General features: G+C 66.6%; 92 protein-coding genes, 1 tRNA gene, 3 pseudogenes and 2 CRISPR repeat arrays (2 of these 98 only partly in view). Of the genes and pseudogenes, 45 read left to right on the plus strand and 51 right to left on the minus strand.

Annotated features, from left to right (window positions below):
- From C2865_RS13920 to cas2e, 9 genes are all read left to right on the plus strand, one after another.
- A protein-coding gene (locus C2865_RS13920) for a hypothetical protein (protein ID WP_157963702.1) crosses the window boundary here: on the plus strand, positions 1-13 show its 3' end. The gene continues 875 nt to the left of window position 1, outside the view; the window shows 13 of its 888 coding nt (coding positions 876-888); its start codon lies off the left edge, out of view; the stop codon is at positions 11-13.
- A 109-nt stretch (positions 14-122) separates the two neighbouring features.
- Positions 123-1,492: direct repeats of the CRISPR family, unit length 28 nt; unit sequence GGAGCATCCCCGCGTGTGCGGGGCCGAC.
- A gap of 144 nt (positions 1,493-1,636) precedes the next feature.
- Positions 1,637-4,459: a CRISPR-associated helicase/endonuclease Cas3 gene (locus C2865_RS13925; RefSeq protein WP_106398888.1), complete on the plus strand. Its 2,823-nt coding sequence runs from the start codon at positions 1,637-1,639 to the stop codon at positions 4,457-4,459.
- Between the two features lie 523 nt (positions 4,460-4,982).
- On the plus strand, positions 4,983-6,593 hold the full coding sequence (gene casA / locus C2865_RS13930) for a type I-E CRISPR-associated protein Cse1/CasA (protein ID WP_106398889.1): 1,611 nt from the start codon (positions 4,983-4,985) through the stop codon (positions 6,591-6,593).
- Positions 6,594-6,632: 39 nt separating this feature from the next.
- Positions 6,633-7,223, plus strand: coding sequence for a type I-E CRISPR-associated protein Cse2/CasB (casB, locus tag C2865_RS13935; RefSeq protein WP_106398890.1), 591 nt, complete (start codon positions 6,633-6,635; stop codon positions 7,221-7,223).
- A gap of 29 nt (positions 7,224-7,252) precedes the next feature.
- On the plus strand, positions 7,253-8,386 hold the full coding sequence (cas7e, locus tag C2865_RS13940) for a type I-E CRISPR-associated protein Cas7/Cse4/CasC (protein WP_106398891.1): 1,134 nt from the start codon (positions 7,253-7,255) through the stop codon (positions 8,384-8,386).
- Positions 8,386-9,183: a type I-E CRISPR-associated protein Cas5/CasD gene (gene cas5e, locus C2865_RS13945; RefSeq protein WP_106399348.1), complete on the plus strand. Its 798-nt coding sequence runs from the start codon at positions 8,386-8,388 to the stop codon at positions 9,181-9,183. The genes cas7e and cas5e overlap by 1 nt, the downstream gene beginning before the upstream one ends.
- 3 nt (positions 9,184-9,186) lie before the next feature.
- Positions 9,187-9,939 carry a type I-E CRISPR-associated protein Cas6/Cse3/CasE gene (gene cas6e / locus C2865_RS13950; protein ID WP_106398892.1) on the plus strand — a complete coding sequence of 251 codons (753 nt, stop codon included), beginning with the start codon at positions 9,187-9,189 and terminating at the stop codon, positions 9,937-9,939.
- A gap of 1 nt (position 9,940) precedes the next feature.
- Positions 9,941-10,960 (plus strand): type I-E CRISPR-associated endonuclease Cas1e, encoded by a 1,020-nt coding sequence (cas1e, locus tag C2865_RS13955; protein WP_106398893.1) that lies wholly within the window; start codon positions 9,941-9,943, stop codon positions 10,958-10,960.
- Entirely contained in the window at positions 10,957-11,253 is a 297-nt protein-coding gene (gene cas2e / locus C2865_RS13960; RefSeq protein ID WP_106398894.1) for a type I-E CRISPR-associated endoribonuclease Cas2e, read from the plus strand. The genes cas1e and cas2e overlap by 4 nt, the downstream gene beginning before the upstream one ends.
- 83 nt (positions 11,254-11,336) lie before the next feature.
- A CRISPR array of direct repeats spans positions 11,337-12,340; the repeat unit is 28 nt; unit sequence GTCGGCCCCGCACGCGCGGGGATGCTCC.
- Between the two features lie 234 nt (positions 12,341-12,574).
- Here the strand turns inward: cas2e and C2865_RS41735 are convergent.
- From C2865_RS41735 to C2865_RS13975, 3 genes are read right to left on the minus strand one after another with little or no spacing between them, the layout of a single operon-like run.
- The gene (locus tag C2865_RS41735) at positions 12,575-12,895 is read right to left on the minus strand and encodes a helix-turn-helix domain-containing protein (RefSeq protein ID WP_332873367.1); all 321 of its coding nucleotides are present in this window, start codon (positions 12,893-12,895) and stop codon (positions 12,575-12,577) included.
- Positions 12,832-13,785, minus strand: coding sequence for a C40 family peptidase (locus C2865_RS13970; protein ID WP_106398895.1), 954 nt, complete (start codon positions 13,783-13,785; stop codon positions 12,832-12,834). The genes C2865_RS41735 and C2865_RS13970 overlap by 64 nt, the downstream gene beginning before the upstream one ends.
- Before the next feature lie 18 nt (positions 13,786-13,803).
- Entirely contained in the window at positions 13,804-14,250 is a 447-nt protein-coding gene (locus C2865_RS13975) for a helix-turn-helix domain-containing protein (protein ID WP_106398896.1), read from the minus strand.
- 146 nt (positions 14,251-14,396) lie between these two features.
- On the opposite strand from C2865_RS13975, the gene C2865_RS13980 reads away from it, so the two are divergent.
- The 6 genes from C2865_RS13980 to C2865_RS14005 are packed head-to-tail and all read left to right on the plus strand — an operon-like array spanning position 14,397 to position 20,189.
- Complete coding sequence (locus tag C2865_RS13980; protein WP_157963703.1) at positions 14,397-14,894, plus strand: hypothetical protein; 498 nt, start codon at positions 14,397-14,399, stop codon at positions 14,892-14,894.
- Positions 14,891-15,235 carry a hypothetical protein gene (locus tag C2865_RS13985; protein WP_198653317.1) on the plus strand — a complete coding sequence of 115 codons (345 nt, stop codon included), beginning with the start codon at positions 14,891-14,893 and terminating at the stop codon, positions 15,233-15,235. The genes C2865_RS13980 and C2865_RS13985 overlap by 4 nt, the downstream gene beginning before the upstream one ends.
- Positions 15,236-15,249: 14 nt before the next feature.
- Positions 15,250-15,885 (plus strand): DUF8175 domain-containg protein, encoded by a 636-nt coding sequence (locus tag C2865_RS13990; protein ID WP_106398898.1) that lies wholly within the window; start codon positions 15,250-15,252, stop codon positions 15,883-15,885.
- The gene (locus C2865_RS13995) at positions 15,882-17,270 is read left to right on the plus strand and encodes a TrbL/VirB6 family protein (protein ID WP_106398899.1); all 1,389 of its coding nucleotides are present in this window, start codon (positions 15,882-15,884) and stop codon (positions 17,268-17,270) included. The genes C2865_RS13990 and C2865_RS13995 overlap by 4 nt, the downstream gene beginning before the upstream one ends.
- Positions 17,263-18,729, plus strand: a complete 1,467-nt coding sequence (locus C2865_RS14000; RefSeq protein ID WP_106398900.1) for an SCO6880 family protein — start codon at positions 17,263-17,265, stop codon at positions 18,727-18,729. The genes C2865_RS13995 and C2865_RS14000 overlap by 8 nt, the downstream gene beginning before the upstream one ends.
- Positions 18,648-20,189 (plus strand): hypothetical protein, encoded by a 1,542-nt coding sequence (locus C2865_RS14005; protein ID WP_232835591.1) that lies wholly within the window; start codon positions 18,648-18,650, stop codon positions 20,187-20,189. The genes C2865_RS14000 and C2865_RS14005 overlap by 82 nt, the downstream gene beginning before the upstream one ends.
- A gap of 41 nt (positions 20,190-20,230) precedes the next feature.
- Here the strand turns inward: C2865_RS14005 and C2865_RS14010 are convergent, their stop codons facing one another.
- Positions 20,231-20,893 (minus strand): DUF6000 family protein, encoded by a 663-nt coding sequence (locus C2865_RS14010; protein ID WP_106398901.1) that lies wholly within the window; start codon positions 20,891-20,893, stop codon positions 20,231-20,233.
- Between the two features lie 86 nt (positions 20,894-20,979).
- On the opposite strand from C2865_RS14010, the gene C2865_RS14015 reads away from it, so the two are divergent.
- From C2865_RS14015 to C2865_RS14040, 7 genes and pseudogenes are all read left to right on the plus strand, one after another.
- A complete protein-coding gene (locus C2865_RS14015; RefSeq protein WP_198653318.1) occupies positions 20,980-22,746 on the plus strand; it encodes a type IV secretory system conjugative DNA transfer family protein in 1,767 nt (588 codons plus the stop codon).
- A gap of 69 nt (positions 22,747-22,815) precedes the next feature.
- Entirely contained in the window at positions 22,816-23,355 is a 540-nt protein-coding gene (locus tag C2865_RS14020) for a DUF4913 domain-containing protein (RefSeq protein ID WP_106398903.1), read from the plus strand.
- Between the two features lie 23 nt (positions 23,356-23,378).
- A complete protein-coding gene (locus C2865_RS39380; protein ID WP_157963704.1) occupies positions 23,379-23,933 on the plus strand; it encodes a hypothetical protein in 555 nt (184 codons plus the stop codon).
- A gap of 123 nt (positions 23,934-24,056) precedes the next feature.
- Complete coding sequence (locus tag C2865_RS41405) at positions 24,057-24,458, plus strand: hypothetical protein (protein ID WP_106398904.1); 402 nt, start codon at positions 24,057-24,059, stop codon at positions 24,456-24,458.
- A 4-nt stretch (positions 24,459-24,462) separates the two neighbouring features.
- On the plus strand, positions 24,463-25,200 hold the full coding sequence (locus tag C2865_RS14030; protein WP_106398905.1) for a hypothetical protein: 738 nt from the start codon (positions 24,463-24,465) through the stop codon (positions 25,198-25,200).
- Complete coding sequence (locus C2865_RS14035; RefSeq protein ID WP_106398906.1) at positions 25,197-25,601, plus strand: hypothetical protein; 405 nt, start codon at positions 25,197-25,199, stop codon at positions 25,599-25,601. The genes C2865_RS14030 and C2865_RS14035 overlap by 4 nt, the downstream gene beginning before the upstream one ends.
- A gap of 110 nt (positions 25,602-25,711) precedes the next feature.
- Positions 25,712-26,667 (plus strand): annotated as a pseudogene (locus tag C2865_RS14040) (IS5 family transposase).
- A gap of 59 nt (positions 26,668-26,726) precedes the next feature.
- Here C2865_RS14040 and C2865_RS14045 read toward each other — a convergent pair.
- Positions 26,727-27,317, minus strand: coding sequence for a hypothetical protein (locus C2865_RS14045; protein WP_106398907.1), 591 nt, complete (start codon positions 27,315-27,317; stop codon positions 26,727-26,729).
- Between the two features lie 835 nt (positions 27,318-28,152).
- Complete coding sequence (locus C2865_RS14050) at positions 28,153-29,745, minus strand: ISL3 family transposase (protein ID WP_232835592.1); 1,593 nt, start codon at positions 29,743-29,745, stop codon at positions 28,153-28,155.
- A gap of 136 nt (positions 29,746-29,881) precedes the next feature.
- On the opposite strand from C2865_RS14050, the gene C2865_RS14055 reads away from it, so the two are divergent.
- Both C2865_RS14055 and C2865_RS14060 read left to right on the plus strand, forming a co-directional pair.
- On the plus strand, positions 29,882-30,169 hold the full coding sequence (locus C2865_RS14055) for a hypothetical protein (protein ID WP_198653319.1): 288 nt from the start codon (positions 29,882-29,884) through the stop codon (positions 30,167-30,169).
- 127 nt (positions 30,170-30,296) lie between these two features.
- Positions 30,297-30,575, plus strand: coding sequence for a hypothetical protein (locus tag C2865_RS14060; protein WP_198653320.1), 279 nt, complete (start codon positions 30,297-30,299; stop codon positions 30,573-30,575).
- 328 nt (positions 30,576-30,903) lie between these two features.
- Here C2865_RS14060 and C2865_RS14065 read toward each other — a convergent pair whose 3' ends face one another.
- Positions 30,904-34,110 (minus strand): hypothetical protein, encoded by a 3,207-nt coding sequence (locus tag C2865_RS14065; RefSeq protein ID WP_157963705.1) that lies wholly within the window; start codon positions 34,108-34,110, stop codon positions 30,904-30,906.
- A 417-nt stretch (positions 34,111-34,527) separates the two neighbouring features.
- Between C2865_RS14065 and C2865_RS39385 the strand changes: the two genes are divergently transcribed.
- The 3 genes from C2865_RS39385 (at position 34,528) to C2865_RS14075 (ending at position 38,163) form a co-directional block, all read left to right on the plus strand.
- The gene (locus C2865_RS39385) at positions 34,528-34,710 is read left to right on the plus strand and encodes a hypothetical protein (RefSeq protein ID WP_157963706.1); all 183 of its coding nucleotides are present in this window, start codon (positions 34,528-34,530) and stop codon (positions 34,708-34,710) included.
- Between the two features lie 700 nt (positions 34,711-35,410).
- Positions 35,411-36,718 (plus strand): DUF4365 domain-containing protein, encoded by a 1,308-nt coding sequence (locus C2865_RS14070; RefSeq protein ID WP_106398909.1) that lies wholly within the window; start codon positions 35,411-35,413, stop codon positions 36,716-36,718.
- 11 nt (positions 36,719-36,729) lie between these two features.
- Positions 36,730-38,163, plus strand: a complete 1,434-nt coding sequence (locus C2865_RS14075) for an argonaute/piwi family protein (RefSeq protein ID WP_157963707.1) — start codon at positions 36,730-36,732, stop codon at positions 38,161-38,163.
- A gap of 74 nt (positions 38,164-38,237) precedes the next feature.
- Here the strand turns inward: C2865_RS14075 and C2865_RS39390 are convergent, their stop codons facing one another.
- The 5 genes from C2865_RS39390 to C2865_RS14095 form a co-directional block, all read right to left on the minus strand.
- Positions 38,238-38,405 carry a hypothetical protein gene (locus C2865_RS39390; RefSeq protein ID WP_157963708.1) on the minus strand — a complete coding sequence of 56 codons (168 nt, stop codon included), beginning with the start codon at positions 38,403-38,405 and terminating at the stop codon, positions 38,238-38,240.
- A gap of 304 nt (positions 38,406-38,709) precedes the next feature.
- Positions 38,710-41,997: a Tc toxin subunit A-related protein gene (locus C2865_RS14080; protein WP_106399353.1), complete on the minus strand. Its 3,288-nt coding sequence runs from the start codon at positions 41,995-41,997 to the stop codon at positions 38,710-38,712.
- A gap of 10 nt (positions 41,998-42,007) precedes the next feature.
- Positions 42,008-48,532 (minus strand): neuraminidase-like domain-containing protein, encoded by a 6,525-nt coding sequence (locus C2865_RS14085; RefSeq protein WP_110554876.1) that lies wholly within the window; start codon positions 48,530-48,532, stop codon positions 42,008-42,010.
- A 2,065-nt stretch (positions 48,533-50,597) separates the two neighbouring features.
- On the minus strand, positions 50,598-50,942 hold the full coding sequence (locus C2865_RS14090) for a hypothetical protein (protein WP_106398912.1): 345 nt from the start codon (positions 50,940-50,942) through the stop codon (positions 50,598-50,600).
- A gap of 8 nt (positions 50,943-50,950) precedes the next feature.
- Positions 50,951-58,930 carry a SpvB/TcaC N-terminal domain-containing protein gene (locus C2865_RS14095; protein ID WP_106398913.1) on the minus strand — a complete coding sequence of 2,660 codons (7,980 nt, stop codon included), beginning with the start codon at positions 58,928-58,930 and terminating at the stop codon, positions 50,951-50,953.
- A 553-nt stretch (positions 58,931-59,483) separates the two neighbouring features.
- Here C2865_RS14095 and C2865_RS14100 point away from each other — a divergent pair.
- Together C2865_RS14100 and C2865_RS14105 are read left to right on the plus strand one after the other, a co-directional pair.
- Complete coding sequence (locus C2865_RS14100) at positions 59,484-60,476, plus strand: IS30 family transposase (protein ID WP_198653321.1); 993 nt, start codon at positions 59,484-59,486, stop codon at positions 60,474-60,476.
- A 490-nt stretch (positions 60,477-60,966) separates the two neighbouring features.
- Positions 60,967-61,236 carry a hypothetical protein gene (locus C2865_RS14105; protein ID WP_106398915.1) on the plus strand — a complete coding sequence of 90 codons (270 nt, stop codon included), beginning with the start codon at positions 60,967-60,969 and terminating at the stop codon, positions 61,234-61,236.
- A 37-nt stretch (positions 61,237-61,273) separates the two neighbouring features.
- On the opposite strand, the gene C2865_RS14110 is transcribed toward C2865_RS14105, so the two are convergent.
- The 9 genes from C2865_RS14110 to C2865_RS14150 all read right to left on the minus strand — a co-directional run bounded on the left by C2865_RS14110 (position 61,274) and on the right by C2865_RS14150 (position 71,278).
- Positions 61,274-62,521: a hypothetical protein gene (locus tag C2865_RS14110; protein WP_106398916.1), complete on the minus strand. Its 1,248-nt coding sequence runs from the start codon at positions 62,519-62,521 to the stop codon at positions 61,274-61,276.
- 156 nt (positions 62,522-62,677) lie between these two features.
- A complete protein-coding gene (locus tag C2865_RS14115) occupies positions 62,678-63,799 on the minus strand; it encodes a hypothetical protein (RefSeq protein WP_106398917.1) in 1,122 nt (373 codons plus the stop codon).
- A 13-nt stretch (positions 63,800-63,812) separates the two neighbouring features.
- Entirely contained in the window at positions 63,813-64,766 is a 954-nt protein-coding gene (locus tag C2865_RS14120) for a thiopeptide-type bacteriocin biosynthesis protein (protein ID WP_106398918.1), read from the minus strand.
- Positions 64,748-65,884, minus strand: a complete 1,137-nt coding sequence (locus C2865_RS14125; protein WP_106398919.1) for a lanthionine synthetase C family protein — start codon at positions 65,882-65,884, stop codon at positions 64,748-64,750. Before C2865_RS14125 ends, C2865_RS14120 begins: the two co-directional genes overlap by 19 nt.
- Positions 65,881-68,895, minus strand: a complete 3,015-nt coding sequence (locus C2865_RS14130) for a lantibiotic dehydratase (protein ID WP_232835593.1) — start codon at positions 68,893-68,895, stop codon at positions 65,881-65,883. Before C2865_RS14130 ends, C2865_RS14125 begins: the two co-directional genes overlap by 4 nt.
- A 135-nt stretch (positions 68,896-69,030) precedes the next feature.
- Complete coding sequence (locus C2865_RS14135) at positions 69,031-69,207, minus strand: FxLD family lanthipeptide (RefSeq protein ID WP_106398921.1); 177 nt, start codon at positions 69,205-69,207, stop codon at positions 69,031-69,033.
- A gap of 46 nt (positions 69,208-69,253) precedes the next feature.
- Positions 69,254-70,537 carry a methyltransferase, FxLD system gene (gene fxlM, locus C2865_RS14140; protein WP_232835594.1) on the minus strand — a complete coding sequence of 428 codons (1,284 nt, stop codon included), beginning with the start codon at positions 70,535-70,537 and terminating at the stop codon, positions 69,254-69,256.
- A 19-nt stretch (positions 70,538-70,556) separates the two neighbouring features.
- Positions 70,557-70,943 carry a roadblock/LC7 domain-containing protein gene (locus C2865_RS14145; RefSeq protein ID WP_106398923.1) on the minus strand — a complete coding sequence of 129 codons (387 nt, stop codon included), beginning with the start codon at positions 70,941-70,943 and terminating at the stop codon, positions 70,557-70,559.
- Between the two features lie 65 nt (positions 70,944-71,008).
- Positions 71,009-71,278 carry a hypothetical protein gene (locus tag C2865_RS14150; RefSeq protein ID WP_106398924.1) on the minus strand — a complete coding sequence of 90 codons (270 nt, stop codon included), beginning with the start codon at positions 71,276-71,278 and terminating at the stop codon, positions 71,009-71,011.
- Positions 71,279-71,697: 419 nt separating this feature from the next.
- On the opposite strand from C2865_RS14150, the gene C2865_RS14155 reads away from it, so the two are divergent.
- Both C2865_RS14155 and C2865_RS14160 read left to right on the plus strand, forming a co-directional pair.
- A complete protein-coding gene (locus tag C2865_RS14155) occupies positions 71,698-72,936 on the plus strand; it encodes a helix-turn-helix domain-containing protein (protein WP_157963709.1) in 1,239 nt (412 codons plus the stop codon).
- A 7-nt stretch (positions 72,937-72,943) separates the two neighbouring features.
- Positions 72,944-73,657 carry a creatininase family protein gene (locus C2865_RS14160; protein ID WP_106398926.1) on the plus strand — a complete coding sequence of 238 codons (714 nt, stop codon included), beginning with the start codon at positions 72,944-72,946 and terminating at the stop codon, positions 73,655-73,657.
- A gap of 6 nt (positions 73,658-73,663) precedes the next feature.
- Here C2865_RS14160 and C2865_RS14165 read toward each other — a convergent pair whose 3' ends face one another.
- Complete coding sequence (locus C2865_RS14165) at positions 73,664-74,455, minus strand: GntR family transcriptional regulator (RefSeq protein ID WP_106398927.1); 792 nt, start codon at positions 74,453-74,455, stop codon at positions 73,664-73,666.
- Between the two features lie 256 nt (positions 74,456-74,711).
- Here C2865_RS14165 and C2865_RS14170 point away from each other — a divergent pair, with 256 nt between their 5' ends.
- Positions 74,712-75,203: an ATP-binding protein gene (locus C2865_RS14170; RefSeq protein WP_106398928.1), complete on the plus strand. Its 492-nt coding sequence runs from the start codon at positions 74,712-74,714 to the stop codon at positions 75,201-75,203.
- Entirely contained in the window at positions 75,200-75,838 is a 639-nt protein-coding gene (locus C2865_RS14175) for a hypothetical protein (RefSeq protein WP_106398929.1), read from the plus strand. Before C2865_RS14170 ends, C2865_RS14175 begins: the two co-directional genes overlap by 4 nt.
- Before the next feature lie 92 nt (positions 75,839-75,930).
- On the opposite strand, the gene C2865_RS14180 is transcribed toward C2865_RS14175, so the two are convergent.
- Positions 75,931-76,539, minus strand: coding sequence for a GDSL-type esterase/lipase family protein (locus tag C2865_RS14180; protein ID WP_106398930.1), 609 nt, complete (start codon positions 76,537-76,539; stop codon positions 75,931-75,933).
- A gap of 80 nt (positions 76,540-76,619) precedes the next feature.
- Here C2865_RS14180 and C2865_RS14185 point away from each other — a divergent pair.
- Positions 76,620-77,421 (plus strand): IS5 family transposase gene (locus tag C2865_RS14185; protein WP_232835639.1). Its coding sequence is split into 2 segments (ribosomal slippage): positions 76,620-76,951 and positions 76,950-77,421, totalling 804 coding nucleotides; the frame shifts between segments, so codons are not numbered across the junction.
- 43 nt (positions 77,422-77,464) lie between these two features.
- On the opposite strand, the gene C2865_RS14190 is transcribed toward C2865_RS14185, so the two are convergent.
- The 6 genes from C2865_RS14190 to C2865_RS14215 all read right to left on the minus strand — a co-directional run bounded on the left by C2865_RS14190 (position 77,465) and on the right by C2865_RS14215 (position 87,304).
- A complete protein-coding gene (locus C2865_RS14190) occupies positions 77,465-78,718 on the minus strand; it encodes a tryptophan dimethylallyltransferase family protein (RefSeq protein ID WP_106398932.1) in 1,254 nt (417 codons plus the stop codon).
- Between the two features lie 62 nt (positions 78,719-78,780).
- Positions 78,781-79,758 (minus strand): prenyltransferase/squalene oxidase repeat-containing protein, encoded by a 978-nt coding sequence (locus C2865_RS14195; RefSeq protein ID WP_106398933.1) that lies wholly within the window; start codon positions 79,756-79,758, stop codon positions 78,781-78,783.
- 12 nt (positions 79,759-79,770) lie between these two features.
- The gene (locus C2865_RS14200) at positions 79,771-81,351 is read right to left on the minus strand and encodes an MBL fold metallo-hydrolase (RefSeq protein WP_106398934.1); all 1,581 of its coding nucleotides are present in this window, start codon (positions 81,349-81,351) and stop codon (positions 79,771-79,773) included.
- Entirely contained in the window at positions 81,348-83,441 is a 2,094-nt protein-coding gene (locus tag C2865_RS14205) for a B12-binding domain-containing radical SAM protein (protein ID WP_106398935.1), read from the minus strand. Before C2865_RS14205 ends, C2865_RS14200 begins: the two co-directional genes overlap by 4 nt.
- Positions 83,323-86,088: a lantibiotic dehydratase gene (locus C2865_RS14210; RefSeq protein ID WP_157963710.1), complete on the minus strand. Its 2,766-nt coding sequence runs from the start codon at positions 86,086-86,088 to the stop codon at positions 83,323-83,325. Before C2865_RS14210 ends, C2865_RS14205 begins: the two co-directional genes overlap by 119 nt.
- A 13-nt stretch (positions 86,089-86,101) precedes the next feature.
- Complete coding sequence (locus C2865_RS14215) at positions 86,102-87,304, minus strand: thiopeptide-type bacteriocin biosynthesis protein (RefSeq protein WP_106398937.1); 1,203 nt, start codon at positions 87,302-87,304, stop codon at positions 86,102-86,104.
- A gap of 1,297 nt (positions 87,305-88,601) precedes the next feature.
- Here C2865_RS14215 and C2865_RS14225 point away from each other — a divergent pair.
- Positions 88,602-89,385: pseudogene (locus C2865_RS14225) on the plus strand (transposase family protein).
- On the opposite strand, the gene C2865_RS14230 reads toward C2865_RS14225, so the two are convergent.
- The 7 genes and pseudogenes from C2865_RS14230 to C2865_RS14255 form a co-directional block, all read right to left on the minus strand.
- A complete protein-coding gene (locus tag C2865_RS14230; protein WP_157963711.1) occupies positions 89,330-89,833 on the minus strand; it encodes an SMI1/KNR4 family protein in 504 nt (167 codons plus the stop codon). The pseudogene C2865_RS14225 and the gene C2865_RS14230 sit on opposite strands and share 56 nt — an antisense overlap.
- 480 nt (positions 89,834-90,313) lie before the next feature.
- Entirely contained in the window at positions 90,314-90,904 is a 591-nt protein-coding gene (locus tag C2865_RS14235; RefSeq protein ID WP_232835595.1) for an IS630 family transposase, read from the minus strand.
- A pseudogene (locus tag C2865_RS14240) lies at positions 90,865-91,305 on the minus strand (helix-turn-helix domain-containing protein); the annotation flags it as partial. The pseudogene C2865_RS14240 and the gene C2865_RS14235, both read right to left, overlap by 40 nt.
- 12 nt (positions 91,306-91,317) lie before the next feature.
- Positions 91,318-91,446, minus strand: a complete 129-nt coding sequence (locus tag C2865_RS41410) for a hypothetical protein (RefSeq protein WP_269802716.1) — start codon at positions 91,444-91,446, stop codon at positions 91,318-91,320.
- Between the two features lie 207 nt (positions 91,447-91,653).
- A complete protein-coding gene (locus C2865_RS14245; RefSeq protein ID WP_106398940.1) occupies positions 91,654-91,962 on the minus strand; it encodes a hypothetical protein in 309 nt (102 codons plus the stop codon).
- Positions 91,963-91,974: 12 nt separating this feature from the next.
- On the minus strand, positions 91,975-92,610 hold the full coding sequence (locus tag C2865_RS14250; RefSeq protein WP_106398941.1) for a hypothetical protein: 636 nt from the start codon (positions 92,608-92,610) through the stop codon (positions 91,975-91,977).
- On the minus strand, positions 92,607-93,737 hold the full coding sequence (locus tag C2865_RS14255) for a toprim domain-containing protein (RefSeq protein ID WP_157963712.1): 1,131 nt from the start codon (positions 93,735-93,737) through the stop codon (positions 92,607-92,609). The genes C2865_RS14250 and C2865_RS14255 overlap by 4 nt, the downstream gene beginning before the upstream one ends.
- A 30-nt stretch (positions 93,738-93,767) precedes the next feature.
- On the opposite strand from C2865_RS14255, the gene C2865_RS14260 reads away from it, so the two are divergent.
- Positions 93,768-94,571 carry a hypothetical protein gene (locus tag C2865_RS14260; protein WP_157963713.1) on the plus strand — a complete coding sequence of 268 codons (804 nt, stop codon included), beginning with the start codon at positions 93,768-93,770 and terminating at the stop codon, positions 94,569-94,571.
- Here the strand turns inward: C2865_RS14260 and C2865_RS14265 are convergent.
- The gene (locus C2865_RS14265) at positions 94,496-95,326 is read right to left on the minus strand and encodes a DUF2637 domain-containing protein (RefSeq protein WP_106398944.1); all 831 of its coding nucleotides are present in this window, start codon (positions 95,324-95,326) and stop codon (positions 94,496-94,498) included. The genes C2865_RS14260 and C2865_RS14265 overlap by 76 nt on opposite strands.
- On the minus strand, positions 95,323-95,604 hold the full coding sequence (locus C2865_RS14270) for a hypothetical protein (RefSeq protein WP_106398945.1): 282 nt from the start codon (positions 95,602-95,604) through the stop codon (positions 95,323-95,325). The genes C2865_RS14265 and C2865_RS14270 overlap by 4 nt, the downstream gene beginning before the upstream one ends.
- 144 nt (positions 95,605-95,748) lie before the next feature.
- Between C2865_RS14270 and C2865_RS14275 the strand changes: the two genes are divergently transcribed.
- The gene (locus C2865_RS14275; RefSeq protein WP_157963714.1) at positions 95,749-96,186 is read left to right on the plus strand and encodes an XRE family transcriptional regulator; all 438 of its coding nucleotides are present in this window, start codon (positions 95,749-95,751) and stop codon (positions 96,184-96,186) included.
- Here C2865_RS14275 and C2865_RS14280 read toward each other — a convergent pair.
- The 5 genes from C2865_RS14280 to C2865_RS14300 all read right to left on the minus strand — a co-directional run bounded on the left by C2865_RS14280 (position 96,143) and on the right by C2865_RS14300 (position 100,895).
- Positions 96,143-97,885 (minus strand): relaxase/mobilization nuclease domain-containing protein, encoded by a 1,743-nt coding sequence (locus C2865_RS14280; protein WP_106398947.1) that lies wholly within the window; start codon positions 97,883-97,885, stop codon positions 96,143-96,145. The two genes, C2865_RS14275 and C2865_RS14280, sit on opposite strands and share 44 nt — an antisense overlap.
- A complete protein-coding gene (locus tag C2865_RS14285) occupies positions 97,870-98,211 on the minus strand; it encodes a hypothetical protein (protein WP_157963715.1) in 342 nt (113 codons plus the stop codon). Before C2865_RS14285 ends, C2865_RS14280 begins: the two co-directional genes overlap by 16 nt.
- 187 nt (positions 98,212-98,398) lie before the next feature.
- Complete coding sequence (locus C2865_RS14290; protein ID WP_106398949.1) at positions 98,399-99,868, minus strand: hypothetical protein; 1,470 nt, start codon at positions 99,866-99,868, stop codon at positions 98,399-98,401.
- Positions 99,869-100,216, minus strand: a complete 348-nt coding sequence (locus C2865_RS14295) for a hypothetical protein (protein ID WP_157963716.1) — start codon at positions 100,214-100,216, stop codon at positions 99,869-99,871.
- Between the two features lie 4 nt (positions 100,217-100,220).
- Complete coding sequence (locus C2865_RS14300; protein WP_157963717.1) at positions 100,221-100,895, minus strand: hypothetical protein; 675 nt, start codon at positions 100,893-100,895, stop codon at positions 100,221-100,223.
- 163 nt (positions 100,896-101,058) lie between these two features.
- Here C2865_RS14300 and C2865_RS14305 point away from each other — a divergent pair, with 163 nt between their 5' ends.
- Both C2865_RS14305 and C2865_RS14310 read left to right on the plus strand, forming a co-directional pair.
- Positions 101,059-101,505, plus strand: a complete 447-nt coding sequence (locus tag C2865_RS14305; protein WP_106398952.1) for a transcriptional regulator — start codon at positions 101,059-101,061, stop codon at positions 101,503-101,505.
- Positions 101,506-101,581: 76 nt separating this feature from the next.
- Entirely contained in the window at positions 101,582-102,118 is a 537-nt protein-coding gene (locus C2865_RS14310; RefSeq protein WP_198653322.1) for a 2'-5' RNA ligase family protein, read from the plus strand.
- Positions 102,119-102,204: 86 nt separating this feature from the next.
- Here the strand turns inward: C2865_RS14310 and C2865_RS14315 are convergent, their stop codons facing one another.
- Together C2865_RS14315 and C2865_RS14320 are read right to left on the minus strand one after the other, a co-directional pair.
- On the minus strand, positions 102,205-103,407 hold the full coding sequence (locus C2865_RS14315; RefSeq protein WP_106398954.1) for an MAB_1171c family putative transporter: 1,203 nt from the start codon (positions 103,405-103,407) through the stop codon (positions 102,205-102,207).
- A gap of 8 nt (positions 103,408-103,415) precedes the next feature.
- Positions 103,416-103,895, minus strand: a complete 480-nt coding sequence (locus tag C2865_RS14320; RefSeq protein WP_157963718.1) for a hypothetical protein — start codon at positions 103,893-103,895, stop codon at positions 103,416-103,418.
- Between the two features lie 1,185 nt (positions 103,896-105,080).
- Between C2865_RS14320 and C2865_RS14325 the strand changes: the two genes are divergently transcribed.
- On the plus strand, positions 105,081-105,545 hold the full coding sequence (locus tag C2865_RS14325) for a hypothetical protein (protein WP_106398956.1): 465 nt from the start codon (positions 105,081-105,083) through the stop codon (positions 105,543-105,545).
- A gap of 927 nt (positions 105,546-106,472) precedes the next feature.
- On the opposite strand, the gene C2865_RS14330 is transcribed toward C2865_RS14325, so the two are convergent.
- A tRNA-Pro gene (locus C2865_RS14330) sits at positions 106,473-106,546 on the minus strand.
- A gap of 96 nt (positions 106,547-106,642) precedes the next feature.
- Positions 106,643-107,587: a Ppx/GppA family phosphatase gene (locus C2865_RS14335; protein WP_106398957.1), complete on the minus strand. Its 945-nt coding sequence runs from the start codon at positions 107,585-107,587 to the stop codon at positions 106,643-106,645.
- Between the two features lie 101 nt (positions 107,588-107,688).
- Between C2865_RS14335 and C2865_RS14340 the strand changes: the two genes are divergently transcribed.
- Positions 107,689-109,119 (plus strand): alpha,alpha-trehalose-phosphate synthase (UDP-forming), encoded by a 1,431-nt coding sequence (locus C2865_RS14340; protein ID WP_106398958.1) that lies wholly within the window; start codon positions 107,689-107,691, stop codon positions 109,117-109,119.
- Here C2865_RS14340 and C2865_RS14345 read toward each other — a convergent pair.
- Genes C2865_RS14345 through C2865_RS40700 form a run of 4 tightly spaced genes read right to left on the minus strand, consistent with a single transcriptional unit; the run spans position 109,116 to position 111,765 of the window.
- A complete protein-coding gene (locus C2865_RS14345) occupies positions 109,116-109,748 on the minus strand; it encodes a GOLPH3/VPS74 family protein (RefSeq protein WP_106398959.1) in 633 nt (210 codons plus the stop codon). The genes C2865_RS14340 and C2865_RS14345 overlap by 4 nt on opposite strands.
- The gene (locus C2865_RS14350) at positions 109,745-110,002 is read right to left on the minus strand and encodes a type II toxin-antitoxin system antitoxin (RefSeq protein ID WP_106398960.1); all 258 of its coding nucleotides are present in this window, start codon (positions 110,000-110,002) and stop codon (positions 109,745-109,747) included. Before C2865_RS14350 ends, C2865_RS14345 begins: the two co-directional genes overlap by 4 nt.
- 8 nt (positions 110,003-110,010) lie before the next feature.
- Positions 110,011-110,934 carry an SPFH domain-containing protein gene (locus C2865_RS14355; protein ID WP_198653323.1) on the minus strand — a complete coding sequence of 308 codons (924 nt, stop codon included), beginning with the start codon at positions 110,932-110,934 and terminating at the stop codon, positions 110,011-110,013.
- A 57-nt stretch (positions 110,935-110,991) separates the two neighbouring features.
- Positions 110,992-111,765 (minus strand): NUDIX domain-containing protein, encoded by a 774-nt coding sequence (locus tag C2865_RS40700; protein WP_232835597.1) that lies wholly within the window; start codon positions 111,763-111,765, stop codon positions 110,992-110,994.
- A gap of 100 nt (positions 111,766-111,865) precedes the next feature.
- Between C2865_RS40700 and C2865_RS14365 the strand changes: the two genes are divergently transcribed.
- The 4 genes from C2865_RS14365 to C2865_RS14380 form a co-directional block, all read left to right on the plus strand.
- Entirely contained in the window at positions 111,866-113,128 is a 1,263-nt protein-coding gene (locus C2865_RS14365) for a beta-ketoacyl-[acyl-carrier-protein] synthase family protein (RefSeq protein WP_106398962.1), read from the plus strand.
- A 96-nt stretch (positions 113,129-113,224) separates the two neighbouring features.
- Positions 113,225-113,908, plus strand: a complete 684-nt coding sequence (locus tag C2865_RS14370; protein ID WP_106398963.1) for a YceI family protein — start codon at positions 113,225-113,227, stop codon at positions 113,906-113,908.
- 130 nt (positions 113,909-114,038) lie between these two features.
- Positions 114,039-114,803 carry an ABC transporter permease gene (locus C2865_RS14375; protein WP_232835598.1) on the plus strand — a complete coding sequence of 255 codons (765 nt, stop codon included), beginning with the start codon at positions 114,039-114,041 and terminating at the stop codon, positions 114,801-114,803.
- Positions 114,804-114,835: 32 nt separating this feature from the next.
- On the plus strand, positions 114,836-115,343 hold the beginning of the coding sequence (locus tag C2865_RS14380; protein WP_106399356.1) for a taurine ABC transporter substrate-binding protein. It continues 527 nt past the right edge of the window; 508 of the gene's 1,035 nt are visible here — the first part of the coding sequence; the start codon lies at positions 114,836-114,838; the stop codon falls past the right edge of the window.

The raw sequence follows: 115,343 nt of genomic DNA on the forward strand, positions 1-115,343 counted from the left end.
ACCGCAGCGCTGATAGCACCACCCTGTTAGGAACATACCGATCAGGATCTCGATCCGGAAACTCCCGTCCCCGGCCCGGCACCCCTCCCTTACCTTCCTTTCCCGGGGCTCGTAGGGAGACGGGAGCATCCCCGCATGTGCGGGGCCGACGCCAAAGCGGTGAGGCGGTACGGCCAGTACGGCGGAGCATCCCCGCGTGCGCGGGGCCGACTCGTGACCTCTCGGGATCGGGCCGTCGTAGCGCGGAGCATCCCCGCATGTGCGGGGCCGACTTCGTGACGTGCGTGTCGAACTGAACCTGGTAGGGAGCATCCCCGCGTGTGCGGGGCCGACGCCGCCGGGGAGGTATCCGCCATCTCACCGCCCGGAGCATCCCCGCGTGTGCGGGGCCGACATCGGGGACGCGCTGAGGAACGCCGCGATGCGGGGAGCATCCCCGCGTGCGCGGGGCCGACGCCACGGACGAGCAGCTCGCCAAGGTGGGTGAGGGAGCATCCCCGCGTGTGCGGGGCCGACCCGTCCAGCGCGAAGCCCACGTAGTCCGTGCCGGGAGCATCCCCGCGTGTGCGGGGCCGACGTTGGTTCGGATGCTGGTCGGGATGACGTCAGCGGAGCATCCCCGCGTGTGCGGGGCCGACTCCGCACCCCATGGCCAAGTTCACCCTCGACTCGGAGCATCCCCGCGTGTGCGGGGCCGACTGCATGATCAGCGGCCAGGAGATGTGCATCTGGGGAGCATCCCCGCGTGTGCGGGGCCGACGATCCCAGCAGCTACCGCGTGACGATCGACATAGGAGCATCCCCGCGTGTGCGGGGCCGACGTGCGCGGTGTCTACGAGCTGTCGGGTGAGCTGGGAGCATCCCCGCGTGTGCGGGGCCGACACTGTTGGATCGTCAACCGGTGGTTGGCGCCCGGGAGCATCCCCGCGTGTGCGGGGCCGACCCCCGGGTCTTGCAGGTGGGGCAGGGGGTCTCGGGAGCATCCCCGCGTGTGCGGGGCCGACACAGTTGGCGTCTCTGGAGATCATCACCAGGGCGGAGCATCCCCGCGTGTGCGGGGCCGACCTGCTCGAGCCGCTCGAGCCGTCCGGACAGGTCGGAGCATCCCCGCGTGTGCGGGGCCGACGTCTCCTTGACATACGTACGGGTCATCCGTACAGGAGCATCCCCGCGTGTGCGGGGCCGACGGGTTGATCTCCGTCAGCAGGGACTTGCTGTCCGGAGCATCCCCGCGTGTGCGGGGCCGACGTCTCCTTGACATACGTACGGGTCACCCGTACAGGAGCATCCCCGCGTGTGCGGGGCCGACATGCTCCAGGACCGTCAGCGCCTCCTGGGACAGGGAGCATCCCCGCGTGTGCGGGGCCGACATCAGCGCGTCGACCTCCACCGGCGGGCGCGGCGGAGCATCCCCGCGTGTGCGGGGCCGACCACAGCGGCAGCTCCAGGACATGGCGGAAGAAGGGAGCATCCCCGCGTGTGCGGGGCCGACACTTGCTGACCTGGAGGTTCGCAGGCGGGGAGAGCGATTTTTATTCAGGTGGATTCGGTTGAGGCGCGTTAGGCGAACAGACGAAAGGTCGGCAAGCTCATTTTGTCACCGGCTGAGGCTAGCTTGGCGGCGGAGAGGGGTCGAATGAGCGCGGGTCAGGCTTGGGCGCGATGGGATGCAGATGTCCTGCGAAGATTGGGGGTCTTGTGGGGGAAGTCCGCGGAGAAGGGCGGCGGACGGACGAACCTCCTACTGGCGCATCTTCTGGATACCGCCGCGGTCGCTGAGCTGATATGGGATCGCTATCTGGCCGAGTCCACCAAGGGGATGTTGGACGAGATCGCTGGGGAAACGGGACGGGGGCGCCGGTTCTTCGCGTGGTTGTGCGGGATCCATGACTGTGGGAAGGCTACGCCGGCGTTCCAGCGGATCGACGAGGAAAACGGTGAGCGGGTACGGAGCAGCGGGCTTACCTGGGTCGGAGCTCAGACCCACCGATGGCGACACGATCGAGCCGGTGGACGGTTGATCCAGGATGTCCTGAGGGAGGCCGGATGGACTGCAGAACAGGCTTCATGGATCTGGCCTCTGGTAGCCGGACATCACGGCCGGGTTCCGTCAGCCGGGGAATGCAAAGAGCCCCCGAAAGCCCGGGGACATCTCTACGGCAAGGGCCCTGCCTGGCGGGAAGTTCAGAAGGCTGTCGTCGAATCGTTCACGTTGCAGCTCGGTTACGAGAGCCTGATCGAAGCGCAGCCGGCCAAAAGACCCAACCGGGCCGTGCAATTGCAGCTCAGCGGGCTCATCATCATGGCCGACTGGATCGCGAGCGACGAACGACACTTCTCGGGAATCGACGATCTTGCCGCTGTATCCCTACAGGCGTCTCATGATCGTGCCGCACGTGCGTGGAGCGAGCTCGGTCTGCGCGGCGGTTGGGGCAGGCTCGAAATACCCGGGCCCGAAGCGTTCCAGGATCGGTTCGGTCATGCTCCACGCGCGTCTCAGATCATGGTGATGGAGGCCGCCCGCCGGATGGAGAGACCTGGCCTCCTCATCGTCGAGGCTCCCATGGGAGAGGGGAAGACGAAGAGCGCCTTGGCCGCCGCCGAGATCCTCGCGGCCAAGTTCGGAGCAGACGGCATCTTCATCGGGATGCCGACGCAGGCGACAAGTGATCCCATCTTCTCCCAGGTCCGCGCATGGGCTGCGGAAGTCCTCCCCGGTCTGGAGAGCCAAGTGGCCCTATTGCACGGGAAGCGCCGCTTCAACAAGGAGTGGCGTGCGCTCCTCGAAGCGGCGGGCGAGACGCCGGATGATCTCTACGGGGCCATTGAGGAGGACGCCCTCTACGGTTTTTCGCCGGATGCGGATTGTTGCGATCAGGAACGCCATGCTCCGGCCGAGTGGTTCCTCGGCCACAAGCGCGGTTTGCTGACGCCGCTCGTCGTCGGAACCGTCGATCAGCTCCTGATCGCTGCAACGAGAACGAAGCACGTCATGCTGCGGATGGCGGGGCTCGTCGGCAAGGTGGTGGTCCTGGACGAGGTTCACGCTGCCGACGTTTATATGTCGGAGTTCCTGAAGGAAGGCCTGCGTTGGTTGGGCCAGGCCGGTGTCCCCGTCGTCATGCTCTCGGCGACTCTTCCTCCAGGACAGAAGAAGGAACTGACGGATTCTTATCTGGCGGGTGCCATGTCTCGCGAGGAACCACCGGAGTTCGATCTCCCGGATCCCGTCGGCTACCCGAGCGTGACGGCGGCCTACGTCGACGATGCACCGCGGGTCTTCGTCGAGCACTGTTCATCATGGAGAGCTGATCTGACAGTCCGCCTCGAGGCGCTCGACGAGCATGAGGGAGCCGGCCGAGATCCGCATTCGGCTGTCGCGGAGCTGCTCGCCGACAGACTCCGAGGCGGAGGTTGCGCCCTCGTCATCCGCAATACCGTCGACCGCGCGCAGGACACCTACCAGGCACTGCTGTCCCATTTTGGCCCTGACGAGGTGGCCCTCCTACACGGACGTCTCCATGCCGCCGACCGTGCGGATCGCACTGAGGAAGCGCTCGAGCGGCTAGGTCCCTCGTCCCACCCAAGACCCCGACGCATCCTCGTCGCGACGCAGCTCGCGGAGCAATCGTTCGATGTCGACGCCGATTTCCTCGTCACTGATCTCGCCCCGATCGACCTCCTTCTGCAGCGCATCGGCCGACTCCACCGGCATAACGGTGTTCCACGCCCCAGCCTCGTTCGGGATCCGTGCGTTGTCGTCACCGGTTTCAGCGAGCGCCTGGATGGAGCGCCCTGGATCCTCCCGGCCAGCAGAGCCATCTACGGCGCCTATCCGCTCCTCCGGACAGCCGCTCTGGTCTTGGAGGCCACTGCCCGCCCATGGCAGGCCCCCGGGCAGGTCCCTGCGCTCGTCGCTGCCGTATACGAAGACCATCGCGTCGTCCCCGAGTCCTGGACGACCGCCGAAGTCGATGCGCGCAGCAAATGGGATGAGGATAGGCGGAAGCGCACCGTGAACGCCCAGCAGTACGTTCTGACCGGCATCGGCGGCCATGAGAAGAAGACCCTCGACTCCCTTCACTACGGCGGTTCTTCCGGAAGCGAGGAGGTCACCAAGGCGATGGTCCGCGACGGAGAGCCCAGTCTCGAGGTCATTCTTCTTCGTAAGGACGAATCGGGCTACCACACCATGAACGGACGGTTCTTGAGCCAGGACGGAGGAGTCCGCACCGACCGGCTCGACGATGTCCTGGCCGGGACTGTCCGTCTTCCCGCCGGGTTCACTCCCACCGCCGAGAAAGAGCTCAAACCCTTGCCCGTCTGGCGGGACGACCCTTGGCTCCGTCAGTCCCGCGCCCTATGCCTCGACGCACGGGGGCGCACCGTCTTGGACGGCATCCCCATCCGCTATGACCCTGCCCTTGGTCTCGTCATCAACCGCGATAGCACCCGGTGACGCGGGCACTCACGAGGCCGACCCGGCTCACTGCTTCTCGGAACGTCCACCCAGCACGCCTACGAGCCGTCTCGCGATCGTCCATGCGACGAGAGCAAACGCGAGACGCGCATCCTGAGACTTCTCCTCAGGCACCAACCCCGACAGAGATCACTGGACAACGGCCCAGTCATGAGCATGGCTGCTGGGGGTCTCCTGTTGAACCTACAAACCTCGAACTGGAGTGCGTTGATCCTACTTACAAGCAAATATCCTGAATCTTGAGTCTTCAAGTGGCTCTTGTGGGATGATTCCTCTGTGTACAGCTGGAATCCCTCCCTGGACTTCATGCGCGTGAGACATCCCGCCTGGCCACAGAGAGCCCTTTCTTCGTCCAATCCGGTACAGAGGAGGATCACTCCTTGAACCCTGGGGCAGACGACGTCGTCCCGGGCCGGCATACGAGCTCTTGCGGAACGCCAGTGACTTCGCCGTACTCAGCGTCTCCGTCCCTTCCGACACACGGCCAATATCGAAGGCGCGTATGGAACCGTTCGACCTGACACAGGATCCCTGGCTGCAACTTCGCAGCATGCAAGGTGGCCAAATCATCTCCGTGGGCATCGCCGACGCACTGACCAACGCCGACTCGTTCGGAGAATTGGTCGTTGACCTGCCCACACAGACGCCTGCGTTGTTGCGGCAAGTGCTGTTGCCGGTGGTCGCGGATGCGTTGGGACTACCGAAAGACGAGGAGGAATGGGCTCAGCGGTTCACGGCCGGAGCCTTCCTGCCGGAGGAACAGGGCAAGCTCCGCTCGTACCTGGCCGATAACGCAGATCGGATGTCCCTGTTCGGAGACAAGCCGTTCGCTCAGGTCGGCGGGCTGGAGGCGCTGAGCGGGGAGACCAAGGGGTCCGGCTTGATCGTCGCGACCGAAGCGACGGGAAACAACGTGCCGTTGTTCTCGGCGCGCACCGAAGCCGCTCCCCCGGCTCTCACATCGGCCGAGGCCGCCCGCTGGCTGCTGCACGCGCACTGCTGGGACACGGCCGCCATCAAGACCGGTGCGAAGGACGACCCCAAGGCCAAGGCCGGCAAGACGACGGGCAATCCAACGGGGCCGCTGGGACAGCTCGGCGTCCTCGTCCCGATCGGAAAGACCTTCTACGAGACACTCATACTGAATCTGCCGATCTGGCACCCATCGAAGACCGGGATCCCCCAGTGGCGTAAGCCCGAAGCGCGACCGGAGTGGGATCCCTCGTACACGCCCACAACGCTGCTCGAATTGTGGACGCTCCAATCGCGACGCATTCGGCTGATCCCGGAGGAGACTCCTGAAGGAGTCCGCGTGAGTAGGGTGATCGTGGCTGCGGGCGACCGGCTGCATACCCTCCCTGAGTGGGAGCCCCATACCGCCTGGAAATCCGACAAACCTGCGAACAAGAGCAAGCCCGCCGACCGCAAACCACGACGCCACGTTCCCGGGAAGGCAATCTGGCGCGGGCTGGACGCCCTCCTTGCGATCGAGCAGGCGAACGTCGAGGGCGGCTCCGTCGAGACGAGTCTTCTCCTCAGACAGGCGGCGGACATGCGCGGCCACGCCATCCCGGATGACTACCCGCTTCGGGTCGAGGCGTTCGGCCTGGTCTACGGCAACCAGTCGGCCGTCGTGGAGCATCTCTACCACGACCTCGTCACCCTGCCGATGGCCACACAGGCTGAAGACCAAGACCTGTACGGCGCAATGATCGAAATGTCCGAGCAAGCCGAGCAGTTGGCTCGAGCGGTCAACCATCTCTCGGCGGACCTGCGCCGCGCCAGCGGGCTGGAGCCCATCCCGTGGGACAAGGGCCAGCGTCCCGGTGAGCAGGTCCTCCATCGGCTCGACCCTGCGATGCGCCGGGTGTTGAGCCACCTTCCCGGTCTCGACGACGAACGCATCGAAGACGTTCTCCTCGCTTGGGAAAAGAACGCCCGCCGTGTCACCGACGAGGTCGCCGCAATGGTGTTCGCCTCGGTTCCGGAATCCGTCTTCGGTCCGCGCGGCGCCGAAGGCGATGACGTGCGGGAGCGCGGTCTGGGGCAGGCCACCTCTCATTTCCGAGGACGCGTCAACCGCATCCTTCAACGTTCCCTCGGCGGCGCTTGAGCCCTGAGGAACGCGACATCACCCTCCCGGAGAACCTGGATGAGCGATAAGACCGAGCGTTACTGGCATCGGGTGAAAACTGATGGATCATGGCGCATCAACCCCGTCACCGGAGAATCCTTCGGTCCCCCACCGGGCGAGGATCTCGCCGCCATGCGAGCTGGCCTCGGCCGTCGATACGGTGAAGTCGTGGCGTTGTGGCCGCATTACCGGTCGGAAGTGAACGACGAGTTGGCCAAACGAGGCGAGGCTTCCGTCGAACAGCACGCCGAGCACGCCGTCCTCACCCTTTACGGGCTGCACCAGCAGTCCAAGGACAGGTCGATGCACAAGCCCGGAGCCCGTCTCGGCAAGGCACTGCGGGTGCTGCGCCACAGCGAGAACTTCACCCCGGAAGCCGTGGACCGGCGTGTCAACGCAGCAGCCACCACAACCTCTCCCGATGCGCTCCTCATCCGTCTTCGAGGCCTGATCGACCTTCTCCGGACGATCGATCAGCCGCTCGATTACGACGCCCTTCTGTGGCTCGTCCGGGACTGGTACCGGGAGGACACCCGCCGCCGCGCCCGTATTCAGTGGGCGAGCGATTACCAGAGCCCGGCCAAACCTTCTTTCGACGAGAACTCCTGAACTCTCAGCCCACCGCACCGGAGACAACGATGCTCAAGCGTCAGTACGTCGACTTCCACATCATCCAGACGGTTCCCCCCGCGAATCTCAACCGGGATGACCAGGGCAACCCGAAGGAGGCCAAGTTCGGTGGGGTCCGCCGCTCGCGGGTCTCCTCGCAAGCGTGGAAGCGCGCGACCCGTATCTTCTTCGACGGAAAGCTCCCCGAGGCCGACCAGACGACTCGCACTAAGCGGCTCACCGGGCAGCTCGCCGAGCGGCTGAAGGATCGCACCAGCATCGAGTCCGAGCAGGCCAACCGTATCGCCGCCGCGTTGCTGGAGCCTCTCGGTATCAAACCCTCCAAGAAAAAGGCTGACGAGACCTCCTATCTCCTCTTCTTCGGGTACCGGCAGCTCGACGGGATCGTCGACCTCGTCGCCGACCAGGCCAAGGAACTCGCCCAGCTCGACGACGCCGCGCTCAAAGAGGCGGTGAAGGGCGTCGACGTTTCCGAGCAGCTCAAAACCGGCCACACCATCGGAGTCGCGCTGTTCGGCCGCATGGTCGCCGACATCCCGTCGTTGAACGTGGACGCAGCCACGCAGGTCGCGCACGCCCTGTCCACGCACCCTGTGGAGCTCGAAGCCGACTACTACACCGCGGTCGACGACGAGAACGAGGTGGACGAGACGGGCGCCGGGATGATCGGCAGCATCGGTTTCAACTCCGCCACTCTCTACCGGCACGCCACCGTCGGCGTTCACCAGCTCGTCGAGAACCTCGGCAACGTCGACGAGGCGATCAAGGCCGTCGGTCTCTTCGCCGAGGCTTTCGCCCTTTCCATGCCGACCGGACACATCAACTCGTTCGCGCACCGGACCCGTCCCAGCCTCGTGGCCGTCGTTCTCCGTGACGACCAGCCGGTGAACCTGGTCTCCGCCTTCGAGACCCCGGTGGCGAACGGGAGGGAGGACAAGGGCTTCGCCCAGGTCTCCGCGCAGCGGCTGGCCGCCGAGTTCGCCCGCTCTTGCAAGCAGTGGGGCGACGAACCCGCCTATGCCGGGGCCTCTCACGCCTTCGACGATGAGTCCCTGACCGCTGCGTTCGGGGAGAATCTCGCCTTCAGCACCTTGCTGTCCCAGCTCGATGACGCCTTGGCTGCTTCGTGGAAGGCTCAGTGATGCCGTCTCAGGACGAACGGGTCCTTCTCCTCCGGCTCGCCGGACCCCTCCAGTCCTGGGGAGAGAGAACTCCGTTCAACCGACGAGAGACCCGGGCGGAACCGACGAAGTCCGGCGTGGTCGGTCTTCTCGCCGCCGCGGCGGGCAAGCGACGTGAGGACCCGCTCGGCGACCTGCTCGGCCTCCGCATGGGCGTCCGCGTCGACCAGGAGGGCACCCTGCTGCGGGATTATCACACTGTCAGCGACTACCGGGATCGGCCGCTCCTTCGCGTCGGGGTATCGGCCAAGGGCACCCAGCTCCCGACGTCGCCCGCCAAGCGCACTCACATCACATACCGGTTCTACCTTCAGGACGCTGTGTTCGTCGCAGCCATCGCTGGTCCCGAAGAAATCCTGTCCTCGCTGGCGCACGCCGTCACCCATCCGGCGTTCCCCTTGGCCCTCGGTCGGCGTTCCTGCACGCCGACGCAGCCGGTCCTGCTGGGTATGCGGACGGGTTCCCTCATCGAGGCCCTCACCGAAGAGCCGTGGCACGCGGGCGGAGCCGCGCGCCGGGCCTTCGCGCGCGAGCGTGGAAGGCTCGCCCGCATCGACCGTCCGGTGACGGTCGAGGACCCGGCGGGTGATGATGTCGTGAACGACGAACCGGTGTCCTTCGACCCCCTGGATCGGCGTTACACCACTCGACGGGTCCGGCACACCTACGTGTCCATCCCGACCAACTACCGTGACCCGATCACACGGAACGACGACGATCAGGGGGGCCACGATCCGTTCGCCCTCCTCGGCTGGTGAACCATGACTTATCTCTCTCGCATCCGTATCAACCCTCTGCGTTCCGAGAGCCGGAGCATGCTGGCCAATCCGCGGATCATGCACGCGCAGGTCGCCGCTTGCATCCCCGGAGCCCCGGACACCGAGCGGGTCCTCTGGCGGCTCGACGCCGACAACGCCCACCGTCCGATGCTCTTCGTGCTCACGAGGTCGCGTCCGGACTGGTCGCATCTGATCGAGGCGGCCGGCTGGCCGTACGCCGACGGGGAGCACGCGACCGTTCGCGAGTACGCTCCTCTTCTCAAAAGGCTCGCCGTGGGCAAGGAGTTCGCCTTCCGGCTGACCGCGAGCCCCGTCCAGAACGCCAAACGGCCGGAGAAAGCGACCAAGGCCCAGAACGAGAAGATCACCGACGGAAGGCACCGGGGCTTTCGCATCGGGCACCGCACCGCATCAGCCCAGCTCGGCTGGCTGATCAGCCGAACTGCGCGCCTCGGTTTCGAGATCCCGTCCGCGCGAACCGACCCCGCAATTGCCGATATCACTGACGACGCAGCCGTCCCCGCGCTGGATGTCCGGCTCATCGCCAGGCAGCGCCGATCCTTCCCGAAGAGCAGTCAGCGCCACCACGTCGTCATCCATACGGCCAGCTTCGAAGGACGGCTGCGCGTCACCGATCCCGTCCTACTCGAACGGGCTCTCCTGGAGGGCATCGGCCCTTCGAAGGCCTACGGTTGCGGGCTTCTCACCCTCGCTCCTCTCCCAGGCGGTCACTGACTTGGCCGATATCTGGTGGAAGGCCCACCCACACGATCTACACCGCGTGTCAGACCGTGTCTCGAGCGTCTACGTGGAACGCAGCCACATCGACAGGGACGAGAACGCCGTCGTCGTCATCAACAAACGGGAGACGGTCCGCGTACCCGCGGCAATGGTCGCGGTCATGCTCATCGGACCCGGTACCCGGATCACACACGGCGCCATCCGTCTACTCGCCGACTCCGGCACCGCCGTGTGCTGGGTCGGCGAGCAAGGCGTCCGCATGTACGCGGCAGGTCTGGGCCCTGCCCGGGGTGCGGGCCTCCTACACCGGCAGGCCTGGCTGGTCACCCGCCCGAAGGAACGGCTGGCCGTGGCCCGTGCGATGTACGGCATGCGGTTTCCCGGCGAGGACGTCTCCTCAGCCACGATGCAACAACTCCGCGGGCGGGAGGGCGCCCGTATCCGCAAGCTCTACAAAGCGCACTCCGAACGGACATCGGTCCCTTGGAGTCGCAGGGAGTACAAGGCAGGCGATGCCTTCGCCACCGGGGACGACCTCAACCGCCTCCTGTCGGCGGCGAACGCCGCTCTATACGGGATCTGTCATGCGGTCATCGTCGGCATCGGCGCCAGCCCTGGCCTCGGGTTCGTCCACACAGGCTCGGCCATCTCGTTCGTCCTGGACATCGCGGACCTCTACAAAGCCGAGTACACCATTCCACTCGCCTTCGACCTCGTGGCCCAAGGCCTCACCGAAGAACGTGACGCCCGCATCGGCCTGCGCGACCGCATAGCCCAGACCCGCCTCCTTGACCGCATCGTCTCTGACATCAAGACCCTCCTCACCGCTGAAGGGGCCGAACCACCAGAAGAAGACACCAACGAACTATGGGACGAACGCGTCGGCTCCGTCTCCGGCGGCGTCAACTGGGCCAGTGAATCGGACCTGGCCATCAACCTCGGCGCGAACCTCATTCAGCCCACCATGGGAGACGACCACATGGCGATCATCGGCCCCGAGTTCGACGCCCCATGACCGTCATCGTCCTCATCGCCGCCCCCGAAGGCCTCCGCGGCCACCTCACCCGCTGGATGATCGAAGTCAACGCCGGCGTGTTCGTCGGCAACCCCAGCCACCGCATCCGCGACCGCCTCTGGAACCTCCTCGCCACCCGCATCGGCGACGGCCAAGCCATCCTCGTCGAACCCTCCACCAACGAACAAGGCTGGTCCGTCCGCACCGCCGGCAAAGACCGCTGGCACCCCACCGACTTCGACGGCCTCATCCTCTCCGCCCGCCGCCGTGCCGCCTCCCGTCCCGCCCTCTGATGCAGGCCACCTCTTCCCAGTCCAAAGAATTCCTACTGAACAAAAACCAGCCGTATCGCTGAAGAAAACCCAGGTCAGCAAGTGTCGGCCCCGCACGCGCGGGGATGCTCCGGTGACCGCCTATCTGCACGGCCACCTCTACAGGTCGGCCCCGCACGCGCGGGGATGCTCCTGAGGGCCTCATGGCCGTAGAGAGTGAGCGGCCGTCGGCCCCGCACGCGCGGGGATGCTCCGTCTGACGCACCCTATCCGCCTAACATGCCCTTGTCGGCCCCGCACGCGCGGGGATGCTCCTCGTCGGCCCGTGCGTCACCCCGGCCGTGACCAGTCGGCCCCGCACGCGCGGGGATGCTCCACCGGACATGCGGGTGGCCCACCTGCAGCGCACGTCGGCCCCGCACGCGCGGGGATGCTCCTGCTCGGTGCTGGTCACGGACTTCGCCTCGCACGTCGGCCCCGCACGCGCGGGGATGCTCCTTCCACGGTCATGGCGGCCAGCGTGGCACGCGGGTCGGCCCCGCACGCGCGGGGATGCTCCCTACTGCGACTGGTTCGCCGGACCCGGCCGCACGTCGGCCCCGCACGCGCGGAGATGCTCCCCGGCAGGTGGCCGACTCCGAGCGCGCTCTGGCGTCGGCCCCGCACGCGCGGGAATGCTCCGGTCACGCAGGACGCGCTCGACTTCGCGGCGTTGTCGGCCCCGCACGCGCGGGGATGCTCCGTCGAACGCCCCGTACTCGAGGCCGAAGGCGCGGTCGGCCCCGCACGCGCGGGGATGCTCCTCCCACTTCCATCGCTCGCTGCAGGTCGGCGATGTCGGCCCTGCACGCGCGGGGATGCTCCGGCCGCACCCCTGATCAGCGTCTTCGGCCGCGAGTCGGCCCCGCACGCGCGGGGATGCTCCGGACGGCGTCACGATGTGGACGGTGCCGCTGATGTCGGCCCCGCACGCGCGGGGATGCTCCGAACCGGGTCGCGTCCGCGCAGCTCGGTGTCCAGTCGGCCCCGCACGCGCGGGAATGCTCCCTCTTCACCGGGTGCCCTCCCGCCGGACCTCTCGTCGGCCCCGCACGCGCGGGGATGCTCCGCTCGCTGGGACAACAAGGTTGGCCAGGTCGGGTCAGCCCTGCACATGTATGCGAGGAAAGGTTCCTGCTGAGAACGCCCGCTCGCCAGTAGGTTGAAGAGTCAGTCCTTTACCGCTGAGATGGTCCCTCTCCGACAGAACACTTCACTATGGGTATGGTTTGTTTTCCGCGTACACAAGGAGCTCCTCTGCCTATTGATCTAGACAGATCCGACGGTGAGCGTTTCTGGTTTGCTACGTACTCTTGGATGCGGTCTCAACTTCTAGAAGACGAAGGAGACTCTGGGTGGAGACTCGGTAGGAGTAGCCAATTTTCAGAACTCGGCATGGGAATTTTCCTTCCTTGGCCAGTTGATAGGCCTTGGTTCGGGAGAGGCCGAGGATTTTGGCGGCTGTGGGGATGTCGAGCGTGGGTGGTAGGTTTCCGAGATTGTTGATGCTGTACCTGGGCAGGATCGAGCCTCCGGGTCGTCGTGTGGCGAGCGTCAGGACTACTTGTGTACGGGGCGGGTGGCACCGGCGTATTCGCGTTCTCGGTAAGGAACGTCGGCGAATTTGGCGATCCGGACGACGTCTCCGGTGTGGGGTGCGTGGACCATGCGGCCTTTGCCGATGTTGATGCCGACGTGGTGGATGGTGCGCGGGTTGGCGGGGTTGGTGGCGAAGAAGACGAGGTCGCCGGGCTGGAGTTTGTCGCGTGGGATGTGGGGTCCGTCGTTGTACTGGTCGGCGGCTACGCGGTGGAGGTTGATGCCGGCTTTGGACCAGGCGTGTTGGGCGAGGCCGGAGCAGTCGAAGCCTTTGATGTCGGCGCCGTGTTGGATGCCGTAGGTGGGCCCCGAGGGACCGCCGCCTCCCCAGGAGTAGGGGGTGCCGAGCCAGCGCAGAGCGGCTTTGACGACTTTGGCGCCGTCGCCGGTGGCGGGTGGGGCAGCGTAGTCCTTGGCCCGGTCGAGGACTTTACGGACGTACCAGTCGGCGTGGTTGTAGTGCCATAGCGCTTGTTCGAGGTGTTTGCCGCCTTTAACAGCCCCGTTGGCTGCGAGGTAGTTGGCCGCGCCGGGGATGGCGTCGGCGGGGTCGCAGCGGTCGGTGCGGCCGTCGCGGTTGCCGTCGATGCCGTAGACGGACCAGGTGATGGCCAGGAACTGCATGGGGCCGGCGGCTCCGGCCGCGTTCGGGATGCAGTGGGGTGGGTTGCGGCCGTGGTCGGTTTCGATGTCGCCGATGGCGGCCAGGACGTTCCAGGTCAGGCCGGGTGGGCGGGCTGCCTCTTGGTAGAGGCGCAGGTAGGCCGGTGGGATGTCGTTGATGGCCTCGTCTGTGGGCTCGGCGGCATCGAGGCTGTTGGAGCCGTCGGCTTGGCTGTGGGCGGTGAGCAGGACGACGGTCAGGACGGGCAGGGCGAGGAGGGCGGCGCCGGCGCCGAGGGCGGGTTTCAGCATGGGCGCCGCCCGGCGGGGTTAGTCGTTGAGGGCGTTGGTGTCGCGGGCTCGGCGCTGGGCGCGCAAGCCTGCGCCTTGGGGCTGGTCAGTGGTGTCCTCCAGGGTGATGGGGTGCCAGAGGCGTTCTTTGACGGCCTCCCAGGAGAAGCGGAAGTCGCGGCCGGACTTCAGGGCTGGGAGTTGGTCGTGGTGGGCCATGCGGCGGATGGTCTGGGTTGACAGGCGCAGCCGGTCGGCCAGCTCCGCGGTGGACAGGACCTGGTCGTTGTCGGTCTCGGGGGCTGCGGCGTGTCCGGGGTTGCGCAGGTGGGCTTTGACGGCCGGCCACAGGAAGCGGTAGTCCCGCCCCGACTTCAGACCGGGCAACTGCGCGGCATTGGCCATGCGACGGACGGTCTGGGGTGACAGGCCGATCCGGTCGGCCAGCTCCGCGGTGGTCAGGACGAGGTCGTCTCCTGTGGTCATGGGTCTGCCTTTCTGTGTTCGCGCTCAAGCGCTCAGTGGTCTCACTGTGTTGTTCGTGTTCGTGTCGCGCTACTTGCGCTCTGTGAGTATGACACGTACTGTCATCGCCACACCACACAGCGACACGAATTTTCGGAGGTTCATGAGTGGGTCGACACAAGCGACACCGATACGACTTCTGGCCACCCGGCGGCCCGGAGGTCGTGGTCGTCGGCGCGCACGGAGGTGCAGGCTGCACCACGATCGCCGCGCTCCTCAAGCCGTCCTGGGACCTGGGTTCACTCGCACACCGCTACCAACCGAGCACCCCGCCGGTGCTCACCAAGGGCCGGCCGCTGGTGCTGGTCTGCCGCAACACGGTGTCGGCCACCCGCGCCGCCACCACGGCCGTCACCGTCCTGCACGGCTATGAGGAACGCGTCGCGTGCCTGGCCGTCGTCAGTGACGGCGCCGCAGAACCCAAGGACGCCTCCGCGCGGTTCCTGCTGCTCGAAGCCCGGGTGGGAGGCATCGTGCGGTTCCCCTACCTGCGGGAGCTGCGGCTGCTGGACGACCCGGGCAACGTCACGCTCAACGGACGCGCCCAGCGGGCGCTGACGGAGATCCGGCACCTGACCTACCTGGCCCAGGGCGGTGGCCGATGACAATGCTGCGCCTGTCCGTCCACATCCATGAGGCCGCATACCGGCTGCTGGCCGCCCCCGGCGACCCCGAACCCACCGAGAGCCCCGTCAAAGTCCCCGACCCCGCGCCGTCCGCACCACCGGGCCTGGACGATCAGGTCTCCACGCTCATCGCGTGGGGCAAGTGGGGCGTCCTGGTCTGCGGCGTCGCAGGGCTGCTGATCTGCGGCGGGCAGATGGCCATCGGCCGCAAGAACCGCTCTTCCTTCGCCGCCGACGGCGCCACCGGCATCCCGTGGGTCCTGGGCGGCCTGTCCCTGGCGGCCACCGCCGCCTCCATCGTCGACGTCTTCTTCAAGTGAAAGCAGGTCCACCCATGAACACCACCCGCAAGTTCGCCGTCCCGGCCGTCCTCGTCGCCGCGCTGTTCGGCACGGTGCTGTGGCTCGTTTTGGGAAAGAACGACCCGCCCGACGCCTTCGACCACGGTCCCGTCAACCAGACCGGCTGGGAGTGGAGCGACTACCGCTCCGCCGTCCTCCCCCACTCCGAAGCCGACGGCCCGTACGAGACCGACGAGGGACTGGCCCACGGGTTCTCCCACTCCAGAGCCGGCGCCCTCCTGGCGGCCACGCACATCTCGGCCCGAATCCGCCCCCAGGTCGGCCCCTCCATCTACGAACCCACGATCACCGACCAGACCACCGGCCCCGGCCGCGACACCCTGCTGGGTGCGGTCCGAGACCAATACGGACAGACAGGGGAAGAACCCCTCGACCGCAGCGCCTCGCTTGTCGGTTACCGCTTCCTCGTCTCCAGCCCGCAGCAGGCGACCCTCGAGCTGCTGATCTCCCCTGAGGGAGAGACGACACGTTACTCCGCAAAGCTGGATCTCCAGTGGGACGGCTCGGACTGGAAGCTCGTCGTCCCCGACGGCGGCGGCTGGCTGCCCCAACTACCCGACGCCCTCACCCAGGAGGACTTCGAGCTGTTCACTGGAGGGAGCGCGTGAGGGCGCCCACCGAACCGGAGTGCAGCATCTTCAACTTCCCCTGCATCGGGCCCGAACCCAGCCCAGAGCTGGAAGAAGCCCAGAAACAGGTCCGGGACTTCCTCATCCCCGACAGCGTCCAGAACTTCGGGACCAACACCATGGACGCCGTCGGACGGGCCTTCCAAGAATCCGTCGGCTGGTTCTTCAAGGAGACCTCCTCCTGGTGGGTCCAGATCGACTCCCCCGACCTAGAGCGGGAACAAGCCGTCGGCCATCTGCAGAACCTGTTCCAGCCGGTGCAGCTCACCGTCGCCGTCCTGGCGATGCTCCTGGCCGCGGGCAAGATGGCCCTCACCCGCAAAGCCGACCCGCTGATCGGGGTCGGCTCCGGACTGGCCCTGGTCGCGACTGTGGCCGCGATCGGGGTGACGCTGCCGAACCTGCTGCTCCGATGGGTGGATGAATGGACCGAATGGGTCCTCAACACCTCGACCGGGGATGCGTTCGCCGAACGGATGACCCAGATCGTGACGGCCAGCGAAGCCGTGCCCGGCGTGCTGGCCTTCGTCCTCGGGCTCGTCGCATTGATCATCGGCGGTATCCAGGCGATCCTGCTGCTGTTCCGCCAGTCCTCGCTCATCATCCTCGCCGGGGTACTGCCCCTGGCCGCGGCCGGCACGCTCGCCCCGGCCACACGGGACTGGCTGAAGAAGGTCACCGGCTGGATGCTCTCCATGATCTTCTACCCGGCCGCCGCCGCAGCCGTCTACGCCGCAGCGTTCACCCTGATCGGCACGAGCACAAGCCTGCAGACGACTCTCATGGGGCTGGCCATGCTCGTCCTGGCCCTCGTCGCCTTCCCCGTCCTGCTGAAGTTCTTCACCTGGACGACAGGAGCAGATTCAAGCGGCAGCGGAGGCGGCGGCCTGCTCGGAGCAGTCATCGGCGGCGCGACGGCAATCGGGGCCGCGCGCGGCTTCGGTCCGGTCGGAGCAGCTGCGGGCGCGGCAGCCTCCGGCGTGGCGAGAGCCGCTGAGCATGCGGGACACCTCGACCAGCAGCTGGGCTCCGCCCAACCGCAGGGCTCAGGCTCGCCACCGAGTGCCGACCAACCGGGCCGACAGCAACTAACCGCTGCTGAAGGCAACTTGGACACAGGACAGCAAGGAGGAAGTACTCCTCCCGGCAGTGGAAACCAGAACACCGAGCAACGACCGGGCAACGCGCAGCTAGGAGCCAACACAGGCCAACCGCCAGCGGCTCCACCGGCACCGAGCGGCAGCGGACCCACCGGCTCCGGGCAGCGGCCCACCAACGATCGTTTCCCGTCAGCCGCTCCCATCACCTGGCGAAGGCAGGCCGAAGACAACGGTCCATCGGGAGCGGGAGGCAACCGTGTCTGACTCAATACGCACCTACGGCGGCTGGCGCCGCAGGCGAGGACTCGGTCTGGCGGGGATGGACACCACCACGACATTCCTCGCCCTCGGAGCGGCGCTGGTCTTCCTCATCGCCGCCTCCCTCAAGCCCACTGTCCTGCTCTACCTCTCACTCCCTGTCGTGTTGATCGGCCTGTTGTGCTTCATCCACGTCGGCGGACAACCGGTTGCGACCTTCCTGCTGGCCCGGATCCGTTGGTGGTGGAGCAGCGTTCGCGGCTACACCCGCTACCGGGCCGGCATCGTCGTTGACCATCCCCGTGCCTTCCAGCTCCCCGGTGTCCTCGCACCGCTCACGCTGTTGTCCGCAGAAGACGGGTACGGCAGCAGGTACGGCGTCATCTGGGATCGGCGAACCGGATTCCTGACCGCCACCTTGAACGTCACTCCGGCTTCGCCCTGGCTCGCCGACCGTGACGAGGCCGACGCCTGGGTCGCTTCCTGGGGCGGCTGGCTGGCCTCACTCGGACACATGCCCGCCGTACGCTGGGTGACGGTCACCGTCGAGACCGCGCCTTCGCCAGGTGCGACGCTTTCCGACGTCGTCACCTCATCCATCAAGCCGAACGCGCCACGGGCAGCCCAGGAGATCCTGGGTCAGCTGGTGGCTTCTGCTCCGGCGGCCTCAGCCGAGGTCGACACCCGCGTCTCGGTCACCTTCGACCCGAAGCGCACCCAAGCCAAGGACCTGACCCAGGCGGTCGCCGAACTCGGCCGGATCCTCGACTCTCTCGCGGGACGGCTCGGCGGCTGCGGCGTCTCCGTGGCCGGACGGATGAACGCCGCCCAGCTCGCAGGCACGATCCGCACCGCCTTCGACCCACATTCGCGCGCCGAAGTCACCCGCCTGCTGAGCCGCCCCGATTCCTCAGAGCTCCTCGGCTGGGCGGACTCAGGTCCCGTTCACGCCGTCGAGCACCCGAACAAGTACGAGCACGACGGCGGCACGAGCGTCACCTGGGCCTGGCAGGAGCCGCCTCGCCAGAACGTCCACTCCGATATCCTCACCCGCCTCGTCGCACCCGGCCCCTACCCCAAACGCATCACCCTGCAATACCGCGCCTTGGACTCGGCGACAGCTAGCCGTACCCTGCAGAACGAGGTCAACGCCGCCGCCTTCCGCGCCCAGGTCAAGCAGCGGACCGGCCGGGACGAAACCGCCCACGACGCCTGGGATGCAGCCCGCGCCCGCCAAGCCGCGGCCGAAGAAGCCGCCGGAGCCGGCCTGTGCCTGGTCTCCCTGTATGCGACGGTCACCGTCACCGATCCCGAACAGCTCTCCCATGCCGTCGCCGACGTGGAATCGGCCAGCGACTCCAGCAAGACCCGGCTTCGCATCCTGTGGGGCAGCCAAGCCGCAGGCTTCGCCACCACCCTGCCCTGCGGCATCTGCCCGACCGACCTGACCCGGAGGTCCATCTGAACATCGAGCAACTGGCCGCCTCCGACCCGCTGGCTCCCGCTTGGGGCTGGCCACACCGCTTCGGCGGACGAGCGGCCAACGTCACCGCAGCACCGGAATACCAGGCGACCACGACCCAGCTCTGCGGGCTCTTCCCCTTCGTCGCCGGATCCGGAAGCCCCACCGTCGGCACCCCGGTCGGACGCCACCTCCTGCACGGGGAAGTCGTCTGCCTCGACCCGCTGGCCTGGTGCCGCGCCGGACTGATCACCAACCCCGGCATGTTCGTTCTCGGACAGCCCGGCACCGGCAAGTCCACCCTCATCAAACGCCTCGTCACCGGAGCCGTCGCCACCGGAACCATCCCGATCATCCTCGGTGACACCAAGCCCGACTACACCGACCTCGTCCAGCACCTCGGCGGCCAGGTCATCCAGATCGGGCGGGGCCTCGACCGCGTCAACCCACTCGACTCCGGACCGCTCGGCTCCGCCCTGCGCAAGCTGAACGGGACGAAAGCCGAAGCGTTGCGAGCCGAAGTCCGCGGACGTCGACTGTCGTTGCTGCTCGCGCTCTGCACCCTGGTGCGGGAGGACCGCATCACCAACGCCGAGGAGGTCGTCCTCGGCCGAGTGATCGACCTACTCGACGAACGGCTCCAAGAAGAGCCGACCGTTCCAGACGTGCTGTCCGCGCTCGAAGAAGGCTCCACCGAACTCTGGTCGGCGGCCCGGGCCCGCAACGAGCAGGCCTACCGGCGCGAAGTGCGGGATCTGGTGTTCGCTCTCGACCTGCTCTGCAACGGCTCACTCGCAGGCGTCTTCGACGGGCCCACGACCACACCGCTGGATCTCGACGCCCCTGCCATCAGCGTCGACATCTCCCGCATCGGAGCAGCCGGAGACAAACTGCTCACCGCGGCAATGCTCTGCACCTGGAGCTACGCCTACGGCACCATCGACGCCGCCGAAGCCCTAGGCGGACAGCGCCGCTCCTACTTCGGCGTCATGGATGAACTGTGGCGGGCCCTACGCGGGGCGCCTGGCCTCGTCGAACACGCCGATGCGCTGACCCGGCTCAGCAGGGCCAAAGGCATGGCCAGCATCATGATCACCCACTCGCTTGCAGACCTGGACGCGCTGCCCACCGAAGAAGACCGAGCCAAAGCCCGCGGCTTCGTCGACCGAAGCGCGATCACCGTGCTGGCCGGGCTGCCGCCTCGGGAGCTCACCCGGGTCCACGAGATCACGCCGTTGACGGAGCCGGAGCAACAGCTCGTCACGTCCTGGTCCGCGCCGGAGACCTGGCAACCGGGGGCCAGGCATCCCGGCCGCGGCCGCTACCTGATCAAAACTGGGGAGCGGCTCGGGCTGCCCGTCCAGCTCACTCTCGTAGGGGCGGAGCACTGGCTATACGACACTGACCAACGGATCCGGCCAGACTCCGGTCGGCAGAGGCAAGACTTCAGGAGCGCCCGGTGAGTCAGGGTTTCCGATCCGAAGTTCTCACCGTTCATCCGGTCTCAAGCGTTACCGTCGGCTATCTTGCCGGCGGTCTCGCAGAAGTCGGCGATCATTTCGTGGTAGACGGCGGGCTCTGTGTCCGAGTACGCCGAGGACTGCCACAACCCGGTCTCGACGAAACGCTCGGCGTAGTGCGTGCCCAGCCGTTCATCGAGGTGCAAGAGCGCCCCCATAGCCGAGCCCTGGTCGTAGTAGCAGTCCGTCCTGGGGAGATAGCGGTCCAGGTAAGCGGCGAGGATCTCGGCGTCTTCGGATTGGCCGAAGCGCGCGAGTGCAAAGCAGTAGCCCTTACCTGCGTACGGGCCTGCGCTCTCCAGGAGAAGCTCGCCAAGGATCTCGCGGTAGTGCCGACGGCGGTCGATGCCGATCAGCCATGCGGCGGTGAGGCGAGGGCGCCATCCGCAGGAGAGCAGCCGATCGAGGTCCTCATCGCTGATCTCTCGAGCATCACGGACGAGAGCGGCCTTGAAGCGGCTCTCGCCTTCCGGAAGGCCGCCGAGGAGCTTGAGGTATCGGGGCTTGCGCCGCTTCCAGACGACGTAACGCTGGATGGCTTTGGCGTTTTCAGACATGAGGTCTGGAACAGGGTCGGCAGGAGTACCGAAGACATGCCGTCGCAGGGCCTTGCCGATGTCGGAACCGTGGTCCGGGCTCGTGCTCACGCCGGAATCATCCCGTTGTTCCGAGGAATCGCGCGAACCAGATTTACAGCCTCAACCGGCCAAGCGATCCTGCAGGGGGCCACCAGTTGACTCGTTCGCTCGGCCCCAAGCCGTCGTTCTGGCACACCGGAGCGACAGGCGGCTGGACGGTGCTCTTCGCCTGCTGGGCGCCGATCGGCCTGCTGTGGCTGCTGTGGTCGGGGGCCAAGGTGGCCTCTCTTTATCGAGGTGACGTCGCGAACTTCGGCGCGGAGTTCATCGTCGCCCTGCTCCACCAGGACTACGCGCAAGCTTGGCCCGGAACACCCACTGCCCTGGTCGTCCTCGTCTGGCTGGTGATGTTCGGAGCCCTCAGCGGCCTCACCTGGTGGGGCTGGACGTTCGCGGCCTCCCGGTGGTCGGCTCCGGACGATCCCGTCGCCGCCCTCGCTCGTGATCCGGGAGTGGAGAACTTGACGGTGTCCGCGACGACGACTCGGGCCGTTCAGCTACGCCGATCCTTGCCGGGGGACAAGCGGCTGGAGCCCGGTGAGGTGGGTCTTCTCCTCGGTGAGCTGATGCTGCCTCGCGGCAAGGGCCCCGTCCTGTTCTCCTCCTGGGAGGACACGATCACCGCGTTCATGGCTCCTCGTTCGGGCAAAACGACGGCGCTGGCCATTCCCTACGTCCTGTCGGCGCCCGGCCCGGTCGTCGTGACCAGCAACAAGGCCGACCTGTGGGCGGCGACGGCCGCGCTCCGTAAGAAGGTGTGGCTGTTCGATCCGCAGCACATCACCTACCAGCGGCAGGGATTCTGGTGGAATCCGCTCGACGGTCTCGACACCGTCGAGGACGCACATCGGCTTGCCGGGCACTTCGTGCTCACCGTCGACGACCCGCAGAAGAAGGACCTGTGGGGGCCGGCCGCCCAGGACCTGCTGTCGGCGCTCTTCCTCGCCGCAGCGGGCTCGGGCGGGAACCTTCGCCAGGTGGCCCGCTGGTTGGACGAGCCCGGTGTCCCTACGCCGATCGAGCTGTTGTCCGCGAGCGGTTTCGAGCTGATGGCCTCTTCTCTGCAGGGAACGCAGCACGGCGCGGTGGAGACCCGGGACGGCATCTACCAGACCGCCCGAACGGCGGCGAAGTGCCTTCGCGACGAGGAGATCATCACGTGGGTCACGCCCCAACCAGGTCTTCCGTCCTTCAACCCATCCGACTTCACCGACGAGACGACCCTTTACCTGCTGTCGAAATCCCGCTCCGCAGCTTCTCCCCTGATCGCTGCGCTCACCGACGCCACGATGCGGGCTGCTGAACGCCGCGCGGAGCGCTCCGGCGGACGACTCGACCCGCCGCTCGTCGTCGTCCTGGACGAAGCCGCGAACATCTGCCGCATCGCCGACCTGCCCGAGCTCTACTCCCACCTCGGCTCCCGAGGAATCATCCCCGTCACGATCCTGCAGTCCTACGAGCAGGGCGTGACCGTGTGGGGCGAACCCGGCATGGCCGCTCTCTGGGGCGCGACCACCCGCAAGCTCATCGGTGCCGGCGTCGACTCCCCCCGCCTCGTCCGCGACCTCGCCACCCTCGTCGGCCAGCACGACGTACCGACCAGCTCCCTCACCTACGGTGACGGGCGGACCAGTGAGCAGGTCTCCCTCCGCCGCCAGGACATCCTCGAACCCGCCGCCATCCGGGCCCTTCCGCCGAACACAGCATTGCTCCTCGCCACCGGCGGCAAGCCCGCGCTGCTCCACTTGAAGCCCTGGTACCGCAGCCTTCAAGCCGATGGCATCACCGTCTGCATCCAGAAAGCCGAGGCGGCCATCTCCGCCGGCGCTGCCCGGTATGCGGACAGGCGCAACCTCACCTGATTCTCTTCGCCCAACCTCGCGAGAAAGGGACGACGCCCATGACCTGGAAGAACTGTTTTTGGAGGATTCATGCAGTCAGACCTGCCCGTAGACGCCCACCCGTCCGCCCTTGACGGCCTCGAAACCCGCTACAGCGACCTCACCGACTGGGTGACCCGCCAGTTCAACCCCGTCTACCGGCGCTCTCTCGGCGGCGAATACCGGTGGTGCGCCGAATGGTGGCGCCACGCCGAGGCGATCATCCGTCTCTCCGCCCTCTGGTACTCCTGGGAGTCGATGCGGCTGCAGGGCGCGACGGGCATCGGCCTGTGGTTCCGCGACCACCTCGACCACCAGATGCCCATCCTCATGGGCCCCCGCGGCCCCTTCTACCAATGCTCGGAGACCCAGCACTTTGAACCGCACCGGGCCCGGCTCCAACCGCCCGTCGAAGGCTGGTTCGATCCTGAGCCTCCCTGTCTTCCCGACGAAGACACCGAGGAGGGAACCGAGGAGTGCACCGAGGAACTGAGCGACGCGGAGCTCATCGCTCTGCTCAGGGAGATCAGCGATACTCCCCTGCCATCCGATGACGGACTGGAGCCGCTGGACGACGAGGACGGCATCTGATGGCGGCGAGGAGCACGCGCCACATGCCCGGTGGCCTCGTCCAACTCACCTTCGGCGAAGGAGACCTCATTCTCCGGGGCATCGTCGTCGCCACGGCGAAGACCGAGAAGGGCACAGGTCTTCGGCTTCTCAGCGTCCCTGGCTATGACGGCCATCTCGTGCGGGTTCCAACAAGGCGGCTCTCTCCCGCGGATCCGTTCTGGCCCGTGCCTGTGCCCAGTCTTAACCTGACCGCGACCACGCCCACCGAAGCCCAGCGGCTGCTCGTGGCCCTCGCCTTGGCCGTGCGGAACGACGAACTCATCCACGAAACGCCGGACGAGGCCGTCCTCCAAGATCGTGAGCACCTTGCCGAAGCGCTCGGAAAGTGGTCTGGCAGTGGCCCTGAACGGGTTCTGGCCTGCGCTGAAGCCACCGCTCACGATGCGATCGACGAAAACCGGCTTCTCTCTCCGGCCCAGCTCGCTGCGGAAAGTTTTCTGTCTGCTTTCGACTCAGCGCCGGCTCCTGGTCCAGACGTCCGACTCGGCAGGGGCAAGAACGTTCTCCCTCGCCCTCAGCCAAGGAAGCGCCAGTAGTCAACAGAACCAAACACTGTTGATTAAAGTTGACAGGCGCTTCATCGATCACCATTCTTGAACCATCCGTCACCTGGAGTAACCGGCGATCGCGCCGTTCCCACACGCACCTCGGAGGTATCCGTGCAGCTCCAACTGCCCCGACTCACCGCCCGCCTCGTCGATGCCCGCAGCCTCGCCCAGCAGTTCGACGCCGCCATCACTGGCCTAGAAGCGGCCGAACGGGCCGCACACGCCCTCGCTGAACACAGCCCCGAGGGCACCTCCCATGCCTACCTGTCCGCCTGTGACGAAGCCGGCCTGGCCATCCGCGACCTTCTCGCCATCCCCGTCCTCAGCCGCCCCGAAGAGACCTACCTGGCCGAAGGCGGCGCCCCGGTTCCGCTCGTCCTCGCCCTCACCGCTCTGACCGACCAGATAGCCCGCACCCTGATGTCGGCAGCGAACAAGACCAGCGCCACCGACCGCACCGCATGTCTGGCCGCCGCCCACCACGCCTGCCTCGTGACCAAGGCCCTCAGGTGAGCCCATGACCGAAGCCTTCAATCCCGTCGAGCACGCCAGGAACTCCGCCGCCCACGCCCTGAACGCCCACGACCAAGCGTCCCTCGACTCCATCCCGGAGCCTCCCGATACCCCTTGGTGGCAGCAGGCCAGACTCGCCACCCTGCTCCGTGACCTGATCCACTACACCGACGCACACGAACTCAACTTCGAAGCCGCTCTCCGCGAAGCCCGCTCCTGGCACCGAACCGATATCGCCGAACAAGCCCATTACAAGCCCGGCGACGAGGTCAAACTCCGCTACACCCCGCACCAGGGCGTCGTCGTCGCCCTCTCCTCAGGCCAGGACACCCTGCTCTACGAAGTCCGCATCATCGGCAAGCCCTACCGCCGCCTCCTCAAACCCACGGACCTGGCGAGGGCCTCCGCCTTCCCCACTTTGTCCGTCGAAGGCACCGACCTGCTCACCGCCACCGCTGCGGAGCAGGCCTTCCACCAGGCAGTGGCCCTCGCGATCCAGGACCCCACATCCAAACGCGTCAAGAACTGCAAGCTCCTCGCTGACACCCTCTCCACCTGGAGCGGTGTCCCCCGAGACGAGCTCTACCTCGGTGCCCGCCGAGTCGTCTCCACTCACCCCGGCGACCTGGCTCGGCAGAACTACCCGAACCAACCCGACGCCACCTTGACCGGTCCTTCCCCCACCGCTCCCCACCCGAGCCCGTCCGCCACCCACTCCACCTCGAAGGGCCCCACCCCGTGAAAGAACACCTCGACCACGTCACCCGTCAACTGCAGCAGGCCACAGCCCGTTCCACTCTCGTCGCCACCGCCTACATCGGTCTCGAACTCGTCAGCCGAGCCGCCTTGGCCCTCGCTGAACTCTGCCCTGAGCCGAATGTGCCCGCCTACCAGGCCGCCATCCTCGAAGCCGACGAAGCCGCCATCGCCCTGGCCACCGCTCCTTCTCTCACCTGGCCCGAACATGACTACCTGGCTGATCTACCCGACCATGAGGAGTTCGCCGCCCAACTCATCACCCTCACCCTCGCCGTCCACCAGGCCCTCCTCCTGGCAGCCAACAAATCCCACAACCCCGCCGACCGCCTCGCCTGCCTGGAAGCCGCCCTCCACGCCGCCCGAGCCCACCAGGCCCTCCGTTAGGGCCTGTGTGATGTTGTGATCAATCTCTGGGTTCCGTCCCGCACCGGGGGTGGGGTCCGGTAGGAAGTCGGACATGACGCAGGCAGTTCACCGACGAGCAGGGGAAGCTCATCGCGCCTTACCTGCCGATCGGTGCTTTCGGCCCTTATCCCGAGCGGCTGCGCAAGCAGTTCGAGGGGATGGTCTGGCGGTTTCGCACCGGCGCCCAGTGGCGGGAGATGCCCGCGGAGTTCGGGGCGTGGCCGACCGTCTACGGACGCTTCCGCGTCTGGCGGGACGCCGGGGTCTTCACCGCCCTGCTGGAAGGCCTGATCTCCGAGGCGGCCCGCCGGGGCGAGACGGATATCTCCCTGGTCAGCGTGGACTCCAGCACCGCCCGCGCCCATCAGGAGGCGGCCGGGATGCGCATCGACGCCGAGGTCCTGGACGCTCTGGAGAAAGCTGCCGCCGAGCAGGACAGGGCCCGGCAAAAGGGGGCGGCGCGCACGAGGCCGACGGGCAGGAGAGCGCAGACGGCCCCGGCCGGGACGAGCGGCGGCGCCTGCGGCGACGGCGCAAGCTCCGCCTGAAACAGGCTCTGCTGGGGCGCTCGCGAGGCGGGCTGACCAGCAAGGTCCATCTGGCCGCCGATCGCAGGTGCCGCCCGCTGGCGTTCGTCCTGACCGCCGGGCAGGCCGCCGACAGCCCGCAGTTCATCCCCGTCTTGAGGAAGGTGCGCATCCGCCTGCCCGTCGGCCGTCCCCGCACCCGGCCTGAGGCGGTCGCCGGCGACAAGGCGTATTCCTCCCACGTTAACCACCCCTACCTGCGCAAACGTCACATCAAGGCAGTCATTCCGGAGAAGAAGGACCAGGCGGCCAACCAGCAGGAACAAGGGCAGCCGAGGCGGCAGGCCCGTCGGCCACGACTCCGGCCTCTACCGGGAACGCAACACCGTCGAGCGCCTGATCAACAAGCTGAAGGCCTGGCGAGGCGTCGCCACCCGCTACGACAAGTCGCCCGAAAGCTACCTCGCATGCCTCCGTCAATCATCTGGATCGACGACCTTCTCCAGACAGCCCGCTGATCACAACATCGCACAGGCCTTAGAAGCTTCCGCCGGGGGCGCTGTTCGTGTGGTGGGTGCTACAGCGGTTCATCCATCTGGCCGCGCGCCCACATCAGGGTGCCCTCGACGCCGACGAACCAGGACTGGGGATGGTCGCTGCGCTGGTGGACGGCGGCGGAGGCGGCCCACCGTTCGGCGTCGATCTCCTCCTCTGTCGGGGGGATGGAGGCGTGCTGGCCGGTGACGGGACCCGCCGTGCTCTGACCGATGCCGAGCAGCCAGGCCAGGGCGTCGGCCACGCCGCCGGGGTAGGGGTCGTCGGAGGAGGAGGCGGAGGCGTACTGGCGCTGGAGTTCGGCCTTGGTGGGGATTGGGTGCCGAGGAAGGCTGCGCGCTGGGGAGTTCCCGGCGGGGGCGGCATCGGGCCGCTGCATCGCCCGGAAGACCTCCAGCGCCGGGGCCCGGGTGGCTGCGACGATCGCGCCGAGGAGCCGTTCGGGGTACTCGTAGCGGGGGTTCATGCCTGAGATCCAGATGGTGGGGGCGTCACCGTTGTCCCCGTTGCGCCAAAGCTGTGCGAAGTAGGACACCATGCCCTCGTCGTAGCCCCAGACGCTCTGCTGGTCCCAACCGTCGAGCCAAAGGCCCTCACGGAATCCGTGTTCCACTATCCGCTCCCTCGTCTCAGGCGTCTCTGTCGATTCCCCATGATTGCCGACAGACGCGTGCCGTGGACCCCGATGCCTCTCAACGGCAGAGTCTGGCCTCAGGATCCACCGACAGGCCCTGGGCCATCTCTCGAACTCTGGGATGTGGCGGTGTGTCGCGATCGTTTACGAGTGAGGTCTCCGGTGGAGGGTTCAGCGACCCAGCAGAACCTGAAGTACCGGAGACCTCGTGGCCGCCCTGGCGGTGACGGGGCAGTTCGACCTGACCGATGGGCAGCGGGCGGTTATAGGAGCCTTTGCTGCCTGCGGGTACAAGGCAGGGTCGGCCGTCGCAGTGGACAAGGAGCAGCTCATCGAAGGGATCCAGTGGCGAGTGCGGGGTGGGTGCTCCGGGACGCAACCCCATCCCGCGCGATGTCCGGGCAGCCTTGGGATGGCCTGGCCAGCGCAGCCGAGGCGACCGATCTGCGCGAATCCGCCACAGCGAGGCCAGAACCTTGATCACTACCACGCCGCCCACCGAGATCCGCCCTGGATCTCCGCCCCAGCCGCCCGTTGGCCGTCCGGCGGAGGAGGCATCCAGGCAGCTGCCCCGAGCACCTCCCTGCCGCAAGACAGCTCCTGATCTTGTCCGGACGTGTGCCGGATGACGGGACTCCAACGAATCCCGGCACCCCTCCTCGTCAGCGAGAGTTGACGAGGAGGGGTGAGAGACTTCGCCGGAGTGGCCGTCGACGCGTCTGGCGTGCACCGCCCCTGATCGTCAGTGCACTGGCTACGTAAGTGAGAACGGGATCTGGCACAAACTCCGTGAAGCGGTGACGGTGGGTGATGGTCAGTTGGGGTGGAGAATGCGTTTGCGGAGGAGTGCGAAGCCGGCACGCCCGAACATCTGGCGTTTGAGCATTTTGATGCGGTTGACCTGGCCTTCGACCGCTCCGGAGCTCCAGGGCAGGGTGAGGCCTGCGGTCACGGCGTCGAGGTCGCGTTCGATGCCGTTGGCGAAGGTGTGCAGGGCGGGCAGGTCGTCGCGGCGGACGGCCTGGAGCCAGTTTTCGAGGGCATCGCCTTTGCGTTGGGTCATGATGACGGCGAAGGCGCGGACGTGCTCGGTGAGTGCCGCGAGTGGGGGGCAGCGGGCCAGGATTCCCTTCAGTTGGAGCCGGTGGGCCTCCTCCAGGCGGTCGGGATGGGCGGTGATCCAGCCGGTGGTCTTGCGGACCGAAGGAGCCGGTGGCGCGACCGGTTGCGGAGTGCGCAGGGGCCGCAGGTAGTCGCGGAGCGCCGCATAGCTGCCCTGGTAGCCGAGGGCGGTGATCTCTTGGAGCAGGCGGGTGGCGTTGCGTTCGCCCTCGCTCCAGCGCTGGTGCAGGTAGGGCTTGAAGTCGTCGACGACGCTGGGTTTGGTGGTCCATTGGCCCCACAGCAGTTCGTCCGCCGTGGCGGCGCGGGCGAAGCGGGTGACGGTGTTGCGGGTCATGCCGAGCATGCGGGAGATGGCGCGCAGGCTGTGCCCGGCGTCCTTGAGCTCGTGGATCCGGGCGTGTTTGGCGCGTGTGCGGTCGGCGAACCGGGAGGACGACGTCGCCTTGGGCGGTGTGTCGGCGGGCGGGGTCGGCTCGGGGCGTTCTTCACGCAGGCAGGAGCGGTGGCGGGAGACGGTCCGCTCAACGGCTTCGGCCAGGTTATGCCAGAGGTGCCAGCGATCAGCGCATTGAACGGCCTGCGGGGCCCCTGCGAGCGCGCCGTCGGCGTAGGCGCCGGCCCGGTCCCGGCAGATCACCTCGATGCCCGGATGCTTCTTCAGCCAGGCGGCGAGGGTCTCAGCCGTTCGGTCGGCCAAGACGTCAACGGGACGATGGGTGTCCATGTCGATGAGGATCGTTGCGTAGCGGTGGCCACGGCGGGTGGCGAAGTCGTCCACGCCCAGGATCCGGATGGAGCCGATCGGCGGGTCGGGCAGTGCGCGGACCAGCCGGATCAGGGTGGATCGGCTGATCGCCAGCCCGAACCGGGCCGCCAGGCGCTGCCCGGCACGACCGGCCAGCGCGAGGGCGACGGCCTGCAGCACAGCACCCAGCTGCCGGGTCCGCCGCGCATGCCGCCGCGTCATCGCAGGGACCTGCTCTGCGAACGTCCGCGCCGGGCAGCCGGTGTTGTCGCAGAAGAACCGGCGGATCTCCAGGTGGAGCAGGACCGGCCGGCCTCCCGCGGCCAGGTCTTGAAGCCTGCGCCGATACCGGCTATGCCGCCGGGAGGCCACCGACGAACACCGCGGGCAGCACGCCGTGGCCCCGGCCACCCGAGCCGCCACCACGACCTCGCCACCCTCGTCCCGGATGTCCTGGACCTCTACCCGATCCAGATGCGGGAGCAGGATCCGCACCCGCGCGACCTCCTCACCGGACAGCACGCGCCGCACCAACACCTCACGAAGCAATCGACGATCATTCCGGACGGAGCAGATCATCACGCAGCAAGCAGGCGGCTACCTCCTGAGTTACCAACTCGCGATCACCAGAGCGACGCCCGCAGCCACCCTCCGTCACCACTTCACGGAGTTTGTGCCAGATCCGTTTCTGATCTGCGCGTTCAAACACGACAACGCGCTGTGCAGCCCAAAGCCCGGAGCGACCGCGCCCCGCCAGTACGCCTGCCAGACCGGATGCGGCAACACCGCCCGCACCGACACCCACGCCCGCCAACTCAGGCAACGAGCCGACGACCTCGACCAGCAAGCCGCCCACACACCGAGTCCTCTGGCCGAGCGGCTCCGCACCAGCGCCACCAGATTTCGGGAGCTCGCCGACACCCACGACATCACCGCCCGGCCTGCGAAGGACATCGGATGAACGAGCGGCATCACGACGAACGCACCCGGATCCGTGAGGCCATGGACGGATCCTGGCGGGCAGACCCACTGCCTCCGACGGCAGCCCGACCATCGTCGCCCTGGCAGCCGAAGCCGGCGTGCACCGCATGGCCCTGCTCAAACGGCACAGCGACCTGAAGAACGAGTTCTACCAGCGCGTACGCGCAGAGACCTCGCAGACCCCAGAGACCGAACACCGACTACGCGAGACCATCACCAAGCTCAAGAAGACCATCGCCAACCAAAACGCCGAACTCGAAAAGCTCAAACACCTGGTGACTCACCTGACCCTGGCCAACGCCGTCCTGACCGCCCAACCCCGGTCTCCACGCACATCCCATGACAACGTCGTCACCCTCCGGCTCCAAGACGATCAGCCACCCTGACCCGCTGCGCGCGGCCCGGCAGCGGCCGAGCCGTCAACCGCTCAGAGCCCTCTATCGCGCAAGCAGAGGAGCAAAGGCCCGGACTCGAGGCAGTCCGAGCCTGACCAGTGCTCCCGATCAACGCACCCCTGATCGTCAGCGCACGTGGATGCGCTCGCAGGAAAAACTGATCACATGTCCGCAGGGTTCGTGATCACGGGCTGGCGATAGAAGACCGCGAACACCGGCGTAGACGGCCCGACGTAGGCGCCCAGAACGTTGAACTCCAGGTATTTTCCCCATGGTTGCCGACTGTCTCAGCGGATTGATCATGGACTGTGCTGGCCAGTCATTCCAGGTCGTCCCATCCCCACTGGTCGGCAGGACGTCCGTCCGGTTCCCGCCCGAACCGATACCGTGCCATGTGATCATCAACCTTCAGGAACTGGTCGAACCTACCTGCGGATGGCAACCGGGCGACTAGCGCGGTCATTTGATCGCTGGCCCCCTGACTCTCGGCCTTGGCCATTTGCAATTGCTTCAACAGGTCTGCCACAGCGTACGGACTACGGAGGGCGGCGTGAGCGGCAGGGTCACGGGTCAGCAGCGTACGGACCTGGTCAGGAGCACTAGCCTGTCGCAACTGCTTCAACAACTCAGCCACGGCGCTCGGATCATGGAGGGCGGCGTGAGCGGCAGGGTCACGGGTCAGCAGCGTATGGACCTGGTCAGGAGCCCCGGCAGTCGGCAACACTGCCAGCATCTTCGCTATGTGATTCGGGTCGTGGAGCGGGGCCTGGGTGGCGATCCGCTCGGCGAACGCGCGAGCCTGGCCGGCGACACCAGCCTCCCGAAGCGCGGTCAGCATCCACGCGACATGGTTCGCGTCATCGAGCGAGGCCTGGGTGGCGATCCGCTCGGCGAACGCGCGAGCCTGGCTGGCGGCACCAGCCTCCCGAAGAGCGGTCAGCATATCCGCTATGTAGTTCGGGTTTTGGACCATCTTCGCTACGTAATTCGGGTCGTGGAGTGGGGCCTGGGAGACGATTCGCTTGGCGAACGCGCGAGCCTGGCTGGCGGCACCAGCCTCCCGAAGAGCGGTCAGCATGCTCGCTGCGGCGTGCGGGTCATCGAGCGTGGCATGGGCAGCAGGGTCGCGGGCGGCCAGCGCGCGGATCTGGTCGGTCGCTCCGACCCACCGCAACCCTTCCAGCATCCACACCACCCCGTAGGGGGCGTCGAGCCTGATGTGGGCGAAAGGGTTACGGGCCAAGAGCGTATGAACCTGCCCAGCGGCCCCGACCTCCCGCAACGCAAGCAGCAGCATTGCGACTGCGGCCGGGTCGTCGAGCTGCGTGTGGGTGGCAGGGTCTCGGGCCAGCAGGGCTCGGATCTGGCCGGTGGCCCCGGCATCTCGCAACGCCCACAGCAGTGCCACCAGGCCGTCCGGGTGATCGAGCGGTGTGTGGGTGGCAGGGTCTCGGGCCAGGAGCGCGTGGATATGGTCGGTTGCCCCGGAATGCTGCAACTCGCCCAGCAGTTGGTCCAAAATGTGTGGGTTGTCGAGCGGGGCGCGGGCCGCCAGCACCCCGAGATGATCTACCACGCCGACGTTCGCCAATGCTGACATCATCTCCAGCACATACTGCGGGTCATCGAGCGGGGCCTGGGCGGCGATTCGCTCGGCGAACGTGCTGACCTGGTCGGTGGCCCCGGTCTCTCGCAGTTCCCGCACCAGATCCTCGACGGTCTCCATCTCAGCCTCATCGAGCGAGGCCTGGGCGGCGATCCGCTCGGCCAGAACACGGGCTTGGCCGTCAGCGCCGGCCTTCCGCAACTCCGCTAGCAGCCACGGTGCACCGTACAGGTGATCAAGTGCTGCGTGGGCGGCAGGGGCACGGGTCAGCAGTGCGCGGATCTGGTCGGTGGCACCTGCCCTCCGCAACGCGCTTAGCAGGTCGGCCACGACGCCAGCGTCATCGAGCGGGACCTGGGCGGCGATCCGCTCGGCAAGAGTACGGATCTGCTCGGTGGCGTTGGCCTTGCCCAACGTGCTCAGCAGATCTGCCAAGGTGTACGGCTCGTGGAGCGTGACGTGGGTGGCGGCATGGGTGGCGGGTCGTTGGTCGGTGGGGTGTAGTTGGTGCAGGTGGTCGACGAGCGAACGAGCAGCCCATGGGTTGCCGTGGGTGGTGGTCGCGTTCTTGTGGAGCTGGGCGGCGTCGCGGTAGAGGCCCCGGTCCCAGGCGGAGTCCCCGAGCGTAGCTTGGTCGGAGGGGCTGGCGTGAGCGGCTGCAGCGGTCCAGAAGCCGATGGGCGGGATCTGATCGGCGCGGGTGATGCGACCGTACTGGTCAAGGTAATCGGCTAGCCGGTACATCGCGCCTTGCTCCCCGGCCGAGGCTGGCCGCCGGTCTCGGTGGCCCCGGCCAGGACGGTCGGGGCGGATGCGGGTGATCGGTCCGCGGGCGCCTTTACACGGCTTGGGATCGGAGATGTAGGCCAGCGCCTGCTCCAGCCAGTCCTCACTCAGCCGCTCGTACTGGATGTCGGTCAGGTACGCCAACGCGGCCTGCTCCAGCAGCGGCAGCGGCAGGGCGTTGCTGTGTCCCATCCGGCGGGCGTCCATCGCCGCGCAGATGACCGCCTTGGCCGCCGACGGGGCGGTGCAGAACCGGTCCACCAGCGCCGGGCCACCGGCCAGGTACTGGGTTATCTGACCTCCTTCGGCCCGTTCGGCCGCTAGGCCCAACCGGGCGTCCGATTGGGCGGCCTGCTGCAACGCGGCCAAGTCGGAACCGGTAAAGGTCTCGGGCACCTCGATCATCGCGCCGTCCAGTACCTGACGCACCTGCGAGCCGGAGCATCCGGTCAAAGAGGCATGGTGGTCCGGCCACAGGGTGCCCAGCACCAAAACCGGCGCCCGGTCCGGATCGGCCAGCAGACTGCGCAGCTTGGCCGCGACCCGCTCCCCAGCCTCACCGTCAAGGTACTCCTGCGTCTCGTTCAGCCACACCACAGTCCGCGGCCCCACCCGGTCCAGTGTCTGCACCGCAGCCTCAGGCCGGGTCGGGTCGAACGGGTGCCACAACCGCCATTCTTCGGGGCGTTCGCGCAGCAGGCGCAGCGCTTCCCAGCAGGCCCGGGTCTTGCCCGCCGACGACCCGGCCACCAGCACCGCGATCGCGCTGTGCCCGGCTGCGACCCGAGCGACCACCCGGGCGAGTTGAGCGTCATGCGCGCGCCGTATATACGGCGGCAGCGGCGGCAACCCGCCCGCCTGCTCCAGGGTGATCGGCCGATGCACCTCCAACACGAACGGGTCGTTGAACTGCGACAGGACCCGACCCGGCCGTGACCGTTCCAACCCCGCCCGGGCCTGCTCGGCCAGCACCGCGGTACGTGTCCCATCCGCCCGCCACGCCGCCTCGGCCCGGTACGCGTCCCTCCACCGGCGCGGGTCCACCAGCTTGGCTCCTGCGGCCCGCTCGTCCGGCGACCGTGCCACCTCAGCCAACGCCCCGACGGCCCGCACCACCTTCAGTAGCTTGTCCAACTCCTGGGGGAACCGGTCACCGCGTAGCCATTCCCCGACCGTCGTCGGGGAGACCCCTGCCTCCCTAGCCAGGGCACGGTCCGACGGCTGCTGCCCCAACCGGTGCTCCCGGAACTCAGCCAGCTCAGCAATCAACGCTGCGAAATCCCGCTTTCCGCCCGCCGGACCCGCCACCACCTACACGCCCTCCCACTCGCCACGACCACATACCGGGTGTCCAACCTCCCCCTGGACACCCGGCCAGCGCGATCTCACCCTGCCCCGGACCCTAGAACGCCCACCGGCCGTTTGCCTCCGGATGCGTCCGATCTGCGACCGAACTCCTGCCGGACAGCCACCTGGACGGCCAGCGTCGGCTTCACCCACCAGCCCTCTCACCAGGGGCCACCCACCACGAAGCCAACGGGAGCCACCCAGATGAGCCCACGAGAAATCCTTGCCCTACTACTCGCCCTATCCACCGCACTCAACATCGCGATCACCGCCGGCCTACTCGCTCGCGCCGCAGGCGCCAACGGCGCCAACGCGATCCTCACCGGAGCAGGCGCTGCAGCCACCTTCCTCAGCCTCTACCTCGCCGCCGTCGCCGCTTACCACTGACCCCCATCCGTGCAGCAGTTCTCGCGCCTGCTCCACGACGCCCCACCTGAGATATCGGGACCGACCAGCGAACGGTGGGGTCGGAGCCACTGGCGGATTACCGCAGCTCAGCGGGCCTGCCGAACGGCCCTCCAGCATAGATCGCACCGTTCCTGAGCTTCCCCCCAAGATCACGGACACCACTTCGGCCTGAGCCTGGTCGGTGAGGAGGAGCGAGCGAGCCGGGAGCAGCCCGCCTGCTCCCGGCTCGCTCTTCACCAGTCCAGCGACGTCAGACTCGGTGGCCGGTAGACCGTCGCGAACGCTGGAGTTCCCTCACCGACGTACGCCGCGGTCACGTTCACCTCCAGGTATTCTCCCCATGGTTGAAGACTGTCTCTCCCCGACTCCTGACCACCCCGAAAGCCCAGCTGTATCGTCGATCGTCAACGACGAGACGGAGCGCCAAGCCCGTTGCCTGGGCGCAACCGGACCAAGCCAGGCCCCCTGTCCGGTCCCCAAGGGGACGCGACCTCCAGCCGGCCCCGGCGTTTGGCGGTTGAGCCTGGTTTTGTCCGTGCCTCGGCCTACTGTGGTTGGTTCGGGTCCGGGTCGCGGATGCCGGTTACCCGATCTTGTGGGCAAGGGTTCGCAAGTCAGGTCGTTCAGGCATGGTCAGGTGGGAATCGCGTGATCTTCTTCATGACGGGGCGATGATCGGGTGCCGAAGCGCAGCGTTCAACAGCGAGCGGGCTTTCGGGGTGAGGCGTTCGTCGACAAGGCGGTCTCCGACGCCGGGCATGTGTGGAACGACACCAAGCGCGACTTCGCGATCGACGGGCAGATCGAGTTCGTGGCGGCAGACCGCGAAGTCACGGGAGTCGCCGTCGTCGCGCAGGTGAAAGGCACCGAGGCGGGATTCGCTGGGGACAACGCCGCGGGGTTCAGATTCTCCTGCAAGGCCGATCACATCGACTACTGGCTTCGCCTGGGCAGACCGGTCGTCCTGATCTGTGTGGATCTCCGGGTCGACAAGGCGTGGTGGAAACGCGTCGACACCTGGTTCGCCGACCCCGAACGGAGAGCCCGGCATGTCGTCGACTTCGACAAGGAAGCAGACCGGTTCGATCCCAGCGCCTTCAGCAAGCTGTCGGCTCTCGGCGTGTCAGTCGGGGAACCGCTGCCCCGGCTCGAAGGCAGCGAAAGCCTGGTCTCGAACCTCCTGGCGGTCGAGGGTTTTGGACCGCAGATCTACGGGGCGTCGACCCCATGCCGCGACCGCGGCGACGCCTGGGAGCGAATGCGGTCCAACGGTAGCTTCGAGGGCGGCTTCCACCTGTCGGCCGGCCGGATCTACTCCCTACTGCCCCTGGACCGCGGACCCCTCGCCGTCCTGTGCGACGGCCCCGTCGGTTCCAGCCCGACACAGGATTGGGCGAACACGGAAGACCCTGACCTCCTGCGCCGGTTCGTGTCTCTACTGAACTACACGCTGCGGTCTGCTCATCATCCCGATCTTGTCTGGCACGCGAAAAAGAAGATCGTCTACATGCAGGCGACGCCGGACCGCTCGCGGCGACGGATCAGAGGCCGTTACCGCGGCAGCAAAGGCCGTAGCTTCTTCCAGCCGTACTTCGGCAAGGACGACGAGACAAAGATCAGCTTCTGCCGGCACTACGCCGCCGGGCTGTTCTTCCGCCGATGGGGTGACCAGTGGTACTTGGAAATCAACCCCACTTACCACTTCACCATCGACGGCCAGCGGGACTCGCTCTACGACGCCGAGTACGTCTCTAAGATCAAGCGTTTTGAACGCAACAACGCCGTCTACCAGCTGGTGCGGGCGTGGGCCGACTTCCTCCAAGGAGAAGACACCCTGTTCAGCACCAGGGACGAACGGATCCTCTTCGGGCAGCTTCTTGAACTGGACTGCGACGCAGCGATCGATGAGACGGTCTGGATCCCCCAGGAGACTGCGTCGGCGTCAAGCGTCGGCAGTCTGGCGCAGGGATTGTGGGACGAGCTGTGAAGGCGCACGTCTTGTACGAGCCCGAACTGGAGTTCCGGGCCGGGAACCGGCACATCGACCCGCGCTACGGCATCGGCGTCTTCGGCCCGGCTGACGCGGACTCCCCAACCGCGCCCCATCAGATCCCGGTCGCGCTGGTCGGTCCGACGCGGTCGATCGACGGAATCCGGAAATGGCTCCAGCGCTGCCAAAGCCCGATCGAAGCCAAAGAGGCAAAACCCGGGCAGGAGAACCTGCACCAGGCGTTCCCCGGGTTCAGTACCGACTCGGAGTTCGGCTCCGAACTCGTCTTCGACGACGCACTGGTCCGCGAGATCCCCGAGCGGCTGCTGCGCAAGCTCGCTCGCGCCGACGTCGCATCCGCCACCACCGAAGCAGTCGATCTCTACGCCGACGCGGCAAGATCACTAGCTGAAACCGGACGCTGTCGCGTCGTGATCTGCGCCCGTCCCGACGAGCTCAACGATCGCGAAGAACGCCCGCCTCCCGACTACCTCGCCGGAGGAGGCGAAGAACGGGAAGAACGCGACGCCGGCGGCGACTTCCACGACCTCCTCAAAGCCGCAGCGTTGGGGTTGCACGCCCCGCTACAGCTCATGCGCACGGAGACCTGGAGCGGCATCAAGGCGAAGAACAACGGCGAAACTGCCAGGCCGCTGCAAGACGAGGCGACCAGGGCATGGAACCTGCACACCGCCCTGTACTACAAGGCCGGCGGAACCCCCTGGCGTATGCAACGCCACAGCTCCGACCTCGCCACCTGCTACGTCGGAATCAGTTTCTACCGCACGGCCTCGGGCGAAGAACTGCATACCGCCGTCGCCCAGGTCTTCAACGAGCGAGGCGACGGAGTCGTCGTCCGCGGCGGCACCGCGCAGATCTCCAAGAAAGACCGGCAACCCCACTTGGCCCTGGCCGACGCCAAGCGGCTCCTGCTCGACGCCCTCGCCGAATACCGCAGCACGCACGGACATCAGCCAGCCCGCATCGTCATCCACAAGTCCTCGAACTTCACCAGCGGCGAGACCGAGGGATTCCACCAGGCCGCAGACGAACGCGAAATCGACCACGTCGACATGATCTGGATTCAGCGACGCGGGGCTCCCCACCTCTACCGCACCGGCCAACTCCCGCCGCTGCGCGGCACCACCGTCCAACTGGACGAACGATCACTCCTGCTCTACACGCGCGGATCCGTGCCCTACTTCCGCACCTACTCCGGTCTGTACGTGCCTCAGCCACTCCTGATCAGACCCGCATCACCGAACACCGACCTACGCATCGCGGCCACCGACATCCTCGCCCTGTCCAAAATGAACTGGAACAACGCCCAGCTAGACGAACGCGACCCTCTCACCTTGCGCACGGCCTACCGCGTCGGTGCGATCCTCAAGCACGTACCTTCCAGCGCCAGAATCGCGACCCGCTACGCGTACTACATGTAACTCCGAGAGCGGAGCGAGGCAACGGGCGTAGGCAGGCGAGCCGGGAGCAATCTGCCTGCTCCCGGCTCACCCACCTACCAGTCCAGCGACGCCAGATTCGGTGGCCGGTAGACCGTTGCGAAAGCCGGGGTTCCCTCACCGACGTACGCTGCGGTCACGTTCACCTCCATCCACTCCTCGGCTTCAAGATCATCCATGCCGTCGGCGATGAGGATCTGAACGCACTTCCCGTAGTCGTACAAAGCGACAGCACGGCGATGGTTGCCGGCCCACCAGCCCTCGACTACCCCGATGAGTTCCCTGAAGGCTTAGCGTGTTCAGGCACGTTCAGTCTGACGAGGGGAAGGTCTCCGAACGTGTGCAGCGTGTGCTCGATTCGGTGCATGAGCGCCGGTGCCGGCGGAGGCGGTCTTGAGTTCAGGAACAGATCAAGGGGCGGTGTCGTCATCTGCTCATGCCGATGAGCGGACGATGCCCGTAAACGCACGAACCCTGGGCGGAAGGCCAGGTTGGGCATTGCCGCATTTCTAACAAAGAGGCACTCGTTTACGCCGCTGAGTACGACACCGACATATGTACCGTAGCCCCGGCGGCTGCGTGCTTCTTAAGGAAAGGGAAAATCGATGAGCCCTGCGTGATGTCCAAAGTCCACGCTGTCTCGGAATTTCCGGTGAAAGCCTGCACTGTGGGTGCCAGTGTAAGCTTTCCCTTGATGAAGTCGATCACTGAGAACGTCGCAACCAAGGCATCGCCCATACCCGTCTTCTTTAGCCAGTAGGGGAACATTTCCGTGGTCACCTCTATGTGCAACTTGCGATCAGCATCAGAGGCCGCGGACGCAAAGCCGTGCCATGCGTTCCCGAAGTCGTAGTTTAGCGTGAACAGCTGTATGAGATTTTCTGGCTCGGACAGCACCTCGTTCGTGAGGTATTCAAGGGCGGGCGCTGCCAACTGCTTCGCTGGCCGGGCCGTGTACCGGAGGTGGAGCACCACGTCAGAAATGGATTCGACATCGAATTGCGGCAGGTCGATCGGCAGGTTAAGCCGCCAGATGCTGATCACTCCGGGACCCTCGAACGGCAGGTAGCGATCGTCCCGCAGATTGGTCTCGAACAGGCCGCTGTCGTTCTGCGCGGTGCTCGTGACGACTTGTTGGATCGCTCCGGTGAAGTCTCGGAACCGGGTGTCCTCGCCAGCGGTGTTGCGCGCGTACTGTTCGCCTTCCTCGGGCAAGACACGCACGCTCGACCGCAGCAGTGACAATGTGCAATGGATGCCGACATACGGGCCGGCCACGGCAGGGATTGTGAGTGCCACCGTTTTGAGTCGCCTCAGGTAGACGCCGGGGCAGTCCATGTCGAACAGCCATTCCGGCACCTCGACCTCGCATGACCCGGTCGCCTTGAGCCGCAACAGCGCGCGAGGGTCGAGCCGGGCCAGCGACACATGCTTGGTGAGCTCGAGTTCGCGCTTGTTCGCCTCGAGGTAAGCCATCTCGAGCCGCTTGAGGTCGAGGGCGAGTGCCTCGCCGGCGAGCAGGCCGCGCTTGCCGTCGTTCCAGTAGCCGAACTTGATGATGTCCTGGTCGTCAAGCTCAGGCCGCATGACCTCGCGTTTGAGCGTGACCTCGGCCTTCTTTGCGACGTCGAACGCGAGTTTGTAGGCTTCGTAGAAGGTCTTCAACAGCTCGCCCTGCATCCATATGTACAGGTCTTCGTTGGTGAACTTGGTGCGCAGGAACTCCTTCGCCTCGGCGGCCTGCTTGATCTGGACGAGATGGTGCTCGTACTCGCGCTTGGTGACCTGCTCGCGCAGGAGCGAGGTGATGATCTGCCGCCCGTACTGCTCGAGCTCGCTGGTCGCCAAGTTCGCCTGGAGCACGTAGTCCTCGGCCCGCCGGTAGTAGCCGCTCATCTTCGACGCCCGATCAGCGGAGCCCTTGAACGTGTCCGAGATCGTCTTCGCACCCTTGGCTCCGTCTCTCGCGGCCTCCGACAACTCGACGCCGCCGAATGTGGCGGCGCCGCCGACACCGAGCGGCGTCCCGTGCATGGCGAACTGCGGGATGAGCGCGAGGATCGGCGCCGCGATGTTGAGCACCATCGCGGCGGCCTCGAAGGTGTCCGACGTCGGCAGGAAGATGTTGAGCTCGGCGTTCTCGTTCTTGTTGAGCGGCAGGGTCTCGCCGAGCTTGCCACCGACCAGGCTCACGACCTGCTCGCCGGCGAACTCCATGAGCCCGCCGACCGACGACTCCTTGCGGTACTCCTCGCGCGACAGGGCGCCCGCGTACGCCGTCACCAGCGCTTTGTACGCGGCATCGAACGTCTCCTCCGTAAGGTTATTGCGGATGAGGTTCACCGACTTCAACCCGTCAATGATCGCGTCCGACGTGCCAAGGATCTTCTTGTAGTGCCGGTACCTCTCCCACACCGTCCCGCGACTCTTGAGCAACGCCGTCGTCGCCGCCTCGGCCTCCTTCCACTGCAGGAACCGCACGTCCTGCGTGAGGGTCTGGATGTTGAGCTCGTGCTGTTGCCGCAAGAGGCTCGCGTGCTCGAGCTCCCCCTTCTCGATCGCCTGCAGTAGCGCCCCGCCGAGCCCTTTGACCTCGGCGCACAGCTCCTGCGCCTTTTGCAGCAGCAGCGGCCCGCGGATCGACGACACCGGCTGGTTGAGGTTGTTGACGATGCTCGCCAGGTCGAGTCCCGCGGCCACCGCCTTGACGAGGACGCCGGGATCGATCGGTGGGTCGAACAGTGCGAGCTGCCGCACGATGCCCTCGATGTTCATGCAGTGCCGGATCTTGAACAGCCGGTCCTCGACAACGTCCCAGTATGCGAGCAGCTTGTCGTTCTGGGGGATGCAGAAGTACAGCGTCCGTCCGATGCCGAACACCGCGCCGTCGGCTCCGCTCGCGCTTGCGTCGCCGCTCGCTGCGTCCGAGGAGTTGAACGGGAACTGGTTCTCCAGCTCGATGAGCGCGTTGCCGAACTTGTCGATACCCGCGGCCTTGAGCTGCGCGTACGTCTGGCTAACCGGCTTGTGCAGCTGCGGGATGCGCTGGGGTTTCGGACCGAGCAGGTTCGCCGCCATGACGTAGATCTGCGTCGCCTCGTTGAGCGTCTCGACCGTGTCCTGCCGGAACAGGTGGTCGCCCCACGCAATGAGGTTGTCGAGGTACTTCATCACCACGCTGTACTGGTAGGCGAGGTACCGCCCGCGCGCGACGACGTGCGGCTGGAACGGCTTGTCCCGCCACGCCTGGATGGCCTTCTCCATGCGCCGCTTGAGCTCGCTGTCACCGGTCTTCGACAGCTCGATGAGGACCTCCGTGAGGAACTCCGGGTCCGTCTCCTCGCGGAACCGCAAGAACTTCCAGAACCGCTGCGGCGGATCGATCGAGGTGTCGGTGCTCGTCGGGTCGAACACGTGATGGAACCAGCGCTGCGCTTCCTCGAACCGCTGGTTCTTCGACAAGTGGACCGCGATGAGCACGGGTGCGTGGAAGAACAGCTCCCAGTTGTAAATCGCGTATGGTCCGTCGTCGGAGACGTCGATGACGTCCTTCGGGAACGCGCCCGTGAACGCCGAGCCCGGCGTGTAGAACCCGGGCGTCAGCGTCGTCACCAGGGTCGACTGCCACTTCGCGTCGAACAGCGCTGGCAACCCGTCGGTGTTGAGCTTGCGGATGAGCTCCTCGGTCCACGGGTGGTAGTGGGGGGTCAGTCCGTATTGCACGCGGCGCCGCTGCCGTCCCCACACCCAGACGAGGTCACCGTACTTCGTCTGGAGCTCGGTGATCGTGCCGTGGAAGTTCACCTTGTTCGCCATCGCCCTCAACTCACATTTTCCGCGGCTGCTGCTTGACGGCGCCGCCGGCGTCAAACGTGGTCCCGTCGAACACGAACACTGTGTTGCCGGGGATCTGGATTGCCCAGGTCGGGTCGAACAGGGGGGCGCCTGGCTTGGGGATCTTCGGCTTGACCGGTTCCTCGTACAGATGCGGCAGGTGGAGCATGCCGCCGTCGATGATGAGGTCGTCGTAGTAGCGGAACTTGCCCTCGTGGTACAGCTGCTCATCCCCGGTCACGAAGAACACGCTCCGCTCGTCGGTGTAGAACAGCGGCATCTCCCACGGGTTACTCACGTCGTGCTGCAGTGTCGGCCGGACCCGGAAGCCATCGACCAGGTTTCCGGTCTTCGTCAGCACTGTCATCGCCACCGGGTCCCTCGGCTCCGACGGCTGCTGGACCCGCACCGTGAAGACCTTGTCCTGGTACGTCCACTGGTTCGCATCAACCTGCGGCAGCGGGGACCGGCCGAGCTCGAGCATCGACGCCTGGTCGCCGAGGTACACCCAGAACGGCTCCTCGCTCGACACGTACGGCTGTGCGTTCAGACTGGTGAACGTGAGGATGTAATCGCCAATATTTCCGCCCCCCCGGTAGCCCAGCCGGAACTCCAGGCGCTCCGACAGCGGGGGACCACCCGGCTCCGACGTCGGCGTGTACACCCTGGTGCGGCACCGGATGAGCCGCGGGTCGAACGAGCTAAGCGACGACCAGGTGAGCGGCGTTGAGGTCTCAGTGGACTTCGACGATTGCCACGTGCCGCGGTAGTACTCGCCTCGGTGCAACGTCACGGTCGCGTCTACCCGGGCGGCGAGCGGCCATGCCTCGTCGGAGATGTCCTGCGCCGACTTCTCCGGGTCGGGGCCCTGCGCTTGCACGAGCGTGGTCACCCAGAAGACGAACAGCCGTTTCTTCCACACCACCGGCACGACGATGTCGCCCTCGATATTGAGCCCGATCTTCTCCCACGGCGTCCAGTACTCGTATTCGTACCGGCGGTACCAGTGCTCGCGGGTGCTGCCGAGCGTGCGCCCGATGACGTGCAGGATGTCGTCGTCGGTCGTTCCTGGGGTCTTCTCCTCAAGGAACGCGCCGGCGATTTCCAGGTGCGCGACGTCATCGAGTTTGCGCAGGTAGTGGAGGTACGCGAGCTCCGCGAGGTCCTGCGTGATGTCGGCTTTGAGTAGTTCGCTCTCAAGGTCGCGGAAGAACGGCGATTTGCCGTCCCGCAGCTCGGGCTCCAGCCAGTTCTCCGGGTAGAGGAACACCTTCCGGTTCGCTTCCCACACCCGGTACCGGCGCATCCACGCCCAGTGGTCGGCGTTGATCGACGACGGCGACACTGTCGGCTCGAGGTTGAGCAGGCAGCGCTGCACGAACAGCTGGACAGTCGACAGCGCGAGCCGGATCCGTGAGGTCTGCATGCACGCGTCCATCTGGACGTCGACGAGGAAGTACTCATACAGCTGGTCGGGCGTCTGGATCTCGGGCGACGGAGTGTCGTGGTGAAGGATGTATGCGACCAGCGCATCCCGCCGAGCGTTGCGCACCGCGTCGCTCACGCTCTGCATCGACTCCCGCCACGCTGCAAGGTCCATCCGCTCCTTGAGCGTCTCCCGCACATCCCGCACGAGGACGCCGTCGGGGTTGGGCACGGTCCACGCAACGAGATCCGATGCCGGCTGCAGGGTCGTCGCGACGAGGTCGAGCGCGGCGGTTACCCAGCGCAGGTTCGCCAGGTCGCCGAGATCGTTCACCGTGAGACCGAACTCCGCGAGCACCGCGGTGAGGTCTGCCTCGGCCCACTCCATGACGCCGGCCACCACGAGTTTGCCCTGTGCGTCGACTGCGTCCGGTTCGCGCAGGATGCCGAGGAACGTGTCTTCCTCCGGCTCGTGCTCCTTCTTCAGCCGGACGAACCACAGCACCCATGCGAGTCGCGCCCACTGCGCCACGACGTCGGCGATCGCGATCGTGCCGTCGACGGCGAGCCCGTTCCACAGCCCGGCGGACACGGTCCGGACCGCGCCAAGATCCGCGACCTCGCCCGCGCTGAGCCCGAGTGCCTTCGTGGCGAGCACCGTCTTCTGCACGCGCCGCATCGTGCGCTCGGCCTGCTTGTACGCGCCGGCGTCGTATACCCGGGACGTCGGCACTGCGGCCTTGGCCAGCGCGTTCGTGCGCCAGCGCAGCTTCGCCGATTGATCTGCGGGCAGACCTGCGAGTGTGAGGGTGACCGGCACGAGGTCGCCTGGGGTGAGGGCGAACGAGGTGACACTGCGCAGCTCGCCATCGGCGTCGGTCAGGGTCGTCGGGATGGCCGTCACGCCGTCGATGTCGAGAGTGACCGAGGTACCCGCCGGGGCGGCGACGTAGAGCAGGAAGTCGGCGCTCGCGGGCGGGTCGAGCAGTAGCTCATGCGTCCCGTTCACGCCGAGCGCCGGCGCCGTTTCGAGCCCGATGAAGTCGTCGAGGAAACTCGCGTTCGGGTCGCCGTCGGCGTGCAGCACGTCGGGGTCGGACGCGAGCGCGTCGAGCACCTCGACGTCGGCCTTCGTTACGGTTGCGAGCGCGGTACGCAGGGCTGCGCCGCGCAGGGTCGTCCGCAGTTCCGGGAGGATGCCGACGACGATCGCCGCGGCCTGCGCCGCCGGATCCGTGAGCGTGACGACGGTGTCGTACAGGGCCTTCAGTTCGGGGAACTCGTCGTCGAGGTCGTCGAGGTCGGCGTCGGCTGCGTCCTGGAGGCTCTGGAACGCTGTCGTGAGCGCGGACTTGAAGGCCGTGAGGTCGGTCGGGGTGGTGATCTCCTCGACGTCGGCGAGCGTGAGCGCCGCGGTCGCGGTGCCGAGCGCGGTCCGGGTCGTGGCGGAGAGCGGGCCGGTCGACGTCAGGATGTTGTGGAACGGGTCGATCCGCACGCCCGGGGCGATCTTGGTGAGCGGTGCCGGCAGTACCTCCTCGGCGGTGACGAGCGGAACGGCGTACGTCGCGGTGCCCGCGACGAGCGCGAGGAACTGGTCAACGACTGCGGCGTCGTACACGAGGGCCATGCGGGCGGCCGCGGCACCGAGATCGGCCGTGGCCGCCGGCACCGCAAGTTCGGCGTCTACGGCGGTGAGTGCGTTGCGCAGGGCTGACAGGTCCCGCTCGACCTGCGCTGGCGCTGGTGTGAGCTTGCCGGTCGGGTCGGCGTGCCGCAGTAGGAAGTCGACGTCGGCGGCCTTGAGCTTCGTGTCCTTGAGCAGTGCGGCGGCGTCGACGAGCTGGGAGAGGGACGGGGCGGCGGAGCCCAGGTCGTCCGCGAACGGGTCGATGCCGGACAGTTCGAGCAGGGTGTCGAGGTCGGTCGTGCCGAGCTTGACCAGCGGCGCGAGCCGGTCCTGCCGGACCGCAGGGTCGAGTCCCGGCTCGAACAGTGCGAGCCACTGGTCCCGCTTCTTCGAGGACAGGTCGAGCTGGGAGGCCAGCCGGAGGAACCCGGCGAGGCGGTCCAACATGGTGGCGAACGCGTCGTCGATCGTCGTGGTGGTGAGCGTCGCGGGGTCGACGCCGAGGAAGGCCGCGATCGCGGTGTCGGTCGCCGTGATGCTCCAGCCGAGCTTCTTCCACAATCGGATGAACCGCAGCAGCCGGTGGTGGTCGATCGCCGTGAGCTGGTTCGCCGTCATGTCCGGCAGTAGGTGCCGGAGTTCGACCATGCCGAAGTCGCACGCGTGGCTGTCGTCGCCCGGCGTCGTCAGGTCCGTGAGCGTGATCGTGCCCATGATGAGATCCTGGTGCGCGTCGAGCCATGCGAGCACGTCGCCGCCGTACGGCGCTAGGTCGAGGTCGTCCGCGAGCAGGTCGGTGAACTCGCTATCGCTCAGCGTGCCGTCGAACCGCTGCTGGATCTGCCCGATCGAGACCTTCAATGCCTCAAGCAGGGGTGCCAGTACCGACCCCGGGTTGACGAACGTCGACCTCAGCAGGTCCGCGAGCTGGACGTACGTGACGTCGGTGCGTCGGCTGAACGTCTTGGCGTTGCCGACGATCGCGTTGAGCGCGGGGAGGGTCGTCGCGGTCGGCTCGCCGTAGAGCTCTGGCAGTGCGTGGAACCCGACGTCGGTGAGCAGTGACAGCTCTGTGGCGTTGAGGCCGAGCCACTCACGCCGCGCGTCGGCGGGCGTGCCGAAAACGTCGAGCGCGGTCGGCAGGGAGGTGTCCCATACCTCGAACAGCGCGCGCAGGTGCGTGAGCGGGGCGTCAAACGGTAGCGGCGCCGGGTACACCTCGGCCTTCGTCGTGTCGTACGCGGTGTCAACGACGAAGGCCGGATCAGCGAGCAGGTCAGCCGTCACGGCGTCGGGCAGGGTGTCGTGGCCCTCGTAGCCGACGAGCGTGCCGTTGACGACCCAGTGCTCGAGGATCTCCAGGACGAGGTCGACATAGGGCAGCGTGGTGTTGGTGTTCTCGCAGGACAGGCCGAGGTGCTGGAGGTCCGGGCGGCGGGCGAGGAGCACATCGAGCGGGTTGTCGAGTGTATGCGGCTCGTCCGCGACGTCGACGAACTCGAGCAGCTCCACGAGGTACGCCGCGGGGCTCAGCACCGAACGGCAATGGTCGCACGAGCAGTAGTCCATGCTGCTGAACAAGTCCTCGAGGGTCGCCGACGCAACGATCTCCGGGTCCGGCTCCGGCCCTTGCCGAGTGAGCCGTCCGGTGATGCTGTAGACGTTCGGCGCTCCGCGGTAAGCGAGGTATTGGGTCGCGATGGTGAGCGCGGTGGTGTGCACCTGCTGCGCCTTCGCGTACGTGAGTCGGGCCTCCATGGTGCTGGGGAACTTGTCCCCGAACGCCGTCACGAACCCGGTCGGCGAATACCGCATGATCTGCAGCGCGGAGTCGATGCCAACGGACGACAGCGTGACCATCGCATTGTTCGACGGGCTGATCTGGAACAGCCGCTCCACCTTGAGCGCACCTTCCCGTGCTCTGGAACTGAGGTCCGTAAAGCTGTCCCACGTGCGCACCGGAGCGACGCCGAGCAACGTGCTCGCAGCGCGCTGCGCGAAGAACGCGGCGACCTCGTCCTTGGCCTCGGGCGCCACCGCGACGGTATTGCTGCGAACAAGGTCGGCGGTGACCCGTGCGGGAAAACGGGTCGCGACCTGCGCAGCGAGTCCGGACGTGTACTGTTCGACGGTGAGCCCCTCGGGCACGTCGTCGCCGACGACGTCGCGCCACGCCGCCGCACGGTAGAAGCCATGGTCGGCAAGCTCGGCGACGTCGCCCAACCCGATTCGCTCGACAAGCCGGCCGACCACGGGCGCGTTCTGCCGCGTGATCTCGCCCAGCACGGCGTCGATCCGCAGCGCGCCGATCGTTCGCTCGTCGAACCCGCGGTCGGCGAGCGAGGACCACAGTGCGTCGGGATCGCTGTGCGTCGACCGGTACGTGTCGAGGAAAATTCCCTGCTGGTCAGCGTCGAGCCGCACGTTGAGCATGTCGCCCAGCGACGACACCTTGCCTTCCGGCCGGAACGTGCGCAAGCTCTCCAGCGCCGCCTCCCGGTACAGCCGCAAGGTGTGCTCGATGTCGTCGGCCTCCGAGATGACACCCCCCTGCACGGCCCGCTGGAGGGCCTCCCTGACCGTGTTGTCGTCGAGCCGGTAGATCTGATCGAGGTCGCCGGGCAGGCCAGCGCGCATCAGGGCGTAGTAGTGCGATGCGGGGATCTGCGTCTGTGCGCTCAGCTGCTCTGCCCGCGCCGCCATCGCGACGCCGCGCGCGTCCCAGGCGCCACGTCCGGCGAGGTAACCGACACCGCCCGCGTCGACGTCGCCGAGGCGGCGGTCGCCCAGCAGGGGCTTGACGTGCGCGAGTAGCCGGCCGTACTCCGGAGCGGCCGGCATGTCGGCGCGTTCGATGACGAGGTCGACGATCGCGTGCCGCGGAGCCTGGAACACCGTGTCGCTCTCGGCGAGCACAGGTCCGGAGCGACCGGCGATGACCACGCGGACCAGCAGGTCGGCGGCGGGCTGTGGAGCGAGCGCGGCCTCGTCGTACGTGATCACGTACCGGCCGTCGGCGCCGGTGGGGGCGGTGCCGAGGAGGTCCCTGCCCGCGACGGACCGGTCCCACGCCTCGACGTCGAGCCCGACGGCGGCGACCCCGGCTGCGTCCGTGACAACTCCCTGCACCGAGAACACCCCGTCGCCCGCGTTCGGTTCGGCCTCGGGCGGTCGGACGACGACCGAGACGACTGCGGCGGGCTCACGTCCACTCCACAGCCCGTTGCTGACGGTGTACTCCTCACCGCTCGGTCCGGTGACGCGGAAGCCGACGCTTTCGCCGCTGGCCACGAGCACCCTGAAACGGCGCGGATTCACTGCCACCCCGAACACGCCAGCGGCGTCCGTCTGTGCGATCCCCAGGCTCTCAGAATTCCGCTTCGTCACCGCCTCGACCGTCAGGCCAGGGACCGGCCAGCGGCTTCGTTCGTCGAACACCCGCCCATTAATGAAGTTGGCCATACTAGCTGCCCTTTTTCATTGCAGTGGCTCCCCGTTGATTTCGATTCATATCCCCGACCTCAGCTCTTCCGCCCTTGGGATGTCAGGCGGCGTGCCCGCCGGCGGCTCGGCCGACCCGCCGTGGAACGAACCGATCACGGCGCATAACGCCCTGCGCTCCGGCACCGCCATCACCCTTCGCCTAACGGACAAAACCCTCCACGAACAGGGAACTAGCCACTCACAACCCCACACAGCCCCCCGAAAACGCAAATGTTCAGTCGCTTTGCCACATGCCAGGAGAACGCAACGACGCCCGGACTGAACCGCGTTTGGTCCAGGCACGGGCAGCCCTGGAAATCTGAGCGCGACAGCTCCGAGCAACGGTTTACTGGGCTCTTGCCTTGAGGACGTGACCCCTCCTGAGCGGGTCCTGTGAGGTTCGCGCCCCCAAAGGCCCCAGGGAGTGCGTCGGCAGCCTGTGGCCGCTCTCAGGCTGCTGCGACCACAGCAGTGGCCAGCGTTAGCGAATCCCATGCCCCGCCCTGCGTTCTGCGCCGTACCTGCGAGGATGGCTGTCCGAAAGGAAGGTCGGCTACGGCGGGACCCAGCGGAGCTGGCCGGTTCGACGGCTCACGGGGTTCGGTGAACCATGGGCACCCGAACCCAGCGCGGGGCAGCGGAGTATCGACGACCTGAAAGGACGAAGCCGCGGCGGGGCCAGCGTCGCCAGCAATCCCTCCGGGCACCTGCGTGAGCGCAAGGGGTGTCCTCACAACCTCCTACAGGGGGTCCTGCAGGGGGAAGCTGCTCGCTGGGCTCGTGGCCGTCGTGGGCATGCTCGTCGGCGCGGCAGAGTCGGCGTCAACGGCCGGTCCGGGTTGTCGGCGATACCGGCCCGCCCCGACGTGCCCTTGGCGTTCCTGTCCAGGCTCTGGGGTCGCGACGCCATCCAGCCGCCGACGAGAGGCCATTCTGGAGGTCGCGGTCGTCCCCCATCACGGCTGGGAGGCCGGACACCGAAGCCGCATACTCCACCACCCTCAACCCCGGAAGGCCCATCCCGCGTCGACCCTGGATCTCGCCCGACCTCACCACTGCGGCGCTCGCCGATTCCCCGAAACTTCAGAAGATCGAGCCGGAGCTGGACGCGCGTCTGCACGGCCGCGTCGACGCCCGCCTGCTGGCTCGCCGCTGCTCTGGAATCCAGCCCGCCGTTTTGTTCGACACCCTCAAGCTCGCCAAGCACGTAGACTCCGGTCAGCGCGACTACGGCCTTGAGAGGGTGCTGGAGCGGCGCGGCCTCACCACCGCGGTGTGCGAGCTCGTGCCCGACGGCCAGCCCACCGGGTGCTGTGGGCACCGTCGCCGCTGCGGTCCTGCTGGCTGACCTCACCGCCGTGCTCCCCGACCAGACGGCGCCGGCCTCCAGGCGCTGGCGGGCGTCTCCTTGGACCCCCAGTCCAGCCCGCCGGATACGGGCCAGCTTGTGCATCCTCGACCTGTGAAAGCGGCCACCATCGGGCGTTTCAGGCGGTGCTGGCCGACTTCCGACCCCTGCCAGGTCCGCTGGGTCGTGATCCGGCGGGCTGACCCGACGGGGCCTCAGGTCCGAACCTCAGGCGGCGGCCAGGATTTCCGGATTGTCCCGTTGAATCCCGGCGACAGGACTGGCATGCCGTCACTCCTTGTGGTTTTTGATCTTGATTAGCCGGTGGCTCGCCCCTCCTCCGACTTTCACCCATGACTACGGAGGATTAATGATCATAGCCTTGGACTGCTGTTATCTGGATTATCTGGTTTTTCTAAACTTCCATAGGAGGAGAAGATGTAGAGAAAGTTTAGAAAAACCAGATAAACGATCTTGCTCGATCTGGTCCGTACATGAACAACCCTCCGCCCTGGTTCGAGGCGGAGAGTTGTTTGCGCAGGTCAGGCCGCGAAAAGCTCCATCACATCACCGCTGTCGGTAGCCCGATGGACGAACTGGATCCCCTGCCAGACCTTCGTCAGAGCAGAGATGTCACCGACAGTGTTCGCCGGGCGAGAGAGCTCCCGGGTGTTCGTCGATTTTCGTCGGGGCATGTCAGCCGAGGTTCAGTCCACGGAGCATCCAGCCGATGGCGGCGACCTCCGGTGTGTTCCGTGCTTTCGTGGTCTCCGCCTGCCGGTACCAGTCGAACAACCCGGGAGCGTGGCCGATCGCGTCCCGGACGAGGTTGAGGAACGCGGGCGGGACTTCGGCGAAGATCGAATCGCGGGTTCCGTCATCGCCTACGCCGAGGATCTCGGCGTAGGGCAGCAGTGCTGTGACGAACGAGGGTACCGCCGAGGGCCGCAGCCGCAGAGCGTCGATGCCGGTCTCCGCGCGATGGCGGTCGGCCACCCGTCGCGCGGCGGCGACCAGTGCGGCTTCGTCGGTCTCGTTCACGGTGTGCCTCATTCGGTCGGCGCCTTGTACGGCACGAACGCCAGTCCGTACTGGATCTTCCATGCGGACAGGGCCAGGTCGTACTCCTGCTCCTGCCGTTTGAACTCCTGGTTCTCCTTGTAGATCTCGAACTGCCGGTAGTACTCCTGGCGGACCTCTTTGGGCACCTCGGCGGCGTCGAACAGCTTCTCAGCGAGGTCGCGGACCATCGCCTTGTCCCTGGCGACGAGCTCCCATTTGACGCTGATCGCCTTGGTGGTCGGGTCGACGGTCCTGTACTTGGGATCGAGTTGCTTCCGCCAAGTGTTGGTCGCGCCCCTGGTGGCGTTGTGCGCTTTCGCGGTGAGCAGCACGCTCGGCGACGCGCCTTTCCGGAACCCCCACACCAGGTGCTGGGCGAGCTCATTCGGTATGCCGTGGTGGGACTCGGTACCCTGCCGGGGCTTGGGCTGCTGGGAGTGGGGTCCGACGAAATAGCCCTGGCCGATCGGGCCACCGCGTTCTCCCTGGGCTGTCTCCAGTGGACCGCGCGCACCGAGAACGACCACGATCTTCAGTTCGGGCAGTCTGGCCGCCTGACCGGGACTTTGCGGTGGCAGCGGAATCCCGAGATCGCGGTAGCGCTGCAGGTTGATCCTGGGACGTTCCGGTGGCGGTGGCGGTGGCAGCACCAGGGGCCGGTAGGGCGCGGGGCGTGGTGGCGTCTGCCTGCCGGAGGGGTCGGTGAGGACGGTCGGGGTGCAGCGCGCGTAGGCGTAGAGGTTCGTCCCGTCCTCGAACAGGTTCGGGTCCGTGCTGGTCCACCGCCCGAGCCAGGGTGCGTAGTAGCGGGCGCCGTGATGGCCCAGCCCGCTTTCCTCGTCGCGTTCCCTCCCGGTGTACCGATGGCGTTTCGGGGTCTCGGTCTGGGCGGCGACGGCCTGGTAGGAGGTGCTGCCGTAGGGCGTGTACTCCTCGTACGACACGATCCTGGCGAGCTCGTCCAGTTCGACGGCGGCGGAACCGAGATGGTCGCCCAACTGGTAGCGGATTAGCCGGGCGGAAGCGAGGTCGTCGCCGTCGGTGTCCAGCGTGCGGGTTTCCACCAGTGCGATGCGCTGCTTGTCGTTCATCAGATGCAGTGTCTCGCGCTCCAGCGTGGCGGTGTTCGCGCTGATGGGGCTGCCGTGCTTGCGGAAGATCTCGAATCCGCCCAGGTAGATGTGCTTTTCCGTGAGGCCCGGCGCCTTTTCCCACACCTTGCGCACGCGCTGGCCTGAGGCGTCGTAGACGTAGAAGACGGCGCCACCGCCGCCCTTGTCGACCTGGCGCAACTGGTCCTTGTAGTCCCAGTGCATGCCCGCCCCGGGCAGGCCACCGCCCAGGTGCGGCATCCGCAGCATGTTTCCGTGGGCGTCGTGCAGGTAGGTTTCGGGTGCGGCCGCGACGCCATTGCCCACCTGCGTGCTGCTCAGCCGGTTGCTCTGCTTGCCCGGCTCGGTCAGGCTGGTCTCCGCATAGGTGTAGGCGCGCGTCCAGCCCGGATGTGCTGGGTCGCTGCCGCGGTGCTGCATCTGCAGGAAGTTGCCGACGGCGTCATACACATAGCGCTCGGTGTAGGTGCCCATGGCGTTGCCGTCGCCCGGGTGGTCGAGTCGCGTGTGAAAGGCATTGAACCCGTCTGGGGCAGTCGGCGGCAAACGTTCACCGCCAGTCGCCTGGCCCAAATGCTCGCGACCGTCGGTCTGAATCAGCCGGTAGAGCGCGTCGTAGATGTAGTCGTTGCTCGGCTCGACGCGCCGGTTACGGAAGTAGATCGTCTGCTGCGAGTCGTCGCGAATGTGCGTGATGTTGCCGGCGGGGTCGTAGGTGTAGTGCAGGTTCTGCAAGCCGCAGCCCTTGCCCGCGGTCGGCTGCTCGGGCGCGGCGATGGTGGCCGGCGGTGGGTTCGGGTTCTCGCAGTCGTCGGTGAAGGCCGCGCCCTGGGCCGTCGCAGGATCCACGCCCCGACGCGTGTACAGGTGCAGCAGCCGAAAGGTTTCGCGGTCGTAGGCGTAGGAGGTGCGGATGACCGTGGCATCCCGGGTCTTGTAGTCGATGAGGGTGCGCTGGCCCTTGGCGTCGTAGTCGATATCGGTCACGCCGACCGGCGACGGCGCGACGACGGCCGGGTCGAGCAGGCCAGCCGGCTCGGCGACGCGCTCCAACCAGATGTCCACCCGCTCCAGCAGATTGGCCTCGTTGAACACGGGCTGGATGACGTTGAACTTGTTCGGGTGCCTGGGCCGGGTCAGGCTGCTGTGCGGGGCGATGGACTGAATGGGGCGGTTGAGCGCGTCGTAGCGAGTGCTGCCCTCGAACGTTTCGGCGTCGAGTTGAGGGTTCAACAGCCAGTCCGGAATGGCGGTGTAGTCGCTGACCAGTTGCCGTGTGCTGCACAGCAGGTTGCCCTTGAAGTCGTAGGCCTCGGCCGGGTTGCCGCCGGCGTCGAGCCGTGTGTTGGTGGCGATACCTGCGGAATCGGAGTGCCGGAAGATGCGGGTGCGTAGGTTGAGGCGCTGAGCCTCGGCTTCCTGGGCTGGCATGGCGTTGAGTGGCGGCTCGCCGTATTCGATCTTGTCGACCAGGATGTCGCGGTTCAGTGTGCGCGGGTCGGAGTTGGGTTTGAGTGGATCGGCGTTGCTGAAGGTGCCTCGCACCGATTGTTCGATCGGGCGGCGCAGCGCGTCGTACTTCGTCGCGAAGTTGTGGCCGCGGCTGTCCCAGGCGCGGATGGGCTTGCCGGCCGCGTCGTTGAGCGTCCAGCGCGCGCCGGCCTCCATGCTGAGTTGGTGGATGCGGTTGCCGAGCATGTCGTAGGCGTAGCGCATGACGATGCGGCCGAGCGGGTCGCCAGCGTGCTGGATGGCGTCGCGCACGGTGCGCTGGTTGTCTTCGATGTTCAGTTTGACGCGGGTGGTGAAGCTTTCTTCGGTGCCGTCGAGATCGTGTCCAGCGCAGACGACGCGGTTGCGCGCGACGGTGAGGAATGGGCGACCCAAGACGTCGAAATGGGTGGTGGTGGGCGTGTCGGCATGGTCTGCGGCACGCTCGGCGGCGTTGCGCTCGTCGGCGCCCAGTGCGTTGCCGATGCGCTGGGCGTGCCAGGTCAGCCAAGTCTCCGGCTGGGCCTTGAAGTATTCCTTGACGTAGCCGACGATGTCGGGGTCGGTTCGCGGGTCGCCGGTCTCGCGTGGTGGCGGATCGCCGGGTTTATGAACTGGGGGCGCGCAGGTGTCGTTGACGTCGTACGTTGTCTGCTGCCAGGGGTCGAACACCACCTTTTCGTAGGTGTGGTTCGGGTGCAGCGTGGCGATGACGCGCTCGGCCGGGTCGTAGAACAGCACCGGGCTGACCCCGATGCGCACGTCCAGCTCGAAACGGTGGGTGTCGGTAAAGAAGGGCTCGTACTGGCGGATCGGTTTGCCTTTGTTGTTGAGGATGGTCCATCCGCTGCCGACCCAGCGCGCACTCACGTCCTTTGGTGTCATCACGGGTTGGCCATCGGCACCTACGATGATCTTGTCCGCAGCGTCGCGCTGCGGCACCGGTCCGGGCTCGGCCTGGATCTTCTTCTGGATCTCGCGGCCGAAGCCATCGGAGTAGCTGAAGCTGAGCTGGATCTTCAAACCTTGCGGCGGCAGTGTGGCGTTGACGTGGGTTTCGCGGGCGAGTGTTGCGGCGCAGGCTGGCTGCCACTGCTCCGGGGCATTTGGATTCGCGTGCCGTGTGCGCTGGAAGCGGTCGAGGTCGTAGACGATGCGCGTGGTGGCGTCCTTGAGCAGCGTCGCGGCCGTTGCGTGTGGATCGGCGGCGTCGAAGAAGCCGTCGAGCTGGGCTTGGGTGAGGTTGGGGACGAAGCCGGCGAGTGAGTCGCCTTCCGCCGGCGCGGGTAGCGGCTTGCCCATCACGGCGGTGCCGACCACCATGCCGAGCGTGTCAAAGGTGACTTCGGTCCGGTTGCGATTGGGGTCGCTGACCAGGCGCGGCTGCAGCACGCGGTAGTCGTTGACGTCCACGATGATGCGGTTGCCGAGCGCGTCGCGGGTTTCGACCATCAGCAGGTCGTGGGCGTCGAAGTCGACGAACGCGTTCTGACCGAAGGGGTCGCTGTAGCGGCGCGGAAGGTAGAAGTGCTGCTGGGCTTGCGCCGATTCAGTGGGCGCGTTGTCGGCGGGGTTCGGGCTGAAGAACGATTGCCCGGAGGCTACCCACCAGTGGTCGTCAGCGTCGCCTTCGGGAAAGCGTCCGTCGGTCTTGAGCACCTGGCTTTGCAGATAGCCTCCCCGGTTGCCGGCTTGGCCGCCCAGCACGGCGGCCGGGTCGGGCAGCAGCGGCTCGGGGGCCTGGTCCTGGCGCGGACGCTGGAAGACCTGGGCGAGCAGACCGGGGGTGAAAGCGAGCTTGTAGCTCTCTCCCGGCAGGGCGAGCGGTTGCAGTTCTCCGAGCGGCAATAGGCCGGTCAAGTCGTCGCGGCGGTAGAGCGTGCGCAGCGACTCGATGGGGCGACAGCGTTGGTTGCCGGAGGCGGTGGCCTCATACGGGACTTCCGGGGCGGTGAACTTGTGGCGCAGGCGGCCTGGCGCTGCGGGGTCGGGTTCGACGAAGTCCGAGGCCTGGTAGCGGCCGGCCGGTCCGGTGGCCGGGTAGCCGGTCAGTTCGAAGGTAGTCGCCTCGCAGGGGAGCGGGTTGCGGTGAGTGTCCGGCGAGTCGATGGCGTTGGTGACGCGGTTTTCAGTGTAGGTGAGCAGCCGCGTGGTCTGCCGATCGCGATCCCATTGCTCCGACAGCGGCGAGGCGCGGCGGCCGTAGCCGATGGCAGCTTGTTTGAGGATGTTGCCGAAGTCGTCGGCTTCCAGTGTCAGCGCGTGCTGAATGCGTGGATCGATCGGATCGCGCTCGTAGTGGTAGCTGAGTGCCTCGCACGCATGGGTAATGAACACGGCATGGCGGTTGGAACCCCGTGGTTGCAAGGTGCGGATGGTGAAGTTTTGCTCGGTGACGGTGTAGGGCCTGCGGGCACGCTCGATCTGCTCCTGCGTGGCGCCGGGATGGTCGGCGTCATCGGCATAGACCTCCTGGCGCAACATCGAGCCCTTGAGGGCACGGCAGGCTTCGCGCTCTTCTTCGAGCGTGAGTCCTTCGGGCAGTTCGGTGTCCGGCAAGAGCATTGCCCGTGCCTGCGGATTGGTGAGGCCGGGTTCGCGGAAGTACTCGCCTTGGTCGGTGGCATTCAGCAGGCCGGCGAAGTAGTCGGAGACATGCTGGCGGCCAAGATAGACGCCGGTGTGAAACCAGGTCTTGGTGTGGACCGGCGGAACATGTGAGGCGGCGTCGATGTTGTCGGCCGGCACTGCTCCGTCGGCAAGGGCTGCGAACTGCTCCGTGTCCCACTGCTCCACCATGCCAAAGCCCCGAAACTCGCGCTCCTCACCGTCGAAGTGGCCGTGGTGGTAGGTATAGCGGGTGACGAAGCGGTTGCGGCTGATGTGGTCGTAGGTTTCGACGCGCTCGACCACGTGTACCGGAAACGGCAGGCGCGTGATCCAGGGTTTCCCGGCCTGTTTGTCCTGCAGGTAGAATTTGGTCGAAGGGGCGTAGTCGACGCGAGTTTCGACACCGAGGTTGTTGATGGTCTTGACCAGCAGATGCGGCTTGCGGCTGCCCATCAGGTTCACGTAGCGCATCGGCCGCCGCGCATCGCCTGGCAGCGGTGAGGACCAGATCAGGCAGGCGGTGCCGTTGCCGAGCAGGTCGGTGGGCACGATGCTCACTAGGTCGTCGACGCGCGGGAACACCTTGAGCAGCTGAGGCTGGCTCCAGCCGTTGCCCGACTGGTTGAAGTACAGGCACACGCCATCGCGGTGAAGGTAGATGATGTCGATGGTGCCACTGCCGTCGATGTCTGCCAGGCGGATGCGCTTGTGGTCGAACTGGTCGGGGTTGTCGAACCATGGCGCGTTGTCCATCGTCACCTTCGCGCCGAAGCGGCCATAGCCCAGGTTGGGCCAGTAGCAGACTTCACCATTGCGGATGCGGACGATGTCGGTGAGGCCGTCGCCCGACAGATCGGCCAGGAAGATCGACTGTGTGCCGTCGGCGAAGACGACGCGTGGGCCTTTCTCCTCATCAAGCGCCTGGGCGACGCGGCGGGCAGGGCCGAAGCCTTCTTCGGCCAGCGAGGCATGCCAGACCAATGCGTCGTCTTCGGTGATGAGCACATCAGCATGGCCGTCGCCGTCGAGATCGACCAACTTGAGGTTGGGATCGCGCAGGTCGCGGTTCAGGCGCGAGGTAAAGGGGCGGAAGGGCTGCCAGCCCTCGACCTCATCGTGTTCATACAAGCCAGGCGTCGGTCCTTGCATGACGACGACATCAGGTTGGCCGTCGCCGGCCAGGTCCATGAACTCGGCGCCGACGTTCAAGGACGCATTGGGCTTGAGCGCGACCGCTTCGAGCGGGGCGAAGCAGGCCTTGACGGCCTTGCTGCCGTCGGTCTGCGTCTGGGGAATCGGGCTCCAGTTGCGTTTGTAGAACCAGGCGCCTGCCTGCTCGGTGAGGATGCCGGGGATGCCTTCGCCGTGCAGATCGGTCCAGCGGTAGGTGCTGCCGTCCAGGCCGATGGGCATGTTCTCCAGGCTCGCCGGATCGACCTCTTCGACAACTTCTTGTACGAGGGGCTCGGTGTATTCGAATTCCACCGGCGGCAGGCTGCTATGTGTGGTCGAACCGCCTTCCTGCGTCCACCCCGTTTGCGCCACCTGCTTCAGGAAGCTGTAGACGGGCCGTGTGGCAAGACAGGGGTCGATCTCGTCGTCGTAGGTGAATTCGGTGCTGCGAACCACGCCCCGGTAGCCGGGCTGCACCGCCCGACCCGGGCCCGCCGGCTGATCGGGGATGTGGTGCAGCATCAGCACCCGCTCACAGCGGCGGCAGGTACGCACCTCGAAACCCGAGCGGTAGCTGGAGAAAGCATCGGGGCGGTAGAGCCAGGACTTCTCCGGCTGGCCCGTCGGGTTGCCCTCGTCCAACTCTCCGTAATCGAAGCGCACTTCGAAGAGCCAGTCGGCGGCGGTGTCCGACGGCGGATCAGGCAGCTCGCTCAGGTACCGGGGGCGCCGGCCCTGGGCATCCAGCAAGGGCTTGAGGTTTCCGTACAGCACCCGCTGCAGATATCGTTGCGCAGTGCGCCGCGAATCGGAGGCAAGGCCCCGGTTGCGCTGGTGGACCTGATTGAACGGATCGGCCTGGCCTGACCTGGGTTGGTAGGCTCCATCCTCTTTCTTGTACAGATAGCGAATGCCGTTGCCCTTGTCATCGCGCGATTCGCAGATCAGCCATGAAAAGATACGGCTGTCGTCAAGCGGGTCGACAATGCGCGAATTCGCGTCATAACCATAGAGCGTGAGGATGTTGTCCTTGGAGATCGAGCGCCAATGGACATCGCCGGGCGAGCCGATCTTACTCCAGCGCTCAATGCGCGCGAAGAGCCCTTCGATACGAGGACGGTATCGGTGAATGACGAACCCGGGCGCGGTCGTGTCGTCGCAGAAGCGCGTACCGTCGGCCCGGAGAGCCGGCACCAGGTCTTCTGTCCCGGAAAGGATGAAGACATCGGGATCCACCGCGTCGAGATATTGTGGCAGGCCTTTCTCGCTCTTGCGCGTGATCGATGGCAGCGACAGGCTCCACCCGAAACCGAACGGCCCGTTACCTGCACCGGAGTCGTAGGACAGGGAGAGTTGCGGCCCGAAGCCGGAACGCCCTGGGCTGGTAGCGATGGGCACCGACACTGAGCCGGTGCCGGTGACAGGGTTGGCGGCGAACTTCTCGCCGATGCCGCGGATGGCGCCGCCGCCCTTGGGCAGAGCCAGAGACGGCGCAGAAATCGCAAACGAAGCCTCGCCGCTTGCAGCCTTGGGCTGCCCGTCACGTTGAGCGCCGCGCAGGTTGGTTGAGTCGAGAGCCATGACGAGGTTTCTCCTGTAGGGCGGCTTGGATCGCACTACTTGGAGATGTCCCGCGAAGCTCTCAACCCGAAACCCTTAAAGGGAGAGCTGTTCAGATACCGCGACCCGAATTGCGCAGCGTGCGACCGTCACCGTTCACTAAGTTAATCTCAGTGGAATAATTCGGTCAATTGGTATTTCTGGGGTAAGGGGCGGGAGTTCCGGAAGAGGTCGTCGAAGGCCGGAAACGGGACGTGGAGCCCCGGTAGGAAGAGGGCCGCCACAGCTCGTCTTCGTCTTCCGGAAGGCTCCACGTGATTGTCCATCGTGCCACGCTCGACGTCTCCCGTGACCTCGTTCGTATGTTGCCTGGCTTCTGGTGGCCGAACGGCGGCTGCGCGGGACCCCGAAGGGCAGCCGGACTCTGACCCCGTTCCGGCAGGTGGTCCTAGTCCTGCGCTGGTCCCTCGGCCAGAAAAACCCTGCCCTCTATCGGTCGTAGCAATTGATCTTGTTGGCTGGTAGTTCTCTCGGCGAGCCGAGCCGGGGGTCTGCTGTGGGAGTCGTGCGTCGAATGCTGACTTTGGAGGATCGGGAGGAGATCTCCCGGGGAATCGCCGAAGGGCTGGAGAACAAGCAGATCGCGGCACGGATCGGCCGGTGTGCAAGCATCGTGTCGCGGGAGATCGACCGGCATGGCGGCCGGGCAGAATATCGGGCATCGAGGGCGGAACGGGCCGCGACGACGGATCGCAAACGGCCCAAGGCGCGCAAGATGGACGACGATCCGTATCTGCGGCTGGTGGTGGTCGAGCTGTTGAAGCAGGGCTGGTCGCCACAGCAGATCGCCGGCCGCTTGCCCATCGACCACCCTGGCGAGGAGGCTGTTCGCGTGTCTCATGAAGCGGTCTACGCCTGGATCTACGCGCTGCCCAAGGGCGAACTCGCCCGTCAGGGACTGGCCCTGCGCTCGGGCCGCACCCGCCGCAAGCCCGCCCACGGCCGCGTCGCCAAGGCTCCGCGGACCGCCGGGATGCGGTGGATCACCGAACGCCCCGCCGACGCCGCCGACCGTCAGGTCCCCGGCCACTGGGAAGGCGGCTGGGAAGGCGGCCTGATCATCGGCAAGGACGGCAAGACCGCGGTGGGAACCCTGGTCGAGCGCGTCTCCCGGTTCGTCGTGCTCGTCCCGCTGGCCGCCCGCAACGCCGCCACGGTCTCCGAGGCCGTCATCGATTCCGTCCAGGATCTTCCCGGCACTCTGCGCAGGTCTCTGACCTGCGACTGCGGCTCGGAGATGGCCGACCACGCCGCCATCACCCTCAAAGCCGAACTTCCCGTCTGCTTCGCCCACCCCCACAGCCCTTGGGAGCGCGGCACGAATGAGAACACGAACCGATGGCTGCGGGAGTATTTCCCCAAAGGCACCGTGATCACCAATGACCCGGACTATCTGCAGGCCGTCGCTGATGAGCTCAACAACCGGCCCCGGGCTATCCTCGGCTACCTCAAGCCCAAAGAAGTCTTCGCCGAGCTACTGACCAGCGGAATTGCTACCACCGGTTGAGGGCGGGCCCTTCTCCGCAACCTCCCGACTGACCAACGTGCGGCGGTTGGACACCTGGACCCAGCGAGTGCTGCGGCCGTCCGGCTCTGAACAGATGAACTTGCGAGGGAAGATCAGCGCCTCGTCGAAGCCGTCTGCGAGCAGGAACCGCTCCTCGGGGTCGAACGAGTCGATCAGTTCTCGCGCCGACGTCATCGAGCACCCGCCATGGCGTGGCCGCATGTCTCATGAGACATGCGGATTCTGGAGAATACATACTCCACCGCCTCCTCCTCATCCATACCTTCTGCCATCAGGATCTCCACGCACCGCATCAGGTCGTACAACGCCACAACCCGCCGGCCGCCGCCGAACCAACCTTCCGCCGAAGCGACGAGCCCGAGCGCCAGGCCGTCCGCGGTAAGAGCCTCCCCGTCGCTGGCCTCCGCCAGCAGAGCGTGGATGGCCTAAATCGTCTCCAGTTCGCCGTCGAGCTCCTCCTCACTCATCAGTGCGCTCCATCACGGGCCTGTTTGCCGACGAGCGCCACCGCTGCGGGGGCTTGGAGCATGCGGAACTGCTGCCAGATCATGAACACATGAACTTGCGAGGGAAGATCGCAGCGGCGCTGATCTCTCTCGGCGCAGCGATGCACGATGCCGTCGTCCCGCTGATCGAAGATCCAGGTCTGTCCCTCAAGATCCGAAACACTGCCCGGGTGACGGCGGAGGCCGCTGAAACCCTGCGCATCCACTATGGCGGAGACGGCGGCGGCTGGTAGGGGCTGAACCCGAAGGTGTCCTTGATGACAAGGCTGCTCAGGGACGCAGTCCGGCCTTGTCGAGCTTGGCGATGAACGACGTCTTGCGTTTGTGCCGGTCCCGCAATCCGGCCAGGTAACCGGAGAAACCGGCTCCGTTCCCTGAGCGCCGGTAGGCCTCCCTGAGCCGGACCATCGACTTGACCGCCTTGTTGTAGCGGTACTTGTCACCGACCGTCTCCAACCGCCGCTCGATCAAGCCCTGGTAGGGCACGATCACCTCGGCGGGATGGCCGACCTCCCACAACTCGATCAGAGCGAACCACTGCGACTCGTGGAGCTCCTTCGGGTGCGCGACCGCGAGCCGCCACGCCTCGTCCAGCAGATTCTCACTGATCAAGGTGCTCAGCAGCTCGGCCGTATACCGGTGGTCGGCCCGAGCCCGGTCGCGGATGACGTCCAGCGCCCAGTCCCTCACCTGCGGCCATTGGTCAGCCTGCTCGGCGGTCTTGCGCAGCGCTGCGTAGTCCCGGTGCAGTGTCCGGTGTTCCAGCGCCGCACGGCGCAGCGCAACCGCCTCATCGCCACGACCGCCGTCCAACAACAGGCCCACCAGCCGATCCCGCAGCACATCGGCCTGATGCCCAGCCCCGTCCTGCGCCAGCCCCTCACGCGCCCACCGCTCGGCCTCATCGTCCCGCCCGGCCGCCCGCAGCACCTTCACGATCTCGGTGTAGCGATAGGTGCCGCGAAGATCCTCGGCCAGCACCGCAACATGCGCGTCTACATCGCCCGAGACCGCCGCCAACTGCTCTCGCAGATCCTTCACGCCCCAGGTCACAGCCCAGGAACCCGGATCATCGGTGGCACGGCGCTCCTCCACGAGCCGGGCGAGCTCGGCCAAGCCCCGCTCTCCCAGCGCATTCTTGAACTCCGCCAGCCGGATCTCCGGCCAGCCCGGCCCGTCCAACTGCATCTTCACCAGCCATGCCGCGAGCCGCACCGCGTCCGGCGGCGCCGCCGTGCATGCCCTCGCGTACAGGAACATCAGCTCGCGCATTTGATCGCCCACGATCCCCGGCGAGTCGTCCAGATACATCAACGCCGAAGTGATCCGCTCCACCGCCCGACGCGCCAACGGCACCGCTTGAGCCGCCTGGCCCCGCCCGATCAGCCCCTCGATCTCCGCCGCCACCTCACCGGCCCGTGCCGCGTACTCCCGACGCCCACGGTACGGATGACGGCGCCGATCCCACCGCAACCCGTCGATCAGCCGCCGCACCTCGACGACCTGCTCATCCGTCACGAGACCATTCAACCGAACAGCGTGCCCATCCCGAACCAGCGGAGGCAACGCTCTGGGTACGAGAACTACAGCATTCACCTGATCACTGGAAGGAGAAGATGAACCGAGGTCTCGATCCTGGATAGGCGATGACTTCGTGTCATCGGGACTTTCCATTCATGTGCTCGTCGACGCGGTGGCAACTACGGACCGCACAGCCGCTGCAGCCGTCTCTGCCGACTCCAAGAGCACGCGGCGCAGCTGATCCGGGATCGCCCCGGAGTTGAGGCCTGCACCCTCCACCAGTGCGTTCAACGTGATCTGGCGGTCCGGGCGTAGGAAAGGAGCAGCTCGGTGGTGGCGGAGGATCTCGCGGGCGGCGTAGCCGTCACCGATCCGCAGAGCCCTGTCCACGACATGCTCCAGGGCAAGCGCGGCAGCCTTCGGATCGGTCGGCTGCACCAGGGCTGCGACGGTCAGGCCTGCGCGGGTGTGGAAGACGATGTACTCGGGCCTGAGTCGGTCGTTCCAGAATGCTTTCAGCATCCGGTCGAGAGCCGCGCCTCCGTTCCACACGTCGGGTGTGGTGCACAGGACGGCCAGGCAGCTTGCGACGGTCTTCTCCCACGGGTCGATCAGGTTGGAGTCGTCGAGGACGGCTTGCGCCTGGGCGTGGTCGTCGGCCAGCAGCCGGGCGATCACCAGTGCCTGCCGTCCCTCCATGAGTCGCGTGCCGATGCCGTTGTGCGTGCGGGCGTGGGCGGCTGCGTCGTCCCATCGGCCTGCGAGCACCAGTGCGCGGATGCCGTCGCCGAGCAGCTGGAGCCATACTGATTCCAGCAGTCGGCGGTATTCCTCCCGGGTGCCGGTCAGGTCGCTCAGCCGGATGGTCCGGCCGTCGACGTCGAAGTCCGTGCGCGTGACGGCGGCCTTGTACATGGCGTTGAGTAGATCGAGTGCGGCTTGCCCGTCGGCGGCGCGCAGCCGAAGCCGTACGAGGTTGATGACGGGCTCCAGCTGGTAGCGGGCCTGGGTGACGGTGAAGTGCGCCCCCTCGGTTCGGTAGGCGTCGATGTGCTGGTGGCACAGGTCGGTGGCCAGGTCGGGCAGGCGGCAGTCGGAGGCGATCAGGGCGGCCATGTTCAGGGCGTGAGCGCCTTCATGGAGGAGATCGGTGTCGGCGCGGCGAGCGGTTCGGGCGACCTCGTCGATGCGTTCGGCGAGGGTGGGGCAGGCCGGCTTAGCCCACCCGATCAGGGGGAAGTGACGCAGCGCGAGGGCAGCGGCTTCAAGGTGCATGTGCTGATCCTGGTCAATCCGGTGGCAGGAGCGCGGCGGCTGCGGCGGAGGCGAGGATGCCTTGCCGGTCAGTGGACAGCCCCAGCCGGTTCCAATGGAAGATCACGATGTGGGAGAGCACGGCGCGCAGACCGCGTTCGAGATGGCCTTGGGCGGCAGCGTCGCGTAGTCGACGGCCTGCGTCGGTGTAAGCGGCAAGCCATCCGGTCGCGTGGCCGACGTCGCCTTCGGCCGAAAACAGCGGATTGCTGGTCGGGTCGGGGATAGACAAGAAGGCTCGCACGTTGTCGATGAGCGGCGCGAGCGCGGCGGGATCGGGTGGCGGACGAAGGCGGGCGGTGCGCGCGAATACGTCGCCTCGCTCGAAGCTGTCCAGTCCGGCCGCGTGGAGCAAGTTGCCCAGCAACAGCAACGACATCTCCCGTCGGCCTACCGCTGGGGCGGGTTGCCGTAGGTAGTCCAGGACTCCGGCGGTGTCGCCGCAGAACAAGTCATGGATGATGCCCATGGCGGTCGGCCCACCGAACGCGGCGGTCTCCGGCTCGTACAGGCTCGGCTGCCATCCGGCGAGCCTCCCGATCGCGGTCAGTTCGTCCAGCACTTCGGTGACGGAGTGAGGGTCGGCGTGGTGGAGCCGGAGCCGCCAGCAAGGGTGTTTGCGCAGGAACCACCATCCGGTGATTGCTCCGGTCACGGTCAGCTCGTCCAGACGCGGCCCGAGATGGAAGGCGCCGACAGTCTCGGCTTTCGTCCAGTCGGTGAGTTCGGCCCGGACCTGGAACCAGTCGTCGCTGGCGCGCTGCTCCAAGGCCGCTGTCCCGGCCGCATGATAGATGGTGACGGCGTCGTCGAGATCGGCGGCCTCAGTTCCGTAGCTGGCGGCGGCTGAAGCGGTGTCGGTGCCGGCGAGGACGGCTCGGACCGCGTCGGTGAGCCGAGTGGGCGAGGTCAGGTGATCAGCAGGCATCGGTCCCAGTCCGAAACAGGAGGAACGTTGCGGCGTGCGGTCTCGGCGGCCAGGTCGATGCCTGCGGTGCCGGTGAGCATGCCGTCCGAGTCGCCGTCGGGTAGAGCGGCCAGGCGGGCGGCGAGGGTGGGGAGCCGTTCGGCGATGGAGGGGCACTGGGCTTCACAGGCTGCTCGGTAGGCGGTCTGGTAGACGCCAGCGAGTCCGTGGCACAGGCCTGGGGTGTCGAGTCGGGCGAGGTGGTGGTCTGTCAGGTTCGCGGCCAGTGCCGTCTCGGCGGCCTTTCGGGGGGATTCCTGGCCGTTTGCATCAGCGGCGAGTTGGAGGGCGCGGGCGATTCCGACGGCGCCGTAGCACCAGGACGGCCGTCCTGGGTGGGTGTAGGAGATGAGGAGCCCGGCGCGGAGGTCGTCGCGGGACAGCCATTGCGGCCACCACGGCCCCTCAGAGGAGTCTTGGCGCCATCGGTCGAAGAAGTCGATCAGACTCTCGATCGCTTCCCGCTGCCCGTTGACAATGTGTCCGGCGCGGGCGGCGAGGGCGAGCAGCGCGAGAATCCCGGCGGCTCCGTGTGCCATTCCCAAGTTGGCGTGGCCTCCTGGAGTCGGCAGGGCGGGGTCGGGGTGGTGGTCGACCCACCAACCGGGCACCTGGAGGCCGTCGATCACTCGGGGGCGGGTCAAGCAGGTGAGGTAGGTCAGGATGCTGCCGAACACTTCGCTGCCTGGGACGCGGGCCAGCAGGAGCGCTCCGAAGCCGGTCAGGCCTTTGAACAGGTCGTAGTCGGCGAAGATGGCCGATCGTCCTGTCCGTATGGCCTCGGTCGCTTGCGTGAGCTTTCGCTCGGCCGCTGTCCTGACGTACTCGTCCAGGGTGTGGCTGGCGTTGAGGTAGCGGGGGTGGCCGTCGGTGGAGGCTGCGGTCAGGACGAATGCCACGGCGGGGGCGCCGTAGTACAGGCCGGCGTTCGGGCCGCTGTCGACCGGGTCGGCGACAGCTTCTCGGATGGCGGTCTGGGCTTGGCTCCATTCGCCGTCCTGCAGCGCGCGTTCGACGTGCAGGAGAGCGCGACCGGCAGCGCCGTCGGCGAGGGACTGGCCCGGGGGTTGCGAGTTCACCGGACGGCTCCGTCCAGTGCGAGGCGTCGCATCGCGGCGGCGCGGGCGAGTCTGCCGGTGTCGCGTTCGACCTCGGTGTCGATGATGACGGCTCGTCGGTGATGTTCGTGGAGGAGGCTGCGCAGCACGCTGTTGGGTTCCCGTTGCTTCGATACCGTCCGGTGGTAGTCGGTTAGGGCGATGTCTCGGGCTGCCCATGCTTCTGCGAGTGCTTGCCCGTCGGATAGGTCTTGGACAGCCTGGTAGCCGTCGGTGGGGTCAGCGAGCCGGTGAACGTGAGCGGTCAGTGTGCGGTCGATCGGGCCGCTCCCTCGAGGTAGCCGGGTGAGTAGCGCGCGGTAGCCGGTGACAGGGTCGGGAGCGAATGCGGCGGCCAGGTGCGCCATCGACGCTGCGGCCAACGCCTGCGGGGGGATTCCGCTGGATTGGGCTGCCTGTAGCTGGGCGATGGCTGCGATCGTGTCCGCGGCGAACACCCGCTCGGCGGCGTCCAGCGCGTCATCGTGCCCGTACCGGCCGGGGTGTTCGTGGCAGGAGGTGAACGTGAGTCGGCTGGGTAGACCGGCTCGGGACATGGCCTTGGCGAATTCCCCGAAAGCGTGTGCGGCCGGAGCCCACCCGTCCGGGTCGTGGAGGCGGACGATCACCATCAGGTGGTGGTCGGCTTCGACCCGGATCAGGTCACGGGTCCTGGTCGTCCACCATCGGTCGACCAGCCCGTCCAGGCCGGAGAAGAAAACGGGTAGGTGGCCGGTCAGGATGTCGTCGAATCGGGCCGGGTCGCCGGCCAGTTGCGCGGCCAGAACGAGGCCGGTACCCGGCGGGTAGGTTTTGCCAGGTGGCGTCGTTGTCGGCAGGGGACGGGGCACGGCGACGCGCATCGGGAGGAGGAACTCGACCGGTCGGCCGTGCGACCATCCGAATCCGTCTGGGGGCGCGTCTTCCAGTAGCTCTATGCGGAGTGTCTTCTTCAGTTGGGCTGTGAGCAGGGCACGGTCGAGCGGCTGGCCGAGGTCGAGTGGCAGCCGTAGTGCTCCAGTGTTCACTACGACTCGGGCCGGAACTCTCCATCTGCGCAGCCACGTCTCCAGCTCGGGCAGGTCGGCGGCTTCCAGGACCCAGCGGGCCGGTGCCAAGACCGTCCGCTGGTAGTGGATGCGCGGGATATAGACCAGGTTGCGGGCCGCTCCGACATCGAAGGGGCTGAACGCGGCGGTACGGGCACCGGCGACCTCGGCCAGGAACCTCGCGAGCGGTGGTGTCTGCACCGTGAGTTCGAGGGCGTGCGGGATCCGCGGCGTGATCCTCCGGCCGGTGGAGGCCTGCACCAGGTACATCTGTTCGGCGTCGGCGGTGACCGCCAGGTCTTCTATCCCGATCATTGTTTCGGCCGTGCTGTCGGGGTGGTCGCCGATCGGCACGATGTGCGGGAGGTAGGCCGGGGTTCGGGTGACGTTCTCGTTGCGGGGACGACGTGGCGGGAAGACGAGTTGCACTGCCAGAGCTTCGCTGGACGCGTCGGTGTACCCGACGGCGAGCCGTGCACGGTTCTCGTCATCCAGCAGGTGTCCGAATCGTCCGGCCATGCTGGTGGGGACGGCGGGCGCTCCGGTCACGCGCAGCCGGTACTCCCCTCGGTCGATCGCCGTAGTGTCGGTGGCGTGCAGGGTGAAGGCCAGCTCGATCCGATCGGGCGGCACCGTCGCGGCGGCGTCGCCGAACGTGAGGGCGTTGACGTCGGCGTCGGTCAGGGTGATCTCTTCGGCCTGGTCCATGTGGGCTCGTTCGATCAGCCGCAGCAGCGCCACGTCCCGTTCGGTGATCATCCGCCAGCCGGGGCGGGCTTTCGTCGACCCGAGGAATCCGGAGGGGTAGCCGAGCCCGGCCTCCGACACCAGCTCGGTCACCGGCACGAGCGCGCCGGGGCCGTATCGGTGGCGGAACTCGGTGTGGTAGTCCAGCCATGCACCGGTCCCGAACGGCTGGGACACCACCCGCAGCAGGACTCCGGCGGCACGTTCGGCCTCGGCCAGCACGTGGGCGGGGATCGACACGTCGGCGTCCAACCGAACGTCGTGGGCCAGGCACGGGCGTGAGGCGACGTTGACGCCTGCCATCGTCGTGATAGCGCAGTCGGCTGCCGTAGCGTCGCCGGTGTTGTGTGCGGCAATGTCGGCACCGATGTGTTCCAGCTGAGCGAGGAGCTCGGCAACGTCGTCCAGTCCTGGGCCGGCCTCATCACCGAGCGCTTGGCGCAGAACGGTGATGAGGTGTGTGAGCCCGTCAACGACCGTCATCGCCGGTCGCAGGTTCGTGATGAGCGCGCCTTGGTCGATGAGCCCGTGCAGCACGTTGCAGATCGCTTCGCGCGACGCTGTCGGATAGGCGTGCAGGAGGTCGGCTTCCAGTTGGGCGAAGGGAATCGGTGTGCGGGAGTCAGCCAGCGCGGTTTGAACTGGGCGGGTGTAGCGGACCGTTGCGTCACGTAGCGGGCCTGGCAGGCGTTCGCCGGTTGCGGTGCGGCGCGGCACGATGAGACGGCCGTCGCGCACGGTGGCGGTGCCGACGGCGACGACCGTCAACCGTGACCGCAGCAGCCGGTGCGCATCGAGGCGGGTGATGACGTCGGTCAGCCACTCGGCGTCCGCTCGGGCGATCGAACGATGCCCGGTGCCGAATCGGACGGCGGTTGGGCCGCTCCGAGCTGTGGTGACCCCGGCGAACAGGCCGAACGGTGTGGCGCGGCCCTGCCACCGCTTCAGGTAACCGGCCAGGGACAGGATTGCGCGCTGCACGTCACGGACGGTCGCGGCGTCGTCGGAGAGCGTCCAGCGGTCCAGGGCTTCGGCCAGGTCGGGGCTGGCCTCGCTGAGCGCAGACCTGATCTGCGGGTGTTCCCACGTCTTGATCAGCCAGGCACGTCCGTCGGTCTCCAGCGCGAGGTGGTCGGCGGGATCGAGGTCGGGGAGATCGAACCCGCCCGGATCTGTGGTCGCGCGGACCAGGATCACGCCGTCATGGGCGTAGGGGACGAGGGGGACGGAGCGAGACGTCTTCACATCGAACTCCCGGAAGGTGGAGGGCTCTCCGCCGTCCCGTCCGACTACAAGGTGCGGGACGGCGGATAGGTTCAGCGCGGCGGGATGTCAGACGGGGTTGGCGACCCCGCTGTTGCAGGCGCTGGTCTGGCAGGTGCTGCCGCAGCCGTCGCTGGTGCTGCAGTTGCCCATCAGCGGGGTCAGGGTCTCCACGACGCGCATGTCCAGTACGAAGTCGTCGTCCTCCAGGACGGCGGTCGGGCTGTCGGGGGTCAGGACGTTCATTTCCTGTCTCCTTGGGTCGGTTTCGGGGTTTCCCTGGCCTACGGCGTCACTGCGCCGAGGGCCAGGAGATCGTGACCAGGCCGTGCCGCTTCACCAGGACCGCGGCGTCCTCGGGGAAGTCGTGATCGCTGCCGTTCGGCCAGAACGCGACGCTGTCGGGCTGGGGACGTCCGGCGGCGGCCCAGGCCTGGATCTGGGCGACCAGAGCCGGGCCGGCATCGCCTTTGCCCCAGCCACGTGCGAGGAACTCATCCCCGTCGCCGTCAGAAGCCGGACCGATCGCCAGGTAGGCGAAGGAGCCGTCGTCGGCCACCGCGCCGAAGGGGAACCAGCGGCGTTCCTCAGCCAGCTCCGTGCCCTCGCCTGCGGCGATCCGGCAGAAGCCCGGCAGGAAGGACGCGAACCACAGGTGCAGGTCGGCGAAAGAGACACCGCGCGGGATGTCGACGCCTGACCACAGCTCGGTGCGGGGCTTGGCCAGGACACCGTCGAGCGGGCTCAGCTCCTCTGGCATGACGTCGAACTGGAGCTTGACGACCCCGCCGCGAGGGTCAGGCAGTTCGAAGACGCGCTCCTGGTGCTCGCCGTCTCCCTGCATCGGCACGAACCCGCACACCTCGAGCGAGGTGCTCTCCAGATGGTCACCTACGCGGCGGAAGGCGATGCTGCGGGTGACGTTGTTCATCCGCAGCGGCACGACCAGGCGGCCGTCCGGCTTGAGGTGGTCGATCCAGGCCGGAGGCACATCCCAGGAGCCAACGGTGACGATCACCGCGTCCACCTTGCCCAGACCGGGGATGGGGTGTTCGGCATCGGCGAGCAGCACCTCGACCTGGCCTCCGTATCCGGCGGCGTCGAGAGCCTTGCCGGCGTTAGTGGTGATGTCGGGGTCGATGTCGACGGTGACGACCCGCCCGCCGAGCCCGACCACTTCGGCGATCAACGCCGCATTGAGGCCCCCGGAGCCGATCTCCAGCACGGACATGCCCGAGGCGAGGTCGGCCTGCTCGATCATGCGAGCCTGGATGAACGGAGCACTCAGCGAAGAGATGATCTGCCCGTGCCGGTCGGTCTTGGCCGCGACCGCGTCATCAGGGTTGTAAGCAGCCTCCAAACCGGTCCCCTCCGGCATGAACACCTCACGGGGAACGGTCCGGAAAGCACGCTCCACACCGTCGAACGTGATCATCCCGGAGGCGACGAGCTTGTCGACCATCTCTTGGCGGGCACGGCTCGCCTCATCGGCGAAGTTGTCGACCGTCGTCATACAGATCTCCCTTGATCTCGTGGTTGTCGTGATGACCGCCCACCAGCAGCGGGCTGCGTCCACGTCCTTGCTGACACGTTGCTCAGCTCAGCAACGACAGGGCGGGACGGAACCGGGTGGTGAGGTGTTCTGCCAGCTCGGCGATCGTGGCCAGGTCGGCGCCCCCGTCGGTAAGCACTGCCAAGCGCACGAGCTTGTCCACCGAGCGGGTGAGCAAGAATCCCTCGCTGAAGTCCACGAGGATCTGGTGGACGGGCTGCCACTCCTGGGCAGGGGCTGCGCTCATACCCAGGGCGTACAAACCGGAGCACGCAGCAGCCATTCTCTCCCCGACGTCCTGCTCGGTCTGGGACGAGCGGCCTATCAGTAGACCGTCCGCGCCGAGCAGCACCGCATGCCGTACTCCCGCCACCGAGAGCTGGGCGAAGAACTCTCCGAGCTGGATTGACGGCTCGGTATCGCGTCTCATCGTCTTGTTCCTGTCCTGGTGAAGGCGCTGCTCAGGCGTGATCAGGGGTGGGTGTCAGGACCTCGTCACGTCCCGCGAAGCTCTTGCGGCCGCAGGGCGATCTCTGCCTGCTGCACGAGGAGGTCGTGGAGCTGCTGGTGAGTGTCCGCACCCACCGTGAGGAAAAGTCGGCCTTCCTCGTCGGGGTGGGGGGCGCGGCGGAGCGTGGCATACCAACCGCCTGATCGGCTGCCTTCGGACTTGCTCCGCCACACACGGTGGGTGGTGCCGAACTCGTTCTTGAGCGCTTCGAGGGCTTCGGCTTCACCTGCCCGAAGCGTGTTTGAGCCGGACATCGGAGTACTCCTTCCCGTAGCTCCACCAAGAAGACAGAAGTTCCAAAACAGCCTGCCCACCCATCCGCTAGGCGACGGCCGCTTCGTTTCCAGGATCAGGGAGTGGACGGCCGACGGCGATGCGCGCCATGCATAAGCGGTATGCGTAAGACGCATAATTCTTCGATGCCCCACCCTGGCAGCGGCCTAAAATGATGCCCATCGATCAAAGCGGCAGTGCCGAACAGGACCTTTGGGTGAATGAGGCCATGGGAGCGCATACGTGCCGTCGGTGCGACACACGGCTGGCACGCGACAACAGCGGCGAGCTGTGCGGATCCTGTCGGCGCGGGTATCGCGATGCGCTTCAAGCGCCGCCCGATGTGCCTGCGCGTTTCTGGGAGGATCCCCACATACGCCGAGCGGTCGAGACACAGCACGTGGGCAGGCTCATCCGCGCGTTTCGTCAGCACCCTCATCATGGACGAGCCATCTCACAGAGCGTGGCCGCCTCCTGGCTGCACCTCTCGCAACCGCAGCTCAGTCGGATCGAGTCCGGGCCGGCCGTACGGGACTTGGCCCGGCTGACTCAGTGGACGGGGCTTCTGGGCGTTCCCAAGAACCTTTTGTGGTTCACCCCCGGCCGGGAACAGAACGGTCACCCAGAACACGTGATGTCCAGCTCCTCGCGTCCTTGCGATCCGCACGACGTTCCCGACCGGATGATCGTGTCAACCGCTCAGATCAGCCGGATGGAACTGGGCGGCACTACGCTCCTGAGCGGGCTGCAGGGAATCCTGGCGGCCCACATCCAGGCCGATGCGATGCTCGGTCCGCTCCTGCTGCTCAACGCGATCACGTCACATGCCCCCGTCGTCGAGCAGATCTGCCGGACCGCTGGTGAAGACCGTTCCCGTGTACTGGTGTTCGCCACTGAATTCGTGGAGTTCTGCGGTTGGCTGTTCCAGGACGTCGGCGATTTCACATGCGCTACGAAATGGACTAATCGGGCACTGGACTATGCGCTGGAGCTGGGAGATCCCCGGGTCACCGCCTATGTCCTGATGCGTAAGAGCAACATAGCCACCGAAAGTGGAGACCCTGACCACGGACTCACCTTGGCCAACGCCGCGCTGGCCACCGCTCCACAGCTGACCCCGCGGCTACGCGCGGTCATCCTGCGCCAGCGTCTCCACGCTCATGCCCTGCTGCCACATACGGACAGCCGGCACCGGTTCCAACAGGACGTCGAGCTGGCTCTGGCAGAGGTCAATGACAGTCTCAGCCAGGAAGAGCCCGACCGGGCCGGATACTGCACCCCGGCCTACATCGAGATGGAGATCGGGGCGTCTCTGCTGCGAGCAGGCCGAGCGCACGATGCGCTGCCCGTCCTGCAAGCACACCATTCGCGCGGGTTGGATCCCATGCAGGCCCGCGATCGCGTTTTGGGGCTGGCCCGCCTGGCCACGGCTTACGCGGCCCTAGGCGAACGTGACCAAGCTTGCCAGGTAACCGTGGAGGCCGTCCAAGCCGTGGACACGATCCGCTCGTGGAGGGTCGGAACTCAGCTCAACACGCTGGAAGCCAGTTTGTCTCGGTGGTCGGGGGACCGGAGCGTGGAAGAGGTGCGAGGTAAAGTGCGCGCAGCGGCAAAGGCGCCGTGGCCGACTCCGAACTGAGGAGAACGTGAAAGAGCTGCTGCCCACCACGACCACCCTCGACGTCCAGAACAAGCAGTCCGGCATTGCCCTTCTGCCGATCGGCAGCTTCGAACAGCACGGCCGACACCTCCCTCTGGCCACGGACACGATCGTGGCCTGCCTGATCGCGGACCAGCTCGCCCGTAGCTACCCGGTGCTGCAGCTACCTCCCGTCACGATCTCCTGCTCCCATGAGCACAATGCGTGGGCCGGTACCGTCAGCATCTCCTCCGAGACGCTGAGCCGGATCGTCCGGGACGTCCGCCATTCCCTGGCTCGGACGGGGGTTCCGACACTCGTCCTGGTGAACGGGCACGGCGGAAATTACACCCTGTCGAACGTCGTCCAGGAGGCCAACGCCGACGGCCATCGCATGGCGCTCTTTCCCGCTCGAGAGGACTGGCAGGACGCCCGGAACGCGGCAGACCTGGTTTCTTCCAGTTACGAGGACATGCACGCGGGCGAACTGGAGACCTCTCTACTCCTCCATGCCCACCCCGACCTCGTCGGTCCCGTCACTTCAGCAGACGACACCGTCGCTGAGAACCGCCGCCACATGCTGACCACCGGCCTGGCGCGCTATACCGACACCGGCGTCGTCGGTCGACCCTCCCTTGCCTCGGCCGACAAGGGCAAAGCCGTCCTGGAATCTCTCACCGATTCCTTCTCCGCGCTCCTGGATCTGCTGTCGGCCTCCTGACCTCGCTCAGGCCGAATCGGCCGGAGGAACGGGCCAGGAGGCGGTGTCATCGCGTCGCAGCGCCGTGGTGATCTCTCCCCGGTCGGCGGGGACGAGTACGACCGTGACCTCCACGGGACGGCCGGTGCGGGCCGAGATGCCGGTGCGGGTCAGTTCCAGTACCGGCATGCCGGAGCGAGGCATGGCCAGCAGCCGGGCCTCCTCGGCGGTGGGCATGCGGGCGCGGACGCGTTCGGTCCAGGTCAGTGGGCCGTGGCCGGCTTCCTCCAGCCGGTCGAGGTAGCCGCCCGGGCCGGTGGAGATCTCACCTGCCTGCGGGGCGTCTGCGAGGGCCTGGGGATGGATCCAGGAATCGGTGATGTCGAACGGAGGCTCCCCTACTGGGGCCATCACCCGGCGGCGACGTAGCAACGGTTCTCCTGACGCCACTCCCAGCAGTTCGGCGATGTCGGCAGGAACCGGTTGCGTGCTGCGGCGGGGCGGGATCACCGGAAGCCACTGTTCCTCGGGTGTGCTGGCTCCGGGGAAGACGTATCCGGAGCTGGAGCGTCTGACGGTGGTGTCCCGCGTGATGCGGCGTCGAGGGGTGCGCGGTCGCACGATGATGCCCCGGCGCTGGGCGGCCTCGACGAGTCCTTCGGTCTCCAGTTCGGCGATCGCCCGGCGGATGACGTCCTTGCTCGCCTGGTAGGTCTGGGCCAGGTCCCGGTAGCCGGGCAGACGGCCGCCCACCGGGTATTCACCGACCTCGATGCGTTCACGCAGGTCGGCGGCGATCTCCTGATACCGGGCTGCCATGGACGTCCTTCCTCGATCTTCTGACTCGTTCATGCTCACCCATACCAAACAAGTATGGACCAGGTCCATTGACAGCCACTCCGCTTGGATGTGACATTGGACCCGGTCCAATCGATAGCTCCATGGCTCGACGCACCGAAGCCAGGTGCTTCAGCCACTGAATGACGCAACCCACTCGGGCGGGCTCTGCGCCACCCGACCTTCCGTCCGGAACACCCGCCAAGGCTGGATTCCGATTCCAGAACGGACTTCGCCCATGTCATCTGACCTCTTCCGCCCCGGCAAAGGCGGGGAACCGCTCGAGACCGAACGCCTGTGCCTTCTGGCGCTTGCCGTATCGGTCCCGTTCGTCCGGCGCACGGTCGCCAAATGTCTCTCCGCCTGGGGCTTGGACGACCTCGTCCTCCCCTGCACCCAGGTGGTCACCGAACTGGCCGCCAACTCCGTCGCCGCGGCTGACGCCGAGCGAACCTCCAAGCCGCACGAGCGCGCAACCGGGACGTTCACCGTCCACCTGTCCCGCACCTCCACCCACCTGCTCATCGAGGTCGGCGACGCTTCCTCTGCACTGCCCAAGCCGCGGACTGCCACCGAGCAGGACGAGAACGGACGCGGCCTAGTCCTCATCGAGGCGCTGGCTGACCGCTGGGGCTGGTACCCCAACGACCTCGAAGGGAAAGTCGTCTACGCGGCCTGGAACCTGCCCGGCATCCCCACTGCTGCACGCCCGGCGGAGGCGAGGCAGTGAGCGAGCAGCCGCCTGCGGCCGGAACCTACGATCCGCGGCCGATCCCACCCCTCCTCCTGCTCGCCCTTCCCGCGAGTCTGGGCGAAGCTTCCGCGCTGAGGGCGATGGCCCGCACGGTCCATCAGACGCACACCGCGCTGCGCCAGAGCATCGAGACCTCCGTCAAGGCCATCGAAAAGGCAGACGAGAAGGAACAGGATTACTGGTGGGGCAGCCTCGCCGCCTACAGCGACTCCCAGGACTTCCTGGTCAGGGAGCTCTGCGACCAGTTCGGCCTCCACGACCAGCTCGACGCCTGCGAGCCGCTCCCCGGCGACCCGGTACACGCCGACACCTCGCTGTACCGACCTCGACTGCCGGCTTCCGACGTCGAGGTCCCGGAGGAAATCCTTGAGGTGCTGTACGCCAAACGCGATCACCTCGCCTCGCTGGCCGCGAGCTTCAACGCCGAAGCCAACGGCTGGAAGGACAACGACACCGAAGACCTGTGCCTTCTCAACCGCGGAATGTCCCTGGCCTACGCCACCGCGTGCGATCTCATCGAACAGGCACTGGCCAGAATCACCGGACTCGACCTGGCGGTCCTCACCGCCTTCCTCGACGAACACGGCACCACCCGAGGGAGCTATCAGTAACCGACGCCGCCTCGTGGCTCGCGGCCAGATAGCGGGGAGCTATCTGGCCGCGCATGTGCCGGAGGGTGATGCTGGGTGCTGGTGGTTGCCGGTTATTGAGCCGGGCGCGTGATCCATTCATGCCAATGGCCGGTGAGGATGATGTCCGTGAGCTTCTGGTAGCCGCTGCTACCCGGGTGGGCACCGTCGCCGGCCAAGACTTCCCGGGTCCACGCGGGGTCGTCGGCCAGTTCCCGGGTGGTGGCGATGAACGGGACGCTTCGTGCCCGGCAGAGGGCGGCCATCTCCTCGGAGAGCTTCGACGTCCGTCGCAGATGCTCTTCTCCTGCGACGATGACCGGTGGGGGACCTACCACCAGGACGGCGACGGCCCGGCGCCGGCTCTCGTCCAGGATCATCGCCAGGTTGTCCAAGCAGCGGGCGGGGTCGACGCGGACTCCGCCGTTCTCCTCGATCATGTCGTTGCTGCCGAAGGAGACGACCAGCCGGTTGTCGGCGCCGGGCAGCGTCCGGGACCCGACTTCCTCCCAGCAGCGGCGGAGGACATCGGCGGAGGTGTTGCGCCTGATGCCCAGGTTGAAAGCCGTGACGTCGCCGCGGGTGGCCTGGAGGACCCGGCCGACCCAACCTCGATACTCCGGGTCACCGATCCCTTGGACGAAGGAGTCACCGATGAAGCAAATACGTAGATCCCTGCTCATCCGGTCAACCCTAAGACCATGTCCTACGTGGATTTTCGGGCGATCTACGGCGATGATCCTGGATCATGTTGATGTCGAGTCTGGGTCTGCGGTTGGTGCCGGATGAGCTGTGGGAGTTGTGGGAGCCGCTCGTGCCGCGCTATCCGGAGCGGCGGCAGGGCGGCGGGACCGCGCCGTTGGACGACCGGGCGGTGTTCACCGCGATCGTGTACGTGCTGACCAGCGGCTGCGCCTGGCGGCACCTACCGACCGAGTTCGGAGTCTCCTCCTCCACCGCCCACCGCCGGTTCATGTTCTGGACCGAACAAGACCTGTGGCCGCGGCTGCACCAGGCGGTCCTGGACGAGCTCGGCCGGCTCCGCCTGGTCGACTGGAGCAGCACGATCGTGGACGCCGCCTTCGTGCGGGCGAAAAAGGGGGTCACTGACCGGCCCCAGTCCGATCGACCGGGCCAAGAAGGACAGCAAACTCCACGTGGTCTCAGATGCGGCCGGACTTCCGCTGGTCGTGGCCGTCTCGGCCGCCAACACCCACGACATCCGCTTGTTCAAACCGCTCATCGAGGCCATCCCGCCGATCCGCTCCCGACGCGGGCCGCGCCGCCGCCCGGCCAAGGTCCGCGCCGACAAAGGGTATGAGTCCGCTGAGCTGCGGCGCTGGCTGCGCAGGCGAGGGATCGTCCCGCGCATCGCCCGCAAGGGCATCGAGTCCAAAGAACACCTCGGCCGCCACCGGTGGAAGATCGAACGCACGCTGTCGTGGCTGTTCGGCTACCGCCGCCTGACCGTCCGCTACGAGCGCCACGGCGACCTATTCACCGCCTTCCTCACCCTCGCCGCCGCCCTGACCTGCTACAAGAAACTCGCCAAAATCACCACATAAGATACGGTCTTAAGGAACGAAGCACTAAGAAAGCCCTACCCCGTCAGTCGCGGACGGGCGATGGCCAGCAGAGTTCCGGCCAGCGGCGTTGCGGATCCAGTGAGAGCCAGCCGTGGCGGTCGTGGTAGGCCCGCGAGCCGAAGTAGATGGCGACTCGGGGGCTGCCCTGGACCCGCTGGTAGGAGACGTGACCGTGGATGCCCTGTTCGCGTTCCAGCGGTCGGCTCGCGAGGGCGTTCAGGCACTGTGCGTACGCCTCGGTCGGCAATCCGCACCGGACGAGGAAGTTCCTGATGCGGCGGTGGGCGATGAGATCGTTGTCGATGTACGGCTGGATCGGCAAGTGCAGAGCGGTGTGCTGCAGCCGGTCGGGAGCCTCCACGGTCAGGTGATAGGCGCTGTAGACCGGGCGCAATGACAGGGAACTCTGCTCGCCCAGGACGGTTCCGACAAAGGTCGCCCACTCACCCCGTGTGGACGGATCCACCGCCGCGCATCGGGCGTCGAGTTCCGTCGGCGTCGCGTTGAAATGCTTGATGTAGATCTTCACTCTCGCTGTCGGCCCGGCGAAGAGGTCGAGCGAGAAGTGGCTGAACACGTCCTCGGGGCCGCACATCGCCAGGAGAGGCGGCACCACAGCGTCGAATCCGAGGCGGCCGAGGGCTTCGGAAACCGTCACCGCGGCGCGTGTCCGGCCCCGAGCCAGAGGGTTGAGGTAGAGCTTGAACAGCGGTGGGCTGTCGACCCCGAATCCGACGGCATGTGCCGTGGCCGCGTGCAAGGCGTCATCGGACGGAGCGAACAGGTCCTCGAGGAGGCGGAACGGGCCGAGGTCCACCCCACACTTCTCGGCGAGCCACTCGTTCAGCCTGTCCGCGGCCGACCAGTAGGTCCGCGGCGATGCCGGGTCGGCCTGGGCCTCGACGAGGAAGCGCAGGCCCAGTCGGTCCGGTCGGATCTCCAGCGAGAACTCGTACGGCGTGCAGTCGGCGCCCACGGCGGACCACCGCGGAGGCAAAGCAATATCCCGGTCGCCGCACAGGTCTGCCAGTTCCCGAAAGAGCGCGAGGATCTGGTCTGCCCGCTCGTGGAGACCCGTGGCACCGCACAGCCGCCGCAATTGGACGGACCCGAGATCGTAGACGGTGCCTGACGCCGGGGGGCTGCTTTTGGAGGGCGAGCCCAATGGGGGAGCTTCAACGGTCTCGGGACGGAGCAGGTCACAGCCACTCTGGTCCTCCACCCGACCCTCGCCGTGGGGCCTCACAGATGCCGACGGCTCGGTGTCACTCGGCATGGCGCACTCCTTTCACACTCGATCCTGCGATGACGAAGACAATTCGTCCCGGTCTCCGGCAGTCACCAATGCCGGAGACCGGCGAGGAACCGCAATACCGTGGCGGTCGTGAAGAGATGGCAGTGGTCGACGATGGAAAGGCCGACGTATTCGTCCACGGCCCACGGCTCCGTGTAGCGGGGGTAAGTCTCCCGCAGTGTCGGCGTGAGGGCACGCCAACTGCCGTCCGCGTGCTGTGACCGCACCAGGGCATCACCGATCAGCCTGGCCGAAGAACTGTCCGAACAGACGTGGGAGACGATGTCACCCGCCAGAGCCGACCTGAACGGATCATCCTGGACGGGCAAGGCCTGGACCGCGGCCCCGATCCTTTTCCTGTCGTACGCAGTGCCGGTCTGCTCCAGGAGCCGCACGTTCACGCTGGTGCTGTACAGGGCCGTAGTCCACCAGTACGAGGGCCACAGTCCGCTCGGCTGGAGTCGTGACACCACGTACCGGAGCCCCCGCTGGATCCGGGAGTCAGATAGGGGCAGTCGCGTCAGTAGCGCCCGGAGGACCACGGGGGTCACGTCGGGATGGCTGATGCCCCACGCGTCGTGGCGGGTGCGCGGGTCAAAGGTGGCGAACCCGCCGTCGGCTTTCTGAAAGGTGAGGAGCCGTTCGTAGCAGATATCGGGCACGGGGACGCCGCCCTCGCTGAGTGACAGCACGGCGTGCGCGGTCGAATCGCTGTCGACGGGACAGCAGTCGTTGTACGCCCATCCGCCGTCCGCTCGCATGGCCTGGCACAGCCAGTCCCGTGACACGCCGAGGATGGATCGCGACCCGGCCGCATCGGTCGTGTCGGGCAGGGCGCACAGCAGACACGAGGTGACATAGGCAGTGACCCAGCTGTCTGACACACCGGGCAGGAGCTGGAAATCGCGCCAGGTGCCTTCGGGGGACCGGGCCGTGAGTAGGAAACGGACGCCCCGCTCGATGGCACGTGCGAGTGGCGTGCCGACTTCCGTACTGGTGCTGTGCGTGTGTTGTGACTGCATGGAGATACCCCTTCACAGGATCGGAGCGGAAGCCTTCCGCGGGTCGGGCTGTCCCGGTCGTGTCGGGAAGATGGCGTCCCAGGGCCATCGATGGCGCGCGCTTTCGATGACACCGGCCATGCCGTTGCGCAGGTGCACAGACTGCCCCGGTCTCAGCAGGAGGGGCGCGACGGGCGATCCGACTGTCGTGTCGGGACTCGGTGCTGACCGCACCCGCAGCTCCTCCAGGCACCGTTCCGGGAACGGATCGAAGTAGACGCTCTCCTGGAGCTCCCGGCCGTCCGTATCCAGCGCGGGTCCCAGGCCCGCCTCCCAGTACCACGGCGCCCCACCGTCGGCGTAGGGCACCAGATACCGAGCGTGCCAGTTCTCGGCCGTGTCCACGGCCTCGGCCGTGGAGTTCATGATCGTCTGCCGGACGTCGTACTGGTCCGGCGGCACGAACAGCAGATAGCGCCGTACGGAAGAGCTGAGGTACTGGACCGGGTATAGCGACCATCCCCGATACCCCGCGAAGAGGACGTCAATCGGACCCCAACGCCGGTGCGCCTCGCGTGCCACCTCCCGCACATCCCCTCGGCGGTCCCTGCCGGAGTCTGCGAGGACGGCGCATGAGAAGCGCGCAGTTCGGCACAGGTAGACGTTGCCGACATTGGTGACCTCAGGGCAGAGCTGTTCGCTCGTGGTCGGCTGTTCACCGTAGAAGGGCAGCGCCGTGATCTCGATGTCGCCGATCCGTTCCGATTGCCACCAATGCATCTGCCGCACGTCGTGGAAACCCAGCTGCCGCAGGCGAAGCGCCATGTCGATGCTGAGCAGGGACTCTCGCTCGACGTACGGGACGAAGACCTTCACGTGTGAGCCGAACTGCAGCAGGCTACCGAGGTCGAAGTGGTCCGGGTGAGAGTGCGTGATCAGAACCGCGTCGACCGGGCCGATCTCCCGGCGCGACATCGGCTGATAGTCGACCGGGTAGTGCCCGGCCGTCGGCAGGAACCAGGGATCGATGACGACCTGGGTGGTGTCCGACCGCACCACCACCGTGTTATGCCCGACGAACGTCGCATCGCCCTGGCGGCGGACGGAGCGGTCGACCTTCTCGCGCTCGGGCACCCGCACCAGCATGTCGCGCTGTTCGAGTTCCCTCAGCACGGTGTCGTAGACGCCCTTGATGTCCGGGGGCATGCACTCCAGAAGGCCACCACCATCGCCGGACAAGGCCGCGACGACGTCATGAAGCACGGGCAAGAGCCCCGGATGGAACTCCAGCCTGAGTTCGGAGTACGCCCGCTCCTTGGCGAAAGTCAACGCGGACGGTCTCACCAGGTCAGTGTCCGGATACAGCACCTGGTGCCTGAGCGTGCGTCCGTCGAGGAGTCGTAGGTAGCCCTCTTGCGCCCGTACCTCCTGCAGCAGTTCTGGCGCATGCCGCACGACGTCGACCGGACCATGCCGTTCGACGGCCTGCAAGACCGTGCGATAAACACTGCGGAGGTTGGTTTCGAGTTGCGGCGTCATCGGTGCCCCGAACGGCGTGTCGTCGCGGTATTCCACTGACAGACGCGTCTCGGCACCGAGCCTCGGAACGATCATGAGGGGTCTCCTTGCAGATCTCGCCCTGCCTGTAGCGGCACGAGCTGCAGCAGGGACTTCTCGATCAGCTCCCCAATCCTCTGTCGGGTCAAGAAGGCGGTGACTGGGGTCTGGTGCCCGCCACCTCCGCTCTCGGCCAGGATGTCCACGCCCGACTGCCAATCCACTCCGTCGAGCAGTTCGAAGGTGCTGCGGTCCAGCACCGCGCGGCCGTGCCGCGAACTGATGATGACCGTGTTCCCATTCCAGTGCTCCACCAACGATGACGGGTTCCACCGCAGGCGGTAGTCCCTGCGGTCGGTGGGTGGTGGCAGTGATGTCCGATAACGGAACTCCGCCCCCCGGTAGCGATCGGCGTACAGGACCGCAAATTCCTCGAAGGCCGGCCAGAGCTGCTGCGCGGACGCGTGGTAGGTGTGGTAGGTGTTGCGCAGCAGCAGGTGGAACTCGCTTAGCAGAGTTTCAACCCGATCACGGCTCAAACCTCGGCTATTCGTCCATTCCCCCACGCCGATCACGAACTCCTTGTTCAGCGCTTCCGGTGGCACGAGCACGCCGAGGGCATCGGCCTCCTCGGCATAGCGTGTCCTCAGTTCCAGACCGAACGGATGGATGTCGAAACTGTTGCCTGGATGATTGATCACAGAGACGTTCTGCGCGAAGAACCGGTAGGTCCCCCACGCGCTCTCCTCAGTTTCCTCCGGAAAGCCCACGATCGAGAAAAGGTGGAAGAGGATTCCGGCGTCCCGGCAATTTTTGAGTACCGCGGGGACCCTATCGATCTTGATGCGTTTGTCCATGTGGTCGATGGTCTCCTGCGTCCCGGACTCAAGACCGAAGAACAACTTGGTCATGCCCATACCCGCCAGCTTCCGGCAGAGCTCCGGAGTGAAGCCAGGCTCCAACCGGGCGTAACCGACGAACCGCAGTTCTCGCTGCCGATGGGGTTCCAGTGCGTCGGCCAGACGCTCCAGCAACCTCGGGGCCAGAGCCTCGTCAGTGAAGACGAAGTGTCGTGCGCCGAAGCGGTCGTGCAGGCGCACCAGGTCTTCAGCAACGAATTCCGGCGGGCGGACGCGGTACGCTTTCCTAGAAATGTTGTTGATGTAGGGAATGTCACAGAACTTGCATCGATTGAAGTAGCAGCCCTTGCCGTAGAAGAACGGCAGGACCGGCTCCGGAGTCAGGTACCGCTGTAGCGGAAGACCCTCGAAATCGGGTGTCGGCAAAGCGGCCACGTCCTCGACATGAGTCCGTGTCATGTGCACCACGCCGTTGCGTGCGTACAGGTAGTTGGGAACCTTGGTGAAGTCGCGCGGTCCGTTGAGCTGATGAACGAGCTCCACCAGCGCGGTATCGCCCTCGTATGCGACGATTCCATCAGCGAAGTGGTCGAAGAACTCCGGCAGCCTGCGCAGCTGTTCGGTGAATTTGGTGTAGACGGTCCCCCCGAGCACTACGAAGTGCCCGCGCCGTCTCAGCTTGCGCGCCATCCGCAGTCCCGGCACAATCTGTTGCCGATTGGTGATCGTGATGCCGATCAGTTCCGGCCTGCGGGCATCGAGCCTCGGGAAGACGTCGGTATCCCAGTAGTCGTCGAACAGACCGCCGGAGTCGTCCGATGTCGCCCGGATGAGGTCGGACAGCGACTGGACGTCGACTCCTTCGACGTCATAGATGATCGGCGCGATGTTGTAGCGCACACCGGACCGGCAGGCCGCCGATACCAGATCGAGACCGTTGCAGACGGTCTCACGTGCGCTGTTGAACGCGTTGGGGTTGTAGAACCTCTCCCGGTCCCGGAGGACAGCCAAGGCGTCGTCCATCTGCTCGGGCAGCACCTCCGACAGCTCGGCCATGCGCCTGAGGTCCTCGCGCCCACAGGTCAGAGGAGGCACGGCTCCGGCACGCAGCCGCTCGCCCGCCTCCTTCAGACGGTCGGGCCGCAGAACGGCCAGCATGCCGTCGAGGTCAAGATCCAGCAGCTCCGTCTCCACGTCGGCTCGGCGCAGCGAGGCGGCCAGGCAGGGCAGGGCTAGGTGAGGGCCGCGCGGATCCGTCGCGGGCGGAAAGATGAGTGTCGCCTTCATTGTCGTTCCTCAGCTGCGTGTCGAGAATGGTTCGCGCTGCGGCCGGTTCGGCCAGGCGCTGCCGCCAGTACGTGGCATCCGCCTGCCAGGCGACAGCGAACTCGCCCACGTAGTGCCGCCCCGCCGCGTCCCGGAACCAGGACTCGCCCGGACAGGGAAAGGCCTCTTGGAACAGTGGCGTGCCGCCGTGCGCGGCCAGCGCCCGGCACAGCTGCTCGATGGCCAGCACGCTGTCGGTGGACAGCAGTGTTTCGGTGCGGTGGGGCCCGTACCGCGCATAGATGTACCGGGGAAGGCGGGCGTGGCGTACGAAGCGCCGCCAGGAAATGAAGGCGTCGAGGCCAGGCCCGCGGGCCAGTTCTGCGACGGTGCCGGTCGGCGGCGTCCAGCGACGCGCGCTGACGACGGTGGACTCGTCCAGGTACAGCCGGGGGAGGTGATGCCAGCGCTCCCTCTCGGCGGCGAACCTCGGAAGGGGGGCCATCAGACTCGGCCGCCCCTGGAGGGCCGACACATCGTGCAGACACTCGGTGAACGGATCCGTACCGTCTAGCAGGACGGCGGACCGCAGCAGAGGCATGAACAGGCTACGGCAGCCAGCGAGGCGGAAACTCGGCAGACCCGTGTCGTCGACGCTGATGAGAACGTTCGGCACCACCGCGTCGGCCGGGTCGAGGGGGTCGATCAACCAGTGGGACACATCCGGTCGGCTGGCTGCGTTCGGGTTGGTCGCGCCTCGAACCGGCAGGTCGGCGAAGTATAGATGTCGTGACAGGGGCCCGAGGCCGCGCAAGGACCGGTGCCACCATGCGGTGCAGGGATCCTGGCGGTCGGTCCCGCCTGTGAGCAGTGGCGCGAAGCGGGAGTAGAACAGGAAAGGGTCAGACACCATGGCACCGATGCGGATCTCGCAGCCTTGCGCGGCCCGCCCGAACCGCAGCAGCGCGGACCCTGGCGGCAGCGGTGTGGTGGGACGGCCTTGCCAGCGCCACTGCAGCCGATGCCGTTCGTCGTCGTGCACACCACTGAGTTCCTCATACCACCGCTGGAACCTCGACTCCACTTCCGGCCGGAGCGTGCTGTCGCCCGTTGTACTCAGCAGGTCCTCCCAGCACGCGGCGGTGACGCCGGCGTGGGTCGACACGCTCAGGCCGGTGGGATCGGCGCACTCGGCGCGGAGTCCCTCTCGGCGCCGGACGAAGTCCTGCAGGGGCACTTCCTTGTGGGGGCGGAAGTTACCGAAGAAGCGTCGCCGATCGATAGCGGCGCCGAGTTCACCCATGCCGTACCAGTCGAAGTCCCAGTAGTCACGCAGCGAGTGCACCATCTGGGTACGCAGGTCGGGCGAAAGGGAGAACTGGAACGGGGCGTGCATGTCGACGGTCAGCACGTGAGTGTCTTCGCGTACGGGCGGGGCCCCGTAGCGAAACAAGAGCACGTTGACGCAGTCCCGGACGGTGGCAGCAGCCGTCCGGAGCTCGTCGAGGGTGATCGCGTCGCAGTCGCCGGTGAGCTCGACGCAGATCGACTTGAGCCTGCGCACCGCACGCGCCCAATGCGGTCGTTCGGCGGCGGGCACCCGGCTCACCAGACCGTCGAGAGCAGTCCAGGCGTCAGCGTAGGTGCCGGGGAACTCGACGGCGGTACGCAGGAGGCCGATGCGCAGCAGTCGGAGGACGGCGTCCTCCGCTTGCTCAACGGACCAGCCATTGGAGCAGGCGTGAAGGTGGTCACGCACTTCTTCCAGCAGCCGTGTGGGCAATGCGTCGAACAGAGTCCGCAGCTGGGTTACAAGGGTCGCATCGAGCATCTGCGACCGATCGGATTCCCGTCCGAGGCAGCCGTGGACGTCCCGCGCCGCAGCAGCTCCCCGCATGAGCTTCGGATGCAGTCGAAGAGGCATCATCGGCCACGGCTTCTGGCACGCCAGCGCCCGCAGCGCCCGGCTGAAGGGGTTCAGGTCGACCGTGAACAGCGCCCGTGCGGTGTCCGGCGTCACCTGAACGGGTGGCGTCGCTGCCTTCGTCGGATGACAGGAGGCCTCGACAGCTACGCCGGCCCACAGCCCGTTGGGCGTGGCGCGTCCGACGGAGCGCATGACATAGGAGTGCAGGGTGGCGACGAGCTTCCTGTCCAGCCTGCTGGCGTCCCGTTCCGCTCTCATCACTGCGTCGAACGCCACAGGGCTCGCGAGGAACAGCGCCTTCCTAAAGGCCGGCTGCTCAGCGATCCGACAAAGCTCAGCCTGTTCAGTCGCCAACGATGACGCGTAGGCCGTCTCGAGTTCCCGCCGCCTGGCCGCGAGGGCGGTCCGTGCCCGGCTCTCTCGCCGAATCAGCTCTACTGCCGGACGGTCCGCGACGGCCGCGGACACAGCCGTGACCAGACAGTCCGGCAGGGGGGACGTGGAGTTGTGCACGTGACGCCGGAGCAACAGCGCCTTGGCACGGGTCGCCGCGTCTGAAATCGTCGGAACGACGGCGTAAAGGATCTCGGAAACGGCTGCTGCCTGCGCACGAATGGACTGCTCGGCCTGAAGCCACTGGTCCAGACGCGCTGTCAGAGAAGCAGAGTGCAACTCGGCGACGGTCTCGATCGGCCAGCCGGCCACACGGGCGACCACCGGACCCAGGTCCACACACGACATGCGGCTGACCTCCTTACCAGGCGGACCCGATGGGCACGCAGAGAAGGTGAGGACACTTACCGTCATCCGCCCGGTCTACGGGGCGCCGGGGGTCCCAGCCCTGCCGCATGCTGTCGGCCATGGTCGGCAGGCCACCGCTCAACCCGTGCCGGTTGAGGTCGAACACCGCGATCGTCCTCAGCAGAGACCGGAGCCCGCCGTGCAGCTCGCCACGGTTCCAGACCTCGCGCAGACCGTCAGCCAGCTCCTGGTTGGTCCGCATGCGGTCCCGCAGGATCGTGCTCTCCCGTGCAGAGGCCCGCGGAAGGAACGAATCGATGAGGATCGGTTGGGCCGTCGGCCCCTCGATGGCTGAGTTCAGGTCCGTGACCGGGTACAGCTCCGCGAGCCCGCACCAGACGTCCCAGACCTCGGCGGAGCAGGACAGGGTACGCAGGAAGAGGTCGTTCAGTGCCGCTGTCATGAACGTCTCGGCCGAGAGTGACTGCACGCCCTCCGGGACGAGTTGGTCGAAGGCCGTCCATGTTGTGGTGTCCGCATCAAAATGGGCGTGTACCTGGCTCATCGCCGCGCGGCCGCCAAAGAGAGAGACTTCAGGTTCATAAACGCTTTCGAAGAACCGGGTGACAAAGCCTTCCTCCGCGAGCTTTGACAACAGCTCGGCAAGTGCCGGGAGCACAGCCGATTCCACTGCACAACCGAAGAAGCGGAGCCGTACATCCGGTGGCTTACGCATGAAGAAGAACAACTCCAGCGCCCCGATTTCGCGCCATTCTGCGAGCGCGGGGGAGAGCCGGGCGAACAGCTGCCGCGCGCTTTCACCTGCTGTTCGGCCGTCTCGCGAAAGCCCCACGTTAACCTGCAGCCATCGGGACTCTCGGGATCCCGATGATCTTCCGTTTGTGAGCCGTTCCCGAGCCGAGTTAACCTTTATATGATCTGCCACTTCTCGGTCGATTTCCTGGCTGTGCAACTCCTCCAGCCGTCGAATGAGGGTGAAGTCGTACATGGCATGCTTGAGGGATTCCGCAGTCAACCGCTGCGACTCCAACCAGTCAGACATCTCGACGGCACCGAGCAGACCGAACGCCTCGCGGAAACCGTCTAGCGTGGCCTGGGTCTCCTCAAGGGTCGGAGTGATGCCGAACCGTTGGGCCTCCCGCCGTGCGAGAAGCCGCAGAAGCACTTTCTTGCGGCTCACCGGCAAGCTCTCCATGGACGTTCCTCCATGTGGAGCGCCTTGGCCACCGACTGTCAACGACACGTTCCACTACCAGGGGCACATTATGCTGGTCCCCGCCGAGTTCCCCAGCCCAGCAGCCAATTCTGGGTTCACCTCGGCCAACGGGTTCTGGACCCGGAGCGATCCGACCACCTCGGCACGAGACGCCTTCGTCGACCGCGGGCCCGCCCCGGGTGCAGCAGTTTCCTTGATGGCCTCGATCTGCGCCTCATCCATCTTGCACGCCCGGAGGATCTCCGGCCTCAGGTAGTAGTAATTCCCCTTCTCGTCGGACACCACCAGCGCATGTCCGTCGTCCGCCCCATGTCCCATAGCGCACCCCTTAAAGTTGTCTGTTCGTTTCTATCGTTGTTGTTGTTGACGGCAGGCCCGGAAAACAAACAGGTTCCGAAGATTCTTACTGAAGATTTTCTATTACGTGGTGGCTTCGTGGCTCTATAGAATGTTGATGACTTTGTCGAGACTCCAGGCCCAATGAAATTTTCTCGGCGGTGCAGATCCGGCAAGTTGGGATGTTTGGTGTTGGATCGGCCGATACCCGCAGTTTACGGGAACCTCCGAAAAAAGGCGTTAGGCTCTCGATAGGAAGTGGTTCACCACAAACTCTTCCCTAGCCGAAAGGCAGGGCCGTTGCGTTTTCGTAAGGTGAGACGGCCGGGTGGCTGAGCTGAGGTCACGGGCCCTGCGGCTTGTGGAAGGCGAAATGGACATCCTGGTGCGATCCGCTGTGATACAGCCCCCTTCGTTCTGGCTACGAGACGAGTCATCAGCAGTTCGCGCCTGTTCTGGCGGCACGCATCCGCCTGAGCGTTAGGGAGAAAACCGGATATCCCGTGCACGGGCCGCGCTCAGGTGAGAAGCTTTTCACGACAGAATGAAGGAATCCGCGCCGCAGTGCAGCACTGCTTTCGCCCCGCCCAGTTCCAGCCTGCAACTATCGGAGACTGAAGGTTTCATTACCGCGAGGCTCATCGCCATTCGAGGAACTGACCTTCCCAGACGCTCGGTCGAAGGGAGGGCACGTCACGGATGCCCTCCACGGCATCGGCCACGTCATGAAGCATCGCGGCGAATGACGGCCAAAGGTTCAGCCGGACTGAGTCGTCATGAACGAAATGCCCTACTGTTCCTTGAACCCATTTCATCCTCGGGTGGCGGGCTGCTGGTCACGGCATGATCGCGAGTTGGGGGTTCGTCCTCAGAAGTAAAAAAGCTCCTGGTAGACGGGTTGATCACCACAACCAAGACCGTCAAAACCAGGAGCTTGTGGGTGCTGTTCTACCGTGCTGCCGTCGATTTATCGCGTTCAACGCTGAACTACGTCGCCGGAGTGATCCGGCGACGTCGTAAGGCGATCGGGTCGACGTGGCGGCTGCTGAACCCCGGCCGGCAGGCCCTGCTCGTCCTGGTCTACCTGCGCAAGGACGAGACGTTCGCTGAGATCAGCGCGGGTTTCGGGGTGTCGGCGACGACGGCCTGGCGGTACGTCGAGGAGGTCGTGATGCTGCTGTCGGCTTGTTCCCCGAAGCTCGCGGCATCGTTGCGGAAGGCCAGGAAGGACGGGCTGACGCACCTGATCCTGGACGGGACGCTCATCCACACCGACCGGGTGAAAGCCGACCGGCCCTACTTTTCCGGCAAGCACCGGGTGCATGGGATGAACGCGCAGGTGATAGCCGGTCCGGACGGGACGATCCTGTGGACGTCCGGGGCGAAGCCAGGCAGGACCCATGACCTGACGGCCGCGCGGGTGTGGGGCATCCTGCGCGAGTTGGAGAAGGCGGGGATCCTCACTCTGGCCGACAAGGCCTACCAAGGAGCCCAGGCCACCGTCGTGATCACTCCGTACAAGGGCAAGAACAAGCCCGAATCCCAAGAAGCAGGCGAACCGCTCCCACGCCAAGCTCCGCGGACCTGGAGAACGAGCGAACGCCCAGCTCAAGAGTTAGCGCATCCTCCGGAAACTACGGTGCAGCCCCAGCAAGGCCGGACACCTCGTCAAGGCCATCGCCGTCCTGCAGAATCTCCGTGTCGCTCAGGCCTCCCGAGGATGAAATGGGTTCCTTGATCCGCGCCGTCCCGCTGATCAAGGAACAGTCCGTCAGCCGATGAACTGTCGGCGATCGGCAGCCAGTCCGGATGCCACCAGTTACTCAGCGCCCACTCCCCGAACCCTTCCTCGACCTCCATGTGCCCCTGCATGATCTCTACCCTCATCGCGTGGACACCCGCGATGCGCTCTACGGGGAGCAGCTCCCCGAACTCGGGAAGCAAGCCTGCCCCGTGGTGGTAGTTGCCTGACAGGTCGTGGGTATTGGTGCCGTTGCGCAGCAGCAGGACCCTCCTCAGGTCCTCGGGGAATACGCGTCCGAGCGCTTCCTCGGCCGCAGCGATCGCGGACGGCACAGCCGGCGGGTTGAGGCGCGCGAAGTTCCCCGGCGCGTTCGCTGCAAGCCAGCATTCAAGACGAACCCAGGACTCTTCAACAGGGGCAGGCGACATGCACGAGACTATGCCACGTAGCGCGATCATCGAAGGTTGCGGTGCCATGGACGGGCCGCTTCGCGCGGGTGAGGCACCACATCCGTTCGTTGCCACGGCCAGGCTCCCGACCGGGCGCGCAACGGTCAGGATGGCCGCAGCCGATACGGCTGGCGGACGAAACCACATGAGACAGAGCCCCAAGAGTTCCCTGAAGGTTTGGTGTGTTCAAGAGGTCGCAGCGTCAGAGGCCAATCGGAACAGCGCGCCGTCTCATGTGAGAAAAGGCCGTTGACGGCGAGGCCGCCCGCCACGGAACTCGTGGCGAGCGGGTGAGGATGTTCAGGGGCGACCTGAGGTAGTCGGGCCGCAGACAGCGGAGCGCCTGGGACAACAATTCGAGGGCGGCGTTCCCGTCAGCCGAAGTACCGACCTCAGCGCAGACACCTGCGGTCTTGGGTGAAGTGGCCGGTCTCGGAGATTGCCTTAGTGCTTCGTTCCTTAAAGGCAGTACGTGAAGCGGCGGCGGTGGATGCGGGGTTTGGGCGGTGGCCGTCCCCAGATCCAAGGCCGGGCGTGGGCGTTGAGCTGGACGGTGGCGATGCGGGTGGCGTAGGTGATCTCGTCAGGATCGGCGAAGGACACGCCGGCCAGCGCCTTTTTGCGGAAGATCCGCCACCAGCCCTCTTGCAGGTTGAGCCAGCAGGCACCCACAGGGATGAACACCTGCCGGATACGGGGATGGTCTTGCAGCCACTCGCGGGTGCTCTTGCTGTTGTGGCTGGAGAGGTTGTCGGTGACGACGATGATCTGACCTTCGGGGTTGGCGTCCTCGATCAGTTGCAGGAAGTCCTGGTAGCGGGCGCTGTTGCGAGAGGAGGCGCACAGGGTGACCGCCTGGCCGTCCCGCACGCGCAGCCCGCCGTAGACCCAGGTCCTCTCCGGCCCGCGGGCATACTCCAGAGTTTCCTTGATCCGGTGCCCGTCGGCCGACCAGCCCGGCGCGGGCGCGAACGAGCGAGGAAGAACGGGGCCGAGTTCGTCGGCGCAGATCACCGTGGAGCCCTCCGGCGGGCTGGTATAGAGCTCCACGATGCGGGTCCTTTTGGGGCGAACTCGGGGTCCTTGCTGGTGGTCCAGGTCCGGGTGCGCCTCCACCGCACCCCTTCGGCCAGCAGGATCCTGCGGACCTGGCTGCGGGCCACCTCGATCCCGGCCTGCCGAGCGGCCAGAGTGAGGGAGTCCAGCGTCCACTCACCCGGCCCCGCCTCCTCGGACGCCTCCAGCTCCCCGCTGGGAGTTCGGACCGGTTTGCCGGGCGGCACCGAGCGGGCCAGCGCCACGATGGCCGACCGCTCGGCCTCGGTGATCCGGCTTTTGCGCCCGCAGCCGGGCCGATCGGCCAGCCCGTCCAGGCCGTCGGCGTTGAACCGGTGCAGCCACCGCCGCACCCTTTTCTCGTGACAGTCGACCTCGGCCGCAATCGCTGCGACCTTTTGCCCGTCTCAGCTGAGCACCACGATCCGCGCCCGTTCGATCCAGTCGGCCGGAGCATGCCGGGCCCCGGCCAGCCGACGGATCCGCCTGTCCTCGCGCTCGTCCTGCGGCGGACGAGCCCGCACCAACCTCGGCACCGCCCTCACTCCTCCCACAAGGAGACCAAAGGCACCTAAATAGGATCTACCCACTCTTTAAGGAACGAAGCACTAAAGGCAGGGACAATGACCGTGAGCTCCACATCCCGTTACTCACAGCTATCTCAGTAAGTGGCCGCACTTGGGGGTTTTGCAGCGGTCGCTGCCATAGATCTCGGTTGGCTGGTTCATCCCGGTGTTGCTTGGTCAGTCAGGCAGCCTCCTCGACCGGATGAGCCTTACTCCATCGCCCAGATGGTTCGGTGGCACGTGCGGTCTCGGTGGTCTCGCGAGAGGCTTTTCAAGCTCGTCCTCGCGCTTCGGCCAGAGGAAAGCGGCTGGCCAGAGAGCCAACAGGGCCACGGGCATGATGAAAGCCAGGGCGTTCAGGAGCACGAAGTAGGAGAGTTCCTCCCCTCTTCGGAGTGCCACGATCACTGTGGGGCCGATGAAGAGGAAGATCACCGCACTGACGAGCAGCGCGATGCCCTCGTCTCGGCTGAGCAGGTCGTGCATGGTCGCTTCCTTTCAGCGGATCGGACGCCGGGATCTCTCGAGTCTGGGGCCTCGGTATGTACCAGGGTCGGCGAGCCGGGTGCTGATGGCGACGGCTTCGGTGATGTCGTAGGGAAAGCTTTCGGCTGCCAGGTCTGCCGCGTTGGCCGTCAGCTCGAGGCGCTGCCTGCCGGGCTGGCCGGTGCGGACGCCCGGGTCGCGGGCGAGGTAGGGCAGGGCTTCGCGCATGGCGTCGGTGCGTTCGTTGCCGGCCTCGCGGAAGCGGTCGTAGTGGGACATGCCGTGGGGGTGGAGGTCACGTAGGCGTTCTTCGCAGCGGGTGACGACGCGGGCGGCGTCCGGGCGGTCGTTGGCGAAGGGCACGGCCGTGGTCCAGGCTTCGAGGACTTCGAGGAAGGGGGCCTCCTTCAGCCAGTGGGGGTCCAGAGCTCTGGCAAAGCGGGCGTAGGCCTGGGAGTAGGCTGCGGCGATCTCCGCTTCGGCTTCTCGTTGGGCTGCTTCGTCTTTGGCCTGTCGGGCGGATCTTCGTTTCTCCTGGAAGTTGAGGATTCCTCGGGTGGTGAGGGAGCCGACGGCGATCAGCTGGACGAGGCGCTGGCCTCCTTGGGCGAGGGCTTCCTGGAACGGGTCGATGTTCTGCTCGGTCATGGGGTTCTCCTTGGGGTTCTCGGCTGGTGAACGGGTCGGGAAGGCGGGGAGGGTGCTTCGGTCGTCGGGTGTGGGAGTAAGGGGAAGGTCTCTGAGGCTTGGGTCGCCGGAGAGACGGCTGCGACCACGTAGCCGGTCATGTCGCGATGGTCGAGTCGGAGGGCTTCGCAGACTCGGGCCACCTGGTGGGAGACCTGGGATGGAGGTAGGCGGGCGATGATCTCGGCGGCGGCTCGGGCTGCGGTCTGCCGGGCTTCCGTCGATGCGGACGGGGCTGCGGAGCTCTCGATCGCGACGTCGATGGCGAGCTCGGCCAAGGGACGTTCGGCTTTCAGTGCTTCGCGTATGCCTGCTGGTCCTTGGCGGCTCAGGATCTCTGCAGGGTCTTGGCCTTCAGGGAAACACACGGCACCGACATTTCCTTTGAGCTGCGACAACACCTTCCAGGCTCGGGCTGCTCCCCTACGGCCGGCGGGATCGCCGTCCAGGGCTACGAGGGGCGCGGTTTCCACGGGGTTCACGGCTTGGGACAAGAGGTCGAGTTGTCGGGGCGTGAAGGCGGTGCCGCTGGGGGCTATGGCTGCGTGTGCAGTGGAGGCGAGGTTGATGGCCCAGGCGTCGAAGGCGCCTTCGACGATGACCGGGCGGGCACCGGAGGCGAGCTTCGACTTGACCTCGTGGAGGCCGTAGAGGAGGTGGCCTTTTTTGAACAGGGCTGTCTCCGGGCTGTTGAGGTACTTGGGGCCATCGCTGCCGGGAGCGGCTCGGCCGATGAAGCCGACCACCCGGCCTTGGAGGTCTCGGACGGGGAGGGTGATGCGGTCGCGGAAGACGTCGTAGAGGCGGTCGTTCTTGGCACGGACGAGGCCGGCTGCGAGGAGTACGTCTGGGGCATGGCCTTGGCCTGTCAAGGTGCTGAACAGGTTTCGCCAGCCTGCGGGAGCGTGGCCGGGCTGCCACTGCGCCTGGACCTCGGCGGAGAACCCTCTGTCAGCCAAGTACTCCGGAACCCACGATGCCGAAAGCTGCGAGCAGAAGAACTCGTGGGCGGCCTCGAGCGCGTCGAGCACACTTACATCGACGGCTTCCGGCTGCTTCTCGGGGAGGAGCTTTTTCTCTGCGGGCACTGGCCTTCGTGATGCGGCCTTCGATTGCTCATGGAGTTGCCGCTGGAGAGCAGCAGTCGCCCGAAGGATGCGGGATCCGACTTCCTTGACGGCCAGGAGAGGCTTTGCCCGCTGGTCGGCTCCCGCCCAGGAGGAGACGCCGAGATCTCCTGTCCGGCTGGGCACGAGGCCAAGAGAGCGGGTGATGAGGAAGGCCACCGCGTCGGCTTCGACGCGGCCGATGCCGGCGCACGCTCGTCCTGGCGCGTCGAACTCGCCTCGGTGCAGGATTTTGTGAGCGAGCTGGTGGGCGAGGGCGAAGGACGCCTCGGTGTCGTCGGCATTTGGATCGATGATGACGCGGAGCTGCGGGTCACCGAGGTAGGTCCACCGGTCGCCTCTGCCGACGTACAGACGTCGAGCGGCTGCGGCCTGGCGGAGCTTCTCCCACGCCTGGTCCGGGCTGAGCGGAGAGTCTGGTTCCGGCTCTGGGCCGCTGGTCTGCGCGATGTCGAAGACCGGGCGTGGTCTCCCCTGCTGGGACAGGATCCGGATCGCTTGCTCTCCCTTCCTGATCCGGCGTCCGGCCTGCTGCCATTCCTCGAAGGGCTTGACCTGCGTGGCTTCACGTTGGGCGCCGATCAGCAGGACGTTCAGGAACCCGTATCGTCCGTAGGCCGCTGCTCGTTCGAGGACGATCGGCCACGGCAGCTCCCCTCGATGTACGCGGCCGAGTTCTTGCTGGGCGATGACCTCCAGCAGTTCGGCGAGGTCGTCTCTCAGGGTTGGGCTCCGTCCATCCGGGCTCGGGCGGCTTTGCCGACGGCGGCGAGCTTGTCGTTGGCGACCGAGTAGCCCTGGGCTCGTAGGCGGCGGCCGAGGTTGATGTTGCTGAGCTGTACGCCGCTGTTCTCCTCAATGGTGAGGATCTTCTGTGCGGCAGTGACGAGCTCCTCGATGTCGTCGTCCTGGTGGACGTCGTCAGCGGGCTGGATGCGGAGCGCCAGACGGTCAGAGAGCGGTGCCTTCCAACGCCAGCGGAACCGTCCGTGGGACTGCTGGAGCTTGGAGACGGCGACGAGTCGCTCTTGCTCCAGGCTCAGTCCTTTGGCGTACGAGGTGATCTGCCACAGCACCATGCGTCGCCAGAGCAGCAGGGTGGAGGCGGGTGCGAGAGCCCAGCGGGAGACCGGGATCTTCTCCCTGCGGGTTCCCGCGGCAAGGCCGGCGCGTTGCCGGATCTGGTGTCGGACGCCTTCGGTCACGGTGATGAACAGGACGGGCATGGCCGCGTGGGCGATCATGCCTGCGGGGTCGCCGTCGGCGGCGGTGACGTTCACGGTGATGGTGCCGCCGATGTACGCCCAAGCGATCCAGCGCAGGATCGGCCAGGCCAGGTTCTGCAGTTCCAGCAGCAGGTCCCAGGCGAGTAGGACGAAGATGCCCAGGTCCAGGCCGATGGGGACTATCCAAGCGAGCTGTTCGCCGAAGTACGGCACGGAGGCGTCCCGGACGGTGGCGAACGAGCCGACCGCGCCGAGGGCGGCAAGTGCCGCGATGAGAGGGACGAGGGCGATCTGGCACCACAGGATCGTCTTGGGGACGGTCACCGTTGCCTCCGGTTGACCATGAACTGGATCAGGTCGATGACTCCGTGGAGGTCGTCGGTGCTGCCGAGAAGGCGGCCGTGCGGAGTGACGAAGACGTAGACGCCCTCAGCGCCGGCGCACATGACGGTCTCGGTCCACAGGCCGCGTCTGATTTTGAGTTTCCAGATGCCGTTGTGCGGTCTGCGGATCGTCACGTGCAGGCCGTTGCCCACCAGGTGCCTGTGCAGGTCGAGCAGCAGGCGCTGCCGCGCTTCCAGATCGTTCTCGGCTGACGCCACCGTCGACTCCCCCTGAGTGTCGAAAGCTGACGAGATAGAAGCTCGTCAACTAAGGTTCTTGGCGTGCAGAACTTTGCATGATCAGGTGTGAGACTGTCAATCAAAAATGACTGCTCGGCGTGTCGTTATTTTCGGGGAGTGAGCGTGACGGAGACGGTGGCGCCGTCGGTCAGCCTGGCCGACAAGATCGAGTGGCTCATCCACCACTCGTGGCCGGACGAACTACCGCCTGCGGGCACCAACATTGAAATCGCCAAGGCGATATCGAGTCGGACTGGTGAGGACATGTCCTCCACCACTGTGTGGAAGCTGCGCACGGGGCGGCAGGACAACCCTCAGTTCAAGACCCTGACGGCTCTGGCGACGTTTTTCGGGGTGCCGATCGGCTATTTCGGGTTCGCCGAGGAGTCCTCGTCCATCGACGAGGACCTCACGTTCAAGGTGCTGCTGCGCAAGCTGCGCAGCGGGGAGATCAAGCCGGAAGTGCTGCGGGCGCTGGTCGATCTGTCACCGAAGTCGCGGTGGCTGATGGATGAGCTCATCCTCGCCGCGGCTGTCGCCGACCGGCGGGCTGAGGACTGACTTTCGCCCTGGGCTCGGGCACGGAGGGCGGGACGTAAGTCGCGGACGTCCTGGTCGGGCCTGTCCCATCGGGGTAGCGAAGGTGATCGGCCGATCGGGCGGCGGCTTCGGCTTGAGCACGGCGGCCTTCTGCTGCTCGGAGCTGGGCGACGGTGCCGGTGAGAGCGGTGAGGCTGGCGACCAGGACGAGGAGGTCCACGGTCGTCCGGTCTTGGATAAGGCCGGCCATTGCCAGGACGCGGGCCGCTGTGCGCAGCCCTTCTCCTGCTCTGGTGGGTTTGGGGGTACGGCTGTCCGGGGCCCGGGCTGCACGGTCGTAGGCGCGGGCTGCCCGGTGCAGATGCGGGTTGCCGGTGGTTCGAGCTGCGACGTGCAGGACGTCGGAAGCGGCCCAGGCGGCGTCGCGGGCAGCCTGGGGATTGAGGGTGATGCAGCGGCGGATCTGGTCGCTGGCGTGGTCGGCGGCTCGGGCTGCGTCGTTGTAGATCGCTTGGAGCTCCTCGTGGGTGAAGTCGGGTTCCTGCTCGGCTTGGCCGAAGAGGCGAGTCAACTTGGGGAGCGTGAGGTCGTCGGCCAGCTGGCCTCCGCTGTACCAGCGCGGCTGGCCGTCGCGGTCGTGGTGGCCAGGGAGCGTCACGGCGTAGCCGGTGATCTGGCCTGGGTTCCGTTCGCTGTGGCGGACGCGCAGGAGCAGACCTGCCTGGTCGAGGCGGTAGAGGAAGTCCGTGGTTCCGGTGGCTTCGGCTGCGCAGGTTCGGACGGTCCGTCGGAGTATGGCCTTGGCGGAGCCGACGGAGAGCTGGGCGCCGGAGAGCGGATACCGAGCCGGGCCGTTCGGATCGTGTCCGGATGGCGCGGATGACCAACGGGACCTGAGCTTCGGCAAGGTCAGGTCCGGGGCGAGTCGTCCGCCGCTGAAGTAGATCGGTCGGCCGTCGCAGCTGGTGTCGCCTGGGAGGGCGACGGCGTAACCGGTGATCTGTTCCGGGTTCTGACGGCTGTATCGGAACTTGACCAGGATGCCTTCATTGTGGAGCCGGGAGAAGAACTCCTTCTCGTTGCGTGCGCCGGCGGCGCAGGTGATGACGTGCTGTCGCAATGAGGTCCGTGGCGCCTCGGGGCGGTGGTGGCGGCTTGCTTTCTCCGTCTCTCCTCTGGTCGGTCTCTTCGCCGCGGTCTTGTCCGCAGAAGCCGTCCGCACGAAGCCGTTCTTCCACTCGATCCGGCGCAGCGCTGCTCGTCCTTTGATCGCATCATTGCGGATGTCGGGTCGACGTCCGTCCTGCCTGGCCAGGGTCGCCACCAGGTGGATGTGGTCGTCGGCGTGCCGGACGGCGAACCAGCGGCAGCCGTCGTCGTCCCCTCTCCTGGCCAGGCCGGTGGCATGCATGATCTCGCGGGCGATCTCTGCCCACTGCCCATCCGTGAGGATCGGATCGTCCGGATGGGCGCGGATCGGGTAATGCCAGACCGGCCTACTCAGCCCGAGCTCTCCGAGCAGCGCCAGTGGTTGCGTCATCAGCTCGTCCAGCACCTGGAAATCCAGGCTTCCGTCAGCCCTATGCGAGGGTTCCAAGTCCTCGACCGGGCGGAATCCGGCGATGACGTGCGGGACGTGGTGCTTTCCGTGGTTGTCGGGACCGAACACGTAGCGGATCAGGCCCTGGACCCGCTTCCCTCGGATCACCTTCCCGACCACGACAGGTGAGTCCTCACCCGAGCGGTCAGCTCGTCCACCCTCCGCAGGGTCCGGTCAGCCGCCGCCGCGTATACGACGAACCGTTCGGCCTGCTCGCCCGTCGCGTTCAGCCTGGCCACCACCTGGTTGAACAGCACACCGACTTTCCGGACCTGGCCTGTCGTCAGCATGAGCGCTCTCAGCAGGTCACGCATCGCCTCCTGCTCGGCCGAGTCCAGGCCCCGTACGTGCGCCATGCACACCTGCGCCGCATAGGCGCCGTTCGACAAGCCCTGACGTTCGGCGGCCGAGGAGAACGCCGCGTACTCCTCCTCGTTGAATCGCATCTGAACCAACCGCCGTCGACCCGCGCCCCGGCGTGGACTGCGTCGACGTGGTGCTCCTGGTCTGGCGAACACGACCTCCTTTTCTGGGACCGCGCTCGGTCCACTCCACCGCTGGACCGCGCCCGGTCCAGGCACAAGTCATACTTGTGTATCTCTTGCTCGGCGCAGCCGAGCTCTGCGGAAAAGCTCAGCCCGGCGCCAAACGGGGGCCCTTTCCGACCCCGTTACCCCGTGCTCTGGTCGTTTCCGAACCGGCGATGCCAATCGACTCTTTTGCCTGGAAGGGGAAGCTCTCCGCAGCCAGACGTCCAGGACGCCGCTCAGCTGACGAAGCCAGAACTTGTGTCGCTCGTCCGAGCGCCTGCCGGGCTTCAGCGGCGGCGTTCCGTGCTTGGAGGTAGCCTCCGCGGAGCCGTTCGTGACGGAGCCCCATCTGGGTCTCGCCTTGCTGGGTCAACCCCGCCGGCCCGCCTCTCTCCAAGCCGATCAAAGCACTCGATGCCACCGCGGCGGGTGCCTTGATAACGTCCACCACCGCCCTCGCGATCATGTGCACATCGACAGCCTCCGGAGCGAGTACCTGCGGTCTGACCAGCTTGGTCACGGCGTTCACGCTCGGTTTCCATTCCCGATCCGCGTACACCAGTCGGCCGAACCTGACCACCAGCTCACCTGCGTCGATCATCATCTGGTCCAGCTGGGATCGCCGGTCGCAGGAGACCTCCCTCCACATGGCGGTGATCTCGGTCCACTTGTCAGTCAGCATTCCGACCGTCATCTCCGCCTCGGTCAAGGCGGCCGTCGCCTCCGGCAGATCGAGCTGGCGGCAACGTGCCATCAGCAGACGCAAGGTCTGTCCGCTGATCTCGCTGGTCATCAGCGTTGACGTCGCCAGCGACCTCCACGTCCGCGCGCTCTGGGGTACACCCGAGGCCTCCAGCCACTGGACGTTCACGCGCATCCCGGTGAGAGCCCGTTCCCGTCCTTCGCTTCCTCGTAGCGGTACTCGCGTAGGAAGCGGCTCAAGACCCTCGACATCTACCTCGGGTGCGACCCTGGGCTCGGGCATGGTCATGGCCCGCAGCCCTTGGTCCTCCGGGCTTCCCCTGAACCTTGCGTGCCGAACTGCTTCACTCAGCTTGGCCACAGCGTCGGTTCTGCCAGCTTTCTCGGCGATCCGCAGTAGCTGACCGGCGTAACCGTCCACCGCCGTCAGCAACCACTCCTTGCTCGACGGACTGGAGATGACCTCGCTCTGAGCAGTGGCCGGACGCAGGCCCCTCTCGCCCACCTCGAAATGCGCGGACAGCAGGTCCAGCCCGCAACCGAGCGCCTGACGGGCCATGAACAGGCTTCGGGCCAGCTCGCAACGCTCTGGGGCGTTTTCTTCGTTCCCTTGAAGGACCGAAGCGGTCTCCCGTAGCGAAGCCGCGCAGAGCCGGGCTCTCCGCACCGCCGCGGTCTCTCGTTCCTGGGCGCCGAAGCCTGTTCCAACCCGCTCGGCATACCTCGCCAGCACCAGTGCCGTCTGGCCCAGCTCGTCAATTGTCGACCGCTCCCCCGCCTGCCATGACAGCTCCAGCGGCTCGAGCCACTGCATCGTCTCCGCCCAGTGGGCGTCAGCGACGGCAAGCAAGTCACCGAAGGTCGCTCCCATCTACAGCAACGCCCTCTGCAGTCGGCTCACATGTACAGCCGCGTCCAGGCAGGCGAGCTTGTCCTCGAGATCCTGTGCCAGGTCCACGGCTCTCTCCACCGAAGCCGCCACCTCGGTAACCAGTTCCCTGGATCCGGCTCTGGACATCCGCTCTTGCTCCGTACCCTTCGGAAACGCCGGTGCCGTGCTCAGCGAATCGAGTGCGTTCGTGGCCTCAAGGTCCACCGGCCCCCACCGAACCGAGCTGCCCGGAGTCTCCAACTCCGCGCGAGCGATCGTCTGCAGCTCCTTGAGCAGGCCCACCGCGATACCGAGTTCGCTGCGAAGCTCTCCCATCGTGCTGTCCACCAAATCAGGCACCTCCTCGGGTCGTTCCGTCTCCGCCAGTCGGGACGGGAAGGTCAATGCGACATGAGGTCAGCACGCGGAAAGCCTTCTCCTCGGTCATCGTCGGACTTCCGTACAACAGGCCGCGGGAGAGCCCGAGGTCATGCGGCCGCACGGCGGCCTCGAGGACATAGACAGTTGGTCCGTAAGGCCAAGTCCCGAACGCCAAACTGACGAAGTGATGACCCCTTGCGCGCTGAAGAGTCTGGAGAACCACATCGAAATCGGCGCCCGGAGTCGTGAACCACCAGGTGCAGCGGCTTCCGCTGCCGGCTCCCCTCAGCCTCGCATCGGCTTCTGCCGTCTCGGCCTCCAGGTACTCGATCACGTCCTCCAGAAAGTCACAGACCCGGAGCTGGGGCGAGAAGACCTCCCAGGCGATGTCATCCCGACGTCTCTCGAACAGACGCCCCAGCTCTCGCCGGTCGATGACCACCCGCGTCTGTTCCAGGCCGTCGATGAGGAGATGCGCCAGAAGGGACCTCCTGGCACCGGTGACGTCCTCCTGTATCTCGTCGGGGCCATCGAATGCCCCTTCTGGAACGCTACTTCGCGGAAGCACATCACTTCTGTCGGCTGTAGACATCGACCATGCACTATTTTCTCGAATCACCTTGTTTCCCCCATCGATCGCCACCAAGCTCGCATCATCTTGAGGCGAGAATCGATCCAGCGAAATCACCTTTGGGTGATGTGGATGATCGAGATGCTAGAAACGGGCGAGCAAGGTTGTCAATCACCCAACCGGGAGACCATCATGTGGGTCCTGGACTCCAGGTGGAAGCACACAGAGGACAAGTAGCATGTCATCCGTAGAGAAAATAAAATCAGATGACAAGTCTGATTTGGCAGAGAGGATCGATCTTCTCTTCAGGACGGTACATCCAGCCGACCGAGGCCCCTACTCATTGCAGGAGGCCGCAGAGGGCATAGAGAGACTCACCGGGGAGAAGGTTTCGCACAACACTCTATGGAAGCTTCGTACCGGAAAGTCCGACAATCCTACCAAGCGGGTACTGGAGGGACTGGCAAAATTTTTCGGAGTGAATCCCGCTTATTTCTTCCAGGAGAACATATCTGAAGAAATCAGACATCAAATCGAGCTCCTCTCGGCCTTGCGCGACACCGGCATCCGAGGCGCCCAGCTCCGCACTTTCTTCGAACTCTCACCCGAAGGACAGGAGATGGTGGCCGACCTGATCGTCAAAGCTGCCCGTATTGAAAACTACCAACGCAGAGCATCGACATGAAAATTGGAGTCCGGAGGACCTGGATACACCGTTCGTTCTCGTAACCGACCTTCAACCTGGCGTGGAGTGCACCAGCGTGGCAGACGAACCGACCTCTTACCGGACCGGGATGACGGCGTTGATCGTGGCTGTCCCCGAGGCCGAACCCGTCGTGGGGCGTTGGCGGAACCGTTACGACCGCTCAGCCGCCGCCGGCGTCTACGCTCACGTCACCGTACTCTTCCCATTTCTCGATATGGATCAGATCGATGCCACGGTGGTCAGTGAGCTGACGCGGATGTTCTCCGCCCATCGGGAGTTCGCCACCGAGTTCCGCCGCACCGCACGCTGGCCCTCGATGCTGTATCTACCTCCTGAGCCCGGCGACCCGTTCAACCACTTGACCGAGGACGTCGCCGCACGCTGGCCCGATTACCCTCCCTATGGCGGCAAGTACTCCGACACGTCCCCGCACCTGACCGTGGCGATCCACCAGCCCGATCCCATCCTCGACCAGGTCGACAGGGACCTCACAGGCCGTCTGCCGTTCTCGGCCACCGTCACGTCAGTCGATCTGGTCGCCTTCAGGGGCCAAACATGGCGCCGCCACCATTCCTTCAAACTGGGCCGATAGCACCAAGAAACGGAGCAGCGCGAGCAGGGCTTCGTGAACGCCCTCGGGTTCTCCTAGCAGGTAGGGGTTCGTCGAAGAGGTTCTTATCAAACATGGACCTGCTCCTGAAGTTTGAGCGCTGCGGGCATCGCTTCTGCGATCGCAGCAAGCCAGGAAGCCTCCCCTGTCAGATCAGCCGCACCTCCGCCCAGCGAGGTGGGCTCATCGTGCGCCTCGGCAGGCACTCCTCTTCGGTAAGCCTCCAGGGCCAAGGTGATCAACGCCGCCTCGACAGCTGCGACTCGTTCTCTACCGCTGAGACCGACACGTTCTGCTGCCGCGTTCATGGCTTCCCTCAGTCCCAGGGGCCGGTAGGGCGTGAGTGCGAGCAGCCCGTCGTGGATCTCGATCACTCTTCGCTGCAATTTCCAACGGGGACCGAGGTCCGCGGTGCTCAGCATGACGATCTGAGGAAACGCCTCGTGCAGCATGCGCCACAAGGGGCCGAGCCTGCGGCACAGCCGTCTGTCCTTGGAGAAGCGCACTGGTGCGGCCAGCGCTGGCCCCCACGTCGGCAACGTCATCCCCACGACGATGAGCAGCACAGCCACTACGGGGAACGTCACCGAAAAGAGGCAGCCCAAAGGCGAGACCACTGACGGGCAAGGAGCATCATGGCCAGCCACAGGCGAGGCGAACCCGAACGCCTGCGACTGGACGAAGAGCGCTTTCTCCAGAAGGTAGGCCAGCATGACCATGCTGCCGACAGCGACGGTCCCCAGGCCCAAACGCAAGACCAGCCTGCGGGCATAACGCGCGTACCGGACGCTGACGAACAAGAGGTCGACCATCGCCTTGCCGAACAGGACGACATAGATGTCGATATAAATAACGAGCGCGGGGTTCTCCCGGTAGAGACCTCCGAAGTCACCCACCCTGGCGGGCACCGGGCTGCTCAGGAACATCCCCGCCATGACCGCGATAGCGACCGCGTAACCGATCGCCTTCCTGCGGATCATCGGCCTGGCCCGATCCGGTGGGTAACTCAAGCTCAACAGATGGGACACGAAGCCCAGCGCGGCCAACAGCGTGCACACGTTGGACAGCAGGCGCCCCAAGTTGGGGAAGATCCGACTCTCGATCGCCTGCGCGGAATCCGACAGCAGAACGAAGGCCAGTCCCAGTGTCGTCAGCAGAAAACACAAGGCGAGTTGTCCGGGCCGTGACGGCCCCTTGCGCAGCCCGCGTGCCTTCAACGCGGCAGCAGAGAAGGCTACGGTTGCGACCGTGAAGAAAACGACATCGATCATGAGGACTCCTATCTCTGCCACGGGGAATGACCCCAACTCGCCTCCAGCCGGCCGAGCACCTCCGCGATGTCCGGGTCCTCGACGGTTCGAGGCATCCGGCGCTCATCAACTTGCGCCATTACGAGGCTCGCGAAGTACTCGACTTGCTGTTCCTGAGGATTGCTGTACTCGCTACGGCCAAGGACCATCTTTACGAGAGCCGGATCAAGATGAGGGAAGAAGATAGGGGCCAGCTCCATGACATCAAGCCCACACTCCTCATGACCCAACAGCAAGTGCCCGATCTCATGCAAGGCGATGTGCTCACGGTGGTAGGGAGTCATGCCTTCCACCGTGTAAATACGGTCGACAGTATCGGATGGCAGAAACAACCCATTAGGGAAACCGGTACGAACCGGCAGGATGGGAAGAACTTCTAGAGAACGACCACGCCGTTCTTGTAGACGCTCGCAGAAGACCCCGAAATCCCACGGGTCAGGGATATCCAACTCCCTGATGAGATCCTGGCATTGCTCCCGTCGAGCACGTTCTAGCAAGCGAACTGACCCCCGCGACTACGGCCCTCCCCCAAGGGGCTGGCATCCGGTACGGAATCCATACCCTTGCCATTTTCGCAGCCAAGGTCAAGCAACAAACGCGGGATGCCCCTCCCATCTACCGATTTTTCTCGATTCCATCAGCAACAGGCGAATGTTCGGAAAGATTTTGCGATAGTCGAGACAAGACAGTAATGGCACCCATGAACCCATTTCATCCTTGGGCGGCTTGGGCGGCACGGTGGTTTTGCAGGATGGGAGGGCCTTGACGAGGTGGCCGACCTTGCCGGGACTTCAGCGCAGCCTATGCAGGATGCTCCATGATTTGAGCTGGGCGGGTCTGGCCCCGTGCGGGATGAGGCTGGTGACGACATAGACGGTGATCGCGGTCTTTGCGGTCCTGCGGCCGGTGCGGCGGCATTTGTCCTGGAGCTCCCGAGCTGCGTGGGAGAAGAGCAGGCCTGGAGCTGAACCTGGCAGGCCTTCCGCCTGCGGATCTCACGGTGGCCGTACCCTTACCCAGCACCGGGATCTCGTTGCTCTTGGCCTCGACCTGGTCGTGGTGCAAGACAGCAGCGAGCAGATGCACCGCCGTGCCGTCGGTGCACCTACCGCGCAGAGTCTTACCACCGACCGCGACCTCGGTCAGCGGAAGGTCGCCAAGGCGCTTGGCGACCAGTCGGGCGAGGTAACCGCCCGCCGCGGTGTCCAAGGCGTCGGGCGGGCCGGCAGCTGACCCAGCGCGTCCGAGGACGGTGGCGGCGCGCACCACCCTGGAGCCAGTGTCCCCCAATCCGACGACCGTCCACCTCGATCCGGCGATCCCCCCGAACTCATAGGGCTGCCGCTCTCCCTGGCTTGGGTCGCACACCACGTGTCCGCGTCCTGGAATGCATCGAGCACGGCCCGCAGGGACTGCTGATCTCCACAAGAGCAACGGGACACCGACCCGCTCAAGCACGAAGACCGGCACAACCCTGCCGATCGCAACCGCCCTGCGAACGGAGACAGCTATGTTCAAACAGTCGGCAGCGGTGACCAAGGCGTAGCAGCGCGGACCAGCCGGAGGCGGTCCGGAGCAGACGATCACATTCCATCCCGCAAACGGATCGCGGACGGATGATCAAAGGAGGCGATGTGCACATTCCACCGATCGCGGAGATCACGGACGGACGACTGACGCTGCAACTGATCGACCTGAAGGTCACCCGGACCTACGGCGGCCTCATCGAGGGCGCACCCTGCCGCCATATCAACGACCGCAAGCTCCAGCAGCTCAAGGAGCGCAACCCACCCCGCGCCGTCCACATCGTGGAACCACCCCGCCTCACGCCCCCTTGGGCCCGCGCCTCCGGGAGCTACGGACCTGACAAGTTCCTCGGCCCCATGGAGGTGCTCCCACCGCTCCAGTGCGAGGGACTGTTCACCGGCCCCGCCACCTCCAAACCCGTACCGCCCGACTTCGACCACCTGACCACCGAGCTCTTCATCGTCTGGTTCCAGGACCCGAGCCCCTCCCACATCCACCCCGACCTGGTCCCCCAGATCCTCGCCGTCCCCTGGAACGACCTCGCCGAGGACTTCGGCATCGACGACCTCTGAACCCCCGAAGGGACTTGGGGTGCCTCGAAGATTCCGGACAGCGTCTGGTGGTCTGATGACGCTGCGAGCTGCCGGGGCGGGTACTCGTCTTCGATTTCCCATGAAGTCCGGTAATCGAGGCCTGAATGCAGGCCTCTGCGATCGTAGAACAGCGATGTCAACTCGGCCGCCGCCCGGGCCCTCGTGCCGTCCGGCCCCAACCAGCCGCGCACCACATGTTCAGGAGTGATCGTCGGAATACATCTGCTGCCACCGAGTGCCCTCCGCCGAGGGGCCATATCCGAGGCCCCTGCGCACCAAAGCGCTATCCGACAGATTGCATCGTTCCGATCTCTCAGAGGCAATATCGTGCCCCCTGCCGAGCCATACCAATCTGTCTGGCTCGTCGCTCTGGATGTCAGCGAAGCGTGCCCCATCCCGGCGACAAACGGGTGGCAAATAATCTTTAAAGAGATCAATGACCCTGAAACAGGGTCCTGAGCTGGGAAAACGTGGAGCGGATAACGGAAATCGAACCCGCGCTGTCAGCCTGGGAAGCCGGGGACACCATGCTTCGACTTCGACCAGCAGGTGACCGCTACTCAGCTGGGGCAGAGGGCAAGGTTCTTTGGGCCGTCCAACGGGACGGCCTCGCACGTTGATTCGGGATCGGGCTACTCACCACGGACCCTTACAAAGTAGATTTTTTCCGCTGCGACAGCAGATCTCCGGACGGTCACCCCCAAAGCGACAGGGTCCTGTGAAGCTCATTTGAACACCGCGGTTGCCGAAGCCCTGTTGACCGTGGACCCGCTGGTCAGGGCTGGGATCGAGGGGTAGCGGTCAGGACCGGTCGGCACGTTCGGGGCCACGGTCAAACGACGGTCACAAAGGCGAGAGGCCTGATCGCTCAGTGAGCGATCAGGCCTCTGACCTGCGGTTTTACAGTCGGGACGACAGGATTTGAACCTGCGACCCCTTGACCCCCAGTCAAGTGCGCTACCAAGCTGCGCCACGTCCCGTGAAACCTTCCGCTTTCGGCCCCTCTGGGGCGTTGGCGGCAGGGATAACTCTAGCGCAGTCGTGGGGGTAGCGCACATCGGTTGATCGGGGCGGGGTCAGAAGGAGAGGGGTTCGCCGGGGAGGAGGTCGAGGCGGCGGAGGATGACGCCTTCGCGCAGGGCCCAGGGGCAGATCTCCAGTTCTTCTATGTCGAAGAGGTCCATGGCGGCTTCGGCGACGATGGCGCCGGCGAGGAGCTGGGGGGCTCGGCCGGGGGAGACGCCGGGGATCTGCATGCGCAGGGAGATGGGCATCTCGGCCAGGCGTACGGACCATTCGCGCACGGCGGTGCGGGTCAGGACGCGGCGGACGAAGGGGCCTTCGGCGCTGGGGGCGGCGCCGGCTATGCGGGCGAGCTGTTTGAAGGTCTTGGAGGTCGCCACGGTGTGGTCGGCGGGGCCGAAGCGGGTGATGGAGCCGATGCGGGCGGCGATCTCGGTGCGGACGTGGCGGCGGACGGCGCGGATCTGGTCGGGGTCGGGGGGGTCCATGGTGAGGCGGTCGCGGGTGAGGCGGCCGGCGCCCAGGGGCAGGGAGAAGGCCGCGTCCGGCTGCTCGTCGGTGCCGGTCGCGATCTCCAGGGAGCCGCCGCCGATGTCGAAGACCTGCAGGCGGTGGGAGGACCAGCCGAACCAGCGGCGGACGGCCAGGAACGTCAGTTTGGCCTCGTCGATGCCCGACAGGACCTCGATGTCGGTCTGCAGCTCGGACTTGATCCGCGCGAGGACCTCTTCGCCGTTGGAGGCCTCCCGGACCGCGGAGGTCGCGAACGCCAGGGTCTCCTGGACTCCCTTGTCCTCGGCGATCTCCAGGGCCTCGGCGACGAGCCGGTGGAGGGTCTCGGCTCCCTCGTCGGAGAGCGTGTGCCCGTCGACGAGGTGCTCGGCGAGGCGCAGCTCGGTCTTGTGGGAGTAGGCGGGGAGCGGTCTCCCGCCCTGGTGCGCGTCCATCACGAGGAAGTGCACGGTGTTGGATCCGATGTCGAGGACGCCCAGTCTCATACGTCGAAAGTACCGAAGAAACCATCCCCGCAGGTGAACTCGGGTGGTGAGCTTCACGTTCCTTATGTGGTGGAAGATGCGCAAAACGCCAGAAACAGGGTATGAAGATCAACGTGAGTGATTTCCTCGTCGTGGCGAACCGCCTGCCCGTGGACCGTTTCGTGGGCCCGGAGGGCGAAGTGGGGTGGCGCCGCAGCCCCGGTGGCCTGGTCACCGCGATCATGCCCCTGATGCGCGGCAGGGACGGCGCGTGGATCGGCTGGACGGGGTCGGCCGACGAGGAGGTGGAGCCGTTCACCGACGACGGCCTGTCCCTCGTGCCGGTCCCCCTGTCCGCGGAGGAGGTGGAGCTGTACTACGAGGGCTTCTCCAACGCCACCCTCTGGCCGCTCTACCACGACGCCGTCGCCCCGCCCGAGTACCACCGCCGCACCTGGGACGCCTACGTCCGGGTCAACCGCCGCTTCGCCGAGGCCACCGCCGCGGCGGCCGCCCGGGGCGCCACCGTGTGGGTCCAGGACTACCAGCTCCAGCTGGTGCCCAAGATGCTCCGCGAGCTGCGCCCCGACCTCAAGATCGGCTTCTTCCTGCACATCCCGTTCCCGCCGGTGGAGCTCTTCCAGCGCCTGCCCTGGCGCAGGGAGATCATCGAGGGCCTGCTCGGCGCCGACCTCGTGGGCTTCCAGCTTCCCTCGGGGGCCGCGAACTTCGTGCGGATGGCCCGCCGCGTCCTGGACGTGCGCGCGCACAGCGGCCGGATCCAGTACGACGGCCGCTCCATCCAGGCCAGGGCCTTCCCGATCTCGGTGGACGTGGCCGAGCTGGAGGAGCTGATCTCCCGGCCCGAGGTGCGGCACCGGGCCGACGAGATCCGCGCCGAGCTCGGCGAGCCCGAGCGCATCCTGCTCGGCGTGGACCGGCTCGACTACACCAAGGGCATCACCGAGCGCCTCGACGCGTTCGGGGAGCTGCTGGCCGACGGCGAGCTCAAGCCGGGCGAGGCGGTGTTCGTGCAGATCGCCACCCCCAGCCGGGAGCGGGTCGAGCAGTACCAGCTGCTCAAGGACGACATCGAGCAGCAGGTCGGCCGGATCAACGGGGAGTTCGCCCAGCTCGGCGCCCCCGTGATCAACTACATGCACACCAGCTACGACCGGGCCGAGCTGGCCGCCCTGTACCTGGCCGCGGACGTCATGGTGGTCACCCCGCTGCGGGACGGCATGAACCTGGTGGCCAAGGAGTACGTGGCCTGCCACAAGGACCTGCGGGGCGCGCTGGTGCTCAGCGAGTTCGCCGGGGCGGCGGCCGAGCTGCGCCGCGCCTTCCTGGTCAACCCCTATGACGTGGACGGGCTGAAGCGCACCCTGCTGGCCGCGATCCGGGGCGAGCCCCTGGACCTGCAGCGCAGGATGCGCACGATGCGGCGGCGCGTGGTGGACTACGACGTCAGCCGCTGGGCGGAGACCTTCCTGAGCTTCCTGAACGACGAGGGCGTCGTGGAGGTGGAGGAGGCCGCCGAACTGCTGGCCTAACCCGCGGCGGCCGCGTCCTGGGCGGCGATCGCCTTCTTGAGCGCCTTGGGCAGCGGCCCGGTGCGCTCGTTCAGGTCCGCGAGCCGCCGCTTGTGGGTGCGCCGGGCGCCCCGGTCCAGGACGTTGCGCAGCTTCCCGGCCTCGGCGAGCGAGACGAGGGCCGCGTCCGCGGGGTCGATCCGGGGCAGCGGGTCGCGCAGCGCGGCCGTCACCCGGTGGCGCAGCCTCCCGTGCAGCCGGGGGTCGCGCGGGGTGATCCGGTGGCTGGGGAACAGGCCGAGGATCTTGTGCTTCTCGACGCGCACCCACCCGCCGTCGGCGAGCTGGTCGCGGACGGCCGCCGCCGTCTGCCGGCCCCGGCGGCCCACCCAGTACTGCCACTTGTGGCGCCGGGCGGCCGACAGCTCCTCCAGCACCGTCTCCAGGACGGGGTCGTGGCAGGGGTGCCGGACCGCCACGACGGCCCGGCCCTTCTCGTCGGCCAGGTGCCCGGCCAGGTAGAGGTCGGACAGGGCGGCGGCCCGCACCAGTTCGTTGAGGTGGACGCCCATCCGGGGCTTGCCGCGGTCGGGGTCGAGGGCCAGGAGGTAGATCCGCTGCGGCAGGGTGTCGGGCAGTTGCACGGTCATTCCTCTTCTCGTGCTTCCGGTGTCTCCGGGTTCTCGGGCTGTTGCTTGTCTCGGGCGGTGGCCCGGGTGGGACGGCCCGGGCCCCGCATCTTCCCCACTCCCGACGGCAGCCTGCCCGCGTCGGCCAGGGCGCGGCGCAGCAGGAACTCGATCTGCGCGTTCGCGCTGCGCAGCTCGTCACCGGCCCAGCGCGCCAGCGCGTCGTACACGGCCGGGTCGAGCCGGAGCAGGAGCTTCTTCCGTTCGGTCGCCATGGGCTTCGCTACGCGTAGAGGGTTCCGGTGTTCACCACCGGCTGGGCGTCCCTGTCCCCGCACAGCACGACCAGGAGGTTGCTGACCATCGTGGCCTTGCGCTCCTCGTCCAGCTCGACGATCTCGTCCTCGGCCAGCCGGGCCAGCGCCATCTCCACCATGCCCACGGCGCCCTCGACGATGCGGCTGCGGGCGGCGACGATCGCGGTGGCCTGCTGGCGGCGCAGCATCGCCTGGGCGATCTCCGGCGCGTAGGCCAGCCGGGTGAGCCGGGACTCGGTGATCTCCACGCCGGCCGCGGCGACCCGGGCGCCGATCTCCTCGCTGAGGCGGGCGGTGATCTCCTCGGCGTTGTCGCGCAGGGACAGGCCGGGCCCGTCGTGGGTGTCGTAGGCGTAGCTGTTGGCGATGTGCCGGACGGCGGTCTCGGTCTGGATGGCGACGAACTCCACGAAGTCGTCGACCTCGAAGACCGCGCGGGCGGTGTCCTTGACCTGCCAGACGACGACCGCGGAGATCTCGATCGGGTTGCCCTCGAGGTCGTTGACCTTCAGCACGTCGGTCTCGTGGTTGCGGATCCGGGTGGAGACCCGGCGCCGCTCGGTGAGCGGGTTGACCCAGCGCAGCCCGTCGGTGCGGACGGTGCCGGTGTAGCGGCCGAGCAGCTGCAGCACCCGCGCCTCGCCGGGGGCGACGGCGGTGAGCCCGGCCGAGACGACCAGGGACACGGTGAAGAGCACGCCTCCGAGGACCATCAGGGCCACTCCGAACGCGGTCCCCTCACCTTTGCTGATCATGACCACGCCCCCGGCGAAGGCGGCGATGCCGGCGACCGTTCCGGCCACCACCCCGCCCAGGACGGGCCAGCCCGAGGCGCCGAAGGCGATCCGCTCCCGCACCTGCGGGACCGGGGGGTTCGCGTGCTCGCTCATGACGGTTCTCCTCATCTTCTGTTGATGTCTTGAACCTAGCAAAGTGATATCACTTTTTCAACCGAGGATCCGGGGCAGGGAACCGGCCTCCTCCGCCAGGAACTCGCGGAGCCGCGCCGGCCACAGCGGCAGCCCCGTGAAGGACTCCCCCCGGCACGGGAACCGGTCGACCTCGTACCCGCCGCGTTCCGGATCGTCGAACTCCGGGCCGCAGCGCAGGGACAGGTCCATCGACTCCAGCCGGCCCAGGAAGAACCGGTGCACGTAGTCGGCCTTCGGGCGGTGCTCGGTGTAGGTGAAGACGCCGTGCAGCGGTCCGGCCGTCGCGCCGAGCTCCTCCATCAGCTCCCGCCGCGCCGCCGCCCGCGTGTCGGGGTCGTCCGGCTCGACCCTGCCGCCGGGGGTCGTCCAGTACGTCGGGACGCCCGGCCGCGTCCGGCGGAACAGCACCAGGTCCGCGCCGTCCAGCAGCAGGACCCGCGCCTTGCGCACGACCGGCCGGTCCGGGGGCACCACCCCCCGCAGCACGTACCCCTCGGCGAAACCGCCGCGTTCGGCGGCCTTGGCCGCCCGCACCCGCTCCAGCTCCGCCGCCCCGCAGCCGATCTCGCCGGCCAGCGCCAGCACCACCTCCAGCAGGTCGGCCAGCTCGCCGGGCGAGGGGTCGGCGGCGAACTCGTCGGCCTCCTCGTACAGCTTGGCCAGCAGCAGGCCGCACCGCGCGGACCGCTCGGCGACACGGATGTCGGGCTCCTTTCCGGCCTGCCGCATGAGCTGCGGAATCAGGTCGCGGACGAGCTTCTCCCTACGGAAGCCATAAGGATCGAACATCTCAGGGGGCTCCTTCTTCTTGTTTTTTGTCATCCACCGCTAAATATGCGAACCACAACACGTGGTACGTTTCCACGCCGAACCGGATTCGGGAGGTCCCATGCACCGCGTCGCCGTCACCGGACTGGGCGTCAAGAGCCCGGCGGGGAGCACCGTCCAGGACGCCTTCTCGACGGTACTGTCGGGTAAGTCCACAGCGGTTCACCTGCCCGAACTGCTCGACGCCGGGGTCCCGGTGACCTTCGGCTGCCCGGTGAGCGGGTTCGCTCCCGGGGAGTACTTCCCCCCGCACCGGCTGCGCCACCTCGACCGGCCCACCCGCCTCGGCGTCGCCGCCGCCGCCGACGCCTGGGCCGACGCCGGCCTGGACGGCCCGCTCACCGCGTCCGGCGAGCGGGCGCGCGGCGGCACCTACGTCGGGACGGGCGGCGGGCACATCGCCCACACCGCCGAGCTCGGCACCGTCCCGCGCGAGCGCCTGCCGGTCGCCTCGGTGCCGATGATCATGCCGAACGCGACGGCCGCGCGCATCTCGATCCGGCACGGGCTCCAGGGCCCCTGCCTGACCTTCGCCTGCGCCTGCGCCAGCGGGGCCGTGGCGCTGGGCGAGGCGATGACGGCCATCCGGTACGGCCGGATCGACCGCGCGCTCGCCGGCGGGGTGGAGGCGATGCTCACCCCGTTCGCGGTGGCGGCCTTCGCCCGCATCAGCGCGCTGTCCCGGCGCAACGACGCCCCGCACGAGGCGTCCCGGCCCTTCGACAGGGACCGCGACGGGTTCGTCATGGCCGAGGCCGCGGCCTTCCTGGTGCTGGAGCGCGCGGACCTCGCCGAGGCGCGGGGCGCGCGGATCTACGGCGAGCTCGCCGGTTACGCCGCGGGCGCCGACGCCGGGCACATCGTGCAGCCGCTGGAGGACGGGGAGGTCGCCGCCCGGACGATGCGGGCCGCCCTGGACGACGCCCGCCTGGCGCCCGGAGACATCGGCCATGTCAACGCCCACGCCACGGCCACCCTCCACAACGACCGGGCCGAGGCGCGCGCCATCGCGAGCTGCTTTCCCGCCGGCTCTCCCCCGGTCACCGCCACCAAGGGCGTCACCGGCCACCTGATGGGCTCGGGCGGGGCGGTCGAGGCGGTCTTCGCGCTGCTGTCCGCCCGCGCCGGACTCGTCCCGCCGACCGCCAACTTCACCGGAGGCCCCGACGCCGACCCGATCGACGTCGTCCACGGCACGCCACGGCGGATCCCCCCGGCGCCCGTCCTGTCCAACTCCTTCGGGTTCGGCGGTCATGATGCGACGCTGGTGCTGATCCCGGCGGAAAATCAAGCCCCGGATAGGACAGGACCTATCGCAGAGTAAGTGAACGGCTCTTATCCGCTTCTTATACTTGAACCTTCAAGATGTTCCTTGAAAGCTCAAGTAAATCCCCCGCTCGGACGGAGACGAGACCGCGCAATGAGCCGCTCCCTGAAGGTATGGATCATCGGCGGCGTGACCGCCCTGCTTCTGGCGTTCGTCGTGGCGCCCTTCCTCTACACCCAGTTCATCGCGGACGACGCGCCAGAGCAGTTGAGCGTCAGCACGGAGACCACCACGGGCGCCACCGGGGAGTCCGCCTCGGCGGACGGAGCCTGGAAGGTCGGCCCCGGCTCCCAGGCGGGCTACCGGGTCAAGGAGGTGCTGTTCGGCCAGGACGTGGAGGCCGTGGGCCGCACCGGCCAGGTCACCGGCGACCTGACGATCTCCGGCGCGTCGGTGAGCGAGGGCTCCTTCACCGTCGACATGGCGAGCGTCAAGAGCGACGAGGAGCGGCGGGACGGCCAGTTCAACGGCCGCATCATGGACACCACCACCCACCCGACGTCCACGTTCACCCTGACCCGGCCCATCGAGCTCGGCTCCGTGCCGGCCGTCGGCGCCCAGGTCAAGGCCGAGGCGACCGGCGAGCTGACCCTCAAGGGCCAGCGCAAGGAGGTCTCCTTCGAGGTCACCGCCTCCCGCACCGCCGCCGACGCCTTCGAGGTCAGCGGCCAGATCCCGGTGGTCTTCACCGACTACGGCATCGACAACCCCAGCTTCCCCGGCATCGAGGTGGAGGACGACGGCCAGGTGGAGTTCCTGCTGAAGTTCACCCGCTGACCCGTTCCGCCGAACGGCCCGCGCCCCGTCCCCACGGTGCGCGGGCCGTTCGCGTACCGGGTTGTGCGAAGCCCGGCGAACCCGTACAGTCTTTTCCTACCTGTTTGATTGGTTTAGTAGGGAGACAGCGGTGTCACGCGCCTTCGTGCTCCGGGCGGGCGGGGTCCTCGCCCTTCTCGCCCTGTGGTGGGCGGCGTCCGCGGCCGGCATCTGGCCCGAGGTCTTCGTCCCGAAGCCGGAGTCGGTCTGGAGCAGCCTCGTCGAGACCTGGACCGACGGGTACGCCGGGCACCCGTTGTGGGAGCACCTGGGCGTCAGCCTGCGGCGCATCCTGCTCGGCAGCCTCTACGGCGTCCTCGGCGGCGTCGTCGCGGGCCTGCTGATCGGGCTGGTCCCCACGGTGCGGGCGCTGCTCGGGCCGCTGGTGACCTTCGTGCGCACGCTGCCTCCCCTTGCCTACTTCAGCCTGCTCGTCATCTGGTTCGGCATCGACGAGACGCCCAAGGTCGTGCTGCTGTTCGTCGCGGCGCTGCCGCCGGTCGCGGTGGCCACCGCCGACGCGGTGCGCGGCGTGCACGAGGACTACGTGCACGCGGCCCGCTCGCTGGGCGCGACCCGCCGCCAGATCCCCTTCCTCATCGTCCTGCCGTCGGCGCTGCCCGAGCTCATGACCGGCATCCGGGTCGCGGTCGGCGTCGCCTACACCACCGTCGTGGCCGCCGAGACCGTCAACGGGGTGCCCGGCATCGGCGGCATGATCCGCGACGCGCAGCGCTACAACCAGTCGGACGTCGTGGTGCTCGGGCTGCTGGTCATCGGCGCCTCCGGGCTGCTCATCGACGCCCTCCTGCAGCTCGCCGAACGCAGGCTCGCGCCGTGGCGCGGCCGGGCCTGACCCCCGTCACCACCCTCGAAAGAAGCACCACCGTGAAACTGAAGTCCCTCACCGCGGCCGCCGCCCTCCTCCTCGGACTGACCGCGTGCTCCTCCGCGGACGGTTCCGGCTCCGGGGAGGCCAACGCCGACGGCACCCCCCGGGAGCTGCGCATCGCCTACCAGCTCATCCCCAACGGCGACCTCATCGTCAAGGACCGCGGGTGGCTGGAGGAGGCGCTGCCCGACACCGAGATCACCTGGTCGAGGTTCGACTCGGGCGGCGACGTCAACACCGCGATCCTCGCGGGGTCGGTGGACATCGGGCTGGCCGGCAGCAGCCCCGTGGCCCGCGGGCTGTCCGCGCCCCTGGACATCGCCTACAAGGTGCCGTGGATCTTCGACGTCATCGGGGAGAACGAGGCACTGGTCGCCAGGGACGCAAGCTCCGTGGCCGAGCTCAAGGGCAAGAAGATCGCCGCGCCGTTCGCCTCGACCACCCACTACAGCCTGCTGGCCGCGCTGCAGGACGCCGGTCTGAAGGAGGACGACGTCACCCTCG

Source organism: Actinocorallia populi (genome assembly GCF_002995495.1).
GTDB lineage: Bacteria > Actinomycetota > Actinomycetes > Streptosporangiales > Streptosporangiaceae > Actinocorallia > Actinocorallia populi.

Excerpts from the sequence above, each read along its gene's own strand:
- casB (WP_106398890.1), top strand. The coding sequence starts at position 6,633 with ATGAGCGATAAGACCGAGCGTTACTGGCATCGGGTGAAAACTGATGGA.
- C2865_RS39385 (WP_157963706.1), top strand. The coding sequence starts at position 34,528 with ATGAGCCCACGAGAAATCCTTGCCCTACTACTCGCCCTATCCACCGCA.
- C2865_RS14355 (WP_198653323.1), bottom strand. The coding sequence starts at position 110,934 with ATGAGCGAGCACGCGAACCCCCCGGTCCCGCAGGTGCGGGAGCGGATC.
- cas7e (WP_106398891.1), top strand. The coding sequence starts at position 7,253 with ATGCTCAAGCGTCAGTACGTCGACTTCCACATCATCCAGACGGTTCCC.
- C2865_RS13970 (WP_106398895.1), bottom strand. The coding sequence starts at position 13,785 with ATGCTGAAACCCGCCCTCGGCGCCGGCGCCGCCCTCCTCGCCCTGCCC.
- C2865_RS14060 (WP_198653320.1), top strand. The coding sequence starts at position 30,297 with ATGGCCCTGCTCAAACGGCACAGCGACCTGAAGAACGAGTTCTACCAG.
- C2865_RS14080 (WP_106399353.1), bottom strand. The coding sequence starts at position 41,997 with ATGGCGAACAAGGTGAACTTCCACGGCACGATCACCGAGCTCCAGACG.
- C2865_RS13975 (WP_106398896.1), bottom strand. The coding sequence starts at position 14,250 with ATGACCACAGGAGACGACCTCGTCCTGACCACCGCGGAGCTGGCCGAC.
- C2865_RS14195 (WP_106398933.1), bottom strand. The coding sequence starts at position 79,758 with ATGCAGTCACAACACACGCACAGCACCAGTACGGAAGTCGGCACGCCA.
- C2865_RS14335 (WP_106398957.1), bottom strand. The coding sequence starts at position 107,587 with ATGAGACTGGGCGTCCTCGACATCGGATCCAACACCGTGCACTTCCTC.
- C2865_RS13985 (WP_198653317.1), top strand. The coding sequence starts at position 14,891 with ATGACAATGCTGCGCCTGTCCGTCCACATCCATGAGGCCGCATACCGG.
- C2865_RS14350 (WP_106398960.1), bottom strand. The coding sequence starts at position 110,002 with ATGGCGACCGAACGGAAGAAGCTCCTGCTCCGGCTCGACCCGGCCGTG.
- C2865_RS14020 (WP_106398903.1), top strand. The coding sequence starts at position 22,816 with ATGCAGTCAGACCTGCCCGTAGACGCCCACCCGTCCGCCCTTGACGGC.
- C2865_RS14215 (WP_106398937.1), bottom strand. The coding sequence starts at position 87,304 with ATGGAGAGCTTGCCGGTGAGCCGCAAGAAAGTGCTTCTGCGGCTTCTC.
- C2865_RS14340 (WP_106398958.1), top strand. The coding sequence starts at position 107,689 with ATGAAGATCAACGTGAGTGATTTCCTCGTCGTGGCGAACCGCCTGCCC.
- C2865_RS14170 (WP_106398928.1), top strand. The coding sequence starts at position 74,712 with ATGTCATCTGACCTCTTCCGCCCCGGCAAAGGCGGGGAACCGCTCGAG.
- C2865_RS14285 (WP_157963715.1), bottom strand. The coding sequence starts at position 98,211 with ATGCGATTCAACGAGGAGGAGTACGCGGCGTTCTCCTCGGCCGCCGAA.
- C2865_RS14210 (WP_157963710.1), bottom strand. The coding sequence starts at position 86,088 with ATGTCGTGTGTGGACCTGGGTCCGGTGGTCGCCCGTGTGGCCGGCTGG.
- C2865_RS14365 (WP_106398962.1), top strand. The coding sequence starts at position 111,866 with ATGCACCGCGTCGCCGTCACCGGACTGGGCGTCAAGAGCCCGGCGGGG.
- C2865_RS14165 (WP_106398927.1), bottom strand. The coding sequence starts at position 74,455 with ATGGCAGCCCGGTATCAGGAGATCGCCGCCGACCTGCGTGAACGCATC.
- C2865_RS13990 (WP_106398898.1), top strand. The coding sequence starts at position 15,250 with ATGAACACCACCCGCAAGTTCGCCGTCCCGGCCGTCCTCGTCGCCGCG.
- C2865_RS14145 (WP_106398923.1), bottom strand. The coding sequence starts at position 70,943 with ATGAGACGCGATACCGAGCCGTCAATCCAGCTCGGAGAGTTCTTCGCC.
- C2865_RS14200 (WP_106398934.1), bottom strand. The coding sequence starts at position 81,351 with ATGATCGTTCCGAGGCTCGGTGCCGAGACGCGTCTGTCAGTGGAATAC.
- C2865_RS14120 (WP_106398918.1), bottom strand. The coding sequence starts at position 64,766 with ATGCCTGCTGATCACCTGACCTCGCCCACTCGGCTCACCGACGCGGTC.
- C2865_RS14230 (WP_157963711.1), bottom strand. The coding sequence starts at position 89,833 with ATGTCGCCTGCCCCTGTTGAAGAGTCCTGGGTTCGTCTTGAATGCTGG.
- casA (WP_106398889.1), top strand. The coding sequence starts at position 4,983 with ATGGAACCGTTCGACCTGACACAGGATCCCTGGCTGCAACTTCGCAGC.
- C2865_RS39380 (WP_157963704.1), top strand. The coding sequence starts at position 23,379 with ATGCCCGGTGGCCTCGTCCAACTCACCTTCGGCGAAGGAGACCTCATT.
- C2865_RS14095 (WP_106398913.1), bottom strand. The coding sequence starts at position 58,930 with ATGGCTCTCGACTCAACCAACCTGCGCGGCGCTCAACGTGACGGGCAG.
- C2865_RS14180 (WP_106398930.1), bottom strand. The coding sequence starts at position 76,539 with ATGAGCAGGGATCTACGTATTTGCTTCATCGGTGACTCCTTCGTCCAA.
- C2865_RS14135 (WP_106398921.1), bottom strand. The coding sequence starts at position 69,207 with ATGAACGTCCTGACCCCCGACAGCCCGACCGCCGTCCTGGAGGACGAC.
- C2865_RS14245 (WP_106398940.1), bottom strand. The coding sequence starts at position 91,962 with ATGCACGACCTGCTCAGCCGAGACGAGGGCATCGCGCTGCTCGTCAGT.
- C2865_RS14290 (WP_106398949.1), bottom strand. The coding sequence starts at position 99,868 with ATGGGAGCGACCTTCGGTGACTTGCTTGCCGTCGCTGACGCCCACTGG.
- C2865_RS40700 (WP_232835597.1), bottom strand. The coding sequence starts at position 111,765 with ATGTTCGATCCTTATGGCTTCCGTAGGGAGAAGCTCGTCCGCGACCTG.
- C2865_RS14085 (WP_110554876.1), bottom strand. The coding sequence starts at position 48,532 with ATGGCCAACTTCATTAATGGGCGGGTGTTCGACGAACGAAGCCGCTGG.
- C2865_RS14115 (WP_106398917.1), bottom strand. The coding sequence starts at position 63,799 with ATGCACCTTGAAGCCGCTGCCCTCGCGCTGCGTCACTTCCCCCTGATC.
- cas6e (WP_106398892.1), top strand. The coding sequence starts at position 9,187 with ATGACTTATCTCTCTCGCATCCGTATCAACCCTCTGCGTTCCGAGAGC.
- C2865_RS14345 (WP_106398959.1), bottom strand. The coding sequence starts at position 109,748 with ATGACCGTGCAACTGCCCGACACCCTGCCGCAGCGGATCTACCTCCTG.
- C2865_RS14150 (WP_106398924.1), bottom strand. The coding sequence starts at position 71,278 with ATGTCCGGCTCAAACACGCTTCGGGCAGGTGAAGCCGAAGCCCTCGAA.
- C2865_RS14030 (WP_106398905.1), top strand. The coding sequence starts at position 24,463 with ATGACCGAAGCCTTCAATCCCGTCGAGCACGCCAGGAACTCCGCCGCC.
- C2865_RS14315 (WP_106398954.1), bottom strand. The coding sequence starts at position 103,407 with ATGATCGATGTCGTTTTCTTCACGGTCGCAACCGTAGCCTTCTCTGCT.
- C2865_RS14260 (WP_157963713.1), top strand. The coding sequence starts at position 93,768 with ATGGAGTTGCCGCTGGAGAGCAGCAGTCGCCCGAAGGATGCGGGATCC.
- cas5e (WP_106399348.1), top strand. The coding sequence starts at position 8,386 with ATGCCGTCTCAGGACGAACGGGTCCTTCTCCTCCGGCTCGCCGGACCC.
- cas2e (WP_106398894.1), top strand. The coding sequence starts at position 10,957 with ATGACCGTCATCGTCCTCATCGCCGCCCCCGAAGGCCTCCGCGGCCAC.
- C2865_RS14305 (WP_106398952.1), top strand. The coding sequence starts at position 101,059 with ATGTCATCCGTAGAGAAAATAAAATCAGATGACAAGTCTGATTTGGCA.
- C2865_RS14190 (WP_106398932.1), bottom strand. The coding sequence starts at position 78,718 with ATGCCGAGTGACACCGAGCCGTCGGCATCTGTGAGGCCCCACGGCGAG.
- C2865_RS14250 (WP_106398941.1), bottom strand. The coding sequence starts at position 92,610 with ATGACCGAGCAGAACATCGACCCGTTCCAGGAAGCCCTCGCCCAAGGA.
- C2865_RS14100 (WP_198653321.1), top strand. The coding sequence starts at position 59,484 with ATGCTGACTTTGGAGGATCGGGAGGAGATCTCCCGGGGAATCGCCGAA.
- C2865_RS14205 (WP_106398935.1), bottom strand. The coding sequence starts at position 83,441 with ATGAAGGCGACACTCATCTTTCCGCCCGCGACGGATCCGCGCGGCCCT.
- C2865_RS14370 (WP_106398963.1), top strand. The coding sequence starts at position 113,225 with ATGAGCCGCTCCCTGAAGGTATGGATCATCGGCGGCGTGACCGCCCTG.
- C2865_RS13925 (WP_106398888.1), top strand. The coding sequence starts at position 1,637 with ATGAGCGCGGGTCAGGCTTGGGCGCGATGGGATGCAGATGTCCTGCGA.